Raw genomic sequence first — 102,173 nt, forward strand, 5'->3', positions numbered from 1 at the left:
TGACGGCGTTGATCTCGGTGCCCATGGAAATGTTGGTCACCCGCTCCAGGATGATCTCGACGATCACCGGCACCCTGAACTCCTCGATCATCGCTTGGGCCTGGCGCAGGGCCGGTTGGATGCCGGCCGGTTCGAACACCCGCAGCGCCTTGCACCCCAGGCCTTCGGCCACGGCAACGTGGTCCACGCCGTAACCGTTGAGTTCCGGGGCGTTGAGGTTGTCGAAGGACAGCTGCACGCAGTAGTCCATGTCGAACCCGCGCTGGGCCTGGCGAATCAGGCCCAGGTAGGAGTTGTTCACCACCACATGGATGTAGGGCAGCTTGAACTGCGCGCCCACCGCCAACTCTTCAATCATGAATTGGAAATCATAGTCGCCCGACAGCGCCACGACCTTGCGGCTTGGATCGGCCTTGACCACCCCCAGCGCGGCCGGAATGGTCCAACCCAAAGGGCCCGCCTGGCCGCAGTTGATCCAGTGGCGTGGCTTGTAGACGTGGAGGAACTGCGCCCCGGCGATCTGTGACAGGCCGATGGTGCTGACGTAGCAGGTGTCCTTGCCGAACACCTGGTTCATTTCTTCGTACACCCGTTGTGGTTTGACTGGCACGTTGTCGAAGTGGGTCTTGCGTTGCAGGCTGGCCTTGCGCTGCTGGCAGTCTTGCAGCCAGGCGCTGCGGTTTTTCAGCTTGCCGGCGGCTTGCCATTCACGGGCCACTTCGATGAACACCGTCAGGGCCGAGGCGGCATCGGAGACGATACCCAGGTCGGGGGTGAACACCCGGCCGATCTGGGTCGGCTCGATGTCCACGTGAATGAATGTGCGGTCTTCGGTATAGACGTCCACCGAACCGGTGTGACGGTTGGCCCAGCGGTTGCCGATGCCGAGCACCACGTCCGACTTGAGCAAGGTGGCATTGCCATAGCGATGGGAGGTTTGCAGGCCGACCATGCCGACCATCAGCGGATGATCGTCGGGAATGGTGCCCCAGCCCATCAAGGTGGGGATGACGGGGATGCCGGTCAGCTCGGCGAACTCCACCAGCAGGTCGCTGGCATCGGCGTTGATGATGCCGCCGCCGGCCACCAGCAATGGATGCTCAGCCTGATTGAGCATCGCCAGGGCTTTTTCGATCTGCACGCGGTTGGCCGCGGGTTTGGCCAGGGGCAGTGGTTGGTAGGCGTCGATGTCGAATTCGATCTCGGCCATCTGCACGTCGAACGGCAGGTCGATCAGCACCGGGCCCGGACGGCCGGAACGCATCTCAAAGAACGCCTTTTGGAAGGCATACGGCACCTGGCCCGGCTCCAGTACGGTGGTTGCCCACTTGGTCACGGGTTTGACGATGCTGGTGATATCCACAGCCTGGAAGTCTTCTTTGTGCATGCGGGCGCGGGGCGCTTGGCCGGTGATGCACAGAATCGGGATCGAATCGGCCGAAGCGCTATAGAGCCCGGTCACCATGTCGGTGCCAGCCGGGCCTGAGGTGCCGATGCACACACCGATATTGCCGGCCTGGGTCCGGGTGTAGCCCTCGGCCATGTGCGAGGCGCCTTCAACGTGGCGAGCGAGGACGTGATCGATGCCACCCACCTTCTGCAGGGCGGAGTACAGCGGGTTGATCGCTGCACCCGGGATGCCGAAGGCCGTGTCCACGCCTTCACGGCGCATTACCAGAACGGCGGCTTCGATTGCTCTCATTTTGCTCATGATTTTGTGCCTCTTACGTTTTGTAATTGTATACAAGTGGCTTTGCGCAGAGTGTATTCACGGCGAGCGACGCAGGTCAATCCCTTTCCTCAAGCACCTGTTTCATTCGTCGGAAGGCCTGGTTTTGCTGCGGCTTTTTGTCGCTAAAGGTGATTTGTGGGAATTTTTGTATACAAAAACAAATAGTGTTGTGTTCTATTTGTTGGATTCGGTTTTGCTGAAAGTGAAGCCCGCATGGCTTTCCCATAACAAAAGAAGGACAGCACCCATGAGCGTTCTAACCTTGAAAATCGCCGTCAACCTGGCCGAGCATGCCCTTGCCACCGGTCGTGAAATCAGCGCAGCGCCCTTGACCGTCGCGGTCCTGGACAGCGGTGGACACCTGATTGCCTTGCAGCGCGAGGACGGCGCCAGCCTACTTCGCCCGCAGATCGCCATCGGCAAGGCCTGGGGGGCCATCGCCCTGGGCAAAGGCTCGCGCCTGCTCGCTCAGGATGCCCAGCAACGCCCGGCGTTTTTCGCGGCATTGAACGGGTTGGGACAGGGAAGCGTCGTACCGGCACCGGGTGGGGTGTTGATCAGGGATCAGGACGGGAAGGTGCTGGGGGCGATTGGTGTCAGTGGTGATGTTTCGGATGTGGATGAGCAGGTGGCGGTCAGGGCGGTGGAGGCGCTGCGGTTGAGGGCGGATGTGGGGGCTTGATTTGTACTGACTGAGCCTTTGCTATCGCGAGCAGACTCGCTCTGACAAGAGGGCGGCGGTGGCGCACGTTCTGCAAACACTGCAAATCCACACTGTGGGAGCGAGCCTGCTCGCGATAGCAATCTTGCAGACACATCCAGCTAAAAGTCTGCCTCCCATCCAGGCATTCACGGGTCTAGCCTTCTTTATGACTCAATCATCAAAGGGGCAAGGAATGCCTGGTTCACCTGCTTCACATAGACTGCGCCTCGGCCGCTATGCCGAATCCAGCCGGATCTATTTACTGTCCACCAACACATTTGGCCGCGCACCAGTTTTTAAGGACGTTGTCCTGGGTAGACTGGTCGTTGAGCAATTTCGAAAAGCTCAGGAACAAGGCCGGGCCGACTCACTGGCCTGGGTTGTTATGCCGGATCATTTCCATTGGTTGATCGAGTTGCGCAGGGGATCTCTGAGTGCGTTGATGCAAAGGACCAAATCATTGAGTACCAAGACTGTAAATCTGCGCCTGGACAATAAAGTTAGCCTTTGGCAGCAAGGATTTCATGACCGAGCGCTGCGGCGAGAAGAAGATCTGAAGATAATGGCGCGCTATGTTGTCGCTAACCCTTTGCGGGCAGGTCTGGTGAAGCGGCTTGGCGACTATCCGCTGTGGGATGCCATTTGGCTTTGACTTGAAATCCAGTTGCCGCTTTCGCGAGCAGGCTCGCTCCCACAAGGAATTCAGGTTGCTCGCAGAATCTGTATTCACCGCAAACCCTGTGGGAGCGAGCCTGCTCGCGAAGGCGGCGACTCGGTCCTGAGCCTAGCGATCCACCTCACACCCCTTCAACACCAACCGAATAATCGTCTGCGCCGCCGCTTCGTAATCCGCCTCATCGAGCTTGGCCTTGCCGGTCACGGCGCTGATCTGCCAGTCGAAATCGGCATAGGTCTGGGTGGCGGCCCAGATGCTGAACATCAGGTGGTTGGGGTCGATGGGGGCGATTTGGCCGCGGTCGATCCAGGTTTGGATGCAGTCGATGTTATGCCGGGCCTGGGCGTTGAGTTGGTCCACCAGGTCGGGGCTCAAGTGGGGGGCGCCGTGCATGATTTCGCTGGCGAAGACTTTCGAGGCGAAGGGCAGGTCGCGGGAGATGCGGATTTTGGAACGGATGTAGTGGCTCAGCACCTCGCCGGGCACGCCGTCGGCATTGAACGGTGTCGAAGCCTGGAGAATCGGCTCGATGATGCTTTCCAGCACCTCGCGGTAGAGGTTTTCCTTGGATTTGAAGTAGTAGTAGACGTTGGGTTTGGGCAGGCCTGCCTTGGCCGCGATGTCGCTGGTCTTGGTCGCGGCGAAGCCCTTGTCGGCAAACTCTTCGCTGGCGGCACGCAGGATCAGTTCTTTGTTGCGCTCGCGGATTGTGCTCATAAACCCAGGGGTTCCTTGCCTGTTCTGGCGGTGGCGCATGGTAGCACCGGCCTCGCGCGGCGCTCAAGAATGCCCAAGGCGCTGCGGCTCGCGGTATGCTGCGCGGCATTATTATTGAAGGAGCCCCTCCATGGCCGGAAGCAGTTTGCTGGTACTGATCGACGATATCGCCACTGTGCTCGACGATGTTGCGCTGATGACCAAAGTGGCCGCCAAGAAAACCGCCGGCGTGCTTGGCGATGACTTGGCGCTCAATGCCCAGCAGGTGTCAGGTGTGCGTGCCGAGCGGGAACTGCCCGTGGTGTGGGCGGTGGCCAAGGGGTCGTTCCTCAATAAGTTGATCCTGGTGCCATCGGCGCTGGCGATCAGCGCCTTCGTCCCTTGGTTGGTGACGCCGTTGTTGATGGCGGGTGGTGCTTATTTGTGTTTCGAAGGGTTCGAAAAACTGGCCCACAAGTTCCTTCATAGTCCGGCCGAAGACCAGGCGGAACATGCGCAATTGGTCGAGGCCGTGGCGGATCCGGCGGTCGATCTGGTGGCCTTTGAAAAGGACAAGATCAAGGGCGCGGTACGCACCGACTTCATCCTCTCGGCGGAAATCATCGCCATCACCCTCGGCACCGTCGCCGATGCAGCGCTGACCCAGCAAGTGATCGTGCTGTCGGGCATCGCCATCGTCATGACCATTGGCGTCTATGGTCTGGTGGCCGGGATCGTCAAGCTCGATGACCTGGGGCTCTGGTTGACCCAGAAGCCGGGGCAGGCCGCCAAAAGCATCGGCGGCGCCATCCTGAGTGCTGCGCCCTACATGATGAAAAGCCTGTCGGTGATCGGCACGGCGGCGATGTTCCTGGTGGGCGGTGGCATTCTCACCCACGGCGTGCCGGTGGTGCACCACTGGATCGAAAGCGTGACGGCCAGCGCCGGCGGTGTCGGGTTTATCGTGCCGATGCTGCTCAATGCGGTGGCGGGTATTGTCGCCGGTGGCGTGGTGTTGCTGGGCGTCATGGCCGTGGCCAAGCTTTGGAAAGCGGTACGAGCCTGAACCTCAGGATTGCGCGACCGAGTGAATCGGCACCAGCACATGCTTCGAGAGGTATCGGGCCACGGCTTCGTCACTGCAGGCGCCAATGATCTGAGCATCGGGCAGCGCCTGGGTCACGTCTTGATGAGCGGTTGCCATGATGACCGCTTTGCCTGCAACTGAGAGCATGCCAAGGTCATTCATGCCGTCCCCAAAGGCGATGCAGGCGCCAATGGGGACATCAAGAAACGCGGCCAGCTGTTTCAGGGCGTGCCCCTTGCAAACGTCGCTGGCCATCACTTCCAGGCACCAGGTAAACGAGAACACCGTGCTGATGCGGTTGGCGAATCGCCGCTCCAGCCGCTTCTGCAAAGCCAGTAAAACCTGGTGATCTTTTTCCTTCTGAAAGAAAAACACCTTTTCGACGTTTTCCGTAGGCCACGACTCGGGTCGGATCACGGTCGGTTGGAAATGCGGGTTGCGGTTGAAGTCGCTGACATCATGCTCGCAGCCGATTAACCAGCCGCACGGACCGTACAGGTTGATGATCAGGTCAGGGATGTGGCGGGTTTCTTCAATCAGCCCCTGGACAACGTCGTCAGGCAGCGCTTGGCAACGCATCAATCCGCCACAGGCGCTGCTGATCCTGGCACCGTTGGAGGTGATCAGGTGCAAGGGAGGCGAACTGTCGTCGAGCAACGTCTCGACGTCGGCCTGTTGGCGGCCCGTTGCCAACACCACATGCAGGCCGGCATCGTAAAGGTGTCGCATCACCGTCCGGGTGTAGTTGCCCAGCGTATCGCCGGGCAAGAGCAAGGTTCCGTCCAGGTCCGAAGCAATCAATGAATACATGGTGTTCCTCGAATAGGCTGCCGAGCCACAACCAAGGGCTGTGGCCCGCAAGGCGACTGCCGCCAACACGCCGCATGCGGACGTGTTGGCTTTAAGGATTACTCGGCAATCTGCAACTTGCGAGACTCGGAGTACACGTAGCGCACCTTCTCATACTCGAACGGTGAGTTCAGTTGCCCATAGCGGAAACTGGTCTGGTGGCGTTTGTCGACGCCGCGCAGAAGCAGCAACTCTGGGTGGTTGGAACTGACTTCAGAGACGTTCAGGTAGTTGATCGCCGATTCGGCCGTATAGTCCACCAGCAAGCCTGAGGTGTCGCGCAGGTTCGACGGGCCGAAGATTGGCAATACGAAATACGCGCCGCCGGGCACGCCGTAGAAGCCCAGGGTCTGGCCGAAATCTTCGCTCTGGCGCGGCAGGCCCATGGCCGTGGCCGGGTCCCACAGGCCGGCGATGCCGACGGTGGTGTTGAGCAACAGGCGCGCCGTGGTTTCCATCGAACGCTTGCCCTTGAATTGCAGCAGGCTGTTCATCAGGTTCGGCACGTCCCCCAGGTTGTTGAAGAAGTTGCTGACGCCGGTGCGCACGAAGCCGGGGGTAACGTAGCGATAGCCATCGACGACGGGCAGGAAGACCCATTGGTCGAAGCGGTAGTTGAAGTGGTAGACGCGGCGGTTCCAGGATTCCAGCGGGTCATAGACGTTCAGGGCGTTGAGGGTCGAGCGCTCGAACTCACGCTGGTCCAGGCCCGGGTTGAACTTGAGTTTGGTCAGCGGTTCCTTGAAACCGTCCGAATCCACCACCACCGGTGCATTGGCTTTGCTGTTGTCGGCGTGGACCATGCCCGCACTCATTAACGCAGCGATAAGCAGCAGATATTTAGCCACGGAAGAACTCCAGCATGGCGTCGCTGTTGACGCGGTAGTTAAGGTTGCCGCAGTGGCCGCCCAGTGGATAAACCGTCAGGCGATCGCCAAAGGTCTTGCGCAGGAAGCCCAGGTCGCCCGGGCCGAGAATGACGTCGTCGGCATTGTGCATGACGGCAATCTTCGGGCTGTCGTGCAGGTAATCTTTCAGCGCGTACAGGCTGACCTGGTCGACCAGTTGCAGCAGGCTGCCGCCGTCAGTGCGCGCGCGCCACATGGGGATCACCTGCTCGGTGAGGTAACAGTCGAAATCGCATTGCAGCGCACGTTTGAGGAACGGCGTCAGGCTGGTGCTTTCGGTAATCGGGAACTTGGGCGGGATGATCAAGCCGCGTCGGTTGATCAGGTCCGAGGTGAACGCGATGTCGGCGGCCGAGAAACGGAACGTGGTGCCGATCAACATGGCCATCTGCTCGTTGCTCAGGTGTTGCTTGGACTGCTGGAAGTCGTAGAGCAGGGCATCGTTGAGGTCGATGTAGCCTTTTTGCTGGAAGTAGCGGGTCAGCTTGTTCAGCACCAGTTCATAGAAGGTGGTGGTGTTGTTGATGCCCTTGACCTCGGTCTGGACCAGTTTGTCCAGGTTGGTGATCGAGGTGTAGAGGTTCACCGGCGGGTTCAGCAGCAGCACCTTCTTGAAATTGAAGCTGCGCCGGGTCTCGTCCAGGTGTGCAACGAAGGCCGCGTCCAGGGCACCGAGGCTATAACCGGTCAGGTAATACTCGGTCACCGGCAGCTTGGGGTTCTGCGCGCGCACGGCCTGCATCACGCGGTACATGTCTTCGGCGTCTTCCTTGGAAATGCCTGGCGTGGCGAAGCGCGAAGCGGCGCTCATGAAGTCGAAGCTGGTGGGCGATGACAACTGCACCACGTGGTAGCCGGCCTTGTAGTAGAGGCGCTTGAGGTATTCATTAATGCTACTGTCAAAGCGCGCACCGGTGCCGGCGATGAGGAAGATCAGCGGCGCGGGTTTGTCCTGGGTGGCCATGCGGTAGGTGAGGCTTTTCACCGGCCAGAAGTTGTCCGGCAGGATGAACTCGCGTTCCGGGCGCAGGGTCAGGGTGTGGTCTGCCTGGTTGATGTCTTCGATCAGCGGCAACTCCGGACGCAGGTCCGGTGGCGTGGTGGCGATGGTCGCCTCGAACGGGTTGGTCAAGGGGTAGCCATAGCTGGCAGCGTCAATATCTGCCGCCAGCGCGGACGCACTCAGGATAAGTCCGCCAAGAAGGGCAGCGAAGCGCAAGGAACGAAGCATGACTGGATCCCTTAGAGGAAGGTGCCGAATGAGGTTCGCAGGCTATGACCACCGAAGCAGAGCCAAGTGCCACGATGGGCGCAAAACAGGCACGAACGGGGCGCGATACTAGCGGGACGATACACGTTCGTGTGCGCTGGCGGCTAGTTATCTGGCGCTTGTCGATTTGCCCGCAAAATCTCACGTGTGGCGGTGATCCAGGTGCCCGGAACTGGGAGCTGGCGTTCTGATGTCGTTTCTCGTTGCCTCGACGTCGTAGACAGAGAAGGTTCCGGATCGGCGCAGGTTGATGATCAACGAGTCAGTACTCCACTGGCGTGCGAACCGGTTGGCAGGCGAGCGTGATGGGGGCGCTGAGCACCATAACAATACGTTGACGCTGCTCGACATCCGTCGGGCGCAGCACTTTCGGGGAAGTAACGATGAAGATGCGACGACTCTTGGGCGCAGGTGCCGCACTGGTACTGGCGATCAGCTCCACCCTGGCCAGCGCCGAAAACAAAACCTTGAGCATCGGTTACGTTGATGGCTGGTCCGACAGCGTCGCGACCACTCACGTGGCCGCCGAAGTCATCCAGCAGAAGCTTGGCTACAATGTGAAGCTGCAAGCGGTCGCGACCGGGATCATGTGGCAGGGCGTGGCCACCGGTAAACTCGACGCGATGCTCTCGGCCTGGCTGCCGGTGACTCACGGCGACTATTGGACGAAGAACAAGGACCAGGTGGTCGACTACGGCCCCAACTTCAAGGACGCAAAAATCGGCCTGATCGTGCCGGAGTACGTCAAGGCCAAGTCGCTCGAGGATCTGAAAACCGACGACTCCTTCAAGAAGCGCATCGTCGGCATCGACGCCGGTTCAGGCGTAATGCTCAAGACCGAACAGGCCATCAAGGACTACGACCTGACCGGTTATCAACTCAAGGCCAGTTCCGGTGCCGGCATGATTGCCGAGCTGACCCGTGCCGAGAAGAAAAACGAATCCATCGCCGTCACCGGTTGGGTGCCGCACTGGATGTTCGCCAAGTGGAAACTGCGCTTCCTGGAAGACCCGAAAGGCGTCTACGGCGCGGCTGAAACCGTGAACAGCGTCGGCAGCAAGGAACTGGAGGCCAAGGCGCCGGAAGTGGTCGCGTTCCTGAAGAAATTCCAATGGTCTTCGAAAGACGAGATCGGCGAAGTCATGCTGGCGATCCAGGAAGGCGCCAAGCCTGACGCCGCCGCCAAGGATTGGGTTGCCAAGCACCCAGACCGCGTGAAGGAGTGGACCGGCAAGTAATCGGCCTGGTGTAGCTGTTCCGAAAAACCGCGTGGCTTTGTGTCATGCGGTTTTTTTGTGCGTGCAGATCCTTAGTCTTGTACAAAACCCTGTGGGAGCGGGCTATTGCGAAAATGTCCGGGAAACGGGCAACACCGTCATGTCGTTCTAATACTAAGGTCGTCTGGAACCTGGCCTTGAGCCGCATAGAGTAGGGTCGTTCAAATTAAATCTGTGCTGCGAGGATAAAAACAATGAACGACAGCATTTACCTCTCTATTCAAAACAGCCCCCGCTTCAAGGAGCTGGTGAGAAAAAGGGAAAAGTTCGCCTGGATTCTCTCGGCGATCATGCTTGGGCTGTATTCCGGCTTCATTCTTCTGATCGCCTACGGGCCACACATTCTCGGGGCCAAGATCTCGCCTGAGTCCACTATCACCTGGGGCATTCCCATCGGTGTCGGCCTGATCCTCTCGGCCTTCATCCTGACGGGTATCTACGTACGGCGCGCCAACGGCGAATTCGACGACCTGAACAATGCGATTCTCAAGGAGGCTCAGCAATGATCCGGCGTCTACTGGCTCTATTGAGCATCGCAGCGTTCGCCCCGGGCGCCTGGGCGGCTGAAGCCCTGACCGGTGCCGTGCAGAAACAACCCCTCAACGTCGCGGCGATCCTGATGTTCGTGGCCTTCGTCGGCGCGACTTTATATATCACCTACTGGGCGTCCAAGAAAAACAACTCGGCGGCTGACTACTATGCGGCCGGCGGCAAGATCACCGGCTTCCAGAACGGCTTGGCCATCGCGGGCGACTATATGTCGGCGGCGTCCTTCCTGGGGATTTCCGCGCTGGTGTTCACCTCTGGCTACGATGGCTTGATCTACTCCATCGGCTTCCTGGTGGGCTGGCCGATCATCCTGTTCCTGATTGCCGAGCGCCTGCGTAACCTGGGTAAATACACCTTTGCCGACGTGGCGTCCTATCGCTTGGGGCAAACCCAGATCCGCAGTCTGTCCGCCTGCGGCTCGCTGGTGGTGGTGGCGTTCTACCTGATCGCGCAAATGGTCGGTGCTGGCAAGCTGATCCAGCTGCTGTTCGGCTTGGACTATCACGTCGCGGTGGTCATGGTGGGTATCCTGATGTGCCTCTATGTGCTGTTCGGCGGCATGCTGGCCACCACCTGGGTACAGATCATCAAGGCGGTGCTGTTGCTGTCGGGTGCTTCGTTCATGGCCCTGATGGTCATGAAGCACGTTAACTTCGACTTCAACATGCTGTTCTCCGAGGCGGTCAAGGTTCACGCCAAGGGTGAGGCGATCATGAGCCCTGGTGGCCTGGTCAAGGATCCGGTCTCGGCGTTCTCCCTGGGCTTGGCGTTGATGTTCGGTACTGCTGGCCTGCCACACATCCTGATGCGCTTCTTCACCGTCAGTGACGCCAAGGAAGCGCGCAAGAGCGTCCTGTATGCCACCGGTTTCATCGGTTACTTCTACATCCTGACCTTCATCATCGGCTTCGGCGCGATCCTGTTGGTCAGCACCAACCCGGCCTTCAAGGACGCGGCAGGTGCCTTGCTCGGCGGCAACAACATGGCGGCGGTGCACCTGGCTAACGCTGTGGGCGGCAGTATCTTCCTGGGCTTCATCTCGGCGGTAGCCTTTGCCACCATCCTGGCGGTCGTCGCTGGCCTGACCCTGGCCGGTGCCTCGGCGGTGTCTCATGACCTGTATGCCAGCGTGATCAAGAAAGGCAAGGCCAACGAGAAGGATGAGATCCGCGTGTCGAAGATCACCACCATTGCCCTGGCGGTGCTGGCGATCGGCCTGGGTATCTTGTTCGAGAAGCAGAACATCGCGTTCATGGTGGGCTTGGCGTTCTCCATCGCGGCGAGCTGCAACTTCCCAGTACTGCTGCTTTCGATGTACTGGAAGAAGCTGACCACTCGTGGCGCCATGATTGGCGGCTGGCTGGGCCTGGTCAGTGCCGTGGGCTTGATGGTGCTGGGTCCGACCATCTGGGTGCAGATCATGGGTCACGAGAAAGCGATCTTCCCGTATGAATACCCTGCGCTGTTCTCGATGGCCATTGCCTTCGTCGGCATCTGGTTCTTCTCCATCACCGACAAGTCGGCTGAAGGTGTGAACGAGCGGGCGCTGTTCTTCCCGCAGTTCGTGCGTTCGCAGACGGGGCTGGGGGCGAGTGGGGCGGTTAGCCACTAACAGCCGCTGCAAGGTGAAAGCTTCAAGTTAAAGCGTTGTGTTTGAAGAAATACCCCGGTCGAGAGGCCGGGGTATTTTTTTTGTGTGCGATAACTGCGGTTCGAGTGATGACGTCTTCGCGAGCAAGCCCGCTCCCACAGGTAATGCTGTTCACGTAAGGCTGTGGATTGGGGTAAGGGTGTATATCCGTTACCGCAGCAACGGATATGTACCCAATCCAACTCAACCCAACCCCAAAGAAAACGGCGCTCCCTCGGAAAAGCGCCGTTTTCTTAAGTGAGCGGTATTACGCTCCCACAGAGGATTTGCGTCATACACAGGGTCCAATGTGTGCGAGCTTGCTCGCGAAGGTGTCGGACCAGTCGCCGCAGATATCAAAGAGGGCATAAACAAAACAGCCCCTGTTCTTATATAAGAAGCAGGGGCTGTTTCGGTGCGGCTTGGTACCTATCGCAAGGGCAGGGCTTACTTGCGGTCTTCCAGCTGGGTGATATCACGCGACTCGTAGCCGGTGTACAACTGGCGCGGGCGGCCGATCTTGTACGGGCTGGAGAGCATTTCCTTCCAGTGGGAGATCCAGCCCACGGTCCGCGCCAGGGCGAAGATCACGGTGAACATGCTGGTTGGAATGCCGATCGCCTTGAGGATGATCCCCGAGTAGAAGTCGACGTTCGGGTACAGCGAGCGCTCGATGAAGTACGGGTCGGTGAGGGCGATCTCTTCCAGGCGCATGGCCAGTTCGAGTTGCGGATCGTTCTTGATCCCCAGTTCCTTGAGTACTTCGTCGCAGGTCTGCTTCATGACGGTGGCGCGCGGGTCGCGGTTCTTGTAGACCCGGTGACCGAAGCCCATCAGCTTGAATGGATCGTTCTTGTCCTTGGCCTTGGCGATGAACTTGTCGATGTTCGAGACATCGCCGATTTCATCGAGCATGGTCAGTACCGCTTCGTTCGCGCCGCCGTGGGCAGGGCCCCAGAGTGCGGCGATACCGGCAGCGATACAAGCGAACGGGTTGGCACCCGAGGAGCCGGCCAGGCGCACGGTAGACGTGGAGGCGTTCTGCTCGTGGTCGGCATGGAGGATGAAGATCCGGTCCATGGCCTTGGCGAGCACCGGGCTGATCGGTTTGATCTCGCACGGGGTGTTGAACATCATATGCAGGAAGTTCTCTGCATAGGTCAGGTCGTTGCGCGGGTACATCATGGGCTGACCCATGGAGTACTTGTAGACCATGGCTGCCAGGGTTGGCATCTTCGCCACCAGGCGAATCGCGGAGATTTCGCGATGCTGGGGGTTATTGATGTCCAGGGAGTCGTGGTAGAAGGCCGATAGGGCGCCGACAACGCCGCACATGACAGCCATCGGGTGGGCATCGCGACGGAAGCCGTTGAAGAAAGTCTTCAACTGCTCGTGAACCATGGTGTGGTTCTTCACGGTGCTGACGAACTGGGCCTTTTGCTCTGTGGTCGGCAGCTCGCCATTGAGCAGCAGGTAGCAGGTTTCCAGGTAGTCCGATTTTTCGGCCAGTTGCTCGATCGGGTAGCCGCGGTGCAGCAGGATGCCGTTGTCGCCGTCGATATAGGTGATTTTCGACTCGCATGAGGCGGTCGACATGAAACCCGGGTCGAAGGTGAAACGGCCCGTGGCCGTCAGGCCCCGTACGTCGATTACATCGGGACCAACGGTGCCGGTTAAAATGGGCAGCTCGACGGGGGCTGCGCCCTCGATGATCAACTGCGCTTTTTTGTCAGCCATGTGGCCTCCTATTAATGCTTGGAATCATCAGACAGACCCCCCACGCAGGGCCCGCACCACTATAGTGAGATAAATCCGAATGTCAATTTGCCTAAAGTCTTGCTCCAGAAGGCTTTAACCGGACTTTTTCCGCGAAATTACCTGCCGTTTACGCCTTTTGCTTCATATGTGCAATGCGCTATTAGGGGAAGGTGAACGCGTTGTCATTAGTAGCCTAACTGTCTATACTCGGCCACCGACCGCCAGGGGCTTTTGGGCCTGCTTTCTTGGGGGTCGTCACTCCCTGGGTGGTGAGTACCTGACCAGTGCGCGCCCCAACAACTTTGCCCTGATTGTTAGGGGCTCTTCAGTGTGAAAAAAAAGCCGTGAAAAGCCAACGACCTGTAAACCTAGACCTAAGGACCATCAAACTCCCAGTCACTGCTTACACGTCCATTCTTCACCGTATTTCCGGTGTCATCCTCTTCGTCAGCCTGGCCATCATGCTTTATGCATTGGACAAGTCGCTCGATTCGGAAGAAGGCTTCGGTCAGGTGAAGGCGTGTCTGACCAGTCCGCTAGCCAAGCTAGTGATTTGGGGCATCCTGTCCGCCTTGCTGTATCACTTGGTCGCCGGTGTGCGCCACTTGATCATGGACATGGGCATCGGTGAGACGCTGGAAGGCGGCAAGCTGGGCTCAAAAATCATTATCGCCGTGTCTGCGGTGTTGATCGTTCTGGCAGGAGTCTGGATATGGTAACCAACGTCACGAACCTTTCGCGTTCGGGCCTCTATGACTGGATGGCGCAGCGTGTGTCTGCGGTCGTTCTCGCGGCTTACTTCATTTTCCTGATCGGATATGTTGTAGCAAACCCAGGCCTGGGCTATGCCCAATGGCATGAACTGTTCGCAAGCAACTGGATGCGTATCTTCAGTCTGCTGGCACTTGTCGCACTGGGCGCTCACGCCTGGGTCGGCATGTGGACCATCGCAACCGACTACCTGACGCCAATGGCATTTGGCAAGTCGGCGACTGCCGTACGTTTCCTCTTCCAGGCAGTATGCGGCGTTGCGATGTTCGCTTACTTCGTCTGGGGTGTGCAGATTCTCTGGGGTATCTGATTCATGGCTAACATTCCAACGATTTCTTTCGACGCCATCATTATTGGTGGTGGCGGTGCCGGCATGCGCGCGGCGCTGCAACTGGCGCAGGGCGGTCACAAGACTGCCGTGATCACCAAGGTTTTTCCGACACGCTCGCACACTGTTTCCGCCCAGGGCGGCATCACTTGCGCCATCGCTTCGGCCGACCCGAACGATGACTGGCGCTGGCACATGTACGATACCGTCAAGGGTTCCGACTACATAGGTGACCAGGACGCTATCGAATACATGTGTCAGGAAGGCCCGGCCGCGGTGTTCGAGCTGGATCACATGGGTATGCCATTCTCGCGTACCGAGCAAGGTCGTATCTATCAGCGTCCGTTCGGTGGCCAGTCCAAGGACTACGGCAAGGGCGGCCAGGCTGCGCGTACTTGCGCGGCGTCGGACCGTACCGGTCACGCGCTGCTGCACACCCTGTACCAGGGCAACCTGAAGGCCGGTACCACGTTCCTGAACGAGTACTACGCCGTTGACCTGGTGAAGAACCAGGACGGTGCCTTTGTCGGCGTGATCGCGATCTGCATCGAAACCGGCGAAACCACCTACATCCGCGCCAAGGCCACCGTGCTGGCGACTGGCGGTGCGGGCCGTATCTACGCATCCACCACCAACGCCCTGATCAACACCGGTGACGGCGTCGGCATGGCTCTGCGTGCTGGCGTGCCGGTGCAAGACATCGAAATGTGGCAGTTCCACCCAACCGGCATCGCCGGGGCCGGTGTACTGGTGACCGAAGGTTGCCGTGGTGAAGGTGGTTACCTGATCAACAAGCACGGCGAGCGTTTCATGGAGCGTTATGCTCCGAACGCCAAGGACCTTGCCGGTCGTGACGTTGTGGCTCGTTCGATGGTTAAAGAGATCATTGCCGGCAACGGCTGTGGCCCCGATGGCGACCACGTGATGCTCAAGCTCGACCACCTGGGCGAGGAAGTGCTTCACAGCCGCCTGCCAGGCATTTGCGAGCTGTCCAAGACCTTCGCTCACGTCGACCCGGTCGTCGCGCCGGTTCCAGTGGTTCCAACCTGCCACTATATGATGGGCGGCGTTGCCACCAACATTCACGGCCAGGCGATCACTCAGAACGGCGAAGGCGTGGATGAAATCATCCCTGGCCTGTTCGCAGTGGGTGAAGTGGCTTGCGTATCGGTCCACGGTGCCAACCGCCTGGGCGGCAACTCGCTGCTCGACCTGGTGGTCTTTGGTCGCGCTGCCGGCCTGCACCTGGAAAAAGCGCTGTCCGACGGTATCGAATATGACGATGCCACCGACGCCAACATCGAAGCCGCCCTGGCGCGTCTGTCCGCTCTGAACGAGCGTACCGAAGGTGAAGACGTGGCGACCCTGCGTCGCGAGTTGCAAAACTGCATGCAGAACTACTTCGGTGTATTCCGTACTGGCGAGTACATGCAGAAAGGTATCGCTCAGCTTGCTGACCTGCGTGCTCGCATCGCCAACGTGAAGATCAACGATAAGTCGCAGGCGTTCAACACTGCCCGTATCGAAGCGCTGGAGTTGCAGAACCTGTTGGAAGTGGCCGAAGCCACCGCCATCGCCGCAGAAGTGCGTAAAGAGTCCCGTGGTGCCCACGCCCGCGAAGACTTCGAAGACCGTGACGACGAAAACTGGCTGTGCCACACCCTGTACTTCCCGGGTGACAAGCGCGTCACCAAGCGTGCCGTGAACTTCTCGCCGAAGACTGTTCCGACTTTCGAACCAAAAGTCCGGACTTATTGAGGGTGACCGCTATGTTGCAAGTCAGTGTTTATCGCTACAACCCTGATCAGGACGCTGCGCCGTTCATGCAGGACTTCCAGGTCGATACCGGTGGTAAAGACCTGATGGTGCTGGACGTGCTGGCCCTGATCAAAGAGCAGGACGAGGGTTTCTCCTATCGTCGCTCTTGCCGTGAGGGCGTTTGCGGCTCCGACGGCATGAACATCAACGGCAAGAACGGCCTGGCCTGCATCACGCCGCTGTCTGCCGTGGTCAAGGGCAACAAGCTGATCGTTCGTCCGCTGCCAGGTTTGCCGGTTATTCGTGACTTGGTCGTCGATATGAGCATCTTCTACAAGCAATACGAGAAGGTGAAGCCATTCCTGCAGAACGACACGCCGGCTCCGGCCATCGAACGTCTGCAGACTCCTGAAGAGCGTGAAAAGCTCGACGGTCTGTACGAGTGCATCCTGTGCGCTTGCTGCTCGACCTCGTGCCCATCCTTCTGGTGGAACCCGGACAAATTCCTGGGCCCGGCCGCCCTGCTGCAAGCGTATCGCTTCCTGGCAGACAGCCGTGACACCAAGACGTCCGAGCGCCTGGCTTCGCTGGATGACCCGTTCAGCGTATTCCGCTGCCGCGGGATCATGAACTGCGTCAACGTTTGTCCAAAAGGCCTGAACCCGACTAAGGCCATCGGTCACATTCGTAACATGCTGCTGCAAAGCGGCGTGTGATTCAGCTGCTGTACCCGTAGGACCGTTGTACCCGTAAAGGCCAGGGCGCGGGCTTCAACCCGCGTTTCGGCTATAACCAGAACAGCCGCTTACAAAGCGGCAGTTCTTATTTTGAAGAAATGAGACAAGCAGGGGCATCCGGGCTGGTACCCGGACTATCGGCGTGATCCTAAGTGGCTTGTTTTAGTCGCTGCACTCGGACTTCTGCAAGTTTGCTCGGTGTTTTTGCCGGTGGTGTTCCCCTAATCGAGGGTGACCAAGCATGCAAGAAAGCGTGATGCAGCGCATGTGGAACAGTGCCCACCTTTCCGGTGGTAACGCTGCCTATGTGGAAGAGCTTTATGAGCTCTACCTGCACGACCCTAACGCTGTGCCAGAAGAATGGCGCACCTACTTTCAGAAGTTGCCGGCTGACGGTAACTCTGCCACTGATGTTTCGCACTCGACGATTCGCGATCATTTCGTGCTGCTGGCAAAGAACCAGCGCCGCGCTCAACCGGTGTCTGCCGGCAGCGTGAGCAGCGAGCACGAGAAGAAGCAAGTTGAAGTGCTGCGACTGATCCAGGCCTACCGGATGCGTGGCCACCAAGCAGCCCAGCTGGACCCGCTGGGGCTGTGGCAGCGTCCTGCACCTGCAGACCTGTCGATCACTCACTACGGCTTGACCAATGCCGATCTTGATACGACCTTCCGTGCCGGCGACCTGTTCATCGGCAAAGAGGAAGCGAGCCTACGCGAAATTCACGAAGCGTTGCAGCAGACATATTGCCGCACCATCGGCGCTGAATTTACGCACATCGTCGATTCCGAGCAGCGCCAGTGGTTCCAGCAGCGTCTGGAAAGCGTTCGTGGTCGTCCGACGTACTCCGTCGATATCAAGAGCCACTTGCTCGAGCGCGTCACTGCCGCCGAAGGCTTGGAAAAGTACCTGGGCACCAAATACCCGGGCACCAAGCGTTTCGGCCTGGAAGGTGGCGAAAGCCTGATCCCGCTGCTGGACGAGCTGATCCAGCGTTCGGGCTCCTACGGCACCAAGGAAGTTGTCATCGGCATGGCCCACCGTGGTCGCCTGAACGTGCTGGTCAACACCTTTGGCAAGAACCCGCGCGAGCTGTTCGACGAGTTCGAAGGCAAGAAGAAGGTCGAGCTGGGTTCCGGTGACGTGAAATACCACCAGGGCTTCTCGTCCAACGTGATGACCACAGGTGGCGAAGTGCACCTGGCCATGGCTTTCAACCCATCCCACCTGGAAATCGTTTCCCCGGTGGTCGAGGGTTCGGTCCGTGCCCGTCAGGATCGTCGCAACGATCCAACCGGTGAAAAAGTCCTGCCGATTTCCATCCACGGTGACGCTGCGTTCGCAGGTCAAGGCGTGGTCATGGAAACCTTCCAGATGTCGCAGACCCGCGGCTTCAAGACCGGCGGTACCATCCACCTGGTTATCAACAACCAGGTCGGCTTCACCATCAGCAACCCGGAAGACTCGCGCTCCACCGAGTACTGCACCGACGTTGCGAAGATGATCCAGGCGCCGATTCTCCATGTGAATGGCGATGACCCGGAAGCCGTGCTGTTCGTGACCCAGTTGGCCATCGACTACCGCATGCAGTACAAGCGCGACGTGGTGATCGACCTGGTCTGCTACCGTCGTCGCGGCCACAACGAGGCCGACGAACCAAGCGGCACCCAGCCGCTGATGTATCAGCAGATCGCCAAGCAGCGCACCACCCGTGAGCTGTATGCCGAGCGCCTGACCCAGGGCGGTGTGCTGGATGCCGAGCGCGTCCAGGAAAAAGTCGATGAATATCGCAATGCCCTGGATAACGGCCTGCACGTTGTAAAAAGCCTGGTCAAAGAGCCGAACAAAGAGCTGTTCGTGGACTGGCGTCCATACCTGGGCCACGCCTGGACCGCGCGTCACGACACTCGTTTCGACCTCAAGACCCTGCAGGAACTGTCCGCCAAGCTGCTGGAAATTCCGGAAGGCTTCGTGGTTCAGCGCCAGGTCGCGAAAATCTACGAAGACCGGCAGAAGATGCAAGCCGGCGGCCTGCCGATCAACTGGGGTTACGCCGAAACCATGGCGTACGCGACCCTGGCGTTCGAAGGTCACCCGATTCGCATCACCGGCCAGGACGTAGGCCGCGGTACTTTCTCGCACCGCCACGCGGCGCTGCACAACCAGAAAGACGCCAGCACCCACATCCCGCTGCAACACCTGTACAAAGGCCAGCCACGTTTCGACCTGTACGATTCGCTGCTGTCCGAAGAGGCCGTCCTGGCGTTCGAATATGGCTACTCCACCACCGAGCCAAATGCGCTGGTGATCTGGGAAGCCCAGTTCGGCGACTTCGCCAACGGTGCCCAGGTGGTTGTCGACCAGTTCATCACCAGCGGCGAGCACAAGTGGGGCCGTCTCTGCGGTCTGACCATGCTGTTGCCACACGGTTATGAAGGGCAGGGGCCGGAGCACTCTTCGGCACGTCTGGAGCGTTACCTGCAGCTGTGTGCCGAACACAACGTCCAGGTCTGCGTACCGACGACTCCGGCGCAGATCTACCACCTGCTGCGTCGTCAGGTCATCCGTCCGCTGCGCAAGCCGCTGATCGTGCTGACTCCGAAGTCGCTGCTGCGTCACAAACTGGCGATCTCTACGCTCGAGGATCTGGCCGAAGGCTCCTTCCAGACCGTTATTTCGGAGATCGATACCCAGGACGCGGCGAAGGTGACTCGCCTGGTCTTGTGCAGCGGTAAGGTCTACTACGACCTGCTGGAAAAACGTCGTGCCGAAGGCCGCGAAGACATCGCCATCGTGCGTGTCGAACAGCTTTACCCGTTCCCGGAAGAAGACCTGATGGAGGCCATCGCGCCTTACACCAACCTCACCCATGTGGCGTGGTGTCAGGAAGAACCGATGAACCAAGGCGCTTGGTACAGCAGCCAGCATCACCTGCGTCGCAGCATCGGCAACCATAACAAGGCCCTGGGCCTGGAATATGCCGGCCGTGATGCTTCCGCTGCACCTGCGTGTGGTTATGCGTCGATGCACGCCGAGCAGCAGGAAAAACTGCTGCAAGATGCCTTCACTGTTTAACGCCTTCGCGCTGACTGAAACCGAATTTTAAGGACCCACAGATAATGGCTATCGAAATCAAAGCCCCGTCATTCCCGGAATCGGTTGCCGATGGCACCGTTGCCACCTGGCACAAGAAACCAGGCGAGGCCGTCAAGCGTGACGACCTGATCGTCGACATCGAGACCGACAAGGTCGTGCTGGAAGTATTGGCCGAAGCTGACGGCGTGCTGGGCGCAATCATTGCCGAAGAGGGCGCTACCGTTCTGTCGAACCAGGTCCTGGGCTCGATCGAAGAAGGCAGTGCTGCTGCTGCTCCGGCTGCTGCACCGGCTGCTGCACCGGCTGCCGCCCAGGCCGCCGCACCAGCCGCCGCTGGCGAAGACGATCCAGTTGCTGCGCCTGCTGCTCGCAAGCTGGCTGAAGAGAACGGCATCAACATCGCTTCCGTTGCCGGCACTGGCAAGGGTGGTCGTGTGACCAAGGAAGATGTGGTTGCCGCCGTTGCCGCCAAGAAAGCTGCTCCGGCCGCCGCGCCAGCCAAGCCTGCCACACCTGCCGCTGCCGCGCCGGTGTTCGCGGCCGGTGACCGTGTTGAAAAACGCGTTCCGATGACCCGCGTTCGCGCTACCGTGGCCAAGCGTCTGGTAGAAGCCCAGTCGAACATGGCAATGCTGACCACCTTCAACGAAGTCGACATGACCGAAGTCATGGCCCTGCGTTCGAAGTACAAGGACCTGTTCGAGAAGTCCCATAACGGCGTACGCCTGGGCTTCATGTCGTTCTTCGTCAAGGCTGCCACCGAAGCGCTGAAACGCTTCCCGGCCGTCAACGCGTCGATCGACGGTTCCGACATCGTTTACCACGGCTACGCCGATATCGGTGTTGCTGTTTCCAGCGACCGTGGCCTGGTGGTTCCGGTACTGCGTAACGCCGAACTGATGAGCCTGGCCGAAATCGAAGGCGGCATCGCTACCTTCGGCAAGAAGGCCCGTGACGGCAAGCTGTCCATCGAAGAGATGACCGGCGGTACGTTCACCATCACCAACGGTGGTACATTCGGTTCGATGATGTCGACCCCGATCGTCAACCCGCCGCAAGCGGCTATCCTGGGCATGCACAACATTCTGCAGCGTCCGATGGCGATCAACGGTCAGGTCGTGATTCGTCCGATGATGTACCTGGCGCTGTCCTACGATCACCGCCTGATCGACGGTAAAGAAGCCGTGACGTTCCTGGTAACCATCAAGAACCTGCTTGAAGATCCGGCTCGTCTGCTGCTGGATATCTGATTTTCGCTGCGAGGGCCGGTCTGTTGTGACCGGCTTCTTGCTGAAACAACCGGTTTCGTCCCTCGACGGTCATCACAAGTGACCGTCCGGTTTGATTCGAAAAGGAATGACTCATGACTCAGAAATTCGACGTGGTAGTGATTGGTGCGGGCCCTGGCGGCTACGTAGCGGCCATCAAGGCTGCGCAACTGGGCCTTACCACTGCCTGCATCGAGAAATACACCGACAAGGAGGGCAAACTGGCCCTCGGCGGTACTTGCCTGAACGTCGGTTGCATTCCTTCCAAGGCGCTGCTGGACAGCTCCTGGAAGTTCCATGAGGCGCAGGATGGCTTCAAGATCCACGGTATCAACCACGCTGGCGTGACCATGGACGTGCCAGCGATGGTTGGCCGCAAGGCCAACATCGTCAAGGGCCTGACCTCTGGCGTTGCCACCCTGTTCAAAGCCAATGGCGTGACCTCGATCCAGGGCCACGGCAAGCTGCTGATGGGCAAGAAAGTCGAAGTGACCAAGCCAGACGGTTCGGTTGAAGTGATCGAAGCCGAGAACGTCATCCTGGCACCGGGCTCGCGTCCGATCGACATTCCACCGGCTCCGGTCGACCAGAACGTAATCGTCGATTCCACCGGTGCCCTGGAGTTCCAGACCGTGCCAAAACGCCTGGGCGTGATCGGCGCTGGTGTGATCGGCCTCGAGCTGGGTTCGGTATGGTCGCGCCTGGGCGCGCAAGTGACCGTACTGGAAGCCCTCGATACCTTCCTGATGGCTGCTGACACCGCGGTGTCCAAGGAAGCGCTGAAAACCCTGACCAAACAGGGCCTGGACATCAAACTGGGCGCTCGCGTCACCGGTTCGAAAGTCAACGGCGAAGAGGTCGTGGTGACCTACACCGACACCAACGGTGAACAGACCATCACCTTTGACAAACTGATCGTCGCGGTCGGCCGTCGTCCTGTGACCACTGACCTGCTGGCTACCGACAGCGGCGTGGAAATCGACGAGCGCGGCTTCATTGCCGTCGATGACCAGTGCGCAACCGCAGTACCGGGCGTCTTCGCCATCGGTGACGTGGTTCGCGGCATGATGCTGGCGCACAAGGCATCCGAAGAAGGCATCATGGTCGTCGAGCGCATCAAGGGCCACAAAGCCCAAATGAACTACGACCTGATCCCATCGGTTATCTACACCCACCCGGAAATCGCATGGGTTGGCAAGACCGAGCAGGCCTTGAAAGCCGAAGGCGTTGAAGTTAACGTCGGCACCTTCCCGTTCGCCGCCAGTGGCCGTGCCATGGCAGCCAACGATACCGGTGGTTTCGTGAAAGTCATCGCCGATGCCAAGACGGATCGCGTATTGGGCGTTCACGTCATTGGCCCAAGCGCTGCCGAGCTGGTACAGCAAGGCGCGATCGGCATGGAATTCGGCACCAGCGCTGAAGATCTGGGCATGATGGTCTTCTCCCATCCGACCCTGTCCGAAGCCTTGCACGAAGCGGCCCTGGCCGTAAATGGCGGCGCCATCCACGTGGCCAACCGCAAGAAGCGTTAAAAAATAATAAGAAACCACGGCGGTATGGCCCGTCGTGAGCCTTGCGAGCAAGACTCACCGCGGAATATCCGCTGGACGCAGCCTTGCGTAGCCGAACCGGTTGACTGGAACGCTACGCAAGCAGCAGTCACAGGTGGTGCGGCACCAGAACGGTGCAGCACCGAATGCGCAGTACCTAACGAAGACGGTAATAAGCATGAATCTTCACGAGTATCAGGGTAAGCAGCTGTTCGCTGAGTACGGCCTGCCAGTATCCACCGGTTACGCGGTAGACACCCCGGAAGCGGCAGCAGAAGCTTGCGACAAAATCGGCGGCAGCGAATGGGTTGTCAAAGCCCAGGTTCACGCCGGTGGTCGCGGTAAAGCGGGCGGCGTCAAGCTGGTTCGCAGCAAAGAAGACGCCAAAGCCTTCGCACAGCAGTGGCTGGGCAAGCGTCTGGTGACTTACCAGACTGACGCCAACGGTCAGCCAGTCACCAAGATCCTGGTTGAATCGTGCACTGATATCGCTAAAGAGCTGTACCTGGGCGCTGTCGTTGACCGTTCGAGCCGCCGCATCGTGTTCATGGCTTCCACCGAAGGTGGCGTGGACATCGAGAAAATCGCTCACGATACCCCTGAGAAAATCCTCAAGGCCACTATCGATCCACTGGTTGGCGCACAGCCATTCCAGGGTCGCGAGCTGGCATTCCAGCTGGGCCTGGAAGGCAAGCAGGTCACTCAATTCGCCAAGATCTTCGTAGGTCTGGCCAAGCTGTTCCAGGACCACGACCTGGCGCTGCTGGAAGTGAACCCGCTGGTGATCAAGGCCGACGGCGACCTGCACTGCCTCGATGCCAAGATCAACATCGACGCCAACGCCATGTACCGTCAGCCAAAGCTGAAGACTTTCCACGATCCGTCGCAAGACGATCCGCGCGAAGCGCACGCTGCCAAGTTCGAACTGAACTACGTAGCCCTGGAAGGTAACATCGGCTGCATGGTCAACGGTGCCGGCCTGGCCATGGGTACCATGGACATCGTCAACCTGCATGGCGGCAAGCCAGCCAACTTCCTCGACGTGGGCGGTGGTGCTACCAAGGAACGCGTAACCGAAGCGTTCAAGATCATCCTGTCCGACACCAATGTCGCTGCAGTACTGGTCAACATCTTCGGCGGCATCGTTCGCTGCGACATGATTGCCGAAGGCATCATCGGCGCCGTGAAAGAAGTTGGCGTGAAAATCCCGGTTGTTGTTCGCCTTGAAGGCAACAACGCTGAGCTGGGCGCTAAAGTACTGGCAGAAAGCGGTTTGAACATCATCGCTGCAACCAGCCTGACCGACGCTGCTCAACAAGTTGTCAAAGCTGCGGAGGGCAAATAATGAGCGTCCTGATCAATAAAGACACCAAGGTTATCTGCCAGGGTATTACCGGTTCGCAAGGTAGTTTCCACACCCAGCAAGCCCTGGAATACGGCACCAAGATGGTTGGCGGCGTAACGCCAGGCAAAGGCGGCACCGAGCACCTGGGCCTGCCAGTGTTCAACACCGTGAAAGACGCTGTAGCCGCCACTGGCGCCACCGCCAGCGTGATCTACGTTCCAGCGCCTTTCTGCAAGGACTCCATCCTTGAAGCGGCGTTCGGCGGCATCAAGCTGATCGTCTGCATCACCGAAGGCATCCCGACCATCGACATGCTGGAAGCCAAGGTCAAGTGCGACGAGCTGGGTATCACCCTGATCGGCCCTAACTGCCCAGGCGTGATCACTCCAGGCGAATGCAAGATCGGCATCATGCCAGGTCACATTCACTTGCCAGGCAAGGTCGGTATCGTTTCCCGTTCCGGCACCCTGACCTACGAAGCTGTCAAGCAGACCACTGACGCCGGTTTCGGTCAGTCGACTTGCGTCGGCATCGGCGGTGACCCGATCCCAGGCTCGAACTTCATTGACATCCTGAAGCTGTTCCAGGAAGACCCGAAGACCGAAGCGATCGTCATGATCGGTGAGATCGGCGGTTCGGCTGAAGAAGAAGCGGCTGCCTACATCAAGGCCAACGTGACCAAGCCGGTTGTTTCCTACATCGCTGGTGTGACTGCTCCTCCGGGCAAGCGCATGGGCCATGCTGGCGCAATCATCTCTGGCGGCAAAGGCACTGCAGACGAGAAGTTCGCTGCACTGCAAGACGCAGGCGTGAAAACCGTGCGTTCGCTGGCAGACATCGGCAAGGCCCTGGCCGAGCTGACTGGCTGGGAAATGAAGAAGTAAGCTTCGGCTGACTTTTTTGTTCCAGCAACAAAGGCCACCTTCGGGTGGCCTTTGTCGTTTCTGGCACTGTGGAAACAAGGCCTTGGTCCCACAGATAAATCCACTTGCCACAGGGGCTTCGCAGGAAAATAGATACGCAAACGCGACACACGAACGTCGTGCATCGGATAGTTAGCCCCTTTACAGTGCGTTTTCTCGCTAAATTCGTTAGGCTAGCAGCCATTTTTGCGACCGCTGCCCACAAGGAAGCGCCGCGCTAAACGGGTCGGTCCCATACGGATCGGCAGCATTTCCCTCTACCCATAAGGGAAATCCCTCTCTAAATTCCGATTCAGTAGTGTGGTTTCCTTAATGAAAGTGTTGAAAGGCCAGGATGTCCTGGCGCTTGGTTTCATGACATTTGCCCTGTTCGTCGGGGCCGGCAACATCATCTTCCCGCCTATCGTCGGTTTGCAGTCCGGACCTCATGTCTGGATGGCGGCGCTGGGCTTTTTGATCACGGCGGTCGGGCTGCCGGTCATCACGGTCGTTGCACTGGCCAAGGTGGGCGGTGCGATGGACGCCTTGAGCAGCCCCATCGGCAAGCTCGCCGGTGGTGTACTGGCGGCGGTGTGCTACCTGGCCGTCGGCCCGTTGTTCGCCACGCCGCGTACCGCCACCGTTTCGTTCGAAGTCGGCCTGGCGCCGTTGACCGGTGAAAGCCCGCTGGCACTGTTCCTCTACAGCGCAGTGTATTTCCTGCTGGTGTTTTTCATCTCGCTCTACCCGGGCCGCCTGCTGGACACCGTCGGACGCTTCCTCGCGCCATTGAAGATCATCGCCCTGGCTGTGCTCGGCATCGCCGCGTTTGCCTTGCCCGCAGGTGATATTGGCGTGGCGACCCCCGAGTACATCGCGGCGCCGTTCTCCCAAGGGTTCATCAATGGCTACCTGACCATGGATACCTTGGGCGCCTTGGTGTTCGGCATTGTCATCGTCAACGCGATCCGTTCCCGGGGCGTCGAGTCGCCAGCCTTGATCACCCGCTATGCGATCATCGCCGGGCTGATTGCCGGGGTGGGCCTGGCGCTGGTCTACGTCAGCCTGTTCCGCCTGGGCTCGGGCAGCCATGAAGTGGCTGCGGGCGCGACCAATGGCGCCGCGGTGCTGCATGCCTACGTGCAACACACCTTCGGCAGCCTGGGCAGCGGTTTCCTCGCTGTGCTCATCTCCCTGGCATGCATGGTAACCGCGGTCGGCCTGACCTGCGCCTGTGCCGAGTACTTCAGCCGTGTCCTGCCGCTGTCCTACAAGACCTTGGTCGTGATCCTGGCCGCCTTTTCGCTGCTGGTGTCCAACCTGGGCCTGACCAAGCTGATCGCCTTCTCGATTCCGGTCCTCACCGCGATCTATCCGCCGTGCATCGTCCTGGTGGCCCTGAGCTTCTGCAAGGACTTCTGGCACGAGCAGGGGCGCATCGTTGGCCCGGTGATGCTGGTGTCGTTCCTGTTTGGCCTGATCGATGCGCTCAAGGGCGCCGGGCTGGCGGACTGGATGCCGACGCAACTGGCCCACCTGCCGCTGAGCGAGCAAGGCCTGGCCTGGCTGGTGCCTTCGGTGATGACCCTGGCGGTCGCGGTGGTGTGCGATCGCCTGCTGGGCAAGCGCAGCGAGGCGTTGGCTTAAGCGGCCTACTGGCAGATCCATCAGCAAGAACTGAAATGCCCCGTATCAATCGATACGGGGCATTTTTTTTGAGTGCCGTGTCTTTTTCCGTGGGCTCGCTCCCACAGGGTTCGCTGATACCATTGCCACCGATTTGTTTCGTCACAGGAAGTCGAATGTCATTCATCCAAGCCAACCTGATCCATCTTCTCGCCGGTGCCTGGTTCATCATCTGCTGGGGCGGTTACACCCGTTATGCCACCTGGAAAGCTCGCGACACCGCCTGCCTGGCCAGCGTGATGCACCTGTATCGCGAAGACTGGATGCGCCGCATGCTGCTGCGTGAGAACCGTATCGCCGATGCCAGCGTGATCGGCAACCTGGAGCGCAACGCATCATTCTTCGCCTCCAGCACACTGATCATCCTGGCCGGTATCCTGACGGTGCTCGGGGCGTCCGATCGGGCGGTGTCGTTGTTGGCGGACCTGCCGATGGTGCAACAGGCTTCCCAGGGCATGGCGGAGGTCAAGTTGCTGTGCCTGGCCTTGGTGTTTGTGTATGCGTTCTTCACGTTCAGCTGGTGCATGCGCCAATACAACTTCGCGGCAGTCCTGATTGGCTCGGCGCCGATGATCGGTGAGCGCCATGTGTCGGAGCAGGAACGCAAGGCCTTTGCGCTAAGGGCGGCACGGGTGATTTCCATGGCGGCCAACCAATTCAACTTCGGCCTGCGCTCTTATTATTTCGGCATGACCATGTTGGCGTGGTTCGTCAGCCCCTGGTTATTCATGTTGATGAGTGCTGGCGTGGTGTTCGTGTTGTATCAGCGCGAGTTTCACTCCGATGTGCTGGACGTGATGGTCTATACCCCCACGGATGCGCCAGTGCCCGAGGTTGGCAAGGAAGCGGCCTGATAGCCGGCGCCTCCAAATCGCAGGCAAAAAAAACCCGCACCAGGCGGGTTTTCTTTTGCCGCTAAAACCGTATTAGTTGGTTTTAGGCGCTTCAGGCGCTTCAGGCGCAGGCGCAGGAGCTTGTTCCTGCTGAGCGGCGCTGTTCGATTCAGACTGAGCTTTGGCAGCTTCGGCGTTTTCTTTCGCCGCGTCGTTCACTTTATCCTGTGCTTTGTTCATGTCTTGCTGAGCTTGCTCGGCGTGTTGTTGGGCATCTTGAGCTTTGTCCTCGGATTTTTTATCGCAGGCAGCGAGGCCGAGGGAGGCGGCCAACATCAAGGCAATAGCAAAGGTCTTACGCATGGGGTGTTTCTCCTTATGGAAATAACTACTGGCCTTTTGAACACCACCCCTCGGATTAAGTTCCTGTTGCGTAACAGATATATAACTTTGCACTGCAATGGAACTTTGTGCATCGCGCCTGTTGTCAGGTCTCGTCACTCATTGGAGCGTTAATCGAATGGCCGCAGACCCCGTTTTTGAGCGTGCGACACGCTTTCTATCCGCACTCAGGCATTGCCAGGTGCTGGGCTTGAAGCTGCACAGTGCCAGTCGTGACGGGCTGACGGTCATCCTGCCGTTCAGCCCGCAAATCGTCGGCAATCCCCTGACGGGCATCATCCACGGCGGGGCGTTGACCTCATTGATGGACACCGCGTGTGGCATGTCGACCTTATGTGTGTTGCCACAATTCGAAGTCTGTCCCACCCTCGACCTGCGCATCGACTACATGCACGCGGCCGAGCCCCACAAGGATGTCTACGGCTTCGCGCAATGCTATCGGGTGACCCCGGACGTGATCTTCACCCGGGGTTTCGCCTACCAGGACGACCCCGAGCAACCCATCGCCCATGTGGTGGGTACATTCATGCGCCTGGGCCAGCATGCCAGGGGAATAGGGAAGGGCGGCTCGATGACCGCTGTGGGCCAACCATGACCGATACCCTCCAGGAACAACTGCGCCGTGCCTGCGAGCAGGGCGACTACGCGTTGCTGCTCGCCTCGATCCCCTATGCCCAGCTCATCGGCGTCGAATGCACGCGCCAGGGCGACGACTTGTTGTTTCGCCTGCCGGCCAACAAAGACAACATTGGTAACCCTTTACTGCCGGCCATCCATGGCGGCGTCATCGCCGGTTTCATGGAACTGGCTGCTGCAGTGCATCTGTTGATCGCCACTGGCACGCCGGGCGTGCCAAAAATCATCGATTTCTCCCTGGATTATCTGCGCACCGGGCAGTTTCGCGACACCTATGCCAAATGCCAGGTCTGGCGCCAGGGCCGACGGGTCGCCAACGTCGCGATCACCGCCTGGCAAGACGTCGAGGCCGAACCCATCGCCACTGCCCGGGCACATTTCAAGATCCAGGAACCGTCAAAACCGGATTGCCCTTGAGCTGATCACTTTGAGCTCGGCGAAATTGACGATGGCATGCCCTTTTGTTCGACCCGGAAGGTCAGATAGTTTGAGGCGAAGATAATCACTGCGCCGACCAATACCCAAATTTCAAGAGGCTCGCCGTAGAGAAAAAAACCAACGACGGCAATGAGCGGCACCCTGAAAAAATCAATCGGGATGGCAATGGAGGCTTCCATGATGCTCAGTGCCTTGGCCATAGCGAAGTGCGCACCTAAACCCGTTATGCCTAACAGCAGGATCCAGGGGATGCAGGCGAGCGTAGGTGTACGCCATTGTGCCAAGGATAGACCAAGGCCCAAGGGCAATTGTAGAAGCACCATCCAGATCACGATGATGGTGGGACTGCTGGTCAACGTCAGTTTTTTCACCATGATGATGGATGTTGCGTAGCCCATGGCGGCCATAAGAACGATAAATGCGGCGGGTTCAATGCTACCAAGGCCGGGCCTTAGAACGACCAGGACCCCCAGGAAACCGCCGATGGCGGCGAATACCCTCGTGGTGGAGAGTTTTTCCTTCAAGAATAGAAACGCCAGGAGGGAAACCCATATCGGGGTGGTGAACTCCAGAGCAAAGACCTTAACCAACGGAAGCGATGCCACGCCGATGGTCCAGGCATATTGTCCGGCGAAGTGAACCGCGTTCCTGCCAATCTGCAGACCCAGGTCGTGGGTTTGTTTGAGCTTGGTGCGTTGTTGGTAAATAACCGGAAAAATAATGATCAATCCGACCAAGGACCTGAAAAACAGGATCTCGAAGATCGACATGAATTTGGAAAGCTCTCGGGCCGCGACGGCCATGCCTATGAATGAAAGCAGGCTTGCTGCCATCCATAATGCTCCACCTAACGGCAGCTTTACCTGATGCATTGATGCTCCTTTTTACTCAGCCATTGTTCTTCGTGAACTGCCGTCTGGTATTAAAGCAGCGATTATCTGTGGCTCAGGCAGTTTCTTCGCAACACATTCCCCCAGTACCCGGCCAGGTGCCAGAGGCGGGTCGCCAACGTCGCGATCACCGCCTGGCAAGACGTCGAGGCCGAATCCATCGCCACTGCCCGGGCACATTTCAAGATCCAGGAACCGTCAAAACCGGATTGCCCTTGAAATCATCAACGTTGCCCCCACCTTGAGGATATCCCGCCGCCAATCTCAGCGAGGCGGACACCACCATCCACTTGGAGTTTGATGACCATGAGCGTGGAAACTCAAAAGGAAACCCTGGGCTTCCAGACCGAGGTAAAGCAACTGCTGCACCTGATGATTCACTCGCTGTATTCCAATAAGGAAATTTTCCTTCGCGAGTTGATTTCGAACGCCTCTGACGCTGTCGACAAATTACGTTTCGAAGCCCTTTCCAAGCCTGAATTGCTGGAAGGCGGCGCTGAGCTGAAAATCCGTGTGAGCTTCGACAAGGACGCGAAAACCGTCACCCTCGAAGACAACGGCATCGGCATGAGCCGCGAAGAGGTGATCACGCACTTGGGCACCATCGCCAAGTCCGGCACCGCCGATTTCATGAAGAATCTGTCCGGCGATCAGAAGAAAGATTCCCACCTGATCGGTCAGTTCGGCGTCGGCTTCTATTCCGCGTTCATCGTCGCCGACCAGGTCGAAGTGTTCAGTCGCCGTGCCGGCCTCGCTGCGAGCGAAGGCGTGCACTGGTCGTCTAAGGGCGAGGGCGAGTTTGAAGTCGCCACCGTCGACAAGGCTGATCGCGGTACCCGCATCGTGCTGCACCTCAAGTCTGGCGAAGACGAGTTCGCCGATGGCTGGCGCCTGCGCAACATCATCAAGAAGTACTCCGACCATATCGCGCTGCCAATCGAGCTGCCGAAGGAAGTCACCGCTACCGAAGGCGAAGAAAAGCCTGAAGTGGAATGGGAAACCGTCAACCGCGCCAGTGCCTTGTGGACCCGTCCGCGCACCGAGGTGAAAGACGAGGAATACCAGGAGTTCTACAAGCACATCGCCCATGACTACGAGAACCCGCTGAGCTGGAGCCACAACAAGGTCGAAGGCAAGCTGGAATACAACTCGCTGTTGTACGTGCCGGCCCGTGCACCGTTCGACCTGTACCAGCGCGAAGCGCCACGCGGCCTGAAGCTGTACGTGCAGCGTGTGTTCGTGATGGACCAGGCCGAATCGTTCCTGCCGCTGTACCTGCGCTTCATCAAGGGCGTGGTGGATTCCAATGACCTGTCGCTGAACGTTTCGCGGGAAATCCTGCAGAAAGATCCGATCATCGACTCCATGAAGTCGGCACTGACCAAGCGCGTGCTGGACATGCTGGAAAAACTGGCGAAGAACGAGCCCGAGCAGTACAAGAGCTTCTGGAAAAACTTCGGCCAGGTCATGAAAGAAGGCCCGGCCGAGGACTTCGCCAACAAAGAAAAAATCGCCGGCCTGCTGCGCTTTGCGTCGACCCAGGGTGACGATGGCGAGCAAGTCGTGGGCCTGGCCGATTACCTGGCCCGTGCCAAGGAAGGCCAGGACAAGATCTACTACCTGACCGGTGAAACTTATGCACAGGTCAAGAGCAGCCCGCACCTGGAAGTCTTCCGCAAGAAGGGCATCGAAGTACTGCTGCTGACCGACCGCATCGACGAGTGGCTGATGAGCTACCTCAGCGAGTTCGACGGCAAGAATTTTGTCGACGTGGCGCGTGGTGACCTGGACCTCGGCAACCTGGATTCGGAAGAAGACAAGAAAGCCGCCGAAGAAGTCGCCAAGAGCAAGGAAGGCTTGGTTGAGCGAATCAAGACGGCCCTGGGCGAGGCGGTCAGCGAAGTGCGTGTCTCGCACCGCCTGACCGACTCCCCGGCGATCCTGGCCATCGGTGAGCAGGACCTGGGCCTGCAAATGCGCCAGATCCTCGAAGCCAGCGGCCAGAAAGTCCCGGACTCCAAGCCAATCTTCGAATTCAACCCGGCCCACCCGCTGGTGGAAAAACTCGACAACGAGCAGAGCGAAGAGCGTTTCGGCGATCTGTCGCACATCCTCTTCGACCAAGCGGCCCTGGCGGCTGGCGACAGCCTGAAGGACCCGGCGGCGTATGTGCGTCGCCTGAACAAGCTGCTGGTTGAACTGTCAGCTTAAGCAAGTGTAGAAAAAACCCGCTTCGGCGGGTTTTTTCATTTCTGGTGTTCAGTCAAAAAGGAGTCCGTCATGAGTCAGGTTACGGTTCGTTCGCTGGTCTATCAGATCGAAGGGCAACGTTATGAAGGTCGTCTGGCCTTCGACGTCAATCAGCAGGGGCTGCGCCCAGGTTTGCTGATGGCGCCGAACTGGATGGGGGTTGGGGCGGGCGCCGAGGACATCGCCAGGTCGGTGGCGGCCAACGGTTATGTGGTGTTGATCGCCGACCTGTACGGGCAGGTGGTCCGCCCGAGCAATGCCGATGAGGCGGGGGCGGCGATGATGCCCCTCAAGAACGACCGGGCCCTGTTGCGCAAGCGCATGCAGGCGGCGTTCGAGCAACTGCAGAGCCAGGGCGAAGCGCAGGTCGACGCTTCCAGGCTGGCCACGTTCGGTTTTTGCTTCGGTGGCTGCTGCGCCCTGGAACTGGCCCGTAGCGGTGCACCGCTGAAGGCGGCGATTTCCTTCCACGGCACCCTGGATACACCGAACCCGACCGATGCGCAGAACATCAAGGGCGTGGTGCTGGCCATGCATGGCGCCTCGGACCCGCTGGTGCCGAAAGAGCAGCTACCGGCTTTCGAAGATGAAATGAACGCCGCCGGGGTGGATTGGCAACTGCTGAGCTACGGCGGTGCGGTGCATTCGTTCACCGACCCGCAGGCGAATGTGCCGGGCAAGACGATGTACAACGCGAAGGTCGCCGGACGGGCGTTCAGGTCGATGCATAACTTGTTGGATGAAGTGTTCAGGGGCTGAATACTCCAAGTAGAACCCGTGGCGAGGGAGCTTGCTCCCGCTGGGTCCGTAGGAACTGTGTAGCAACTGTAGGAGCTGTGTAGGAGCTGTCGAGTGCAACGAGGCTGCGATCTTTCCCCAAACACTTGAATCTCAAACGAAAGATCAAAAGATCAAAAGATCAAAAGATCAAAAGATCAAAAGATCAAAAGATCGCAGGCTTCGCCAGCTCCTACAGGGCCATGCGTGAGCAAGTTTCCCCGCCACAGGCTGTTGTGACTCTAGGGTAATTCGATCCGCTCACTTTCCCCTGGCACCGTCGGCCAGTCCCCAGCCGCCCAGCGCCGGCGGGCTTCATCGATCCGGGCCGGGTCGCTGGCGACGAAATTCCAGTTGATCCGTCGCGGCCCATCCAGTGGCGCACCGCCGAACAACACGGCATGGCAGTCACTGTCGGCAAACAGCGTCATTTCTTCCCCTGTCGGCAATATCACCAAGGCGTGAGCCTGCACCGGCTCGCCGTCCAGTAACGCCTCGCCGCTCAACACATACAGGGCCCGCTCTGCATGCTCGGTGGGGATCAGCAGCGTCGTTGCGGTTTGCAGCTTCAATTCGGCATAAAGCGTTGGCGACAGCACCGGTACCGGCGATTCCAGGCAAAAGCCTGACCCGGCGATCATCCGGATGCTGACCCCCAGGTTCTCGCTGACCGGCAGGCTGTGTGCCGGGTGATGACTGTAGTGCCCGGGGCCCTGTTCGTGGGCCTTGGGCGAGGCCAGCCAGACTTGCAACCCGTGCATGACGAATGCACTGCCCAGCGATGACTCGGGCGTGCGCTCGACGTGGGCGATGGCGCTGCCGGCGGTCATCCAGCTGACATCCCCGGCGTCCACCACTTGGTCGGAACCCAGGCTGTCCTTGTGCTGGAGTTTTCCTTCGAACAGGTAGGTGAGGGTGGACAGGCCGATATGCGGATGCTGGCGGATGTTCATGCCTCTGCCGGTCGGGTAGGTGGTTGGCAGCATGTGATCGAAGAACACGAAGGGCCCGACGCTGCGACATTTGGCGGACGGCAGCGGGCGAAGAATTGGCTGGCCTTCGACATCTTCGGCGCGGGGGCGAACGGTCAGGGGAGTGCTCATGTTGTCTTCCAGGTTGAACAACGGTTGCCCGAAGCATACCCCGTCGCCGGCAGACGCGGCGAATGCGCCTTGAACCTAGGTGGGATGGTTAGGGTCTACGCTGTTCAAGGCTTCTGGAGACTGCCCGTGCCCCTGACCCGTTTAATCTGTGCCTGGCTGCTGGTTGTTTTCAGCAGCGGTGCCGTGGCTCGCGAATATGCCTACAGCGATGCGCACCTGCATTACGTCGATTTTTTCCAGGAAACGGCCGGTATGCCCAAGTTGCTCCAGGCGATGGCGGACAATCGCATTGAGCATGTGATGATTTCCGGTGTGCCGGTGGCCAAGAAATGGCATGAGGACGAGCCCAAGCGTCCGCGCTATTACGCCGGTGACGATGCCGATGCCTATTGGTACAGCGCCACCGACGTGATTGTCGCTGCGGCGGTGAGCAAGCTGACCGACGAACAGCGCCGGCACTTTCATCCGTTCCTGTCGGGCTTCAATCCCAACGACAAGAACTCCGCCGCCCATATCCAGCGCATGCTCGATCTCTACCCGGGTTTGTGGCAAGGCATCGGCGAGGTCTTCACTCGCCATGACGACCTGACGGCGCTGACCTCGGGCGACACCCCGCGGGCTAACAATGAAGCCATGACGCAGATCTATCACCTGGCGGCCGAGAACGACCTGCCGGTGATGCTGCACTCCAACATCACGTCCAAGCGTGAGAAAAATCCGCTGTACCTGGCAGAAATCGAGGAGCCGTTGCGCAATCATCCGCACACGCGCTTTATCTGGGCCCACGCCGGTACCAGCATGGAGATCCATCGCCACCAGACCCGCCTGGATTTTCTGTTGCCGACCCTGACCCGCATGCTTGAGACCTACCCCAATCTGTACATCGACCTGTCCTGGAGCGTGCTCACACCGTATTTGCTGGATGAGGCGGGCAAGCCCCGGGATGAGTGGGTAACGCTGGTGGAGCGCTTTCCTGGGCGCTTCATGGTGGGCTCGGATGTCGTCGGGCGGTTCAACAAGTTGGGCAGGGAGCTGCGCAGCTTCGATCCGTTTCTGGATGCCTTGCCCGAAGACGTGGCTCGGAAGGTGGCGCGGGATAACTTTTTAGCGGTGTTGTGTGGGAGCAAGGCTTGCCCGCGATGAAGACGACGCGGTTGAGGAGAAAACCAGGTGCCTGCATCGCGAGCAGGCTTTGCTCCCATAGGCCAACGTCGCTTTGTCATCAGCCTGTCACCCCCGCGTCATACCCTCGCGCTCATCTCAATCAAGGAGCGCACTATGCACCTCACCCGTTCAAGCGCACTGGTCGCGCTGTTGTTGACCTGCGGCCTGGCACAGGCCGAAGTCCGTGTCGAAGGCTCGGTGGAGTATGGTGTTTTCGAAGGGCCGCAAGCCGAGTTGCAGTCGGGAGAGCGGGTCCTGCGGCGCAGCAACGAGCAGATCCGTCAGACCGAAAGCGTGCCGGCGAAGCTAGGGACCAAGTTCGGCATGCGCTACCAGTTGGCCGGCAAGGTCGCGGATGACCAGCCGTTGACCTTGTTGTACTTCACCCCCGGCATCCGCACCCCCGATGGCGTGCGCCACGATAAGTTCGAGGTGATCCAGAAACTGGTACCGGGTGCGCCTCAGGATGTCATGGCCTACGAATTCACCGAAAGCCACGAAGTGGTGCCGGGGGAGTGGCGGTTCATGGTGTTCCAGGGGGATCGGCTGTTGACGCAGCAGCGGTTCGTCGTGCGCTGAGCTCCAGGCCTCATGTGCGGGCTTGGGCATATTTGCCAGGCCAAAAAACGCCCCGAACCAGTCGGGGCGTTTTTGTGTGCGGCGTAACGGTGGGGCTTACTTGCCCTGCCAGCGCTTCAGTACCAGGGTGGCATTGGTGCCGCCGAAGCCGAAGCTGTTGCTCATCACGGTATTGATGGTGGCGTTTTCGCGAGTCTTGCTCAGGATTGGCAGGTCGGCCACTTCTGGATCGAGCTCGTCGATGTTGGCGGAGCCGGCCATGAAATTGCCTTCCATCATCAGCATGCAGTAGATCGCTTCGTGAACGCCGGCGGCGCCCAGGGAGTGACCCGACAGGCTCTTGGTGGAGCTGATGGCCGGGGCCTTGTCGCCGAACACTTCGCGCACACCTTTCATTTCCGCGACGTCGCCGACCGGAGTCGAGGTGCCGTGGGTGTTCAGGTAGTCGATCGGTGTGTCGACGGTGGACATGGCCATCTGCATGCAGCGGATGGCGCCTTCGCCGCTTGGGGCGACCATGTCGTAGCCGTCGGAAGTGGCGCCGTAGCCGACGATTTCCGCGTAGATCTTGGCGCCACGGGCCAGGGCGTGTTCCAGTTCCTCGACCACGACCATGCCGCCGCCGCCAGCGATGACGAAACCGTCACGGTCGGCATCGTAGGCGCGGGAAGCTTTTTCCGGCGTCTCGTTGCGTTTGCTGGACAGGGCGCCCATGGCGTCGAACAGGAACGACTGGCTCCAATGTTCTTCTTCACCACCGCCGGCGAAGACGACGTCCTGCTTGCCCATCTGGATCTGTTCCATGGCGTTGCCAATGCAGTGGGCACTGGTGGCGCAGGCAGAAGCGATGGAGTAGTTCAGGCCCTTGATCTTGAACGGCGTGGCCAGGCAGGCGGAAACCGTGCTGCTCATGGTCCGCGTGACGCGGTACGGGCCAACGCGCTTGACGCCTTTTTCGCGCAGAATGTCCAGCGCTTCCATCTGGTTCAAGGTGGAGGCGCCACCGGAGCCGGCGATCAGACCGGTGCGCGGGTTGGAAACCTGCTCTTCGGTTAGCCCGGAGTCAGCGATGGCGTCCTTCATGGCCAGGTAGGCGTAAGCCGCCGCGTGGCCGACGAAACGGTAGATCTTGCGATCGATCAGCTCTTCGAGGGGAAGGTCAATGGAGCCGGAAACCTGGCTACGCAGACCCATTTCGGCATATTCCGGGTTGAACCGGATGCCAGGGCGACTTGCACGCAGGTTAGCGGAGACGGTCTCTTTGTCATTGCCCAGGCACGAAACGATGCCCAGACCAGTGATAACGACGCGGCGCATGCGGATAACCCTTAGAAGTTGTCAGTGGAGGTGAAAACGCCGACCCGGAGGCCTTCGGCGGTGTAGATCTCGCGACCATCCACGGCAACCGAACCATCGGCAATGGCCATGTTCAGCTTGCCCTTGAGGACGCGTTTGATATGAATGTTATAGGTGATTTTCTTGGCCGTCGGCAGGACCTGACCAAAGAACTTCACTTCGCCCGAGCCCAGGGCGCGACCTCGACCCGGCAGGCCTTGCCAGCCGAGGAAGAAACCGACCAGTTGCCACATGGCGTCCAAGCCCAGGCAGCCCGGCATGACCGGGTCACCTTCGAAGTGGCAGGCGAAGAACCACAGGTCCGGAGTGATATCCAGTTCGGCGACCAATTCACCTTTGCCGTACTTGCCACCCTCTTCGCTGATATGGGTGATGCGATCCACCATCAGCATGTTCGGGGCGGGCAGTTGCGCGTTACCTGGGCCGAACAGCTCACCGCGACTGCAGCGCAGTAGATCTTCCCGGGTAAAGGCGTTTTGTTTGGTCATGCGAGCTCCTCAATAGTCCCATGCGGCAGGGTGGGGCAAATCTTCCCGGCCGATCGAAGCGTTCACGCCTCGAATCGACAGCTTACTCATAGACTATTGCGTTGTAGTGAAAGTCACAGCACACGGGAAATGAATGTACACCTGTGCACTGAAATTTTTATTCAAGCCCCAATAGAGGCTTGTTCGGGTGCCTAAGACTGCCGCACTTTCGCCTTTCACGCCAGTCACAGATGGTCCAGTGGCCTGTTCTAACTCGCCCAGCGCTGCAGAATCTGCTGTAGGTCGTTCCTTTTGAACGGCTTGGCCAGGTAATCGTTCATGCCCGCCGCGAGGCAGGCTTCGCGGTCACCCTGCAACGCGTTGGCCGTCAGGGCGATGATCGGTACCTCACCGCAACCCGGCAACTGACGGATCTGCCGCGTGGCTTCGTAGCCATCAAGGATGGGCAAGCGGCAATCCATGAGGATCACTTCGAAAATCAGGCTTTCGGCGCTGCGTACGGCCTGGGCGCCATCGGTGGCGACGCTGACGGTGAAGCCCAGGCTGCGCAGCATGGCTTCGACCACCGTCTGGTTGACCGGATTGTCTTCCACCAGCAGTACATTACGGCCTTCGCCATCGCCGTTGCCAACGGGCAGCCGCGGCGCCCGGGTCGGTGGTGTCTGGCGCGACAGGGCCAGCGGGATCTCGAGGGTGAACACCGAGCCCTGGTCTTCTTCGCTTTGGGCCCGCAGCGTCCCACCCATGCGCTCGGCCAGGGTGCGGGCGATCGGCAGGCCCAGGCCGGTACCGCCGTAGCGCCGGGAGATCGAATTGTCGGCCTGCTGGAAGGCGTCGAACATGCGCTCCAGGCTCTCGGCCGGGATTCCGATGCCACTGTCGCGCACCGTGCAGGTGAACCACAGCAGTTCGTGGTCCAGGGCCTGCCACTGGCATTGCACGGTGACACGGCCTTGCTCGGTGAATTTCAGTGCATTGCCGATCAGGTTCACCAGGATCTGCCGTATCCGCGTTGGATCGCCCTGGACCTGCAAGGCCAGCATGTCGTCCGGCAGCATCAGGTCCAGGCCCAGCTTGCGCTGCGCGGCGCTGTGCTGGAACGACTGCGCGCAACTGCTCACCAGCTCTGCCAGGTTGAACGGGATGTGCTCCAGCTCCAGGGCCGAGCGTTCGATGCGCGAGAAGTCGAGGATGTCGTTGATCACCTTCAGCAGGTGTTCGGTGGATTCCGACGCCAGCGCCGTGTACTCGTGCTGCTCGTCCGTCATACGGGTGGTTTCCAACAACTGCAGCATGCCCAGTACGCCGTTCATGGGCGTGCGCAGTTCATGACTCATCATCGCCAGGAACTCGGACTTGGCGCTGTTGGCTTTTTCCGCTTCTTCGCGGGTCTTGATCAACTGCGCTATGGCCTGGTGCTGTTCGCGGCTGGCTTGCCCCAAGCCATCGGCCAGGTTGTTGATGTGCCGCGACAAGGCCCCCAACTCGGTGTCATCGACGATGGGCAGGGGGGTGCTGTAGTCGCCTTGCTGGATGGCCTTGACCGCGTTGCCGATGTCGCGGATTGGTCGGGACAGGTTGCTCGCCAGCCGGCGCGCCACCAGGAAGGTGAACAGCAGGGCGAACAGCGCCAGGATCGCCGCCTTGAACAGAATCTCTTGTTGCCGCTGACTGAACGCGTCACTGGACATGCCGACGATCACGCGGCCCAGGTAATCTTCGCCGGAGGCCTCCGCGGATGTGCTGTTGCCCTGCAGGAAATCATTGTTCAGGGCGATGCGCTGCAGGCGTACTGGGGCCTGGAAGACTTCGACCTGCTGGGCACGGCTGCGGGTTTGCTCGGGTTGTTCGACGTACACCAGGACCTTGTCGGTGCTGTCCTGGACCTCCAGGAAGCGCACGTGTGGGGTCGCCAGGGTGGCGGCGAGCAGGCTTTCCAATACTTCGTTGTTGCCGGAAATCACCCCGTACTCCGTGGCAGGGGCCAGTTGGTTGGCGATCAGTTGCCCGGTGTGATTGAGTTCCTGGCGCAAGTCCTGGATCCGCACGAAGGTAAAGAAACTGATCAGCAGCACGGTCAGCAACAACGCTGGGCCGAGGGCGATGAGCTGGGTACGGGTGTTGATGTCCCAACGGCGACGCAAGGTCATGGGCGGTGTTCTCCTTCGGCCAACGTTGCCGCGACGGATTCGGCGTCAATCGGTTCGATCCCCAGTGAGCGGGAGACCTGCCGGTTGCCCAGGACCTTGAAACGGTCCGGATACAGCGTGCGTGGCCAGGTCGTGGCGGGGCGGTCGAGCAACTCGTCGAGAATCGCCAGCCAGTCTTGTTGGTCGCTATAGGTGCTGGCCAGGCTGCCAGCCTTGACGAATGCGGCGCTAGGCCCGATCAGGGCGCGTTGCCGGGCGTAGCTGCTGAGCAAAAGGTTCTTCACGGTCTTGGGGTTGTACAAGTCGGGGTCATCGAGACCCAGCAGCACGTCGCTCTGGCCCAGCAGGTTTCGTAGGGGGCGGCTGTCGCGGGTGTCGTCCCAGCGTTTGCTGACAATGGTCAGGCCCAACGGTGCCGCGGCCTGTTGAATGTCCCTGAGCAGGAATTCACTGTGGGTGTCGTAAAGCACGCCGACCCGGCGCACTTGCGGCAGGATGGCGCGGATCAGCCGCAATTGCCGCGCCATCGGTGGATCGCTCCACAGTAGGCTCAGTCGCGCGGGCGTCGCCTCGCCCAGGCGATCGCGGGCTTGCTGGCGGCTGATGCGCAGTACCAGGGTGGCTGGGCCCTGGGGGTCTTTCAGGCGCCACTCCAGGCTGGGCAGGTCAAGCAGGACCAGGCGGGTATTGCTTGGCAACTTGTCTGGCGCTGGCAGGTTGGCCACTGGCGTAAACCGCACACTGTCTTCCGGGCGCAGGGTTTTCAGGGCCTGGGTGAAAGATTGCACACCGGGGCTGTCCTCGGCGCCGGTCAGCAGGATATCGGCGGCCCGGGCCTCGATGGTTGCCAGCCAAGCGGCAAACACCAGGCATAGGGCCAGCGTCAGGCGGCCATGAAATGGCGTCTTGCGGGGTGGGCGTCGGGACATCTAGAAAGACAACTCCGCGCTGAAGTACACGACATGGCGGGAGTCGTAGCGGTTATCGATAAAGGTGGTGGGCTGGTTGTCCAGGCGCTGCTGCAGGACACCCGCCAGTTCCAGGCTGGCCTTGCCCAAGGGAATGCGCCGGGCGAGGCGGGTGTCCACCCGTTCGTAGCGATAGCCATTGAGGGCGTCGGCGGCGTAATAGAACAGCGCACTGTTCCAGCCTTGGCCCCAGTCCCGTAGCCAGCCGGCCGAACCGCTGTTGCGGGCGGTCAGTTGTTCGTCGAGGGGATTGCTGGCCTGGGCGTCGACATAGGCATAGGTCAGGCGTAGGCGGTCGGCGCGGGTGATGCGCCAGTCGAACTGGGTTTCAGCCCCGGAAAATTGCGATTCGTTGCTGTTGCTGGCGATGTACTGATTGTTGCGCAACGGTTCGCTGATCATGCCGGTGATTTCGTCATGAAACAGTTTTACGTCGACCGCCAGCCCCAAGTCCACGAAATAACCGTTGTAGCCCAGTTCCCGGGAGCGCATGTGCTCTTGTTCCAAATTGCCCGGGCCACGGGTCTGGACGAAGTAACGGGCACTGCTCTGGCCGAAGGCAGGGGGGTGCAGGTTGGTGACCTGATAGCTCCAGTTGACGTTGTTCTCGAACATGTCCGGGGAGCGCACGGCTTCGGAGTACACCGCCCGCAGGCCGTGGCGCGGGGTGATCAGGTAGTTGACCGCGACCCGTGGGGTCAGCGAGCTGCCGGTCAGGCGGGTGTCTTCGAACATCGCGCCGCCCTGCAGCAACCAATGCTCGGTGGCCCGCCATTCGAGCTGGCCGAACAGACGCCAGGTGGTGTCGTCCAGGGTGCCATTGAAATAAGTCTCCGAGTCGGCCCGGTCATAGCGATAGTTGGCGCCGGTGACCAGTCGCAGGCCGTCGGACAGGCTCAGGGTGTCCTGGATCTCCAGGTCGTAGCGCGATTCCCGGGCGCTCTGGTTGATATCGCCGCACAGGGTTTGCGAGGCGCCGTTGCGCCACTGGTCGAGCACCTGATTGGCCAACGCCTGTTCCTGCGGCGTGCCGGCTGGCGCGCCGCTGCTGACGTAGCTGGGGATATTGCGTGCCAGCTTCTCGGCATAGTTGGGGTTGAGCTGCCACAGGTCGGTCAGTTGCGGGCTGAAAGATACCTCGGCGTCGCAGGCGCGCCAGGTCTGCTGGCGATCCCAGTGCTGGATCGAGCCCTGTACATAAAGACTGTGGTTGGGGTCCAGGTCCAGGTTCCAGCGCAGCGAGCCGGCGTAGTCCTTGGCGATGACGTCAGAATTGTCGCCAGCGGCTGTAATCCCAGCGAACACTGGGTGGTAGGTGTAAGGCCGCTGATTGGTTCCGTCCTTGGCGTTCAGTTGCCAGTCGATGCTCTGGCGCTCGTCCAGGGTCTGGCTGACGGACAGGTTGAAGCGGTTCAGGCGACGGCTGTCGCGGTAATCGGCGCCGTTGCGGTCGCTGTCAAAGCCATCGTCTTCCTGGCCGGACAGCGACAGCCGCAGGTCGCCACCGTCCCAGCCGCTGCCCTGGCTGGCGTACCAGTCGCTGACGCCGCGCTGGCCACGGGTGATTTTCAGCCGGGTGCCGTGGCTGTCGGCCGGGGTTCGGGTGATGATGTTGACCACCGCCATCAGCGCGTTGGCGCCGTAGCTGACGGTGTTGGGGCCGCGGAAGACTTCGATCCGCTCGATGTCTTCCATGGCCACCGGAATATCGCTCCAGTCCACCGTGGCCAGGCCGGCGCGGTATACCGAGCGGCCGTCGATCAGCACTTGCATGCGGCGGGCTTCGCTGGCGTTGGTGCCATGGTAGTTCACGGCAGCCTGGTTGCCGCTGATGTTGCCGACCATCATGCCCGGCACCAAGCGTAGCAGTTCGCTGATATCGCGGGCGCCGCTGGCCTTGATCAACTCGCTGTCGAGCACGGTCATGCTGCCTGGCACTGCCGCGGGTGATTGCTTGAGGCGCGTGGCCGTCAGCACTTGGGGCATGGGCTGGCTGTCCACGAACAGGTCGGCGCCCAGCACTGACGGACTGATGATCAGTGCCAATAGCAGGGACGAAACTGGACGGGAAGGGCCAACGAACACGGTACAGCCTTTGAGAATGGGTGAATGACGGGCATGTTAACCGAGCTGAACGACTTTTCCATTCGCGTTGACAGCATTTTCCTAGGAATTGATGGTCAGCTTCCTACAGCAGGAGGTAATTGTTGCCGGGGCTGGTCGTGCTCTGGCCGCTCCGTATAATGCCCCGCATTGCCACTTGGTATGGATGAACGGATTGCATATGACTGAACAGCGCCCGATTGCGGTCCTGGGAGGCGGGAGTTTCGGCACCGCCGTGGCTAACCTGCTGGCCGAGAATGGTCACCCGGTGCGCCAGTGGATGCGTGACCCGGAGCAGGCCGAGGCCATCCGGGTCAACCGCGAGAACCCACGTTACCTCAAGGGCATCAAGATCCGCCCGGAAGTGGAACCGGTGACTGACTTGCAGGCAACTCTGGAGGGCAGCGACCTGTTCTTCGTCGCCTTGCCGTCCAGCGCCTTGCGTTCGGTGCTGGCGCCCTACGCAGAATGCCTCAGCGGCAAGCTGTTGGTGAGCCTGACCAAGGGCATCGAAGCCCAGACGTTCAAGCTGATGAGCGAGATTCTCGAAGAGATTGCGCCCAAGGCCCGGATCGGTGTGATCTCCGGGCCGAACCTGGCACGGGAGATCGCCGAGCACGCGCTGACCGCCACCGTGGTCGCCAGCGAAGACGAAGAACTCTGCCAGCGGGTCCAGGCGGCACTGCATGGCCGCACCTTTCGGGTCTACGCCAGTGCCGACCGTTTCGGTGTGGAGCTGGGCGGGGCGTTGAAGAACGTCTATGCCATCATCGCCGGCATGGCGGTGGCGCTGGGTATGGGCGAGAACACCAAGAGCATGCTGATCACCCGCGCACTGGCGGAAATGACCCGCTTTGCCGTCAGCCAGGGCGCCAATCCGATGACCTTCCTGGGGTTGGCCGGCGTGGGCGACCTGATCGTCACCTGTTCCTCACCCAAGAGCCGCAACTACCAGGTCGGTTTTGCCCTCGGCCAAGGCTTGAGCCTCGACGAGGCCGTGTCGCGTCTGGGTGAAGTGGCCGAAGGGGTCAATACTCTCAAGGTGCTCAAGGCCAAGTCCCAGGAGGCAGGGGTGTACATGCCGCTGGTCGCTGGGCTGCACGCAATCCTGTTCGAAGGGCGCACGCTTGAACAGGTGATCGAGCTGTTGATGCGTGGCGAACCGAAGACCGACGTCGATTTCATTTCCATCAGCGGTTTCAACTGAACCTTTATTGACCGCAAGCAGGAGCGAGCCATGAACGATCCGCAAGGGCAACCCCAATACGAATCCATCCTGCTGCGTGTGCTGTGGATGGTGATTTACCTGCTGGTCTGGCAGGTGGCGCAATTCATCCTCGGCGCCGTGGTGCTGGTGCAGTTGATCTATCGGCTGATTTACGGCGCACCCAGTGCCAGCCTGATGAATTTCGGCGATAGCCTGAGCCAGTTCCTGGCCCAGATTGGCCGTTTCGGCACCTTTCACAGCGATCAGAAACCCTGGCCGTTCGCTGATTGGCCGACCCCGCGCACGCCTGAAGGTGAAGCACCTCACACCGTGGCGCCGGCCCCGCATCCTGCTCGGGACGAGGAGCCGAAGCTATGAAATTGTGGGTGTTGCGTCATGGTGAGGCTGAGCCGTACGGCGCCCGTCCCGATCCGGAGCGCGCCCTGACGGCTCACGGTCGCGAGGAAGTGTTGCGCAGTGCCGCGCAGTTGATCGGCCAGCCCCTGACCGCCATTTACGCCAGTCCCTATCTGCGCGCCCAGCAGACCGCGCAACTGGTGCGCGAAGCGCTGGGTTTTCAGCCTGAGTTGATCACGGTGAACTGGCTCACACCAGACACCCGGCCACAAAAAATCCTGGAGCGCCTAGAGGATCAGGACAATGTGCTGTTGGTCAGCCATAACCCTTTGGTGGGCAGCCTGCTGGGCCTTCTGCAACACGGCCACCTGCAACACTCCGAGCACGTGCAAACCGCCGGCCTGGCCGAGCTGGAAGGCGATATGCCGCTGGCCGGGGCGATGAAGCTCAAGCGTCTGTAATACCTGATTCACCCCGGCGTCTGCCTCGCGGGCAAGCCTTGCTCCCACGGTGCTGTGCAGGGTTGAATGCAAAAAAAACCGAAAAGGAAGGGCTACGATGAGTCTGTGGCGCACCATCCCCAACATCGAACAACTGAACGCCGCCGGTAAAAACACCATCAGCGAAGTGCTGGACATTCGTTTCGAGTCTTTCGACGACGAATCCCTGACCGCCAGCATGGTGGTGGATCATCGCACTCACCAGCCGTTCGGCCTGCTGCATGGCGGTGCCTCGGTGGTACTGGCCGAAACGGTCGGGTCCATGGCGGCCTATCTCTGTGTCGATGCCAGCAAGTTCTATTGCGTGGGCTTGGAGATCAACGCCAACCATCTGCGCGGCGTGCGCAGCGGACGGGTAACCGCCACGGCCCGTATGGTCCACTTGGGTCGCACCACCCAGGTCTGGGACATCCGCCTGGTCAATGACGAGGGCAAGGTCAACTGCGTGTCGCGCCTGACCATGGCCGTGGTGCCGCTGGGCGAGCAACCGCCGGCGCGTTGAGGCGGGGTTAACCCCGGCCCCTGTGGCGAGGGGATTCTCTGTGGGAGCAAGGCTCCTCGCCACACGGGGCAGTGCTTACCGCTTGATCGCCCCATAGCCCAAGCCCGACTGTCATCATTCCTGTCAGTTACGGTCATTGCCGTGCCGTCGGGTTCTGCGGACAATCTGTCCCAGTTCCCCCAATGGATCGGCTGTCATGTCGCAACAGATTTTTTTCGCCCACGCCAACGGTTTTCCCTCGGCCACCTACGGCAAGCTGTTCGCCGCGCTGGCGCCGCAGTATCAGGTCGCGCATCTGGAGTTGCACGGTCATGACCCGCGTTTCCCGGTGGACGATAACTGGCACAACCTGGTGGACGAACTGATCCATCACCTGGAGCAGCAACCGGCGCCGGTGTGGGGCGTCGGTCACTCCTTGGGCGGCGTGCTGCACCTGCACGCGGCGTTGCGCTGCCCCGAGCTGTACCGTGGCGTGGTCATGCTCGATTCGCCGGTGCTGACCCGTACCGACCAGTGGGTGATCCTGGCCGCCAAGCGCCTGGGGTTCATCGACCGCTTGACGCCTGCGGGTCGGACCCTGGGACGGCGTGAGGAGTTCGCTGACCTGGCGTCGGCCCGGCAGTATTTTGCCGGCAAGACGCTGTTCCGCAGCTTTGACCCGGAATGCTTCGACGCCTACCTGCAACACGGCCTGCAACAAGTGGGCGACCGGCTGCGGCTGCGCTTCGACCCAGCCACCGAAATCAGCATTTACCGCGGCGTGCCGCACACCAGTCCCGGGCGTCCGCGCAAGCTCAAGGTGCCGCTGGCGGTGGTGCGTGGTCGGCAGAGCCGCGTGGTGATGCGTCATCACACCCGTTCGGTGGGGCGTATGCTCCATGGCGAATCCCTGAGCATGCCCGGCGGCCATATGTTCCCCCTCGAACGTCCGCAGGACACGGCCAACCTGCTCAAGAACCTGTTCCAGCGTTGGGAAGGGCGCAGCGCATGAGTGTGGTCGAGGAGGTCCGCCTGAGCCTGCCTCACATCGAACTGGCGGCCCACCTGTTCGGGCCTGAAGACGGGCTGCCGGTGATTGCCCTGCATGGTTGGTTGGACAACGCCAACAGCTTCGCCCGTCTGGCGCCCAAGCTCGAGGGCCTGCGAGTGATTGCCCTGGATATGGCCGGCCATGGTCACTCGGGGCATCGGCCGCCCGGTGCCGGTTATGCCCTCTGGGACTACGCCCTCGATGTGCTGCAAGTCGCCGAACAACTGGGCTTGAAGCGTTTTGCCCTGTTGGGACATTCCATGGGTGCCATTGTGTCGTTGGTGCTGGCGGGCTCCCTGCCGGAGCGGGTGACGCACCTGGGGTTGATCGATGGGGTGATTCCTCCGACGGCCAAAGGTGGTAACGCCGCCGAACGCATGGGCATGGCCCTGCAAGCCCAGTTGGATCTGCAGCAAAAACGCAAGCCGGTCTACAAAACCCTCGAACGGGCCATCGAAGCACGGATGAAGGGGCTGGTGGCGGTCAGTCGCGAGGCCGCAGAGTTGCTGGCCCAGCGCGGCCTGATGCCGGTGCCCGGGGGTTATACCTGGCGCACCGACAACCGCCTGACCTTGCCATCGCCTTTGCGCCTGACCGATGCACAGGCCATGGCGTTCGTGGCGCGGGTCGGTTGTCCGGCGCATCTGGTGGTGGCGGCCGACGGCATGCTTGCCCAACACCCAGAGTTGCTGGAGCGTCTACCCTTCAGTCATGAGCAGTTACCCGGCGGCCATCATCTACACCTGAACGACGAGATCGGTGCCGCGCTTGTAGCAGACTGTTTCAATCGGTTCTTCACCGCTCCTTGACTTGCGGCGGGCAACTGTCGAGGCTGGGCGGGTTGAAAGGGAGACAACCATGACAGACCTCCGTTTACCAGTTCCGCGGTGCATCGACGATGCCCGTGGCATCCAAATGTCCCAGGCCAAGCCTATCCGATGAAATTATTCGTTCGCTCACTCGTCCTGCTGGTGCTGGCCTGCTTCAGCCCGGCGTCGTTCGCCGTCGATGTGCCGGGCAGTCGCGACCTGGAGCGTGTGCCGCGCATGCCCGATGCGCAGATTGTCGATTACCGGCAAACCCGCGACCTGGAACGCGTCTACCCCATGGGCTCGATCCGCAAGATCAGCGGCCAGCTGCGCTTCGACGGCCAGGTCGATGCCCGTGGAAACGTCACCGCTGTCACCTACGAACTTCCGCCGGAACATTCCGCCACCCAGGCTTTTACCGCGGCTCGCGAAGCGCTGCAGAAACAGGGCGCCGAGTTGTTGTTCTGGTGCCAGGCCCGAGATTGCGGCGAAAGCAGCCTGTGGGCCAACGAAGTCTTCGGCAACGCCAAGCTCTATGGTGCCGACAAGGGCCAGGCTTTCTTGTTGCTGCGCCTGGCGCCTCCGGCGGACAACACCGTGATTGCGCTGTATGCCATCACCCGTGGCAATCGCAAGGCCTACCTGCATGTCGAGCAGTTCGAGGCGAACGCAGCGCTGGGAGACTTGCTGCCGACATCGGCCACGCTGCTGCGCCAGCTCAAGGACACTGGGGTCCTGGACTTGCCACGTCTTGCCGGTGAACCAGGCGACACCTGGGTACGTCTATTGTCACGGGCGCTGAACCTGGACACGGGCTTGCGGGTCAGTATCGCCGGCCCCCAGGCCGAGGATTGGCTTGCGGCGCTGGCGGGCCAGGGCGTCCGGGCGGCACGCATGGAGGCCGCCCGCGAAGAGGCGGTGGGGCTGCACCTGGAGTTGCTGCGCTAAGCTGTTTCGGGGCAGCGGGTTTCACGCCGTTGCCTCGCTCCTGTTCATTTTTCGAGACCTTACATGCTCAATAACGATCGGCTGTTGGTGCAGATCCTGCTCCTGGTGTTGTTCGGCGCGAGCTTCTGGGTCATGGCGCCGTTCTGGTCGGCTATGTTCTGGGGCGCGGTGCTGGCTTTCGCCAGTTGGCCGCTGATGCGCCTGCTGACCCGCTGGGTCAATGGTCGCGAATCCCTGGCGGCAGCGTTGCTGACGATGGGCTGGATGCTGCTGGTGGCGGTGCCTCTGGTGTGGCTGGGGTTCAATCTGGCCGACCATGTACGCGATGCCACGGCGTTCATCAAGGATGTACAGGTCGACGGCTTGCCCGAAGCGCCCGACTGGCTGGCCGGCGTGCCGCTGGTGGGCGGGCGACTGGTCGGCATCTGGAACAGCATCGACCAGCAGGGTGCGGCAATGATGGTGTCCATCAAGCCGTACCTGGGGCAAGTCGGCAACTGGCTGTTGGCGCGCAGTGCGCAGATTGGCGGCGGCATTCTCGAGCTGACCCTGAGTATCGTGTTCGTGTTCTTCTTCTATCGTGACGGCCCGCGCCTGGCGGTGTTCGTCCACGGGTTGCTGGAGCGTCTGATCGGCGACCGCGCCGGTTACTACATCGAACTGGTGGCCGGTACGGTGCAACGGGTGGTCAACGGCGTGATTGGCACCGCGGCGGCCCAGGCCGTACTGGCACTGATCGGCTTCCTGATCGCCGGGGTGCCTGGGGCGCTGGTACTGGGTATCGTCACGTTCCTGTTGAGCCTGATCCCCATGGGGCCACCCCTGGTGTGGATTCCCGCCACGGCGTGGCTGGTGTGGAAGGGTGAGTACGGGATGGCGGTGTTCCTCGGCATCTGGGGTACGTTCATCATCAGCGGCGTGGACAACGTGCTCAAGCCCTACCTGATCAGCCGCGGCGGAAACCTGCCCTTGGTCATCGTGCTGCTGGGGGTGTTCGGCGGGTTGATCGCCTTCGGTTTCATCGGCCTGTTCATCGGCCCGACCCTGCTGGCGGTGGCGTATAGCCTGTTGACGGACTGGAGCAAGAGCCAGGCTCGATAGTTTGCATGCCGCGCTGCTGCGCAGCAGCGGTGTAACAGCCATGTAGGAACGTTGTAGGAGCGTTGTAGGAGCTGTCGAGTACAACGAGGCTGCGATCTTTCCCCTAACACTTAAATCTCAAGCAAAAGATCAAAAGATCAAAAGATCGTAGCCTTCGGCAGCTCCTACAGGTGCAGCCCCGGTGAGTCAGGTCGCCAAAGTTGTCGCTCAGGCTAACCAGGATGCCGTCGTCGCTTTTTGCGACAGTGCGCAGCTCAACTCTTCCTGATTGACCGGACCGTCGCTGTCACTGTTGAGTTTGCTCGCGATAGCGGCCTGTCAGGCACATCAAGCTGGGCTGATACACCGCCATCGCGAGCAAGCTCGCACACAGGGGGACACTAGAGACAACCCACCCCCTGGTGTTTCTTCCAGGGTCAATTGCCCGCCCAGGCGCTCGGTCGCTTCCCGGGCGATGGTCATCCCCAGGCCGACGCCGCCGGAGTTCCGGTTGCGCGAGCCTTCCAGGCGAAAGAACGGCTCGAACACCGCCTCGCGTTTGTCCGCCGAAATACCGGGGCCGTGGTCGATGACTCGAATCATCACCTGCTTATGCAGCGCTTCACTGGTGCGCTGTTCGTGCAAGTAGGTGAGGGTGGCATCGATCATGTCGTCCAGGTCCTGGTGCATCTGGCCTTGCAGCTTGATGTCATCGATCTGCTCCAGGCCCAGCTTGAGCCGCGAAAGCGGCGTGCGCAGGTCATGGGACACCGCGCCGAGCATGCGCGAACGCTACTGCACCTGCTCGCGAATCCGCTTTTGCATCACGTCGAACTGCTCGGCCTGCATTGCCTGGCGCATGGCCGCACCGTCGGTCACGGCGCTGGCCCGTATGCTGAAGCGGGCCAGGTAATTGATCAGCAGTTGCGGGTGCTCCAGCGCTTGTCATCGCTGGGCACTTTTTGAACGTCAGAATTTGCAACAGGGGTGTTCTGCATGGATGCATGCATCTGCCAGGTAGGCTGCCAAACGCAAAGAAGGCGGCGAGGTTGGGCCCTCAGCACAGGCGTCGTGCCGCGAGGGGACGGGGTGCGGTGGCGGACGGTAGCGTGTCGATGTGTTGTACGCATGTCATGAGTGTATCGGCTTCGACACAAAGGTCGGTATCGTCCATGCTGCGAGGGGGGGCGATGAGATTTACCGATCATCGGGTCCCGCACGGGCGCTCGTTCCGCTACAATGCGCGCCGATTTCGACTTGCCTGAGAGCCCGCTCATGTCCGCCTGCCAGACGCCCATTATCGTCGCCCTGGATTTCCCCTCCCGTGACGCCGCCCTGAAGCTGGCCGACCAGTTGGACCCCAAGCTTTGCCGGGTCAAAGTCGGCAAGGAACTGTTCACCAGTTGTGCTTCGGAAATTGTCGGGACCCTGCGCGACAAGGGTTTCGAGGTATTCCTGGACCTGAAATTCCACGATATCCCCAACACCACCGCCATGGCCGTCAAGGCGGCAGCGGAGATGGGGGTGTGGATGGTCAACGTGCATTGCTCCGGTGGCCTGCGCATGATGGCAGCCTGCCGTGACGTGCTGGATCAGCGCAGCGGCCCGAAACCGTTGCTGATCGGCGTGACCGTGCTGACCAGCATGGAGCGCGAAGACCTGGCCGGGATCGGCCTGGACGTCGAGCCCCAGGTGCAGGTGCTGCGGTTGGCGGCGCTGGCGCAGAAGGCCGGCCTGGACGGTCTGGTCTGTTCGGCCCTGGAGGCCAGCGCCCTGAAAGGGGCTCACCCGTCGTTGCAACTGGTGACCCCGGGGATTCGTCCGGCGGGCAGCGCCCAAGACGATCAGCGTCGCATCCTGACCCCGCGCCAGGCGCTGGACGCCGGTTCCGATTACCTGGTGATCGGCCGTCCGATCAGCCAGGCCGCCGATCCGGCCAAGGCGCTGGCGGCGGTCGTGGCGGAACTGGCCTGAGCTGACACCGAAGATCCTAAATGTGTGCGAGCTTGCTCGCGATAGCGGTATGTCAGTCAATATCAATGTTGACTGGCAGGGCCCCATCGCGAGCAATCTCCCACAGTTGATGTGTGTCAGACCTTGAGCACGAGTTTCCCGAAGTTCTCCCCACTGAACAATTTGGTCAGCGTCTCGGGGAATGTCTCCAGACCTTCGACAATGTCTTCCTTGCTCTTGAGCTGCCCCTTGGCCATCCAGCCGGCCATTTCCTGTCCGGCGGCGGCGAACTGCGCGGCGTAGTCCATGACCACGAAACCTTCCATGCGCGCCCGGTTGACCAGCAGCGACAGGTAGTTGGCGGGGCCCTTCACTGCCTCCTTGTTGTTGTACTGGCTGATGGCACCGCAAATCACCACGCGGGCCTTGAGGTTCAAGCGGCTGAGCACGGCATCCAGGATGTCGCCCCCGACGTTATCGAAATACACATCCACGCCTTTGGGGCATTCGCGCTTGAGACCGGCGTGGACGTCTTCGTTCTTGTAGTCGATGGCGCCGTCGAAACCCAGTTCATCGATCAGGAACTTGCATTTGTCGGCCCCGCCGGCGATGCCCACCACGCGACAGCCTTTGATCTTGGCGATCTGCCCGGCGATGCTGCCCACCGCACCGGCGGCCCCTGAGAGCACCACGGTCTCGCCAGCCTTGGGCGCGCCGACCTCCAGCAGGGCGAAATAGGCGGTCATGCCTGTCATGCCCAGTGCGGACAAATAACGTGGCAGCGGTGCCAGTTTCGGATCGACCTTGTAGAAACCTCTTGGCTCGCCGAGGAAATAATCCTGCACGCCCAGCGCACCGTTTACGTAGTCCCCGACCGCGAACCCCGGGTTGTTCGAGGCAATTACCTGGCCGACACCCAATGCTCGCATCACTTCGCCGATGCCGACCGGCGGGATATAGGACTTGCCCTCGTTCATCCAGCCGCGCATGGCCGGGTCCAGGGACAGGTATTCGTTTTTTACCAGGATCTGGCCGGCTGCCGGCTCGCCCACCGGTACTTGCTGATAAGTGAAAGTCTCGCGGGTCGCGGCCCCTACCGGGCGTTTGGCGAGCAGGAACTGGCGATTGGTCTGGGCAGTCATGGTTGGCACTCAAGATGAATGAAACCTTGTTGATAGACCTTCGCAGCGCTTGCCGCAAGGTTTGCTGACATAGCGAATGCAGTTCGATCCAACACAGTGATAGTTCGCCCTGGGGCCTTATCACTGGTGCCCATAAATGCTCAAACGGCAATTAGATAGTGCTGCCGCGCCCTCGGGACCTGTGGCTAGACTGGCGTCATCTCCCGCATTCTTCGAGGAACTGACAATGAGTATGACGTTTTCCGGACAGGTCGCCGTGGTAACCGGCGCCGCCGCAGGCATTGGTCGGGCCACTGCCCAGGCGTTCGCGGCAGAGGGCCTGAAAGTGGTGGTGGCCGATCTGGATGTGGCGGACGGCGAGGGCACGGTGCAGTCGATTCGTGATTCAGGCGGCGAAGCGGTGTTCGTGCGCTGCAATGTGACGCTGGAAAACGATGTGCAGCACCTGATGGACGAGGTGATCAAGACTTACGGTCGCCTTGACTACGCTTTCAACAATGCAGGGATCGAGATCGAGAAGGGCAAGCTGGCCGACGGTACCCTCGATGAGTTCGACGCGATCATGGGGGTCAATGTGAAGGGCGTCTGGCTGTGCATGAAGTACCAGTTGCCATTACTGCTGGCCCAGGGCGGCGGGGCGATCGTCAATACGGCCTCGGTGGCTGGCCTGGGCGCGGCGCCGAAGATGAGCATTTACGCGGCGTCCAAGCATGCGGTGATCGGCCTGACCAAGTCGGCCGCCATCGAATACGCCAAGAAGAAAATCCGCGTGAATGCAGTCTGTCCGGCGGTGATCGACACCGATATGTTCCGTCGTGCCTATGAGGCAGACCCGAAAAAAGGCGAGTTCGCCAATGCCATGCACCCGGTGGGGCGTATTGGCAAAGTCGAGGAAATCGCCAGCGCCGTGCTGTATTTGTGCAGCGACGGCGCGGCCTTCACCACGGGGCATTCCCTGGCGGTAGACGGCGGCGTCACGGCGTTCTGAGGACGTGACCCTCAGCTTGTAGGAAAAAGCCCGCATTGGTTGCGGGCTTTTTCGTGTGTGGTCGAAAAATCCTCGGAACGGCCCCTGAATGTGTTTCAAAGGGTGAGAATCGGCGGTTTTGACGGCGTTGTCGTACATCGTCCCGTAGCGGCCTGTGCTTAACTGTTTCCGGAAATAAAACAAACGCTTAGGAGCTTGGTTACTCATGGAGTTGAGAATCGACCGACAGGCCCTGGTGCCTGTCGTGCAGCAAATCGTCGACGCGCTGACCGGCTGGATCCGACAGGATGCGGTGCAACCGGGGACTCGGCTGCCATCCGTCCGCCAACTGGCGCGGGAGAATCTGCTCAGCCAGTCCAGCGTCAATGAAGCGTGTCAGCGCCTGGTCGCCCAAGGCCTGTTGTCGTCCCGCCATGGTTCCAGCTTTTTTGTCGCAGCAACCCCTTCGTCCGGGCCCGCGCCCACCGATCAGAATCGACAGCAAGACACGCCCCCCGACGGGGGCGACGGCCTTCAATGGGAATTGAAGCTGGGATGCGGCGGGCTGCCCGAGAGCTGGCGTGAAAGCGACGATCTGGGCTATGCGATCCGTCAGGTCACTCGCACCGACATGGCCGGATTGTTCAACTACAGCACGTCGTTGGGGCTGCCCGCCCTGCGGGAGCAGCTGTCCAGGCGCCTGAAACAATTCAATATCGAGGCCAGTAAAGACCTGATCCTGACCACCACCGGGGCAACCCATGGGTTGGACCTGATCGTACGGACACTGTTGCCGCCGGGTTCCTGCGTGGTCGTGGAGAGCCCCGGCTATTCAAGCCTGTTCGACCTGCTCAGGTTGCACAACATCGACATGATCGAACTGCCCAGGACCCCGCGTGGCCCGGACGTCGATGCGCTGCAAGAGCTGCTGGCGATGCACCGGCCCATTGCGTTGTTCGTCAACAGCGCCTGCCATAACCCGACCGGCAACAGCCTGGCTCCGGTCGTCGCTCAACGGCTGCTGCAATTGACGAAGGAACACGCTGTACTGGTGATCGAAGACGATGCCTATGGCGATTTCCAGAGCTCGGCACGGACTCGTCTGGCGGCGCTGGACCCCGATGTGGTCTACGTGGGCAGTTTCTCGAAAACCCTGAGCAGTTCGTTGCGCGTCGGTTTCGTGGTGGCCGGGCCCTCTATCATCGCGCGCCTGAGCGAGGTCAAGGGCATTACCAGCATGGGTGGATCGCGGTTCTGTGAGTCGGTCCTTGCCTGCCTCCTGGCCAATGGCGCCTATCGCAAGCTGGTCCAGCGCCAGCGCCAGCGCCTGGGTGCCGATATGTTGGCGTTGTTGCAGGTAATGGAGGATGCCGACTGGGAGGTCTTTGGCAAACCGGCCGGCGGGCTTTTCATCTGGGCAAGACCGCCGATCAGTGACTACGCTGGAATACAACGTCTAGCCAGGCGTTTCGGCGTACTGCTGTCCTCGCGCAACGCATTCAGTCCTTCGGGCGCCGACAGTGACTGGTTACGGATCAATGTGGCGTATGCCCGTGACCCCAGGGCGCTGGCGTTCTTCCAGGCCGCGGCTCTGGATCGACCTCTAGTGTCCTGAAAGCGACGCGGCTGTAGCTTTTTGCCATTATTCCGACGCCAGCATCTTGTGTTGCAGGGTGTCTCGTTGCGAATCTGCAATCAACACACACTGGCAGAGGACTGAGCGCAATGATTTCGACGGTGCAGGGACGTTTTGCCAACCTGGGTATGGCAAAAAAACTGGGTATCGGATTTGTCCTGGTGCTGTTGCTGACCGCCGTGGTCGCGGCCATTGGTGTCTGGTCCCTGCAGACCATCAGCTATCGCTTCGATGGCCTGAAACAGATGTCCGCCCTCAACAGCGGTTTGCTCAAGGTTCGGTTGCTGGAGCAGGAATACGCTTCGCGCTCCGACCCCAAGACGGCCGATGCCCTGCGCCAGGGTGTCGATGGGCTGTTGGCCCAGGCGAACGAACTCAAGGTGCAGTCGGCTGCCAACGTGCCGGTGATGGACGACGTGGAGCAGGCGCTGGCGGCGTATCGCAAGGCGTTCGACGAATTTGTCGGGTTGAGCCAGAGCAAGGATCTGTCGCTGGAAATGGCCAGTTGGTCGGTGTCCAGCGTCGCCAATAACCTGGATGTGTTGCAGGCCGGGCTGGCGGATGACGGCGCCTATACCTTGAAAGACTCCGAAGGCAAGGAGGGGGCCGAGTTCATCGAGCAGGCCAACCAGGTCAGCGAAGTATCACGCTTGATGTTGCAGGCCATGAACGAAGCGCGGGTCCGCCTGGATCAGAGTCGCAAAGGCAATGTTGAGGGCGCCGGAGAAGGTAACATCGAACAGGCTGAGCAGGCGATGAAACAGGCCGAGGTGCTCAAAACCACGGTCAAGGACCCGGGTTACCAGACCGTGTTGAATGAAGTGGCCGGGCATATCGCCGGGTTCAATGAACAGTTGGCCGAATACACCGGCCTGCTGGCGCAGGAAAAACTCGTCTATCAGCAACTGCACGAGCGGGCCGATCAAGTGGTAGCGCGGGTTGACCAGGCCTTCAGTGCCGAAGACCATGCCATGCAGACTGAACTGAAGAAAAACTCGCTGCTGATCATCGGTTCGTCGGCCTTGGCATTGCTGGTGGGATTGATCGCGGCGTGGGTCATAACCCGCTTGATCGTGACGCCGCTGCGCAGTGTCATTCGCGTGGCGCAGCAGATTGCGGCGGGTGACTTGAGCGCCACGGTCGAAGTGACGCGCCGTGACGAAATTGGTCAGTTGATGCAGGCGATGCAACAGATGGGCGCGGGGCTGAGCAGTATCGTCAGTGGCTTGCAGGCCGGTATCGAGCAATTGGCCAATTCGGCCCAATCGCTGTCGGCCGTGACTGAACAGACCAACCTGGAAGTCAGCAGCCAGAAAGAGGAAACCGAGCAGGTCGCCACGGCGATGAACCAGATGACGGCGACCGTGCATGATGTGGCACGCAACGCCGAAGAAGCCGCGCAAGCGGCCCAGACTGCTGACGACAAGGTCGAAAGTGGTCAGCAGGTGGTGCGTCAGAGCATGGTGCGCATCGAGCAGTTGGCCGATTCGGCCACGTCGGCCAGTTCCAGCATCGAAAGCCTCAGCGCCGAGATCCAGAACATCGGCACGGTGCTGAGTGTGATCAAGAGTGTGGCCGAGCAAACCAACCTGTTGGCGCTCAATGCCGCTATTGAGGCAGCCCGGGCTGGGGATCAAGGCCGGGGCTTTGCGGTCGTGGCCGATGAGGTGCGGGCGCTGGCCAGGCGCACGCAACAGTCCACCGAGGAAATCGAGCGACTGGTGAGCGCCTTGCGTTCAGCAGCCCAGGCTTCCGTGCAGCAGATTCAAAGCAGTGGCGAGTTGGTGAAGATGGCGGTCAGCGATGCACTGCAGACCGAAAGCGCCTTGGGCAGTATTGCGGCGGCGGTGTCGCTGATTCAGCAGATGAACCAACAGATCGCGGCGGCGGCCGAGCAGCAGAGTTCGGTGGCCGAAGAGATCAATCGCAGTGTCACCAGCATTCGCGCCAGCGCCGATCAATCCTCCCTGGCGATGCGCGGCAATGCCGCCTCCAGCATCGAGCTGGCGCAGCTGGGGGGTGAGCTGAAAGGGATGGTGGGGCATTTCAGGTTGTGACAAAAGCGACTGAAGCCTTTATTGGCGAAACGGCGCACCACCCCGCTGGGCTGTAGGAACTGACGAGTGCAACGAGGCTGCGATCTTTGGAGTCGAAATCAAAAGATCGCAGCCTTCGGCAGCGCCTACAGGGCACAGCCCAGCAGCCGACAATGAATCCTCAGTCGTAGACCTTCTTCTTCTTCCAGTCGTCGTTGACTTCGGCATCCTTCAGCCCTTCGGTCAACTGGTTGACCTCGCCTTCGACCGGTTGGGTGCTCGCCAGGACCTGGGCATTGGCGCGGGCCAGGAGTTTCTCCAGGTACGCCAGTTGTTCGGCGTAGACCTGCGGTTCCTGTTGCTTGCGCAGGTACTGCACGCCGCGCTCGAAGGCCAGGCGGGCCGGCCCGGGCTGTTCTTGCTGCAGGGCTTGCTGACCGAGGTTGTTGAAGAACTCGATGTGCAGCAGCACCAGGATATGTCGCACTTCGCGAATCCAGCGCTTGGCTTCGTTAGACGGCAGGAAGCCGTCCTGGGCGGCGCGGGTGATCTGGCCATGCAAGGCCTCGAGCAGAAAACGTACGTCCTTGGCCTTGGCTTCGGTCTGGATCGGTGCCGGTGGGTTGTTCACCGGGATCGATTCACCCTGGGCGGCCAGTGCGTTTAGTTCGTCCAGGCGTGCCTTGACCGCGGAATTGGTTTTATCCAGGTTCAGCAAGCGCTGGCAGGCGTTCATCTCAAGGCGCGTCATCAACAACTTCAGGGCAGGGGTCATCAACTGCCCGGGGAAGGTTTCGGTGAGCTCGCCACAGCGACGCATGCGGTCGTTGAGTTCGACCTTGGTGCGGGCCTTTTCCAGCTTGTTGTTTTCCACCACGTGGTTCATGTAGCCAATGGCGATCAACAGGGCGATCCCGGCTACGACGAGCAGGGTGATCATGAGTGGTGTCACCGGTAAGACCTCTTTATTATGGTACGCATGTCATGAGTGTAGTGGCTTGGCTTTTAAGCGCATAGGCCCGAGCGAGGCGATTAGACGGGCGTCGTGCTGTTTATAGGAAGCATAACCGGCTAGGTGCACATTGCCATCATTTGCCGGGTGCGACTATAGCGTCTCGGCGGATGACAGAATATAGGCGTCAGAGAGCGGGCGGGCAAAATCTGCGGATCGCCTCAAACCGGGCGAAGTCATTGATTTAAATAAATTTATATCTGGGGGTTGACGACCCATCAATCCATCCATAGAATGCGCGCCACTTACAGCGTAAAGCACTCAGCCAAACGCTGTAAGCAGTGAATGTTGTATGTGTGTCCCCTTCGTCTAGTGGCCTAGGACACCGCCCTTTCACGGCGGTAACAGGGGTTCGAGTCCCCTAGGGGACGCCAATGCGGGAATAGCTCAGTTGGTAGAGCACGACCTTGCCAAGGTCGGGGTCGCGAGTTCGAGTCTCGTTTCCCGCTCCAATTTTAAACAGCGTTGCTCTCGGGCAGGGCTGAGTGAAACCAGAACCAAGTCTTCGGAGGCGGATCTGGGCACTGGAACACACACCATGTGTTCCGGGCAGCGTGTCCCCTTCGTCTAGTGGCCTAGGACACCGCCCTTTCACGGCGGTAACAGGGGTTCGAGTCCCCTAGGGGACGCCATTTGCGGGAATAGCTCAGTTGGTAGAGCACGACCTTGCCAAGGTCGGGGTCGCGAGTTCGAGTCTCGTTTCCCGCTCCAAATTCAAAAAAACGCCGCTCATTTGAGCGGCGTTTTTTTATGCGTATAAAACCACTTCAATGCTCAAGGTTGTGAATCCGGCGTTCACGGGCTTTTAACGAGCGATTTGCGTTGTCTGAGGGAGCTGGCGACGATTTTCCTTAATATTGAAGGAAGGGTGAGCGTACTTCCTGCAAAACTTAAGGGAGAACGCCGAGGAAGATTAATAGTTCATTCCTAAAAAAATGCACTTCTCCTAATCTCGCAGTACCCCTTCTGGAGATGCATTTATGCTGATTTTCGTTAAATCGCTGGTCATCGGGCTGTGCATTGCAGCTCCTGTAGGACCTATTGGGCTGCTGTGCATACAAAGAAGTCTGATGCTCGGATGGAGGGCCGGTTTCGCGACGGGATTGGGCGCGGCCACAGCCGATTCGATCTATGGATTCATCGGTGCCCTGGGTGTCACGGCCATCATTGCGACGCTCATCAGCTTCAAACCCTGGTTGTGTATCTTTGGCGGGCTGTTCCTCGCCTACATTGGCTATCAGACAATACGATCGAAGGGGGGCGCAACGGCCATGGCGGGTGAGCGGGCCAATATGTTCAAAGCCTACTCCACGACGCTGTTCCTGACCCTGTCGAACCCCATGACCATCTTGTCGTTTATCGCGATATTTGCTGCGTTGAGTGATGGCATGGCCAGCGACCAAGGCGGCCAGTACGCCTTGCTGCCGATGGTGACCGGTATCTTCCTGGGCTCGGCTGCCTGGTGGCTGGGGTTGAGTGGGTTCTCCTCCATTTTCAAGGCGAGGATTGCCGAATCAAAGCTAAGGCTGATCAACTATTTTTCGGGGGCAACCATCACCATCCTGGGGGCCTACCAAGTCGCCACTGGCGTCATGCTGGCCACGGCAACCTGATGGGAAGTCATACAAGGCTTATCCGTCGCTTAGCGGTGCATAAGCCTTGGCATCTGCGCTGCGATGCCGGCAGGTTTTTTGGTGCAGCCTGAACTCGACGTACGCCCTGAAACAACCTATCGCCTGGGTGATTTCTGAGGCGGTTGCGTTGCTGAACGACAGCCTGACCTGGGTGGCCGCCTCATTCATCAGCGAAAACAAGGTGGTGGGAAATACAATCACCTTGAACAGCCTGGCGCATTCGCGCATTTCAGAATATCCAAAGACGAAAGGCAGCTGCACATTGATGAAGAAGCCGCCTGCCGGATGATTCCAGCTGACCGCTCTTTGAGCGCCGACCTTGAGTGGAAATTCGCGCTCAAGGCATTCAAGCATGTGATTTCTTTTCTTCGTGTAAGACAACACCCTGGATTGGTTCAGCGCTTTCAACGAGTAGTCGTGCTCGATCAGCAAGCCTGCGACAACCGCTTGGCACACGGCGGGGGTGTTCACCGTGATCAAGCTTTTGGCCTTGCACAATCGGCCGCTGAACGACATGACCCCAGTGCCCTCTGGGGCGACCACATAGCCCATGCGCAAGCCCGGGAAAATCGATTTGGCAAAGGAGCCCAGCAAGAACACCCGACGGCTGTCGATGGACTTCATGGACGCAATGGCATCGCCTTCGTACCTGAAGTAACGGTACGCCGTGTCTTCGAGGATGAAAAAATTCTTTTCATCGGCCAGAGCGAGCATGGCTCTCCTGTCGTCATAGGAAAGGTTGTCAGCGGTAGGATTGCTGAAGTCCGGAACCGCATAGAGTGCCTTGATTCTTTCACCTCTGGATTCCAGTGCTTCAATGAGCCTGCGCAGGGCGATCGGATCAAGAAAGACCGTCATAGGCACAGGGACTATTTTTATACCCAGCAGTTTTGCGATCCCCGTGATCCCGGAAAACACCGGGTCAGGTACCAATAAAACCCCACCGCCTTCAAAAATGGACAGGAGCGTCAAGGTGCAGGCTTCTTGAAAGCCCATGCACACCACAATGCTTTCAGGGGTGGAAACGTTGATCGCTTCATCCACCTGCAAATAGGTGGCGATTATTTCATTGATGATTCCAGAGGTTTTTCCATATTGGCAAAGCAGCGTCGTCAGTGACTGTTCGGTGCCGGCAAGGTGATGTTTGTATTGGGCCAGGCCCCTGTCGATGAGCGAAGGGTCGCACTGCTCATCATCGGGTCGACCGGAGGCCAGTGAAATGGCCTCCGGGTGTTCTTGGGCAATGGCGTTTAGTAGGTGGATGACGTTCAGGGTGGGGTCGTCGAATATCGTGTTTTCGAATGCGCTGGACACTTCGCTTCTCCATAAAAAAGCAACGAGCCTCAGAAGGCCCGTTGCTCATGATCAACACCCGCTACGCAGGATCGAGTGAGCGTTCTTGATCGGCCTTGCTCTGCGTGGCTTCGAATGCTTGCAGCAGGTCCTCCTTGAGGTCTTCCAGGTCCTCCAGGCCAAAGCACAATCGAACCAGGCCCTTCTCGATGCCCATGTCCGCTTTTTCCTGGTCCGTCATTGAGGCATGGCTGCCACTGAAGGGTTGGGCAACCATTGACGTCACGCAGGCCATTCCAGTGCCCGTGCCAAACCATTTGAGCGCGCTGGTAAACGTTCTGTAGAAGGGCACCAGGTCGGGCCGAATATCAACAAACACAATGCCGCCATAACCGGTCAGCTGTTTGTCATCGACGCGTGGGTAATAGACATGCTCAATAAAAGGCAGCTCGCGCAGATAGTTGAGCATGCTGGATGTCGTCTGGCTGTGTTTTTCCATGCGCAGGTTGAATGTTTGCATGCTTCTGCGAAGTAGCCAGGCGCTATTGGGGGTTAATATCGTGCCTGAATAGAAGCGGCCCTCAAGGAGACGGTTATAAATTTTCTCGTTGTTGACCAGAACCAAGCCGCCCATGACATCGCTATGTCCAGAGAAGTATTTGGTTGCGCTGTATAGGGAGATGTCGGCGCCAAAATTCAACGGCTTCTGGAATATCGGCGTGGCCCAGGTATTGTCAACGACCACCAGCGCCTGCGGATTGATTTGCTTGACGGCCCTGCTGACCGCATGAATATCAATGTCTTTCAGGAACGGGTTGGTCGGCGTTTCGAAAATGACCATGTCGACGTTCGCCGGCAAACTCTTCAACCCGTCTGCCGTGGTGAGATCCAGAATCGTCAGGTGTGCGCCGATGCGGGCCGCATACCGCTGGAACAGTTTATAAGAGCAGCCATAGATGTATTTGTTGACGACCAGCGAAGCCCCCGGTTTCAACAGTTCCAACACCATGTAGATGGCGCTCATCCCGGTGCTGTAGGCCAGGGCGTATTCGCTGCCCTCCAGGGATGCGACGACCTGCTCCAATTCAGTCACATTGGGATTGGCCTTCCTTGAATAGAAGAAGGCTGAGTCCGCGCTGAAAGCACTGCACTGATAAATTGGCGTTACCGAAGGGTGCGCGTCCCGGTCATCGACCTTGATATGAAGTATTTCAGTAGACACTTTCATGCTTGACTGACCAGTTTGATGACCTGTTCATACATGTTCTGCCTGCCCTCATAACCAATGGTAGGGGTGATGTCATTTTGCGAGATACCAATCTCTTCAATCGACTCCGTCGGGAAGTGAGCCCTGTCGAATACTTCATGAAGGTTGGAGTTCACGCCGTTGGGAAGCCAGACCTCAGGACCGGTTTCATCGATGCGTGCCTTGGCAATAATGAATCGATAGCTTTCATGCGGCCGCAGTGTCAGTGATTTCCAATCGCTGTTGTGCCCGTCCGTATAATTGCGTCGCAGGTAGACAGTTTGTTCGAAGTCCTCGGTATTCAGCACTTGGGCGTGCAGCGACACGATGTCCCCGTGCCACTCGAACTTACGCTTCTCGTAAGCGCTCTGGGCGTCCTCGCGCAACTCGACAGGGGCGTACGCCTGGTGTTCGCCCAGTAATTTGAAATGCGCATCGTGCCCGCATTGAGAGCAGCAACCCTTGCTGTCCAGTCCGATGATTTCAGCGTTCAAACCGTAGCGGGTGACGAGCAGGGCGTTACAGTTGTTGCAACTGGTATTGGTCCCCTCGACGTCATTCACGTTGCCCAGGTAGACATGCTCAACGCCCATGCTCCGAGCAACGTCCCGAGCCTTCAGCAGCCTATCCACAGGGGTGCGGGTGCTGTTGCTCATTTTATAATCGGGGTGGAACCTGACGAAGTGCAGCGGCACATTCGGGCCCAGTTCATCCAAGACCCACTGGCTGATTTTTCTGGCTGTTTCCTCGTCGTCGCTGATGTCGGTCACCATCAAGGTGCTGACCTCAACATATTTGCCGGCGTCATAGACTTTCTTGATACCGGCCAGGACGGGCTCCACCCAGCCTGTCGTGACCTTGCGGTAATACTCTGGGGAAATGGATTTCAGCGAAATCGAAAAGATGTCGATGACCGGCAATAGTTCATCAATGGCTTCTTCACTGATGAAGAACGCCGATTTATACAGGTTGATCAGGCCCGCTTCCTTGGCCAGCTTCGCCGTGTCGAGGATGAATTCATGCCAGACAACCGGATCATTGTACGTCCAGGAAATGACGCGTATTCCGTGCTTGAGTGCGGTCTCCACAACTTGCTCAGGGGTGTAGTAGTAAACGTCTTTATCGGTGACATATTTGGCTTGCGAGGTCTTCCAGTTGTGACAATAGCCGCAATTGAGCATACAACCGATATTGCCCAGGGACAGGATCCGCTCTCCAGGAGCAAAGTGGAAAACCGCTTCGGTTTCGATCGTTTCTTCTGTGCTGTGAACGCCTTTGCCGTAGTTCAATGTAACGAGTCTACCCCCGCGGTTTCCGCGCACTTTGCAAAAGCCTACCTTGCCCTCTTGTATGACACAGTTTCGCGGGGAGAGATGACACTTGACGGCGCCCCCGGGGAGTCTTTCCTCCAGTTTTGCCGGGCTGCTTTCCAAGGTCCAGTTTTTATTTTTTGTAGTGTCCATCTACCACTCCTCATCACAGAAGTTACTATCAACATCATCGGTTAAAAAACTCGAGGCGAAACAATCCCGTCGCCATGCATGGCTGCTATCTTTATGGGTATTAGTAAGCGGATGAAGCGCGAGTCAAACCATCGTTCTTGAGTGAAAAGCGCTTGGCTTTCATGGTCGTTGTAATGAAAGGACTTATCGGCGGGTATTTTTTGTTCCAGAGCATCCACCCTGCCAGGAAGAAGAGGGGCGCGATAACCGAACAAGTGCCCATGCCGAACATAAATATTTTATCGGTCGAGATGATCAGAACGTCTAATGGGTCGGTACCCAGTTGACTGATTATGATGCACTTGGCGCCCAGCGAAAAGAAACTGACGCCGCTCAGGTACATCAGGGCCGGGTCCTTCTGGAAGTGGCGAAGATTTAGGACTTTCGTGCCAATAGGCTGAGCGAATGAGTATGACTTTTTTCCACACTTTGTCTTCTCATCTTCCATGCGAATACCATCCCTGGAGAGAACATTTTATTATGAGTGGGTCACGCTAAAGAGCAGCTATTGATTGCCATCAGGTTTTCAGGCTGGAAATAGACTAGCGCGCTGCTTTATTTTGGTGCATGCTTTTTTTAATGAAAAACGCGGGCTTTTCATTAAAATTTATACTTTTAACCAGGGGAAACGCACATGGATCGTATAGACGTCAAAATCCTGGGTAAGGTACAGGACTGTGGTCGCATTTCCATCACAGAGCTTTCCAAGCACGCGGGTCTTTCTATTCCTGCCACCAATGACAGGTTACGCAAACTTGAAGACTCAGGGGTCATCAAGGGCTATTGCGCTCAGTTAGATCCAACCAAACTGGGGTACGGCATATCCGCAGTCGTCGGCATCACCACCCTCAAGCCGGCGAAATCCAAATTAATAGCGACGCTCACCGACATACCTGAAGTCGTTGAGTGCCTGCACATCACGGGGAACGACTCCTACCTGATCAGGATCTATGCCAGGTCCATGGCTGAGATCGAGGACATTATTGCGAAAATCAATGCGTACGGTGAGACGCGTACCAGCATTGTTCTGTCCATACCTATCGAGAGAAGAAAGCTCGCCCCGTGAGTCTGGGCTGCCTGTGCAGCGGGGCCGGGGTGGCCGATTCACATGGTCTCCCCGGCCACTGGCGTCCCGTCTAAATCCGGGGAATATCTGCACGCGTCTGGGGATTTGGCCTACGAGACATCCATACGAGTAACAGCATCATGGTTGCCGGGCAGAGAGTGACCGCCAGTAAACCGATGTGCAAATCCGAGTGCGCTGAAATCATCCCTACTAGCCATGGGATCAAACTGCACCCAGCATTCCCGGAGGCGGTCAGTACAGAAAACATCGTTGCGCCACCTTGGGGGTACGCATCAGCAGTAATGGCGAGCATCGTTGGCCATAGGCAACTGCCTGAGAACCCTGCGGCGATGGCGGCGGTTAACGCCATTGCAGGACTAGGTGCAAAGCTGATCAGGAAAAACAGGACGACGGTAACGGCGCAGCATCCCAGCATCAGTGAGATGGTGGGTACCCGCTCTTGCAGCATGGCGGCGGCAATGCGCCCGAGTGCCATGCCAACGGAAAAGCCGGCGAGTGCAAAGCCCCCCACTTCTTTTGAATAACCCAATCCTTGCTCAGCAAAGGCGGGTAGCCATTGGGACAGTCCCACTTCTGTGGCCCCACCTAGAAAGATAGCAATCATGCAGGCGATGAAATATGGCTGCTTGATAAGTGTGGGCATGGACTCACGTTGCTCATGCGCCTGTACCAGGGGCGGCAGCGTTAATCGTATGAACAACAGGAAGGTGGCCAGCGGGGCAATCATCAAGCCCAAGGCAACCAAGCGCCAGGATATATCCCATTTCAACGCGATGCTTGCGATCAGCACAGCACTGACCGCCCCGATGCAGAAGTACGAATGCAACCAGTTCATGGCGGCGCTTCGGCGTTCGGGCTGCAGGGCGGCGACAATGGGGCTGAGGATCATATCCAGCACACCTGCACCAAACCCCATGATGGCAACAGCGAACAGCAGGAAGGTGTACGACGGTGCGAAAGCCACGAGGCCCAAGCCTGATAAAGTGGTCATCAGTCCAAGGAGGATAATCAGCTTGGCGTTGCCCCTGTCTGCCAATGGTCCGGTGATCAAAATGGCTATTATAAAACTGAGGAACATGACAGCCGGGATTCGGCCAAGTTGTTCCGTCGTCAGCCCTGAAGAGGGGCCAAAAGCATCACTGAAGGTGGTCAGGTATACCGGTAGAAAGTTGAGTGCCATAGCCAAACACATCATGGCTGCATAGCAAGCGTAAAGCGCTTGGCGGTTGGGGGAGGGCGAAGACAACATGATGTAGGAACTCTTGAGATTAGAAGCGAGGAGCGCCGTGCTCTTTCCAGCAACATTCAGTCCATTCAAACTGTGAGAAGTGTGCGGCAAAAGAAGAATCGCCCGGGCTGCTGGCAAAAAAACCGAATTGAACAGACTCGTCTGCATGAAACATGTGAAACATGCGCATCATGCTGAAGTCCGTCCCGTCAATGGAGTTTTCAAGGAGGAAGTCGCAACCTCTTCGGCTCAGTCGATAGTACATGGTCTGCGTAGTACGATCGAAATTAACCATGGACCAGTCCGAATAGCCACTGTTTGTTACGACGGAAAATAGTTGTTGGAAACCGTTGTTCTGATATTCGATGCCGCTTTTCATCCAGTTGTTTTCATTCTGGTAGATGAACAAACCGCATTGGTCGAAGTGGGTGTGTGAGGCAAAAGCTACCTTGGCCTTAAATGTCCAATATTGTTCGTCGCTTGCAACAACAACGGCGGGTGCATTGTTGTACTCCAGGCCGTAATAAGTGCCTCGCCAAAAGTCGGTGTCGGGCGTGGTATGAATGATGATTTCGCGATCACTAATGGAAGATCGCTCTGTCGCATTAATCCAGGTCCAGTCTGAAGTATTCAGCGTTTTCATGTTTTTATTGCTCGGAAAGCCAGTGGGTTATTTCGCTGTGCTGGTGAACACAAAAATTCGCCGCGCTAAGGTCCTGCTGTCCTGAGTTGGGGTTAAGCAAGCCAATACAAAACATTGTTGCGGCTTTCGCCGCCGCCACACCATGGGCTGAATCTTCAATCACCACACAGGCCGAGGGGAGGGTACCCAAGCGCTTAGCGGCCATGAGAAATATCTCGGGGTCTGGTTTGCTATGTTTAATGTCATCGCCGCAAACAATTTCATTAAAAAAAATGTGCAGCCCCGCCTTGCGCAAAATGATCTCAACGAGTCCTCTAGGCGAAGACGACGCCACTGCGCAGGGGATACCTGCTTTATTCAAGGCGCCGAGAAGTTGCGTCACGCCTGGCATAGGGGGCAGGGGCTCTGAGTTCAATGCAGCCAACAACTGCTGGTGATGCTCTGCCATAAGCCAATCCAGAGACTGGGCAAGCCCATATTCAGTTTTGATGGCGCTCCACATATAATGCTGGGTGGTTCCTACAAAGCGCGACAGTGCGGCGTCATTAAGCATCACGCCGTAGCGCGCATAGGAGTTCTTCTCCTGCTCCATATAAAGCGGCTCGCTGTCAACCAGAACGCCGTCCATATCGAAGATGAACCCTTGAATGGCAGTCATCCGTGTGCCCGTTGCTGTTTTGGGTCGCGTTTGAAATGCAAAAAATTATAGTGCGAACGTGCTTCGAACTCATGCAGTTTGAACGATTTCGTCATTTCGATATCCCGGAATCCCTCGCCGTCTATTAGGGTGGTGGTGGCTGCGCCGCCAATAATGATAGGTAGTTGCATGAGCATGATTTCGTCGACGAGATCGAGATTGAATACTTGCCAATTCAGCTGGCCGCCGCCCTCGACCATGATGTGATTTATTCCGCGAGCCTCGAGCATCGGGAAAAGCTGTTTGAAGTCGACTCGTGCGGTTCCTGCAAAAAGCACCTCTTTGCCATGCGCGCGGATTTGTTCGACCATCTCGTGGTCACGCGCCTGTTCTGTCGTCGCGATGATCGTGTGCCCGGGAGAGCTTAGGATTTTCGCAGAGGCCGGAAAGTTCAGCGATGTCGTAGGGATAATACGAACAGGGTTACGCCCCGTCTCATACCGATTGGTCAATTGAGGATCGTCTGTGACAATCGTATGACGCCCGACCATGATGGCATCTACTTCACCGCGAAATTTATGGATAAAGCGCATGTCTTCATCGTCGAAGTGTTGAAAGAGCGGTTTGCTGGATGCTTCATTGCCAAGCGTCAGTTTGCCGTCAATGGAAATTTGACTAAATACAGTAACTTTCATAAAGGGGTTCACTTGGAATAGGTGTGAGATTTAGCGTGGCAAGTACATGGGGTTCGGTGTGAAAACGCTTTTCACCGTGGGTGCAGATGGATCATTCAATAAACTATCAAATGCTGCTGAATACGCTTCAAGCGGATAACGATGCGTGACCAGCTTTCCAAGTTCAGGAAGTCTATGGGCGATGCGCAGTGCCTGTGGAAAGTGCTGATTGTACTCGCCGGCTGCAATGATACTGATGGCATTGATTAGAAAGTATTTTACGGGAAGCGAGTACTGATACGTGCCGTTAAATCCAAACAGAACAATCCTGCCGCCTCGACAGACCCTATTGGCGGCTGTTTGGAGCTGGTTGCCGACGGTGTCTATGACAACATCAAATCGTTCTTGAACAGGCTGGCTGGATTCAAGTTCGTCGGGATACACAATATCCAAACCTAACGAACGCCCGAATTCAATTCGAAAGGTATTCAAGTCGGTTGCGCGTGTGTGGATGCCCATTGCGCGTAACAGTATTTGTGCCACCAGACTCATCGGGCCTGACCCTAGAAGCAGCACACGTTCTCCCGCTTTTATGGAGGCTTGTTCAATATTGTTCAAAATGCAGGCTACGGGTTCAATCAGCACGGCTGTTTCCCAGCTCATATCGTCTGGGATGCCGTGTACAAAACGCTCCTGCGTTATAAAGCGCTCTGCAAATGTACCGTGCTTGTTGACACCGGCTATGTTCAGACTGGCATTTGAGCCACCTGTACACAGATGGGTTTTAGCTGAATTACAGTGTTCGCAGTTAGCGCAGTATTCGTTGGGGTCTACAACAACACGCATACCTTTACGCACGCGTGTTACATCTGGCCCAACGTTGACGACGATGCCGACTGCTTCGTGACCACGAACGATGCCTGTCTGTCCCTCTTCACGGCCTGCTAATACAGCCAGATCCGTCCCGCAAATACCGGATAGTACAATTTCTATCTCTACACCATCGTCGGGTAGCATATTGAGTTCGTGGTGACTCACCAGGCCCAACTTTTGTGGGCTCACTAAACTGATTGCCTTCATATACCCATCAGGACTCTATTTGATTGTTCATGAAACATGTCGATCAGCGGTTTTGCGCCGGCGATATCTGCAAACGGACCACGGAGGACGCTCGCTTTCATCCATTCGGAAATTCTGGTCGGCATTATGCAAGGGCGATAGCGATTGTTTCAGTCGGAAAAGAATTACGGATAAATACAGGGTGATTCATGTTGTTTCAGCTTGGCACCACTGGCGTGGTAAATATTGGCTGTGCCCTGTTTTTTCAGCGTCTGCAGTGTCCGAATATTATGATTTGGATACAGGTTTCGACGCGCAATGAAATCAATGGGTGTGCAAAGCCGTTTCAGTCCTCAAGGCTATGCACCAGGTTTTCAATCGCTTCCAGAGCCGCTTTATCCGCAGGCGCCGGTGCAGGGTTTGCGCTGCGCTTCTGGTACGCAAGGCGATATTCACTGGGGGTACAACCGGCGTATTGCTTGAAGGCGCGGGCGAAGTAGGACGGGTCCTTGAAGCCAGCTTCATAACCGATGCTGGTGATGGGCATCTGGCTGTTGTCGAGCAGTTCCTTGGCAAAGCTCATGCGTTTGTTCAGCACGTAGTCGGTGAAGCCGAGCCCATTGGCTTCCTTGAACAGCCGGCTGAAGCGAAAAGTGGTCATGCCGCTGCGCTTGGCCAGATCGCGCTGATCGATGCTTTCGCGAAAATGCTGGTCGATGTACAGCATGATGTGGCTGAGGGCATGGTGCTTCTGGTGCCCGGAGGTCAGGCGGATGCTGTCCGGCAGGGTTGGGGAGTGGTCGATCTGCGAGGTTTTTGCCCGGCCATTGGTATTGCGGCGCAACTCGCACAGTTGCACCACGGCCGTCAGGTAGCGCGTTCTCTCGGCGACAGACAGGGGCAGCACCATGTATTCCCAGACGCTGGAGCGCATGGCCCACACCGCCAGTTCTTCGGAGTGCTGCACGGTGAACATGGTGATGGGGATGGCTGGAACGGTCCGCTTGATCTCCAACAGGCGCAGCAGGCCTGGCGTGTCCGGGCGATCGAAGTGGATGCAGATCATGTCGACCTGTTCCCCGCCGGGCAACATGGCGTTCTTTGCCAACGTGCAGTCGCACGTGTCCAGGAACTGGGAGGCGAGTTTCTTGCTGGACCGATCATGAGTCAGATCGACCCACAACAGCTTTGGTTTTCCAGTCGGATTTGATCCCATAGGACGACTACTCACAGATTTTTTCTGCCCTTTAGCTAGCAGTATTGTCACTGTGCCATCACTTCGCCGGATAATTTTTAATAAAAATCCGATTCTTTAGCGTCATCCCCTCGCGGACCGCCCGTTTCGGCCTGTTGCGGGGATGAATTCTCCGTCCCGGAGCCTTTTCCACCCGCCGCAAAATAATCCTAGCGATGTGCAAAATCCTCCTAACGGCTCTGGCCACCTACTGACTAGGGTTGCATCAGGCAGTTCGCGATGTACTGCCCCTTGAAAAAACAATCCCGATGAGGTGTGCGAAATGACTCTTCAAACAATCAAGGCTTCGGTACTGAAGTTCGCCAAAGATGAAGATGGCCTGACCATTGTGGAATATGCAGTGGCCGGTGGGTTGATCACGGTGGCCGTGGCCGCCGCGTTTGTGCTTCTGGGTGGCGCCGTGGATACCCAGATCCGTGCGCTGTGCCAGGCGGTCAACGGCAACGTTGCCTGCTGACTGCGGCAACTTGCAGTGAAGGGGGCACGGTCACTTTTAAGGAATAACGCTTGCGACTCTTTTGCAGTGAGTACAACGAATCAATCAAATGGACTTCGCGCTGTCCCCTCCAACCAAGTTCGTCACAGTACCTCTTACATACGTGAGGTTCATGAAATGACTTTCCAGACAATAAAAACTTCGACCAGCAAGTTCGCCAAAGATGAAGACGGCCTGACCATTGTTGAGTACGGGGTGGCAGGCGGCTTGATCACGGTGTTGGTGGCAGCGGGATTCGTCCTTCTGGGCGGTGCGGTGAATACCAGGATCCGTACGTTGTGCCAAGCCGCCAATGGCAACGTCGCCTGCTAACGATAATCACGCTAGGGAGACCGCTCATGTCCATGGAATTGCTGGTGTCGACGGTACTGCTGCTAGGACTGCTGGGTGTGGCGGTGGTGAGCGATCTGCGTCGCCACCGCATCCCCAACACGCTGGTCCTGTTGGGGCTTGCCCTGGGGTTGGCCAGCCAGGTGTATACCGGTGGGTTCGGCGGCCTGGGCGATAGCCTGCTGGGCATGCTGATTTGTTTCGGGTTGTTCCTGCCCATGTACGCGGTCGGTGGCATGGCCGCCGGTGACGTCAAGCTGATGACCATGGTCGGCAGCTTCCTGCCTTTTCATTACGCACTGTGGGCGGCGCTGTTCAGCCTGATCGCCGGCGGTGTGTGCGGTTTCCTGATCGTCCTGGCCCGTGGCCAACTGCTTCAGACCCTGGGGCGCTACTGGTTGATTGTGCGAGCCCAGTCCTATCTGGCGCCGACTTCCGATGAAGTGGCCGGCAAACCCTTTCCTTATTCGATTGCAATTCTGATCGGTACTTTGAACAGCGTTTACTGGCAACTGGTTGCCGGCGGCTGGGGAGTCTAGTCATGCACGTCATCAACGATAGCGATGCCTACCCCAGCGAACGGGAAGCGGTCCAACGCTTGGCGCCACAACCCATCACCATTCGCGACACCGGCCTGACCGACAGCTTCCTGGGTGAGCTGGTGTGCAAGCACTTGCACGACGCCGGTGTACTGGACATGTCGCGGCTGGTGGAGCGCCTGGCCCTGACCGGCGCAGTACTGGAAGAAGTCCTGGGGTTCCTGCGCAAGGACGGTCGCGTTGAGGTGCTGGGCCAGTTGGGGCAAACGGGTGGGCAGGCGCTGCGTTATGGCCTGACCGAGCGCGGCCGCAGTTCGGCGCGTGACGCCCTGGCCCGTAGCGGCTACATCGGCGCGGCGCCGTTCCCGGTGAGCACTTATCGCTCGCTGATCAAGATCCAGACCATCCACCATGGCCGCATCACCGCCAAGGACATGCACCAGGCCCTGGCCGGCCTGGTGCTGAGCCAAGGCATGCTCGACCAGTTGGGCGTCGCCCTGAATTCCGGGCGGGCGATCATGATCTACGGCCCGGCGGGCACGGGCAAAACTTATGTCAGCAGCCGATTGATCCGGCTGTTCGCCGAGGCCATCTGGGTGCCCCATGCCATCGTCATCAATGAGTCGGTGATCGAGATCTACGACCCACAGGTGCACCAGCGCCTGGATGACAACGGTCAATCGAACAACCTGATGCTCAACGAAGGCATCGACCGCCGGCTGCTGTGCTGCAAACGCCCGATCGTCATCACTGGCGGCGAGCTGAGCATGGAACAGTTGGACGTGCGCTACGACCCGTTCACCCGGCAATACCAGGCGGCGTTGCAGCTCAAGGCCAGCAACGGCCTGTTCATCATCGACGACATGGGGCGCCAGCGCATGGCCCCGGCCGAACTACTCAATCGCTGGATCGTACCTATGGAGGAGAAGCGCGATTTCATCAACCTGGGCGGCGGCCGGCATTGCGAGTTGCCGTTCGACCTGGTGCTGGTGTTTTCCACCAACCTCAATCCCCTCGAATTGGCCGACGAGGCGTTCCTGCGGCGTATTGGCTACAAGGTGCAGTTCGGCTACCTCAAGCCCGAGGAATACGAACAGATCTGGCGCCAGGAGTGCGAACGCCTGGGCATCCCGTATGACCCCCTGTTGGTGCGCTATGTCCTGCAGCGGTTGTACGCAGGCGAGGGCATGCCGCTGGTGCCTTGCCATCCCCGTGACCTGTTGAACATGGCGCTTGACCGCCAGCGTTACCTGGGCGGTTCCGGACCCTTGTTGCCGCAAGAGCTGGAATGGGCCTGGCACAACTACTTCGTTCAGCTCGACTTTCTTTGATCTGGAGATACCGACATGAGCTCTCGTACGCTTCCCCTGATAGGCGTTTCCCTGGTAATGGGCCTTGCTGCCGCATGGATGGCCGACTCCTGGCTGAGTGCGCGACTCAACGCGACGCCCGATGACCATTTACGAAGCGTGGTGGTCGCCACGGTGGAAATCCCCTTTGGGCAAATGGTCGAGGCCCAGCAAGTCACGACCGTGCGCATGCCCATGGACACGATCCCGGACGACGCCTTCGATGCCAGCGAGCAAGCCGTGGGCAAGATCGCCACCTTCGACATTCTGCGCGGCGACATCGTGCGGGGCGCGCGTCTGAGCGAGCACTTGGGTGGCAGCACCCTGGCTTCGCTGATCGCACCGGACAAACGGGCCATATCGGTGCGTGTGGATGATGTGGTGGGCGTGGGGGGCTTCCTCTTGCCGGGCAACCGGGTCGATGTCTTGGCGACCAAGACCACCAGTGCCGGGAGCAACAGCGCCACGTCCCGGACCCTCCTGGAAAACCTGCGGGTGCTGGCCGTGGATCAGACCGCCGGCACGGACAAGACCCAACCTGTAGTGGTGCGGGCCGTGACACTGGAAATGTCCGCCACCGAGGCGGAATTGCTGGTCACTGCGCAGACCGAGGGCAAGCTGCAATTGGCCTTGCGCAACCCGTTGAACATGGAGAAGAAAACCGTTACGCCGCCTGCCCCTGCGCCAGCGCCGGTCATGGCGATGGCTGCGGCCCCAGTGGCAAAACCTGCGGTGCAGCGCAGTGCCAAGCCGCAAGGCGGGGCGATCACGTTGATCCGCGGGGTTGAAAGCACCGTGATCAATGTCCGCTGAATGACACCTCCATGCCAGGCCGTTACGGGCCGTGGCGGTGCCGATCCTCAAACGTTGTAATGAGGGCTCGATGATGAATGCCAATATCCGGCGCCAGGGAGGGGCGGTGAGTGTACTGATGGTGATCGCCCTGGTAGCGATTTCCATGATGGCGGCGTTGGCCCTGGATGGTGGGCACATGCTGTTGAACAAGACGCGCCTGCAAAATGCGGTGGATGCCGCGGCCCTGGGCGGCGCCAAGACCCTGAGCCAGGTGAGCAGTGGCATTAACATGGCCAGCATCACTCGTGCTGCGGCCCTGGACACACTCAATAGAAATGCCAACGCCGCCGGCAACACCGAGCTGGCAACCGCCGTCGCCGGCGACCCGGGTTCGTTTGCCGTGGTGGAACTGTCCAACAGCGTCTACGGCCCGTTCTCCTATCCAGGACCTACCGATGCCAAGTACGTACGGGTGTCGGTGTCCAGCTATCAATTGAGCGGGTTCTTCTGGAGCTTCGTGCAAACGATGGGCAGCGCTGGCTTGGGCAGCAAGCGCGTGGCGGCAATTGCCACTGCCGGTCCCAGCCCGACCTCTCCGTGTGACCTGGCGCCGTTGATGGTCTGTGGTGATCCCACTCAATACAACCCGGCCGCCGGCAACTTCTGGGGGTATCAATTTGGCGACCTGGAAGTCTTGAAGACGGCGGCGGGGAACACCTCGCCCATCGGCCCGGGCAACTTCCAATTGCTGGATTTCGGCTCAGGCGGCAAAACGGTCCGGGAGGACCTGGCCGGCGGTGGCTCGGTTTGCCGCAGTGTCGGGGACAACGTCCAGACCGCGCCAGGTAATAAAGCGGGTCCAACTTCCCAAGGTTTGAATACGCGCTTTGGCATCTACAACGGCCCGGTCAGTTCTTCGGACTACCCACCGGACCTGGTCACGTCATCAGGCACTCCGCCGATCACCTACAACGATTCGCTCCTCCAGCCGCAATACAAAGGCCAGTCCATCACCTCGAGCAACGGTGATCTCTCAGCGGGTGGCGAGGCGATACAGGACTACAACGACTGGCGGGCCCAGGTCGCCGCCTGTGTGGCGGGGGGCGCCAGCGGTTGTGAAAGCAACGGGGTTTTCGAGCGCCGGATGCTGAAGATCGTGATTGGTGATTGCGACGGGAAGCTGAACGGCTCGACGTCGATTCCGGTCTTGGGGTTCGGCTGCTATTTCGTCCTGCAGCCAGTGAATGGCGGTGGTTCGGAGTCGATCATCTTTGGCCAGTTTGTCCAGGAGTGCGAGGGTGACAACGTACCTGGCCCGACACCGTCCACTGATTCCGGCCCGCAGATCATCCAGCTCTACAAAACCTATCTCAACGGCAGCGGTACTCCGAGCACTGACTCGTAGGAGGCGTTATGGGACTTTCTCAGTTCAAACCAGCGCAAGCCCAGCAAGGCGTGGCGTTGGTGGAATTCACCCTGGTGCTGCCGTTGCTGCTGGTGTTGCTGCTGGCCTTCGGCGAGTTCGGTCGCATGCTCTACCAGTACAACGTGCTGCTGCAGGCCAGTCGCGATGCTGGCCGTTTCGTCGCCAGCCAGGCATGGGATTCTACCCACGGCATCGTTAACGTGAACAATGCGCAACTTCAGACCCAGACGAAAAACGTTGCGGTGTATGGCGTGCCCAGCGCTACCGGAACCGCCGTGGTGTCTGGGTTGACCACGGCTCAGGTGCAGGTCGCCGCTGTGGGCATCGACCATGTGCGCGTCACCATTACCTACCCCTTCTGCCCGGTGATTGGTGCGGGCAACTGCACGGGTTCGATTCCAGGGTTTTTCGGCAATGCCATTCCTCTGGGCATCCAGTTGGTCGCAACCACCGTCATGAGGGCGCTGTGATGAATAACAAACACATGCGCGGCACCTACATCGTGGAATTCTCCTTCGTGGGCTTACTGGTGTTCATCCTGCTGTTCGGCGTGGTGGAGATGGGCCGGTTGTATTTCACCGTCAATGCACTGGATGAAGCCGCGCGGCGCGGTGCGCGTCTGGCGGCGGTGTGCAATGTCAGCGACCCGGTGGTGTTGCGCCGGGCCATCTTCAACGCCGCGGCGGACGCCGGCACCAGTCAACTGATCAGCAACCTGGCGACCACGAACCTGGCGCTGACCTACCTGGACGTCAATGGCGCCGTGGTGGCAAACCCGGCCGACACGTCCGGCAGCACCGGCTTTCGAGCCATCCGCTATGTCCAGATGAGCGTGCAGAATTTCGTTTTCAACCTGTTCATTCCCGGCTTAGGCGTGCCCATTACCTTGCCCACGTTCAGGGCAACCTTGCCACGCGAAAGCCTTGGGCGTCATTCCGATTCCGGGGAGATCACACCATGCTGAACGCTAGGGAAACTCCGCTTTCGTCCGCTACCGGCAGAGCCGGGCTGCGGATACTGATCAGCAGCCGCGATGCCACGTCCCTGCGCGACCTGCAATGCGTCTGCCAGCGCATGCCTGGCCTTGAGGTCAGCACGCGGCTGGTCAGCAACGGGCATGTCGACCCGCTCTACGGCCTGGACCGCATGCCCGATTTGCTGCTGCTTCGCGTCAGCCACCTGTGGCGTGAAGAACTGTCGGCGTTGCTGCAACGTCCGGCCCATGAGCGTCCACCTATGCTGGTGTGTGGCCCTTTGGGCGAGCAGGAAGGCATGCGCCTGGCCATGCAGGCTGGTGCTCGTGACGTGCTGCCCGAACCCATTGCCGATACCGAACTGGTGGCGGCGTTGAATCGCGTGGTCGCGGATGTACGCCTCGGCGGTGGCAACGAGGGCAAGCTGGTCGCGGTGATCGGCGCCAAGGGCGGCTCCGGCGGGACCCTGGTGGCGTGCAACCTGGCCCAGCAGCTCAGTGCCCGGGCAGGCAATACCTTGCTGCTGGACATGGACCTGCAATTTGGCAGCGTGACCCATTACCTGGACGTGGCGCAGTCCCACAGCCATCTGGAAGTGCTGCAGCAGATTGATGACATGGACAGTGTCGCGCTGCGGGGCTTTTGCAGCCACTTCAGCCCGACCCTGCATGTGCTGGGTGGCCGGGCTGGCGAGTTGTGCCTGCCCCAGGATGCCCAAGCCGAACAGCTCGACGCCCTGTTGCAACTGGCTCGTGCCAGTTACGACTGGGTGGTGGTGGACCTGCCGCGGCAGATCGATCACCTCACCGGTTCGGTGCTGGAACAGGTGGACCGGGTATACGTGGTGGTGCAACAGAGCGTCAGCCACCTGCGCGATGCCAGCGCCCTGGTGCGGATCCTGCGCGAAGACCTGGGCGTGCGCGGGGACCAGTTGCAGATCGTGGTCAACCGCTATGACAAATCCGCCGCCGTCAGCTTCAAGGACATCGGCGAGGCCCTGCGTTGCACGAACCTGTCGAAATTGCCCAATGACTTCAACCTGGTCAGCCAGAGTCAGAACACTGGCGTGCCATTGGGGCTGCATGCGCCGAAGGCGGCAATCACCACCGCCCTGCGCGATTTGACCGAAGACCTGGTCGGTCACCAGATGGCCACAGACAAGGGCCTGCTTAAACGCGCCTTCAACCGTTTTTTCGGGGGATGACCCATGATTAGCGACTTTCGTAACCGCTTGCGCAAACAGCCCGCCAAACCTGGCGCTTCAGTGGGCGCCCAGCCCGGCGAAGGCCTGCCGGACCCGACAGATGCGTTAATGGCCTGGGAGCAGGCCATCCCCGACGTGCTTTACGAAACCCGCAGCCAGGTCACGCCGGTGGAGGCTGAGTGGCGGGAAAAAATCTACCAGCAACTGCTCAAGGTCATGGACCTGTCGTTGCTCGATGCCCTGGAGCACGTCGAGGCCGCTCGGCAGATACGCGATATCTGCCAGCGCCTGCTCGAGGAACATTCGGCACCGGTGAGTACCGTCAGCCGGCAACTGATCATCAAGCAGATCACCGATGAAGTGCTCGGCCTCGGGCCACTGGAACCGCTGTTGGCCGACCATAGCGTGTCCGACATCCTGGTCAATGGGTTTGCCTCGGTCTACGTCGAACGCTTCGGCAAGTTGCAACGCACCGACGTGCGTTTTCGCGATGACCAGCATTTGCTGAACATCATCGACCGCATCGTGTCGAGCCTAGGACGACGTATCGATGAGTCCTCGCCCTTGGTGGACGCCCGGCTCAAGGACGGTTCGCGGGTCAACGCGATCATTCCACCGCTGGCCATCGACGGTCCGAGCATGTCGATCCGGCGCTTCGCCGTGGACCTGCTCAACACCGACAGCCTGATCCAGGTCGGCACCATGACCCCGGCCATTGCTTTGCTGCTCAAGGCCATCGTTCGCGGGCGCCTGAACGTGCTGATCTCCGGTGGGACCGGCAGCGGCAAGACCACCATGCTCAACGTGCTGTCCAGTTTCATCCCTCATAACGAACGCATCGTCACCATCGAGGATTCGGCCGAGTTGCAACTGCAGCAACCCCACGTGGTACGCCTGGAAACCCGCCCGTCGAACATCGAGGGGCGCGGCGAGGTGAGCCAGCGGGAGTTGGTGCGCAACAGCCTGCGGATGCGCCCGGATCGCATTGTCATTGGTGAGGTGCGCGGCGCCGAGGCACTGGACATGCTCACGGCGATGAACACCGGTCACGACGGTTCCCTGACCACCATTCACGCCAACACCGCACGGGATGCGTTGGGGCGAGTCGAGAACATGGTGTCGATGACGGGCGCGACGTTTCCGATCAAGGCCATGCGTCAACAAATTGCCTCGGCCATCGATGTGGTGATCCAACTGGAGCGTCAAGAAGACGGCAAGCGACGCGTGGTGAGCATGCAAGAGATCAACGGCATGGAAGGAGAGGTCATCACCATGACCGAAATTTTCTCCTTCGTGCGCCAGGGTATCGGCGAGCACGGTGAGGTGCTCGGGGAGTATCGGCCCAGTGGCATGATCCCGGCCTTCCGCGATGTGCTGGCCAAGCGCGGCATCGAATTGCCGCTGACCTTGTTTCGCCCTGAGTGGATGGAGGGCCGGACGTCATGAGCAATATCCCCAGTGAATTCATCCTGATGTTTCTCGCCATGGTGTTCATCGCCGTATTCCTGCTCTCCCAAGGCGTAGTGGTGCCGGTGTTCGGCGAAGCCGGCAAGATGCGCAAGCGCATTCGCGGGCGTCTGCATGTGCTGGAGAAGGCCAACCACTTGCCCAACATGCAGACCGTGTTGCGGCAGAAATACCTGACGCGTCTGTCCCCCTTGGAAGCCCGTCTGGAACAACTGCCGTTCATGGCCAACCTGACCCAACTGATCGAGCAGGCCGGGCATGAATACCGAGCTTATCGGGTCATGCTGCTCGGCCTGATCCTGGGGGGGGGGGCCGGAGCTTTGGTGCTGATGGTCTCGCCCATCTGGTGGATGGCGCTGCTGGCGGCATTTGCGGTGACCTGGGTGCCGGTGTTGAAAATCCTGCGTGACCGCAGCAAGCGTTTCGCCGCGTTCGAGGAAGGTTTGCCGGATGCGCTGGACGCCATGTGCCGGGCCTTGCGCGCCGGCCATCCGTTCAACGAAACCCTGCGCCTGGTCGCCGAGGAGCACAAAGGGCCGGTCGCCCAGGAGTTCGGCATGACGTTTTCCGACATCAACTATGGCAACGACGTGCGCCGGGCCATGCTCGGCCTGCTGGAGCGCATGCCGAGCATGACGGTGATGATGCTGGTGACCTCGATCCTCATCCACCGCGAGACCGGCGGCAACCTGACCGAAGTGCTGGAGCGTCTGAGCCGCTTGATTCGTGGGCGGTTTCGTTTCCAGCGCAAGATCAGGACGCTGTCGGCGGAAGGGCGCATGTCGGCCTGGGTGCTGGTGGCGATCCCGTTCGTGCTGGCGATCGCCATCGTGCTCACCAGCCCCAGTTACATGCCGGTACTGATCAATGACCCCATAGGGCACAAGCTGATCATCGGCGCGTTCTGCGCCATGTTGATCGGTATTTTCTGGATAAGAAAGATCATCCGGATCCAGGTATAAGCGCTGTTGCGCCGAGAGGTTTCAGTCATGGACTTTTTGCTCGGATTGTTGAGTCGGTTTACCGGCAACGAAGAGCTGGCACGCCTGTTGTTCGTCAGCGTGATCGGCGTCAGTGCGGTGTTGGCGGTTGTCGCGCTCATGCTATTGATGCTGGGCCTGCAGGATCCGGTGCAGCGGCGCCTGGCGCTGATCAAGCGCGGTTACGCTGGCAACGCTGTGGGGCAGGAGGCGCCCAGTAACCTGCAGCTCTTGTTGGAGCGGGTCGGCCAGCGCTTTGCCTCGACCGACCAGGCCCACACGTCGGCCACCCAGACTTTGCTGACCCACGCCGGTTACCGATCTGCCTCGGCGGTACAGATGTATTGGGCGGTGCGCCTGATGCTGCCGCTGTTGCTGGTCGGCGTTGCGTTGGTGCTGCTGCCGATGGTCAAGGTTTCAGTGGTTATCGGCCTGCTGGCGGTGACGCTCATCGCGGGCATCGGTTGGTTGCTGCCGGCGATCTACGTCGGCAAACGCAAGCAGGCCCGTCAAGGCCGACTGCGTGCCGCGTTCCCGGATGCGCTGGACCTGATGGTGGTCTGCGTCGAGTCGGGCCTGGCCCTGCCCACGACGATCGAGCGGGTGGCTGAAGAGATGTCTGTCAGTCAGGTTGAGCTGGCCGAGGAACTGGCGCTGGTCAATGCGCAGATCCGGGCGGGCATCACCAGCACCGAGGCCCTCAAACAACTGGCCGTGCGCACTGGCCTGGAGGATATCCAAGGCCTGGTCAGCCTGCTGGCGCAGAGTATCCGTTTCGGCACCAGCGTGGCCGATACCCTGCGGATCTACGCCGATGAGTTTCGCGACCGGCGTACCCAGGCAGCAGAAGAAATGGGCGCCAAGATCGGCACCAAGCTGATCTTCCCGCTGATTTTCTGCCTGTGGCCGAGCTTCTTCCTGGTCGCCATTGGCCCGGCCATGATCGGTGTGTTCAGGGCCTTCGGGAATATGTAGATCGGTGGGTGTTCATGAGTCTTGTGTTCACCACCGTCCCATTGTGCGGGCTTGCTCGCGAGGCGGCCTGACAGCCGACCTGATTCTCCCGGTCATACGCCGATCCAATTGTGGGAGCGAGCCTGCTCGCGATGGCGACGGTACATTCAGCATGGGTGCAAGCAGACCCACCGCCATCGCGAGCAAGCTCGGCTCCCACAGGGATCGGCGGTGGGCACTGATCTTGTAAGCACCCAACATTCTGTGGAAGAGGTCTGTGGGAGCAAAGCTTGCTCGCGAGACGGCCTGACAGCCGACCTGACTCTCCCGGTCATACGCCGATCCAATTGTGGGAGCGAGCCTGCTCGCGATGGCGACGGCACCTTCAGCATGGGTGCAAGCAGACCCACCGCCATCGCGAGCAAGCTCGGCTCCCACAGGGATCGGCGGTGGGCACTGATCTTGTAAGCACCCAACATTCTGTGGAAGAGGTCGGTGGGAGCAAAGCTTGCTCGCGAGGCGGCCTGACAGCCGACCTGATTCTCCCGGTCATACGCCGATCCAATTGTGGGAGCGAGCCTGCTCGCGATGGCGACGGCACATTCAGCATGGGTGCAAGCAGACCCACCGCCATCGCGAGCAAGCTCGGCTCCCACAGGGATCGGCGGTGGGCACTGATCTTGTAAGCACCCAACATTCTGTGGAAGAGGTCTGTGGGAGCAAAGCTTGCTCGCGAGGCGGCCTGACAGCCGACCTGACTCTCCCGGTCATACGCCGATCCAATTGTGGGAGCGAGCCTGCTCGCGATGGCGGTGGATCAGTTGCATGAGTGTTGGATGTGATGCCCTCTTCGCGAGCAAGTTCGCTCGCCCCAGTTTTTTCCGCTGGTCAGCCAAAAGACCGCAGCCCCCGGCAGTTCCTACATCGGATCAAATGTAGGCGCTGTCGAGGGCTGCGATCTTTTCGTTTCCTGCGTGTTTCATTTACTGCTGGTGATCTCGCCTCCCGAGTCCTGGTCAAAGAATTCCGGGATCGGGTAGTTGAAGCTGTTGAGCCAGCGTTGCATGGTCATCTCGCGTTCGGCGGCCGAGGCGGTTTGCAGGTTGGTGGAGGCGGCCACGCCGCGAATCTGTAGTTGCATCCAGCTCTCGGTGCCTTGCTGTGCGGGCGAAGAGGGGCCTGGTTCAATGGCCCAGACGCTGGTGGAAAGGCCTATCATGCATGCGATCATCAATTGTTTGGTCATCATTTCTTGGACTCCTCGTAACGCTTTACTTGACCGCGCCGGTTGAGGCGTCGACAACCTCGGTCAGGCGGTTGGCGGGTGACGTCACTGCGTTAGTGGCCGAACCCCTGATCTTTTCCGCACGGGCCTGGGCATCCGCCACTTGCTGGGGGCTCAGCTTGGCCATGTTCGCGAGCTCGGCGGCCTGCTTCCAGTTGTCCTGGTAAATCAGCAGGGTCACCATGTTGAGCGCGGCCAGGGTGTCTGACTGCTGGAGCTCCATGGCGGTCATGAACTCGAAGCGGGCTTCTGAAATGCGTCGTTGATTGAGGTAGACGACCCCCAAGTCATTGCGGATCTTGCCTTCGGTCGGGGCCATTTTCGCTGCGCGTTCGAGGTATTGGGCTGCGGCGGCATTGTCATTTTTGGCGGCCGCCAACTGGCCAAGACCATGCTCACCATCTGCGGCCAGGCACGTCCCGAGCAGGCTTTTGTACAACGGTTCGGCTTCGTGGCGCCCCATCAGGCGCAGCACCCGAGCCTTGCGCAGGCGGACCTGGACCAAGTCCTCGGGCAAGCGTTCGAGGTTTGCCAGGCTGGCGTACAAACGACCTTCGTTGGCCATGTCTTCGGCCAGGTTCAGGGCCAGTTCCTGGTCGGATCCTGGCTTGGCACAATCGGCCGAGCGTGAAGCCACCACGCCATTGCTGGCACAACCGGCGAGCATCAAGGTCGCCGCTATTGCGATCACTGCGTTCATTGAATGCCCCTTGGCAAGCCGTTGGACAATAGGTGCTTCGCACATCGGGCGACGGCTCATTGGGAAAGCCCGCTGCGGTTGTCAAACTCGCCATGTTCAAGGAAGTACATGCGGTAGAAATTCGGGTCGTAATTACGCAGTTGCTCGCCTGGCAATGTTGGCAGTTGCGCGTCGGCGGCCAGCGGTTGGACCAGGTGTGGCGTGACGATCATCAGCAGCTCGCGCTCTTCGCGGTTGATGGCGTTGTCGCGAAAGAACGCACCGAGAATCGGCACATCACCCAGCCCTGGAAATTTGTTCACCTGGGAGCTGTTGCGGGTGCTGATCAGGCCGCTGATGACGAAGCTCTCACCATCGGCCAGGGCGATGCTGGTGTCGGTACGACGCACTGTGAGTGCTGGTACCAGTGTCCCGGCGATGTTCACCGCGTTGCTGAAGTCCAGCTCACTGACTTCCGGTGCCACCTTCAGTGCGATGCGATTCCTGCCGATGACGGTGGGGGTCAAGGTCAGGCGAATGCCGAACTCCTTGTATTCGATGGACACGTTGTCGCTGCCGGCACTGGGCACCGGGATCGGCACTTCGCCACCGGCCAGGAAGCTCGCACTCTGCCCGCTGAGGGCCACCAGGCTCGGCCGCGCCAGGGTATAGGCGAAACCGCTGCCTTCCAGGGCGTTGATCATCAACAGTGTCTTACCGGTGGCAAACGACAGGTTGAACATGTCGTTATTGGCCGGCAATGAAGGCCGGACAATACCGCCGACGGTGGGCAAGGTCCTCGGCGAGCCGAACAGGAAATTGCCACGGCTGCCAAAAATCGACGTTGAAGCTTCCTTGAGTTTGGTCCGGCTGACTTCAACGAATCGAATGTCAGTCTGCACCTGGGCGAACAGCATAGGATCTTCGGACGGTAGGCTCGCAGCCCCCGTCAGTGCCTCAGTGGCCCGACCTTTGACAAAGATCATGCTCTGGCGCGGTATCTTCGAACAGTCGGTCCAGACCATCAGGCTGGTGGCGCCGGGCGCCAGGCCCGTGAGAATAAAGGCATCGCTGCCACTGGGCTGCACATCGGCAATTTTCGGGTCGCCGACTGCCAACTTCGTCACGGGTGCGAGGATGCGCAGCTCGCTTTGGAGCCCTTGGCTGACCTCGAAGGTCGCCGGTAAATTGTCCAGTTGCGAACAATTTGCCGCTGCGGCCTGGGCCGCATTCAAGCCAAGACCCATCCAGAACAGGCCATGAATAAAATGTTTCAGAACGGGAGCAGTGCGATGGGTCATGAAGTGATCCTCGATAAAGAGACCATCCTTAGGCTTAACTATTTGCCGCGGATCACTTAAGAGGTCCGGGCTAGCCCTTTCCTTCTCACCTGACCGTTCATTGATTCCGGTTTCAGGCCTCGTCGCTACTCGCAAACGGGCGCATTTCACCGGCCTGACTGAACGACAGGCTGCTTGCAGACAACTTTTCGCTACCCGGGCTCACCGGGATTTTCGATGGCAACGACGGTGTCGATCAGGTCTCTTCAGGAGCGTTTTACCGACCCTGTCATCGCTTCTGTTTGACGGTAGTTCAAGCATGGCAAAGCGCCACGCCCTGAATAAAAAATTGACTAAAAAGTGACGGAAGGGCAAAGCCTGCTCAAAGAGACGTCAATAATCTGTCTTTTTGTGTGGTGAGGGGGGGGCGCAGGGCAGATCTGCCAGGGGTGAGGCGAGGCCTGCGAGCCATTTCAGGTCGCAGGGTTTGGCGGATATCAGGCCACGTGGTAATGCACTGACAGTGTTCCTTTCTTTTTCGAAAGCGAGGCGATGGTGACTGTTCCCAGTTCCTGCAGGCGCTGCACGTGAGTACCGCCGCAGCCGTAGGCGGCAAGCTCACCGAAACCGACTTCGCGCAGGCCTTCGCGCAACATGATCAGGCGCGGCAGGTCATCGGCAATCCATTCGTCGATGCCTTGCTGAATGATCGAGATGTCCAGTTCCTGAGCATTTTCCCCTGGCTGGAACTGCACGCGGCTTTCGCCGGGCCAGTGATGGGCCTTGATTGGCGTCCAGCCACGGGTCTGGGCGAAATGGCCGATCAGGTGCCCAGCCGAGTGCAGGCGCGAATTCAACTGTCGGCGCTGCGTATCCACGCGGATCTCAGCCATGCCCAAGGCCACGGGGCAATCGACGTAATGGACGAGTTGTGCTCCTTCCTGGACCACGCGTAGCACCTGGCTTTCACCGATCCATCCGGTGTCGCAAGGCTGACCGCCACCCTGGGGGTGGAACAGCGTGGCGTACAGCACCACGGCAAATTCATGTTCCCGGGGGCTGCAATCCAGGACTTCCACGTTGGCCTTGAGGTCATCGCTATGGAAAAAGAGGCGAAGTGTCATGTGCCATATCCACATCAGAAATTGTGACGGGATTATAGGTAGGGCGTAAAAGAGTGATAATCCGTTAAAATTTCAAAGGACTGTTGCGCCATGAGCACAAATCTACCGTTGCCGTTGCTGGCCGAAATGGCCATCTTCGTCAAGGTCGTGGAGACCGGCAGTTTCTCCGAGGCGGCCCGTCAGTCAGGTTCATCACCGTCGGCCATCAGCCGCAGTATTTCTCGTCTGGAGAAAGCCCTGGCGACCCGCTTGTTGCAACGCACCACCCGCAAGTTGCGTTTGAGCGATGGCGGGGAAGAAGTGTTCAAGCGCTGTCAGGAAATGGTCGCCGCCGCTCGGTCGGTGATGGAAATCAGCGGGCAGTTCACTCAGGAGGCCGAAGGCCGACTCCGCGTCAGCGTGCCCAAGGCGGTGGGGCGGTTCGTGATTCATCCGCACATGCCCGAATTCTTGCGCCGTTATCCAAAGGTCGATGTGGAGCTGTTCCTGGAGGATCGGCAGGTCGACCTGATCGACGATCATGTCGACCTGGCCATCCGGATTACCGATCAACCTCCGGTCGGGCTGGTGGGGCGTCAATTGCTGACAATCGATCACTTGCTTTGCGCCACGCCGCAATACCTGGCTGAGCACGGTACTCCCACGCATCCTCACGATTTGTTGGAACACAGCTGCATTTATCTGGGGGCAACTCCAAACGACGCGCGCTGGAAATTCAAGAAAGGCAGCAAGTCCGTCACCGTAGGCGTGCACGGGCGCTACGCAGCCAATCACACGGGCGTGCGGTTGGGGGCCGTCTTGCAGCACATCGGCATTGGCAGCCTGCCGTACTTCACCGCCCGCCATGCCTTGGAGCAAGGCTTGATCGTGCAGGTATTGGCCGACTGGACGTTCCTGGCCTCCTACCACGGTGGCTTGTGGTTGCTGCATTCACCGACCCGCTACCTGCCGCCCAAGCTGCGGGTGTTCATTGACTATCTGGTGGCGTGCCTGGAGAAGGAGCCGACCTTGAGCACGGTGGGCGGCGGGAGTGGTTCCAGCAAGGTCGCGACACGTTATGAGTTGCCGGAAAGTGATGGGTTGTTTTGACCGGCCCCATCGCGAGCAGGCTCGCTCCCACAGGATCTGCAGTGCACATGAATTTTGTGATCAACCACAAACCAGTGTGGGGGCGGGCTTGCTCGCGATGAGGCCCGTCCAGGCAACACACTTTGGCAAGGCAAAAAAAACCCGCCGGGTTAACCGTGCGGGCCTTTGCATGACGGATGGCAATCAGTGTTTGCTGTCCTGGTCCGACATCGCCAGCAACTGTTTTTCCTGGTTCCAGTCGAAAGGCTCGTCGTTTTGCTCGGCTTCGAAACGACGTTCCTCCAGGGCCTGGTACAGGGCGATTTCTTCGTCGGGCATGTAGTGCAGGCAGTCGCCGGCGAAGTACCAGAGCAGGTCGCGAGGCACCAGGTGGGCGATCTGCGGATAACGGATGATCACTTGGCCCAGGAGGTCCTGGCCCAGGTACTGGCTTTCGATCGGGTCGACGGGCAGTTGCGCGCGCAACTCGTCGAAGCGCTCCAGGAACAAGGCGTGGCTTTCTTCGGGCACCTGTTCGGCCTCACCCACGGCGACCAGGATGCTGCGCAAGTGGTCAAGCAAGACAAGGTGATCGGCAACGACATTGGACACGAGATAAGTCCTCAAGAGCAAAACGGGCGCAGGAGTATAAAGCCCTTGCGCCCGCTTTTATAGGTGAAGAGCTATAGGTGACGAGCGTACCTGGCCGTTACGATCAACGGACCTTGTCCTGCGCCAGCGTCAACTCCTCCTTATCGAAGTCATCCACGTCGATGACCTTGCGCCGTGCCGCCTCGGCCGCACGCAAGGTCTGCGCTTCATCGGCTTGCAGCACACCCGCTTCCAGGGCGGCGTCGATGAGGGGTTCACCCGGCGCGGGGTTGAGCTGACCCTGTTTGAGCGCGACGTGCAGTTTCTTGTGCAACGGATGGGCGGCGGCCAGCAGGTCGGCGGCGTATTGCAGGGCGCCCACCGGATCGTCGGCCGATTGCGGGCGATAGCAGCCCTGCAGCAACTCCTCGAGGGTCGGGTCTCCCTTGGCCCGGCCGATGACCGCCGCCACCTCGGCGTCGAGCCTGTCGCTCGGGCCCTTGTGACGACGACCGAAGGGGAACACCACCAGGCGCAACAGACAACCCAGCACCCGGTTCGGGAAGTTGCTCAACAGTTCATCCAGCGCACGCTCCGACTGGCCCAGGCTTTCCTCCATGGCCCAGGTGAACAGCGGTGCCATGTGGTCCGGCGAGTCCAGGTCGTGATAGCGCTTGAGTGCGGCGGACGCCAGGTACAGGTTGCTCAATACGTCGCCCAGGCGGGCTGACAAGCGCTCCCGGCGTTTGAGTTCCCCCCCCAGCAGCATCATGCTCAGGTCCGCCAGCAGGGCGAATGCTGCTGCCTGCCGGTTGAGAGCGCGGAAATAACCTTGGCTCAAGGCATTGCCGGGGGCCTTCTCGAAATGCCCCAGGCCGAGGTTGAGCACCAGGGTGCTGGCGGCGTTACTCACGGCAAAACCAATGTGCTTGAGCAACAAGGTGTCGAACTCGACCAGCGCCTGGTCCTTGTCTTCACGGGTTGCCAGAGCCATTTCCTTGAGCACGAACGGATGGCAGCGAATGGCGCCCTGGCCAAAGATCATCAGGTTGCGCGACAGGATGTTCGCGCCTTCGACCGTGATGAAGATCGGCACACCTTGCCAGCTGCGGCCCAGGTAATTGTTCGGGCCCATGATGATGCCCTTGCCGCCATGCACGTCCATGGCGTGGCTGATGCACTCGCGACCGCGTTCGGTCAGGTGGTACTTGAGAATGGCCGACAGCACCGAAGGCTTTTCCCCCAGGTCCACGGCGTTGGCGGTCAGCATGCGAGCAGCATCCATCATCCAGGCGTTGCCACCGATGCGCGCCATGGCTTCCTGGATACCTTCGAATGCCGATAACGGTACGTTGAATTGCTCGCGCACCTGGGCGTACTGGCCCGTCACCAGGCTGGTGAACTTCGCTGCACCGGTGCCCACCGCCGGCAGGGAAATCGAGCGCCCGACCGACAGGCAGTTCATCAGCATCATCCAGCCCTTGCCGAGCATGGCCTGACCGCCAATGAGGAAGTCCAGCGGGATGAACACGTCCTTGCCCCAGTTCGGCCCGTTCATGAATGCGGCGCCAAGGGGCAGGTGGCGGCGGCCGATATGCACGCCAGGGGTGTCGGTGGGAATCAAGGCGAGGCTGATGCCCAGGTCTTCTTCGTCACCCAGCAGGTGGTCGGGGTCATACGCTTTGAAGGCCAGGCCCAGGAGGGTGGCCACCGGGCCGAGGGTGATGTAGCGTTTTTCCCAGTTCAGGCGCAGGCCGAGGGTTTCCTGGCCTTCCCATTCACCCTTGCAGATGATGCCGGTGTCGGGCATCGCCCCGGCGTCGGAGCCGGCCAGCGGCCCGGTCAGGGCGAAGCAGGGAATGTCGTCGCCACGGGCCAGTCGCGGCAGGTAATGGTCGCGTTGCTCATCAGTGCCGTAGTGCAGCAGCAGTTCTGCCGGGCCGAGGGAGTTGGGAACCATCACGGTAGAGGCCAGATCGCCGCTGCGCGTGGCCAGTTTCATTGCCACTTGGGAATGGGCGTAGGCAGAAAAACCTTTGCCGCCGTATTCCTTGGGAATGATCAGCGCGAAGAATCCATGCTCCTTGATATGGGTCCAGGCTTCAGGCGGCAGGTCCATGGCCTGGCCGATCTGCCAGTCGCTGACCATCGCGCAGAGGGCTTCGGTAGGGCCGTCGAGGAACGCCTGCTCTTCCTCAGTCAGTTGCACCTTGGGGTAGGCCAGCAGCAAGTTCCAATCCGGGCGGCCGCTGAACAGTTCGCCATCCCACCACACCGTGCCGGCATCGATGGCGTCGCGCTCGGTCTCGGACATGGGCGGCAGGGTTTTCTGGAACCAGTCGAACATCGGCGCGCTGAAATACTTGCGGCGCAGGTCCGGTAGCAGCAGCGGGGCCGCGACGGCGGCGAACGCAACCCAGAAGATCAGCATCAGCCACCCGGGAGCCGGGCTGAACAGGCTCATGGCCAGCAGGTAGGCCGCGATGATGCCCAGCGCGGGCAACGGCGCGATGCGCCGATGCGCCAGCCAAGCTTTACCGACGACCAGAACCAGTATCCACAACAACAACATATGTAATCCTCCGTGAACCAAGGCAAAAACCGACCTTCAGAGCTTAGACGGCATCTGCAAAACCGGCGCTCAGCGCGATGTGATTGATTTCGTGGGAAACCCTGGGGGCATTGCGCCAGTCTGGTTGGCAACAGCCGTGGGAAATCGTTCGTTAACAAGGTGAGAAAACGCCATTGTTTGGCCGGAATGCCGTTATCGCTGGCTGGAGGCTGTGGATAAACTCGAGGCAAGCCCTCCCGTAGGAGCTGTGTAGGAGCTCCTTGTGATGTTTTTTGAGAGGCCTTCCTTTTATGCAGCAATACCTGAACCCCGGTCCGTTCATCGACAGCGATCATCCAGCGGTCATCAACTTCACCGAAACCCACCGCGGTGCCGACCGCGCCCCGCTGGCGCAAGCGGTCAGTCTGTATTACGCCGTGCGCGAGGCGGTGCGCTACAATCCCTATACCTTCAGTCGCGACCCGGCGACCCTGTGCGGCAGTTACGCGTTGGCTGCGGGCGAAAGTTACTGTGTGCCCAAGGCTACCTTGCTGGCCGGCTGCGCCCGGCATTGCGGCATCCCGGCGCGCATCGGCCTGGCGGATGTCCGCAATCACCTGTCTACGCCGCGCCTGTTGGAATTGCTCAGGAGCGACGTGTTCGCCATGCACGGTTATACCGAGCTGTACCTGAACGACCGCTGGGTCAAGGCCACGCCGGCATTCAACCAGGGGCTGTGCGAGTTGTTCGATGTGGCCCCGCTGGAATTCGACGGTCGCCACGACAGCGTTTTCCACCCGTTCAATCGGCAAGGGGCGAAACTGATGGAGTACGTCACTGACCACGGCCAGTTCGCCGATGTGCCCGAAACGTTCTTCTTCGAACACCTGGAGAAATGCTACCCGCACCTGTTCGGCGCGCAGGTGCCGCGCTTGCTCGGCGACCTGCAGGGTGATTTGAGGCGCGTCTGATCCGGCGTATGCTGCTGCGGCATATATCCATCGAGGGACGCCGTGATGCTGAAGATATGGGGCCGGAAAAATTCATCGAATGTGCGCAAGGCGTTGTGGTGCGCAGAAGAGTTGGGGCTGGCCTACGAGACTATTGATGCGGGCGGGGCATTCGGTGTGGTGGACACGCCCGAGTACCGTGCGAAAAACCCCAATGGTCGGGTGCCGATGATCGAAGACGACGGCTTTGTGCTCTGGGAGTCCAATACCATCGTGCGTTACCTGGCTGCTCGCCATGCGTTGGGTTCGGCCTGGTATCCCGCTGACGGACAGGCACGGGCCCAAGCTGAAAAATGGATGGACTGGACCACCTCCAGTTTTGCCGCACCGTTTCGCACCGTGTTCTGGGGCGTCTTGCGCACCCCGGCTGAGCAACAGGACTGGGCGGTCATCAACGCGGCGATCAAAGCGTGCGACGATTTGCTTGCCATGGTCGAGCAGACCTTGAGTGAACAGCCCTACCTGTCGGGTGATGAAATCGGCATGGGCGACATTCCCCTGGGCAGTTTCATTTATGCCTGGTTCGAGCTGCCCATCCAGCGCGCCGAGCAGCCTGGCGTACAGGCCTGGTACACGCGGTTGCAGCAGCGCCCGGCCTACCGCAAAGCCGTCATGACCGCGTTGACTTAATACCTACTATCGACACGCTTGACTGTACTTGTGCGGCGACGCCAAGCACCATTGCCTTCGTGCGCGGTGGTTGCATTGCTTGCCGCCCGCCCTTATCTGTTCTTTTCCTCCCTCCCTTCTTGGTGCGTAATCCGATATGAGTTCCGCTCTGTCCATCCGGCAGCTAACCAAAACCTACGGCAACGGTTTCCAGGCCTTGAGTGGTATCGATCTGGACGTCGCCGAAGGTGATTTCTTCGCCTTGCTCGGCCCGAACGGTGCCGGCAAATCCACCACCATTGGCATTCTCTCCACGTTGGTGAACAAGACCAGCGGAACGGTGAACGTCTTTGGTCATGACCTGGACCGCGAGCCCGCCGCCCTCAAGCGCTGCATCGGCGTGGTGCCCCAGGAATTCAACTTCAACCAGTTCGAGAAGACCTTCGACATCGTCGTCACCCAGGCCGGTTACTACGGCATCCCGCCGAAGATCGCCAACGAGCGCGCCGAGCAGTACCTGACCCAGTTGGGCCTGTGGGACAAGCGCGACGTGCCGTCCCGTTCGTTGTCCGGCGGCATGAAGCGTCGTCTGATGATTGCCCGTGCGCTGGTGCATGAGCCGCGCCTGTTAATCCTCGATGAACCGACCGCTGGCGTGGACATCGAACTGCGTCGTTCGATGTGGAGCTTCCTCACCGAGCTGAACCAGAAAGGCATCACCATCATCCTCACCACCCATTACCTGGAAGAGGCTGAGCAGTTGTGCCGCAACATCGGCATCATCGACCACGGCACCATCGTTGAGAACACCAGCATGCGCCAGTTGCTCAGCCAACTGCATGTGGAAACGTTCCTGCTGGACCTGAAAAACGACCTGACGACGGCGCCGCAGCTCATGGGGTATCCGGCCCGCCTGGTGGACAGCCACACCCTGGAAGTGCAGGTGGACAAAGTCGTGGGCATCACCGGGCTGTTCAACCAACTGGCCGTGCAAAACATTGAAGTGCAGAGCCTGCGCAACAAAACCAATCGGCTCGAGGAGTTGTTCGTGTCCCTGGTGGAGAAGAATCTGGCGAAGGTGGCGGTATGAGCATGAATTCCGAACTGCGCCCCAACCTCATCGCCCTCAATACCATTGTTTACCGTGAAATCCGGCGCTTCATGCGGATCTGGCCGCAGACGCTGCTGCCGCCCGCCATCACCATGGTCTTGTACTTCGTGATCTTCGGTAACCTGATCGGCCGGCAAATCGGCGACATGGGTGGTTTCACGTACATGGACTACATCGTGCCGGGGCTGATCATGATGTCGGTGATCACTAACGCCTATGGCAACGTTGTGTCGAGTTTCTTCGGCAGCAAGTTCCAGCGTTCGATCGAAGAATTGATGGTCTCGCCGGTGTCGCCCCATACGATCCTCATCGGCTACACCCTGGGCGGTGTGCTGCGAGGGTTGGCGGTGGGCCTAATCGTGACCCTGTTGTCGTTGTTCTTCACCCATTTGCAGGTGCATCACCTGGGGGTGACGGTATTGGTGGTGGTGCTCACGGCCACGATCTTTTCGCTGCTGGGTTTCATCAATGCCGTGTTTGCGCGCAACTTCGATGACATTTCCATCATCCCGACGTTCGTGCTCACGCCGCTGACCTACCTGGGCGGGGTGTTCTACTCGATTTCCCTGTTGCCGCCGTTCTGGCAGACCGTGTCCCTGGCCAACCCGGTGCTGCACATGGTCAACGCTTTTCGCTATGGCATCCTCGGGGTGTCGGACATCAAGATCAGCATCGCAATTACCTTCATGCTGGTGGCGACCGTGGTGCTTTACCTCGGTTGCGCGCGGTTACTGGTCAGCGGGCGGGGGATGCGTACCTAAACCCCCTGTGGGAGCGAGCCTGCTCGCGATAGCGTCAGTCCGAACGCCAAAAAAAGGCCTCCATTCCCAGGAGGCCTTTTTGCATTTCACATCCGGCTTTTCTTGCGCCGCGTCCACTGTCGGGCCACCCACCAGCGCCAGTAACTCATGGTGACGAAGTAGGCGAGGGCGCCGAGTACCAGGCCGGTCGCCACCGAGCCGAGCAGGAAGGGCTGCCACAAGGTGGACAACTGGCCACTGATCCATGCCCAGGTCAGCTCTTCGGGCAGCGCTCGGGCGGGCACGTCCATCAACCACGCGCCGGTCTGGTAAGTGCAGAAAAACACCGCCGGCATGGTGAGCGGATTGGTCAGCCACACCAGGCTCACCGCAATCGGCATGTTGCCGCGCACCGTGATGGCCAGTGTGGCGGCCAGCAACATTTGTAAGGGGATCGGCAAGAATGCGGTAAACAGGCCAACAGCCATCGCCCGGGCGACAGAGTGCCGATTGAGGTGCCAAAGATTGGGATCGTGCAGCAAGGTGCCAAAAAAACGTAAGGATTTATGTTCCCGAATGCTTTCTGGGTCTGGCATGTAACGTTTGAATAAGCGCCGGGGCATAAGGCTTCTCGGTCGGTTCAACGCATTAAGGCCGCAAGTATGTCCGGATTCTACAGCTGACAGATTCAGACTTTGTGACAATTGATAACGCCAGCGGTGCGGCGGACCGTCTATGCCTGAAGAGGGTACTCTCAAGGACGGGTTATGCGCACAGGGTTAGTCGCGCTTGCACTGGGGCTGTTGGCGCCGATTTTACTACCGATACTGCCGCCGTTGTGGCTGATCGCAGCCATGGCGGTGCTGGCGCTGATGGCGTTGCCGTTTCGAACCTATCCGCTGGGTTTTTTCCTGTTCGGGCTGGCCTGGGCCTGCCTGTCGGCGCAGTTTGCGCTGGACGATCGGTTATCCAGCGCGCTCGACGGTGAAACCCGCTGGGTCGAGGGGCGCGTGGTCGGTTTGCCGCAACAGGGCGATGGCGTGGTGCGCTTCGAACTCGCCGATGCCCACTCACGTCGTACCCGGCTACCGGCAACGATGCGTCTCGCCTGGTTCGGTGGTCCGCCGGTCAGCAGCGGTGAACGATGGCGATTGGCGGTGAAGCTCAAGCGGCCCACCGGGCTGCTGAACCCACACGGCTTCGACTATGCCGCCTGGTTGCTGAGCCGCGGCATCGGCGCGACCGGTACGATCAAGGATGGCCGTCTTTTACAAGCGGCCCGGGGCGCCTGGCGTGATGGGGTGCGTCAGGCGCTGACACAGGTCGATGCCCACGGCCGCTCCGGTGCGTTGGCGGCTCTGGTCCTGGGCGACGGCGGCGGGCTGAGTCGCGAGGATTGGCAGGTGCTGCAAGACACCGGCACCGTCCATTTGCTGGTGATCTCCGGGCAACACATCGGCCTGCTCGCCGGCCTGGTGTACCTGTTGGTGGCCGGTGCGGCGCGTTATGGTCTGTGGCCGGTGGGGCTGGCCTGGTTGCCTTGGGCCTGTGGGCTGGCCTTCTGCGCCGCCCTGGGCTACGGCTTGCTCGCCGGCTTCGAGGTACCGGTGCGGCGGGCCTGCGCGATGATCGGCTTGGTGCTGCTATGGCGCTTGCGCTTCAAACAGCCAGATCCATGGTGGGCATGGCTGCTGGCCTTCGTCGGGGTGCTGATGTTCAATCCGCTTGCCAGCTTGCGGCCAGGGTTCTGGTTGTCGTTTGCGGCCGTCGCCATATTGATGTTCACCTTTGGCGCTCGCCTGGGGCCCTGGCGCTGGTGGCAAACCTGGACCCGTGCCCAATGGCTGGTTGCGCTCGGTCTGTGTCCATTGTTGTTGATCGTGGGCTTGCCGGTCAGCCTCAGCGGGCCGTTGGTGAACCTGCTCGCGGTGCCCTGGATCAGCCTGTTGGTATTGCCGCCCGCGTTGCTTGGCACGGTGTTGTTGCCGGTGCCGCTCATGGGCGAAGGCCTGCTGTGGATCGCCGGCGGGCTGCTCGATCTGCTGTTCAAGGGGTTGGCGCTGGTTGCCGGGCGAATGCCGGCCTGGGTGCCTGCAGCGGTCCCGCCCTGGGCCTTGGGTATCGCCGCCTTCGGTGCTTTTTTGCTGCTGTTGCCCAAAGGTGTGCCGCTACGTGTACTGGGGTGGCCAATGGTGTTGCTGATGGTTTTCCCACCGCAAGAGCACCTACCGCAAGGGCAGGCCGAGATCTGGCAACTGGACGTGGGCCAAGGGCTGGCGGTGCTGGTACGTACCCGGCATCACAGCCTGCTTTACGACGCTGGGCCGCGCTTTGGCAAGGCTGATGTGGGCGAGCGCGTCGTACTGCCGACCTTACGCAAACTGGGTGTGCGCGGCTTGGACCTGATGCTGCTCAGCCACGCCGACGCCGATCATGCCGGCGGGGCCCGCGCGGTGCGCAATGGGCTGCCGACGATGGAAGTGATCAGCGGCGATCCCGACGCGCTGCCCGCCGAACTGCAGGCCGGGCCTTGCGACAGTGGCAGGCGCTGGGAGTGGGACGGGGTCGGGTTCGAGCTGTGGCGGTGGGCCTCTGCCGTCGAAAGCAACCAGAAATCCTGCGTTTTGCTGGTGGAGGCCGGCGGCGAGCGCCTGCTGCTGACCGGCGATATCGATACCCCTGCCGAGCGCGCCATGCTCGATGAGCCCCTGACGGTGCCGATCCAGTGGCTGGCCGCGCCGCATCACGGCAGCCGCAGTTCGTCGTCGATGGCGTTGCTGTCACGTCTCAAGCCGCATTCGGTACTGATCTCCCGAGGGCATGGCAACGCGTTCGGCCATCCTCATCCTCAGGTGATGGCCCGGTATCGACGCTCGGGCCTGGCGATTTACGACAGCGCCGAGCAGGGCGCCATTCGTCTGCAATTGGGGGCTTTCGAGCTGCCGCGCACCGAGGCCGGGCATCGACGTTACTGGCGCGATCGGCCCACAGTCGGGCCACCGGTGCAATATTGATCCAGCGCAATCGACTGAGGCGCTAATCGGTGGGGCGGGTCTGCAAGGCGAGTCTGTGTGATAAAGTGGCGCACTTTTTCGAGGGGGCAGTCACTGTGTGGGAATTGGTCAAATCCGGCGGCTGGATGATGTTGCCGATCATTCTGAGTTCCATCGCGGCACTGGGTATCGTTGCCGAACGCCTGTGGACCCTGCGGGCCAGCCGCGTGACCCCGGAGCATCTGCTCGGGCAGGTCTGGGTCTGGATCAAGGACAAGCAACTGAACAAGGACAAGCTCAAGGAGCTGCGGGCCAGCTCGCCGCTGGGGGAAGTCCTCGCCGCCGGCCTGGCGAACTCCAAGCATGGTCGCGAGATCATGAAGGAGTGCATCGAGGAAGCTGCCGCCCGGGTCATCCATGAGCTGGAGCGCTATATCAGCACCCTGGGCACTATCGCCGCCATGTCCCCGCTGCTGGGCCTGCTGGGTACGGTGCTGGGCATGATCGACATCTTCAGCGCGTTTACCGGTTCTGGCATGACCACCAACGCCGCAGTACTGGCAGGGGGCATTTCCAAGGCCTTGATCACCACCGCCGCCGGCCTGATGGTGGGTATTCCGGCGGTGTTCTTCCATCGGTTCCTGCAACGCCGCGTCGACGAGTTGGTGGTGGGCATGGAGCAAGAAGCGATCAAGCTGGTCGAGGTGGTGCAGGGTGACCGTGACGTGGACCTGGCTGGGGGCAAGAAGTGAAATTCCGTCGCAAGTCACGGGAAAACATCGAGATCAACCTCGCGTCGCTGATCGACGTGGTGTTCATCCTGTTGCTGTTTTTCGTCGTGACCACCACGTTCACCCGGGAAACCCAGCTCAAGGTTGAATTGCCGGAGGCCGTCAGCGGCTCGCCGGCCGAAGACCAGCAGCTGAAGAATCTGGAAATCACCATTAGCGCCGAAGGGGCGTTCTCGGTGAACAACCAATTGCTGCCCAAGAGCGACTTGGCGAGCCTGATCGAGGTCCTGCAGAAAGAGTCTGGTGGCGACACCGACCTGCCGCTGTCCATCAGCGCTGACGGCAAAACCCCTCATCAATCGGTGATCACCGCCATGGACGCGGCCGGCAAGCTCGGTTTCAGCCATCTGCGCATGACCACGGTCGAGGCGGCCCCCGCACCCTGATGGCCATGTCCGATCGATTGCTTGCCGCGTGGTACGACGGTCACCCGGCCCTGACCCTGCTACGACCGCTTGAGTGGTTGTACCGACGGGTGGTGGTGGGCAAACGCGAGCGTTTCCTGGCGGGTGTAGGCCAGATCTACCAGCCCCCCGTGCCGTTGGTGGTGGTCGGCAATATTACGGTCGGTGGCACCGGCAAGACGCCGTTGATCCTGTGGATGATCCAGCACTGCCAGCGCAGTGGCCTGCGCGTCGGGGTGGTCAGCCGGGGTTATGGTGCCAAGCCGCCGCAACTGCCCTGGCGGGTTGCGGCCGAGCAGGGCGCCGACGTTGCGGGTGATGAGCCGTTGTTGATCGTCCAGCGCACAGGTGTGCCGTTGATGATCGACCCTGATCGCAGTCGCGCGATCCAGGCGCTGCTGGAGGCCGAGCCGCTGGACCTGATTCTGTCCGACGACGGCATGCAGCATTATCGGATGGCCCGGGACCTCGAGCTGGTGTTGATCGACAACGCCCGTGGCCTGGGCAACCGGCGTTGCCTGCCGGCCGGGCCGTTGCGCGAGCCAATCGAGCGCCTGCAATCGGTCGACGCGGTGCTGTACAACGGCGCCCATGCCGACCGCGAAGACGGTTTCGCCTTCGAGTTGCGTCCCACCGCGCTGGTGAACCTGGCGAGCGGCGAGCGGCGCTCCCTTGACCATTTTCCACCCGGCCAGGCCCTGCATGCCGTGGCCGGCATCGGCAATCCCCAGCGTTTCTTCAAGACCCTCGAAACGCTACACTGGCGGCCAATACCGCATGGGTTTGCCGACCACGCCGAATATAGCGCCCAGGCCTTGAGTTTCACGCCATCGCTGCCGGTGGTCATGACGGAAAAGGACGCAGTCAAATGCCGTGCCTTCGCCGCACCCGACTGGTGGTACCTGGCGGTGGACGCCGCGCCGTCGCCGGCCTTTACCACCTGGTTCGATACGCAGTTGATACGCCTGTTGCCGGATCGGCTTTTGCCTTAAAACCTTTTACCCAGGGGAATTCCATGGACACCAAATTGCTCGATATTCTGGCCTGCCCAGTCTGCAAAGGCCCGCTCAAGCTCAGTGCCGACAAGACCGAACTGATCAGCAAGGGCGCCGGCCTGGCCTACCCGATTCGCGATGGCATCCCAGTGATGCTCGAAAGCGAAGCCCGCACCCTGACCACCGACGAGCGCCTGGATAAATGACCGCAGCTTTTACCGTTGTCATTCCGTCGCGCTTCGCCTCGACGCGCCTGCCCGGCAAGCCGTTGTTGTCGATCGCCGGCAAGCCGATGATCCAGCACGTCTGGGAACAGGCCTGCAAAAGCAGCGCCCAGCGTGTGGTGGTGGCGACTGATGACGCACGCATCGTCGAGGCCTGCAAAGGCTTTGGCGCCGAAGTCGTCCTGACCCGTGAAGACCATAATTCCGGCACTGACCGCCTGGCGGAGGTCGCGGCAAAACTCGGTCTTGCCGCCGACGCGATCGTGGTCAATGTGCAAGGTGACGAGCCGTTGATCCCGCCGAGCGTGATCGATCAGGTCGCCGCCAACCTCGCGGCCCACACCGAGGCGCGCATGGCCACCCTGGCCGAGCCGATCGAGGATGTGCAGACGCTGTTCAACCCCAACGTGGTCAAGGTGGTCAGCGACCTCAATGGCCTGGCGTTGACCTTCAGCCGCGCGACGCTGCCCTGGGCGCGGGACGCATTCGCCCAAAGCCGTGACGTGATGCCGGAAGGCGTGCCGTACCGCCGCCACATCGGCATCTATGCCTACCGTGCGGGCTTTCTCCAGGACTTCGTCGCCTGGGGCCCGTGCTGGCTGGAAAACACTGAAGCCCTGGAACAGCTGCGTGCCCTGTGGCACGGCGTGCGGATCCACGTCGCCGATGCGCTGATCGCCCCGCCGACCGGTGTCGACACCGCCGAAGACCTCGAGCGCGTTCGTCGCCTGTTGGAGGCCTGATGCGGGTCCTGTTCGTCTGCCTCGGCAATATCTGCCGCTCGCCCACCGCCGAAGGTATCCTGCGCCACAAGTTGCGTGAGGCCGGGCTGGCCGGCCAGGTGGAAGTCGCTTCCGCCGGCACTGGTGACTGGCACGTCGGCAAGGCTCCTGACAAGCGCAGCCAGGCGGCGGCCCTGAAGCGTGGCTACGACTTGTCGGCCCAACGCGCGCAACAGGTGACCCGCGCTGATTTCGCCGCCTATGACCTGATCCTGGCGATGGACAGCAGCAATCTGCGCAACCTCAAGGCCCTGCAACCGGCCAATGGCAGGGCCGAACTGGACCTGTTCCTACGCCGCTACGAGGCTGAACTCGACGATGTGCCGGACCCGTACTACGACGGCGAACAAGGCTTCGAACAGGTGCTGGACTTGATTGAACGCGCCACCGATCGCCTGGTGATCGAATTGAAGGGGCGGTTATGACCTTGCAGGTGCGGGCGGGCGTCAGCCTCAAGCCCTTCAACAGTTTCGGTGTGGACGTCACTGCCCGGCTGTTCGCCGAAGCCCACAGCGATGGCGATGTTCGCCAGGCGCTGGCCTATGCCACCGAGCATGCCGTGCCATTGTTGGTGATCGGCGGCGGCAGCAACCTGTTGCTGACCGGCGACATCGACGCCTTGGTGGTGCGTATGGCCAGCCGGGGGATGCGTTTGCTCAGCGATGACTGCGAACGGGTGGTGGTCGAGGCCGAAGCTGGGGAACCCTGGCATCCCTTCGTCCAATACACGTTGGCGCAGGGTTGGTCGGGCCTGGAAAACCTCAGCCTGATTCCCGGTACCGTAGGCGCGGCACCGATGCAAAACATCGGCGCCTACGGTGTGGAGATCAAGGATGTCTTCGCCGGCCTCACCGCGCTGGATCGCCAGACCGGTGAACTGCGCGAGTTCACCCTGGAGGAGTGCCGTTTTGCCTACCGCGACAGCGTGTTCAAACAGCAAGCGGGTCGCTGGTTGATCCTGCGGGTGCGTTTTGCCCTCAGCCGCGCTGCACATTTGCATCTGGAGTACGGCCCGGTTCGCCAGCGACTGACCGAGCAGGGCATCGAGCAGGCGACCCCTACCGATGTGAGCCGGGCCATTTGCAGTATCCGCAGCGAAAAACTCCCGGACCCGGCCGTGCTGGGCAATGCCGGCAGCTTCTTCAAGAACCCGCTGGTGCCGGCCACGCACGTGGCGCACTTAAAGCTGCAATACCCTGACCTGGTGGCTTATCCACAGCCTGAAGGGCAGATGAAAATCGCTGCCGGCTGGCTGATCGAGCGCGCCGGCTGGAAGGGCTTTCGCGAAGGTGATGCCGGGGTGCACAAGTTGCAGGCGTTGGTGCTGGTCAACTACGGCAACGCCACGGGCCCGCAACTTCTGGACCTGGCCCTGCGCATCCAGAAAGACATTGCTGAACGGTTTCAGGTTGAGCTGGAGATGGAGCCCAATCGGTATTGAATGAGGTGATTGTTCAGCTGTGCCTGGTTGATCTACAACTCCTAAATCGGTGGGTCGGGATAACTGGGTGTATCCCGACACTTGATAGCTCATCCGTAAAATATCCAATCCACCTTTTCTGGGCCGACTGTCACCCGGTCAGGGAGCAGGAATCGGTACTCACGATGACGCACGTTCAGCGTCGGCAGGGCCTGGCCCTCTTCGAAGCGGCGGATGACGGCGTACCCGGCGGCGATCCAGTAGCCGGTTTGCGTACAGGCCTGGCCGCTTTGGCAGGTTGTCGAGGGTTGCTCGGCCCTGATGAAGGCGGGTGAATCGGGTGTGGGTTTACCGGTGGCGGGTTCGAGACCCTTGGCCTTGGCCAATTCGCGGACCAGCGCCTCGCTGGGTTTTTGCGGTGGGACATTGGCCAGGCGGGCTTCGAGCCATTGGAGTTTGCCGTCCCATTCAGGTAGTTCGGCGGGTGGCAAGGGGAGGATGTCGTTAATTTCCGGGACTGTGGGGTTGGCGTAGGAGTAGTTCGCCAGGATTTGCCAGATTTTTTTGTAGCGCTCAGCGCGTTCGAGGTCTTCTTGTTGCCCGAGGTAGTCCAACTGATCGGTGGGAGGAGGGCCGCGAAATGCGTCCTCCAAACGGCCAGCAGCACTTTCGTTGCCCGCGGCGATCCCCATCTGGAATATTTCAAGCGCCTGTCGATATTCCCCTTTGTGCTTAAGGTAAATGCCCAACGCAACAGCCGCCTTCCCATGACTTTGTTCAGCAGCGCAACGATACATTTGTGTCGCTATTTCCGGCGCAACGTCAATTGGATCAAGTTTATCTCCCACGAGGTACTGGGCTTGGGCATTACCCCGATCAGCTGCTTTACGGAAGTAACGCAACGACATCTCGGGGTCCTGATACAGCCCCGCCGAGCCCTGTTGCAGGAAGATCCCGACGAAGTAGTAACCCGTCGCCACGCCTGCTTCGATCAATTGTTGGCTCATACGCAAATGCTGGGCGCCACTGAGCTCGAAACGACCGCGCATGGCGCCGTTCTGTAGGTTGATATTGGCTTTGAAATGGCCGTTCTCTGAGGCGATGCGATACAGCCGCTCGATCTCTAGATCAACGGTTTTGTTCTGCTTGAGCTGGTTGTTCTTTTGCAACCAACGGGCGTATTGAAACAGCACGTCACTTTTAGCGGACGGCGCGGGGATCGTTTCGTGTTGGCAGGTAAAGGCCAGCTTGGCCTTGATCTCGGTTAAAGGCTTCACGGAAGGGTCCTTCTTGGGAAAATTAAAGGTGCCACCGCTGCCGCAAGCGGCCAGCAACAGGCAGGACAGCAGGAAGATTCGGCGCATCAATCGAGATCCTTCAGGATGGCTTTGTCGTAATAAAACTCGACAAGCGAAGCGCAGGGCTTCTTCTTGTCTTTTTGGAGACGTTTGTTGTCCTCAATAATCCTCTCCCAAGCCTTAAACGCCTCCCCCGCATCATCCTGCGCCCCCTTCTCACCCGTATGCAGATCCCACAACCGCCGCCGCAACGCCTGGGTCACACTCATCCACTCATGGGCAATGTTCAGTTCGCTGTCCACCTGCATGCTGCGGGTGTTGATATTGGCCGAGCCCAGGGTGGTGAACACGTCGTTGATGATCATCAACTTGGAGTGGATGTACACCGGCATCCATGGCTCACCCGCCGGTGAATCGGGGGCGACCAGGGAGCATATGTGCACCTTCAAGCCAGGTATTTCCTCGGGCACAACGGTGCTGTCCAGGATCTTTTGTTTCTTGCGTTCAAACTCGGCCTTCCATCGAGCCTGTTCCAGTTGGCCAATACGGTCATTCG

Annotated in this window: 98 protein-coding genes, 4 tRNA genes and 3 pseudogenes (1 of these 105 cut by a window edge); 69 read left to right on the top strand and 36 right to left on the bottom strand. The window is 59.7% G+C overall.

The genetic code is table 11. The features are described from left to right. On the bottom strand, window positions 1–1,711 hold the 5' portion of the coding sequence (gene gcl / locus AACY42_RS15455; protein WP_339480580.1) for a glyoxylate carboligase. The gene continues 65 nt to the left of window position 1, outside the view; the window shows 1,711 of its 1,776 coding nt (coding positions 1–1,711); the start codon lies at window positions 1,709–1,711; the stop codon falls past the left edge of the window. 268 nt (window positions 1,712–1,979) lie between these two features. On the opposite strand from gcl, the gene AACY42_RS15460 reads away from it, so the two are divergent. Further along, window positions 1,980–2,414, top strand: a complete 435-nt coding sequence (locus tag AACY42_RS15460) for a GlcG/HbpS family heme-binding protein (RefSeq protein WP_339480582.1) — start codon at window positions 1,980–1,982, stop codon at window positions 2,412–2,414. A gap of 214 nt (window positions 2,415–2,628) precedes the next feature. After that, window positions 2,629–3,087: an REP-associated tyrosine transposase gene (locus tag AACY42_RS15465; RefSeq protein ID WP_339480584.1), complete on the top strand. Its 459-nt coding sequence runs from the start codon at window positions 2,629–2,631 to the stop codon at window positions 3,085–3,087. A gap of 132 nt (window positions 3,088–3,219) precedes the next feature. Here AACY42_RS15465 and AACY42_RS15470 read toward each other — a convergent pair whose 3' ends face one another. Beyond that, on the bottom strand, window positions 3,220–3,828 hold the full coding sequence (locus AACY42_RS15470; protein ID WP_053182288.1) for a TetR/AcrR family transcriptional regulator: 609 nt from the start codon (window positions 3,826–3,828) through the stop codon (window positions 3,220–3,222). Between the two features lie 130 nt (window positions 3,829–3,958). Between AACY42_RS15470 and AACY42_RS15475 the strand changes: the two genes are divergently transcribed. Then, window positions 3,959–4,873, top strand: coding sequence for a DUF808 domain-containing protein (locus AACY42_RS15475; protein ID WP_339480587.1), 915 nt, complete (start codon window positions 3,959–3,961; stop codon window positions 4,871–4,873). 3 nt (window positions 4,874–4,876) lie between these two features. Here AACY42_RS15475 and AACY42_RS15480 read toward each other — a convergent pair whose 3' ends face one another. The 3 genes from AACY42_RS15480 to AACY42_RS15490 all read right to left on the bottom strand — a co-directional run bounded on the left by AACY42_RS15480 (window position 4,877) and on the right by AACY42_RS15490 (window position 7,882). Beyond that, window positions 4,877–5,704: an HAD-IIB family hydrolase gene (locus AACY42_RS15480; protein WP_339480589.1), complete on the bottom strand. Its 828-nt coding sequence runs from the start codon at window positions 5,702–5,704 to the stop codon at window positions 4,877–4,879. Between the two features lie 98 nt (window positions 5,705–5,802). Beyond that, window positions 5,803–6,591, bottom strand: coding sequence for an MlaA family lipoprotein (locus AACY42_RS15485; RefSeq protein ID WP_339480592.1), 789 nt, complete (start codon window positions 6,589–6,591; stop codon window positions 5,803–5,805). Next, on the bottom strand, window positions 6,584–7,882 hold the full coding sequence (locus AACY42_RS15490; protein WP_339480595.1) for a serine/threonine protein kinase: 1,299 nt from the start codon (window positions 7,880–7,882) through the stop codon (window positions 6,584–6,586). Before AACY42_RS15490 ends, AACY42_RS15485 begins: the two co-directional genes overlap by 8 nt. Window positions 7,883–8,304: 422 nt before the next feature. Between AACY42_RS15490 and AACY42_RS15495 the strand changes: the two genes are divergently transcribed. The 3 genes from AACY42_RS15495 (at window position 8,305) to AACY42_RS15505 (ending at window position 11,359) form a co-directional block, all read left to right on the top strand. Further along, on the top strand, window positions 8,305–9,159 hold the full coding sequence (locus tag AACY42_RS15495; protein ID WP_339480598.1) for a glycine betaine ABC transporter substrate-binding protein: 855 nt from the start codon (window positions 8,305–8,307) through the stop codon (window positions 9,157–9,159). 233 nt (window positions 9,160–9,392) lie between these two features. Beyond that, window positions 9,393–9,704: a DUF485 domain-containing protein gene (locus AACY42_RS15500; RefSeq protein WP_014339591.1), complete on the top strand. Its 312-nt coding sequence runs from the start codon at window positions 9,393–9,395 to the stop codon at window positions 9,702–9,704. Continuing rightward, complete coding sequence (locus tag AACY42_RS15505; protein WP_339480601.1) at window positions 9,701–11,359, top strand: cation acetate symporter; 1,659 nt, start codon at window positions 9,701–9,703, stop codon at window positions 11,357–11,359. The genes AACY42_RS15500 and AACY42_RS15505 overlap by 4 nt, the downstream gene beginning before the upstream one ends. Before the next feature lie 465 nt (window positions 11,360–11,824). Here AACY42_RS15505 and gltA read toward each other — a convergent pair whose 3' ends face one another. Further along, window positions 11,825–13,114: a citrate synthase gene (gene gltA / locus AACY42_RS15510; RefSeq protein WP_339480604.1), complete on the bottom strand. Its 1,290-nt coding sequence runs from the start codon at window positions 13,112–13,114 to the stop codon at window positions 11,825–11,827. 365 nt (window positions 13,115–13,479) lie between these two features. Here gltA and sdhC point away from each other — a divergent pair, with 365 nt between their 5' ends. From sdhC to AACY42_RS15565, 11 genes are all read left to right on the top strand, one after another. Continuing rightward, on the top strand, window positions 13,480–13,854 hold the full coding sequence (sdhC, locus tag AACY42_RS15515; protein ID WP_003179220.1) for a succinate dehydrogenase, cytochrome b556 subunit: 375 nt from the start codon (window positions 13,480–13,482) through the stop codon (window positions 13,852–13,854). After that, window positions 13,848–14,216 carry a succinate dehydrogenase, hydrophobic membrane anchor protein gene (sdhD, locus tag AACY42_RS15520; protein ID WP_041024951.1) on the top strand — a complete coding sequence of 123 codons (369 nt, stop codon included), beginning with the start codon at window positions 13,848–13,850 and terminating at the stop codon, window positions 14,214–14,216. The genes sdhC and sdhD overlap by 7 nt, the downstream gene beginning before the upstream one ends. Before the next feature lie 3 nt (window positions 14,217–14,219). Further along, the gene (gene sdhA / locus AACY42_RS15525) at window positions 14,220–15,992 is read left to right on the top strand and encodes a succinate dehydrogenase flavoprotein subunit (RefSeq protein ID WP_339480607.1); all 1,773 of its coding nucleotides are present in this window, start codon (window positions 14,220–14,222) and stop codon (window positions 15,990–15,992) included. Between the two features lie 11 nt (window positions 15,993–16,003). After that, entirely contained in the window at window positions 16,004–16,708 is a 705-nt protein-coding gene (locus AACY42_RS15530) for a succinate dehydrogenase iron-sulfur subunit (protein ID WP_003204434.1), read from the top strand. 262 nt (window positions 16,709–16,970) lie between these two features. Then, the gene (locus tag AACY42_RS15535; RefSeq protein WP_339480610.1) at window positions 16,971–19,802 is read left to right on the top strand and encodes a 2-oxoglutarate dehydrogenase E1 component; all 2,832 of its coding nucleotides are present in this window, start codon (window positions 16,971–16,973) and stop codon (window positions 19,800–19,802) included. Window positions 19,803–19,846: 44 nt separating this feature from the next. Further along, window positions 19,847–21,073 carry a 2-oxoglutarate dehydrogenase complex dihydrolipoyllysine-residue succinyltransferase gene (gene odhB, locus AACY42_RS15540; RefSeq protein WP_339480613.1) on the top strand — a complete coding sequence of 409 codons (1,227 nt, stop codon included), beginning with the start codon at window positions 19,847–19,849 and terminating at the stop codon, window positions 21,071–21,073. A 113-nt stretch (window positions 21,074–21,186) separates the two neighbouring features. Further along, the gene (gene lpdA, locus AACY42_RS15545) at window positions 21,187–22,623 is read left to right on the top strand and encodes a dihydrolipoyl dehydrogenase (protein ID WP_339480615.1); all 1,437 of its coding nucleotides are present in this window, start codon (window positions 21,187–21,189) and stop codon (window positions 22,621–22,623) included. Window positions 22,624–22,819: 196 nt separating this feature from the next. Then, on the top strand, window positions 22,820–23,986 hold the full coding sequence (gene sucC / locus AACY42_RS15550; protein WP_003179235.1) for an ADP-forming succinate--CoA ligase subunit beta: 1,167 nt from the start codon (window positions 22,820–22,822) through the stop codon (window positions 23,984–23,986). Continuing rightward, complete coding sequence (gene sucD, locus AACY42_RS15555) at window positions 23,986–24,870, top strand: succinate--CoA ligase subunit alpha (RefSeq protein WP_014339581.1); 885 nt, start codon at window positions 23,986–23,988, stop codon at window positions 24,868–24,870. The genes sucC and sucD overlap by 1 nt, the downstream gene beginning before the upstream one ends. Before the next feature lie 351 nt (window positions 24,871–25,221). Then, window positions 25,222–26,535, top strand: a complete 1,314-nt coding sequence (gene brnQ, locus AACY42_RS15560; protein ID WP_339480618.1) for a branched-chain amino acid transport system II carrier protein — start codon at window positions 25,222–25,224, stop codon at window positions 26,533–26,535. Between the two features lie 155 nt (window positions 26,536–26,690). Then, entirely contained in the window at window positions 26,691–27,428 is a 738-nt protein-coding gene (locus AACY42_RS15565) for a DUF599 domain-containing protein (protein ID WP_339480621.1), read from the top strand. Between the two features lie 72 nt (window positions 27,429–27,500). Here the strand turns inward: AACY42_RS15565 and AACY42_RS15570 are convergent, their stop codons facing one another. After that, on the bottom strand, window positions 27,501–27,770 hold the full coding sequence (locus tag AACY42_RS15570) for a hypothetical protein (RefSeq protein ID WP_339480623.1): 270 nt from the start codon (window positions 27,768–27,770) through the stop codon (window positions 27,501–27,503). A 157-nt stretch (window positions 27,771–27,927) separates the two neighbouring features. Between AACY42_RS15570 and AACY42_RS15575 the strand changes: the two genes are divergently transcribed. Both AACY42_RS15575 and AACY42_RS15580 read left to right on the top strand, forming a co-directional pair. Next, the gene (locus AACY42_RS15575; RefSeq protein WP_339480625.1) at window positions 27,928–28,404 is read left to right on the top strand and encodes a PaaI family thioesterase; all 477 of its coding nucleotides are present in this window, start codon (window positions 27,928–27,930) and stop codon (window positions 28,402–28,404) included. After that, entirely contained in the window at window positions 28,401–28,862 is a 462-nt protein-coding gene (locus AACY42_RS15580; RefSeq protein WP_339480627.1) for a PaaI family thioesterase, read from the top strand. The genes AACY42_RS15575 and AACY42_RS15580 overlap by 4 nt, the downstream gene beginning before the upstream one ends. Before the next feature lie 5 nt (window positions 28,863–28,867). Here AACY42_RS15580 and AACY42_RS15585 read toward each other — a convergent pair whose 3' ends face one another. After that, the gene (locus AACY42_RS15585) at window positions 28,868–29,755 is read right to left on the bottom strand and encodes a DMT family transporter (protein ID WP_339480630.1); all 888 of its coding nucleotides are present in this window, start codon (window positions 29,753–29,755) and stop codon (window positions 28,868–28,870) included. A gap of 54 nt (window positions 29,756–29,809) precedes the next feature. Here AACY42_RS15585 and AACY42_RS28640 point away from each other — a divergent pair. The 3 genes and pseudogenes from AACY42_RS28640 to AACY42_RS15595 all read left to right on the top strand — a co-directional run. Beyond that, a pseudogene (locus AACY42_RS28640) lies at window positions 29,810–29,992 on the top strand (PaaI family thioesterase); the annotation flags it as partial. Between the two features lie 87 nt (window positions 29,993–30,079). Beyond that, the gene (htpG, locus tag AACY42_RS15590) at window positions 30,080–31,984 is read left to right on the top strand and encodes a molecular chaperone HtpG (RefSeq protein ID WP_339480633.1); all 1,905 of its coding nucleotides are present in this window, start codon (window positions 30,080–30,082) and stop codon (window positions 31,982–31,984) included. A gap of 69 nt (window positions 31,985–32,053) precedes the next feature. Continuing rightward, window positions 32,054–32,782 (top strand): dienelactone hydrolase family protein, encoded by a 729-nt coding sequence (locus AACY42_RS15595; RefSeq protein WP_339480636.1) that lies wholly within the window; start codon window positions 32,054–32,056, stop codon window positions 32,780–32,782. A 260-nt stretch (window positions 32,783–33,042) separates the two neighbouring features. Here AACY42_RS15595 and AACY42_RS15600 read toward each other — a convergent pair whose 3' ends face one another. Next, window positions 33,043–33,903: a pirin family protein gene (locus AACY42_RS15600; RefSeq protein ID WP_339480639.1), complete on the bottom strand. Its 861-nt coding sequence runs from the start codon at window positions 33,901–33,903 to the stop codon at window positions 33,043–33,045. A 126-nt stretch (window positions 33,904–34,029) separates the two neighbouring features. On the opposite strand from AACY42_RS15600, the gene AACY42_RS15605 reads away from it, so the two are divergent. Together AACY42_RS15605 and AACY42_RS15610 are read left to right on the top strand one after the other, a co-directional pair. Then, window positions 34,030–35,046, top strand: a complete 1,017-nt coding sequence (locus AACY42_RS15605) for an amidohydrolase family protein (RefSeq protein ID WP_339480641.1) — start codon at window positions 34,030–34,032, stop codon at window positions 35,044–35,046. 135 nt (window positions 35,047–35,181) lie between these two features. Beyond that, the gene (locus AACY42_RS15610) at window positions 35,182–35,646 is read left to right on the top strand and encodes a DUF3859 domain-containing protein (protein WP_339480643.1); all 465 of its coding nucleotides are present in this window, start codon (window positions 35,182–35,184) and stop codon (window positions 35,644–35,646) included. A gap of 96 nt (window positions 35,647–35,742) precedes the next feature. Here AACY42_RS15610 and fabB read toward each other — a convergent pair whose 3' ends face one another. From fabB to AACY42_RS15635, 5 genes are all read right to left on the bottom strand, one after another. Next, window positions 35,743–36,963, bottom strand: coding sequence for a beta-ketoacyl-ACP synthase I (gene fabB, locus AACY42_RS15615; RefSeq protein WP_339480645.1), 1,221 nt, complete (start codon window positions 36,961–36,963; stop codon window positions 35,743–35,745). 11 nt (window positions 36,964–36,974) lie between these two features. Beyond that, window positions 36,975–37,490: a 3-hydroxyacyl-[acyl-carrier-protein] dehydratase FabA gene (fabA, locus tag AACY42_RS15620; RefSeq protein WP_003204400.1), complete on the bottom strand. Its 516-nt coding sequence runs from the start codon at window positions 37,488–37,490 to the stop codon at window positions 36,975–36,977. Window positions 37,491–37,738: 248 nt separating this feature from the next. Then, entirely contained in the window at window positions 37,739–39,640 is a 1,902-nt protein-coding gene (locus tag AACY42_RS15625; RefSeq protein WP_339480647.1) for an ATP-binding protein, read from the bottom strand. Beyond that, entirely contained in the window at window positions 39,637–40,569 is a 933-nt protein-coding gene (locus tag AACY42_RS15630) for an ABC transporter substrate-binding protein (protein ID WP_339480649.1), read from the bottom strand. Before AACY42_RS15630 ends, AACY42_RS15625 begins: the two co-directional genes overlap by 4 nt. Beyond that, window positions 40,570–42,693: a TonB-dependent receptor plug domain-containing protein gene (locus AACY42_RS15635; RefSeq protein WP_339480651.1), complete on the bottom strand. Its 2,124-nt coding sequence runs from the start codon at window positions 42,691–42,693 to the stop codon at window positions 40,570–40,572. It lies immediately after the preceding gene. 199 nt (window positions 42,694–42,892) lie between these two features. On the opposite strand from AACY42_RS15635, the gene AACY42_RS15640 reads away from it, so the two are divergent. The 8 genes from AACY42_RS15640 (at window position 42,893) to AACY42_RS15675 (ending at window position 49,165) form a co-directional block, all read left to right on the top strand. Continuing rightward, window positions 42,893–43,918 carry an NAD(P)H-dependent glycerol-3-phosphate dehydrogenase gene (locus AACY42_RS15640; protein WP_339480652.1) on the top strand — a complete coding sequence of 342 codons (1,026 nt, stop codon included), beginning with the start codon at window positions 42,893–42,895 and terminating at the stop codon, window positions 43,916–43,918. 30 nt (window positions 43,919–43,948) lie between these two features. Continuing rightward, window positions 43,949–44,296 carry a DUF4389 domain-containing protein gene (locus tag AACY42_RS15645; RefSeq protein WP_003204392.1) on the top strand — a complete coding sequence of 116 codons (348 nt, stop codon included), beginning with the start codon at window positions 43,949–43,951 and terminating at the stop codon, window positions 44,294–44,296. Further along, window positions 44,293–44,736, top strand: a complete 444-nt coding sequence (gene sixA / locus AACY42_RS15650; RefSeq protein WP_339480655.1) for a phosphohistidine phosphatase SixA — start codon at window positions 44,293–44,295, stop codon at window positions 44,734–44,736. Before AACY42_RS15645 ends, sixA begins: the two co-directional genes overlap by 4 nt. A 97-nt stretch (window positions 44,737–44,833) precedes the next feature. Beyond that, window positions 44,834–45,277, top strand: coding sequence for a hotdog fold thioesterase (locus tag AACY42_RS15655; RefSeq protein ID WP_339480658.1), 444 nt, complete (start codon window positions 44,834–44,836; stop codon window positions 45,275–45,277). 196 nt (window positions 45,278–45,473) lie between these two features. Beyond that, window positions 45,474–46,268 carry an alpha/beta fold hydrolase gene (locus AACY42_RS15660; RefSeq protein WP_339480660.1) on the top strand — a complete coding sequence of 265 codons (795 nt, stop codon included), beginning with the start codon at window positions 45,474–45,476 and terminating at the stop codon, window positions 46,266–46,268. After that, window positions 46,265–47,116 (top strand): alpha/beta hydrolase, encoded by an 852-nt coding sequence (locus tag AACY42_RS15665; protein WP_339480661.1) that lies wholly within the window; start codon window positions 46,265–46,267, stop codon window positions 47,114–47,116. Before AACY42_RS15660 ends, AACY42_RS15665 begins: the two co-directional genes overlap by 4 nt. Before the next feature lie 129 nt (window positions 47,117–47,245). Then, window positions 47,246–48,064, top strand: coding sequence for a DUF4892 domain-containing protein (locus tag AACY42_RS15670; RefSeq protein WP_339480662.1), 819 nt, complete (start codon window positions 47,246–47,248; stop codon window positions 48,062–48,064). Between the two features lie 63 nt (window positions 48,065–48,127). Then, window positions 48,128–49,165, top strand: a complete 1,038-nt coding sequence (locus tag AACY42_RS15675) for an AI-2E family transporter (protein WP_339480664.1) — start codon at window positions 48,128–48,130, stop codon at window positions 49,163–49,165. Between the two features lie 327 nt (window positions 49,166–49,492). On the opposite strand, the pseudogene AACY42_RS15680 reads toward AACY42_RS15675, so the two are convergent. After that, window positions 49,493–50,002, bottom strand: a pseudogene (locus AACY42_RS15680) (sensor histidine kinase); the annotation flags it as partial. On the opposite strand from AACY42_RS15680, the gene AACY42_RS15685 reads away from it, so the two are divergent. Then, window positions 49,964–50,110: a hypothetical protein gene (locus AACY42_RS15685; RefSeq protein ID WP_339480759.1), complete on the top strand. Its 147-nt coding sequence runs from the start codon at window positions 49,964–49,966 to the stop codon at window positions 50,108–50,110. The pseudogene AACY42_RS15680 and the gene AACY42_RS15685 overlap by 39 nt on opposite strands. Before the next feature lie 309 nt (window positions 50,111–50,419). Further along, window positions 50,420–51,118: an orotidine-5'-phosphate decarboxylase gene (gene pyrF, locus AACY42_RS15690; protein ID WP_339480666.1), complete on the top strand. Its 699-nt coding sequence runs from the start codon at window positions 50,420–50,422 to the stop codon at window positions 51,116–51,118. Between the two features lie 116 nt (window positions 51,119–51,234). Here the strand turns inward: pyrF and AACY42_RS15695 are convergent, their stop codons facing one another. Continuing rightward, a complete protein-coding gene (locus tag AACY42_RS15695) occupies window positions 51,235–52,239 on the bottom strand; it encodes an NADP-dependent oxidoreductase (protein ID WP_339480667.1) in 1,005 nt (334 codons plus the stop codon). A 226-nt stretch (window positions 52,240–52,465) separates the two neighbouring features. On the opposite strand from AACY42_RS15695, the gene AACY42_RS15700 reads away from it, so the two are divergent. The 4 genes and pseudogenes from AACY42_RS15700 (at window position 52,466) to AACY42_RS28650 (ending at window position 56,899) form a co-directional block, all read left to right on the top strand. Beyond that, window positions 52,466–53,227, top strand: coding sequence for an SDR family oxidoreductase (locus AACY42_RS15700; protein ID WP_339480668.1), 762 nt, complete (start codon window positions 52,466–52,468; stop codon window positions 53,225–53,227). A gap of 205 nt (window positions 53,228–53,432) precedes the next feature. Continuing rightward, on the top strand, window positions 53,433–54,821 hold the full coding sequence (locus AACY42_RS15705; protein ID WP_339480669.1) for an aminotransferase-like domain-containing protein: 1,389 nt from the start codon (window positions 53,433–53,435) through the stop codon (window positions 54,819–54,821). Window positions 54,822–55,813: 992 nt separating this feature from the next. Next, window positions 55,814–56,038 (top strand): annotated as a pseudogene (locus AACY42_RS28645) (HAMP domain-containing protein); the annotation flags it as partial. Then, window positions 56,036–56,899, top strand: coding sequence for a methyl-accepting chemotaxis protein (locus AACY42_RS28650; RefSeq protein ID WP_445261746.1), 864 nt, complete (start codon window positions 56,036–56,038; stop codon window positions 56,897–56,899). The pseudogene AACY42_RS28645 and the gene AACY42_RS28650, both read left to right, overlap by 3 nt. A 160-nt stretch (window positions 56,900–57,059) precedes the next feature. Here AACY42_RS28650 and AACY42_RS15715 read toward each other — a convergent pair whose 3' ends face one another. Further along, window positions 57,060–57,818 (bottom strand): hypothetical protein, encoded by a 759-nt coding sequence (locus AACY42_RS15715; protein ID WP_339480673.1) that lies wholly within the window; start codon window positions 57,816–57,818, stop codon window positions 57,060–57,062. 370 nt (window positions 57,819–58,188) lie between these two features. Here AACY42_RS15715 and AACY42_RS15720 point away from each other — a divergent pair. From AACY42_RS15720 to AACY42_RS15740, 5 genes are all read left to right on the top strand, one after another. Next, a tRNA-Glu gene (locus AACY42_RS15720) sits at window positions 58,189–58,264 on the top strand. Window positions 58,265–58,266: 2 nt separating this feature from the next. Beyond that, a tRNA-Gly gene (locus AACY42_RS15725) sits at window positions 58,267–58,342 on the top strand. Window positions 58,343–58,446: 104 nt separating this feature from the next. Further along, window positions 58,447–58,522, top strand: a tRNA-Glu gene (locus AACY42_RS15730). A 3-nt stretch (window positions 58,523–58,525) separates the two neighbouring features. Continuing rightward, window positions 58,526–58,601 (top strand) — tRNA-Gly (locus AACY42_RS15735). Window positions 58,602–58,870: 269 nt separating this feature from the next. Further along, window positions 58,871–59,503, top strand: coding sequence for a LysE family translocator (locus AACY42_RS15740; RefSeq protein ID WP_339480675.1), 633 nt, complete (start codon window positions 58,871–58,873; stop codon window positions 59,501–59,503). Between the two features lie 18 nt (window positions 59,504–59,521). Here AACY42_RS15740 and AACY42_RS15745 read toward each other — a convergent pair whose 3' ends face one another. From AACY42_RS15745 to AACY42_RS15760, 4 genes are all read right to left on the bottom strand, one after another. After that, window positions 59,522–60,838, bottom strand: coding sequence for an aminotransferase-like domain-containing protein (locus tag AACY42_RS15745; RefSeq protein WP_339480677.1), 1,317 nt, complete (start codon window positions 60,836–60,838; stop codon window positions 59,522–59,524). 61 nt (window positions 60,839–60,899) lie between these two features. Continuing rightward, entirely contained in the window at window positions 60,900–62,045 is a 1,146-nt protein-coding gene (locus AACY42_RS15750) for a trans-sulfuration enzyme family protein (protein ID WP_339480678.1), read from the bottom strand. After that, a complete protein-coding gene (amrS, locus tag AACY42_RS15755) occupies window positions 62,042–63,526 on the bottom strand; it encodes an AmmeMemoRadiSam system radical SAM enzyme (RefSeq protein WP_339480679.1) in 1,485 nt (494 codons plus the stop codon). The genes AACY42_RS15750 and amrS overlap by 4 nt, the downstream gene beginning before the upstream one ends. 100 nt (window positions 63,527–63,626) lie before the next feature. Next, the gene (locus AACY42_RS15760) at window positions 63,627–64,013 is read right to left on the bottom strand and encodes a hypothetical protein (protein WP_339480682.1); all 387 of its coding nucleotides are present in this window, start codon (window positions 64,011–64,013) and stop codon (window positions 63,627–63,629) included. Window positions 64,014–64,199: 186 nt separating this feature from the next. Here AACY42_RS15760 and AACY42_RS15765 point away from each other — a divergent pair, with 186 nt between their 5' ends. After that, window positions 64,200–64,631, top strand: a complete 432-nt coding sequence (locus tag AACY42_RS15765; RefSeq protein ID WP_003204346.1) for an Lrp/AsnC family transcriptional regulator — start codon at window positions 64,200–64,202, stop codon at window positions 64,629–64,631. A 70-nt stretch (window positions 64,632–64,701) separates the two neighbouring features. Here AACY42_RS15765 and AACY42_RS15770 read toward each other — a convergent pair whose 3' ends face one another. The 6 genes from AACY42_RS15770 to AACY42_RS15795 form a co-directional block, all read right to left on the bottom strand. Then, window positions 64,702–65,901, bottom strand: a complete 1,200-nt coding sequence (locus tag AACY42_RS15770; protein WP_339480683.1) for an MFS transporter — start codon at window positions 65,899–65,901, stop codon at window positions 64,702–64,704. Window positions 65,902–65,920: 19 nt separating this feature from the next. After that, complete coding sequence (locus tag AACY42_RS15775; RefSeq protein WP_339480686.1) at window positions 65,921–66,523, bottom strand: DUF1349 domain-containing protein; 603 nt, start codon at window positions 66,521–66,523, stop codon at window positions 65,921–65,923. Between the two features lie 4 nt (window positions 66,524–66,527). Next, the gene (locus tag AACY42_RS15780; protein ID WP_339480688.1) at window positions 66,528–67,181 is read right to left on the bottom strand and encodes an HAD family hydrolase; all 654 of its coding nucleotides are present in this window, start codon (window positions 67,179–67,181) and stop codon (window positions 66,528–66,530) included. Further along, the gene (locus tag AACY42_RS15785; RefSeq protein WP_339480690.1) at window positions 67,178–67,855 is read right to left on the bottom strand and encodes a dihydrofolate reductase family protein; all 678 of its coding nucleotides are present in this window, start codon (window positions 67,853–67,855) and stop codon (window positions 67,178–67,180) included. The genes AACY42_RS15780 and AACY42_RS15785 overlap by 4 nt, the downstream gene beginning before the upstream one ends. Window positions 67,856–67,885: 30 nt before the next feature. Further along, the gene (locus AACY42_RS15790) at window positions 67,886–68,914 is read right to left on the bottom strand and encodes a zinc-dependent alcohol dehydrogenase (protein ID WP_339480692.1); all 1,029 of its coding nucleotides are present in this window, start codon (window positions 68,912–68,914) and stop codon (window positions 67,886–67,888) included. A gap of 325 nt (window positions 68,915–69,239) precedes the next feature. Next, window positions 69,240–70,109, bottom strand: coding sequence for a response regulator transcription factor (locus tag AACY42_RS15795; RefSeq protein ID WP_339480755.1), 870 nt, complete (start codon window positions 70,107–70,109; stop codon window positions 69,240–69,242). Between the two features lie 301 nt (window positions 70,110–70,410). Between AACY42_RS15795 and AACY42_RS15800 the strand changes: the two genes are divergently transcribed. The 12 genes from AACY42_RS15800 (at window position 70,411) to AACY42_RS15855 (ending at window position 80,683) form a co-directional block, all read left to right on the top strand. Then, entirely contained in the window at window positions 70,411–70,605 is a 195-nt protein-coding gene (locus AACY42_RS15800) for a Flp family type IVb pilin (RefSeq protein ID WP_024776945.1), read from the top strand. Between the two features lie 156 nt (window positions 70,606–70,761). Beyond that, window positions 70,762–70,956 (top strand): Flp family type IVb pilin, encoded by a 195-nt coding sequence (locus AACY42_RS15805; protein ID WP_339480695.1) that lies wholly within the window; start codon window positions 70,762–70,764, stop codon window positions 70,954–70,956. A gap of 26 nt (window positions 70,957–70,982) precedes the next feature. Further along, window positions 70,983–71,513, top strand: coding sequence for an A24 family peptidase (locus AACY42_RS15810; RefSeq protein ID WP_339480697.1), 531 nt, complete (start codon window positions 70,983–70,985; stop codon window positions 71,511–71,513). A 2-nt stretch (window positions 71,514–71,515) separates the two neighbouring features. Continuing rightward, complete coding sequence (locus tag AACY42_RS15815) at window positions 71,516–72,844, top strand: AAA family ATPase (RefSeq protein WP_339480698.1); 1,329 nt, start codon at window positions 71,516–71,518, stop codon at window positions 72,842–72,844. 15 nt (window positions 72,845–72,859) lie between these two features. Further along, a complete protein-coding gene (gene cpaB, locus AACY42_RS15820; protein WP_339480701.1) occupies window positions 72,860–73,675 on the top strand; it encodes a Flp pilus assembly protein CpaB in 816 nt (271 codons plus the stop codon). A gap of 70 nt (window positions 73,676–73,745) precedes the next feature. Then, window positions 73,746–75,062, top strand: coding sequence for a TadE/TadG family type IV pilus assembly protein (locus AACY42_RS15825; RefSeq protein ID WP_339480704.1), 1,317 nt, complete (start codon window positions 73,746–73,748; stop codon window positions 75,060–75,062). 8 nt (window positions 75,063–75,070) lie between these two features. After that, a complete protein-coding gene (locus AACY42_RS15830; protein ID WP_339480705.1) occupies window positions 75,071–75,553 on the top strand; it encodes a TadE/TadG family type IV pilus assembly protein in 483 nt (160 codons plus the stop codon). Then, a complete protein-coding gene (locus tag AACY42_RS15835; RefSeq protein WP_339480708.1) occupies window positions 75,553–76,047 on the top strand; it encodes a TadE family protein in 495 nt (164 codons plus the stop codon). Before AACY42_RS15830 ends, AACY42_RS15835 begins: the two co-directional genes overlap by 1 nt. Continuing rightward, window positions 76,041–77,261, top strand: a complete 1,221-nt coding sequence (locus tag AACY42_RS15840) for an AAA family ATPase (protein WP_339480710.1) — start codon at window positions 76,041–76,043, stop codon at window positions 77,259–77,261. The genes AACY42_RS15835 and AACY42_RS15840 overlap by 7 nt, the downstream gene beginning before the upstream one ends. Window positions 77,262–77,264: 3 nt before the next feature. Continuing rightward, on the top strand, window positions 77,265–78,707 hold the full coding sequence (locus AACY42_RS15845; RefSeq protein ID WP_339480712.1) for a CpaF family protein: 1,443 nt from the start codon (window positions 77,265–77,267) through the stop codon (window positions 78,705–78,707). Further along, entirely contained in the window at window positions 78,704–79,690 is a 987-nt protein-coding gene (locus AACY42_RS15850) for a type II secretion system F family protein (RefSeq protein WP_339480713.1), read from the top strand. The genes AACY42_RS15845 and AACY42_RS15850 overlap by 4 nt, the downstream gene beginning before the upstream one ends. Before the next feature lie 27 nt (window positions 79,691–79,717). Beyond that, complete coding sequence (locus AACY42_RS15855) at window positions 79,718–80,683, top strand: type II secretion system F family protein (RefSeq protein ID WP_339480714.1); 966 nt, start codon at window positions 79,718–79,720, stop codon at window positions 80,681–80,683. A 958-nt stretch (window positions 80,684–81,641) separates the two neighbouring features. Here AACY42_RS15855 and AACY42_RS15860 read toward each other — a convergent pair. The 4 genes from AACY42_RS15860 to AACY42_RS15875 all read right to left on the bottom strand — a co-directional run bounded on the left by AACY42_RS15860 (window position 81,642) and on the right by AACY42_RS15875 (window position 85,030). Beyond that, complete coding sequence (locus AACY42_RS15860) at window positions 81,642–81,911, bottom strand: DUF3613 domain-containing protein (RefSeq protein WP_339480717.1); 270 nt, start codon at window positions 81,909–81,911, stop codon at window positions 81,642–81,644. Between the two features lie 22 nt (window positions 81,912–81,933). Beyond that, complete coding sequence (locus AACY42_RS15865) at window positions 81,934–82,647, bottom strand: tetratricopeptide repeat protein (RefSeq protein WP_339480718.1); 714 nt, start codon at window positions 82,645–82,647, stop codon at window positions 81,934–81,936. Between the two features lie 56 nt (window positions 82,648–82,703). Further along, a complete protein-coding gene (locus tag AACY42_RS15870) occupies window positions 82,704–83,927 on the bottom strand; it encodes a type II and III secretion system protein family protein (RefSeq protein WP_339480720.1) in 1,224 nt (407 codons plus the stop codon). A 476-nt stretch (window positions 83,928–84,403) separates the two neighbouring features. Then, window positions 84,404–85,030 carry an alanyl-tRNA editing protein gene (locus AACY42_RS15875; protein ID WP_339480722.1) on the bottom strand — a complete coding sequence of 209 codons (627 nt, stop codon included), beginning with the start codon at window positions 85,028–85,030 and terminating at the stop codon, window positions 84,404–84,406. Window positions 85,031–85,120: 90 nt separating this feature from the next. Here AACY42_RS15875 and AACY42_RS15880 point away from each other — a divergent pair, with 90 nt between their 5' ends. Continuing rightward, window positions 85,121–86,119, top strand: coding sequence for a LysR family transcriptional regulator (locus AACY42_RS15880; RefSeq protein WP_339480723.1), 999 nt, complete (start codon window positions 85,121–85,123; stop codon window positions 86,117–86,119). Window positions 86,120–86,302: 183 nt separating this feature from the next. Here AACY42_RS15880 and AACY42_RS15885 read toward each other — a convergent pair whose 3' ends face one another. Beyond that, entirely contained in the window at window positions 86,303–86,710 is a 408-nt protein-coding gene (locus AACY42_RS15885; protein WP_339480725.1) for a PA2817 family protein, read from the bottom strand. Between the two features lie 103 nt (window positions 86,711–86,813). After that, on the bottom strand, window positions 86,814–89,261 hold the full coding sequence (locus tag AACY42_RS15890; protein ID WP_339480728.1) for an acyl-CoA dehydrogenase: 2,448 nt from the start codon (window positions 89,259–89,261) through the stop codon (window positions 86,814–86,816). A gap of 290 nt (window positions 89,262–89,551) precedes the next feature. Between AACY42_RS15890 and AACY42_RS15895 the strand changes: the two genes are divergently transcribed. The 4 genes from AACY42_RS15895 (at window position 89,552) to AACY42_RS15910 (ending at window position 92,731) form a co-directional block, all read left to right on the top strand. Beyond that, window positions 89,552–90,211, top strand: coding sequence for a transglutaminase-like domain-containing protein (locus AACY42_RS15895; protein WP_339480730.1), 660 nt, complete (start codon window positions 89,552–89,554; stop codon window positions 90,209–90,211). 45 nt (window positions 90,212–90,256) lie between these two features. Beyond that, window positions 90,257–90,880 carry a glutathione S-transferase family protein gene (locus AACY42_RS15900; RefSeq protein ID WP_339480732.1) on the top strand — a complete coding sequence of 208 codons (624 nt, stop codon included), beginning with the start codon at window positions 90,257–90,259 and terminating at the stop codon, window positions 90,878–90,880. Window positions 90,881–91,016: 136 nt separating this feature from the next. Next, window positions 91,017–91,949, top strand: coding sequence for an ABC transporter ATP-binding protein (locus tag AACY42_RS15905; protein WP_339480733.1), 933 nt, complete (start codon window positions 91,017–91,019; stop codon window positions 91,947–91,949). A gap of 2 nt (window positions 91,950–91,951) precedes the next feature. Continuing rightward, window positions 91,952–92,731 (top strand): ABC transporter permease, encoded by a 780-nt coding sequence (locus AACY42_RS15910; protein WP_339480757.1) that lies wholly within the window; start codon window positions 91,952–91,954, stop codon window positions 92,729–92,731. Window positions 92,732–92,817: 86 nt separating this feature from the next. Here AACY42_RS15910 and AACY42_RS15915 read toward each other — a convergent pair whose 3' ends face one another. Continuing rightward, on the bottom strand, window positions 92,818–93,333 hold the full coding sequence (locus tag AACY42_RS15915; RefSeq protein ID WP_339480736.1) for a DUF2062 domain-containing protein: 516 nt from the start codon (window positions 93,331–93,333) through the stop codon (window positions 92,818–92,820). A gap of 144 nt (window positions 93,334–93,477) precedes the next feature. On the opposite strand from AACY42_RS15915, the gene AACY42_RS15920 reads away from it, so the two are divergent. The 8 genes from AACY42_RS15920 to murB all read left to right on the top strand — a co-directional run bounded on the left by AACY42_RS15920 (window position 93,478) and on the right by murB (window position 100,340). Then, window positions 93,478–95,724 carry a DNA internalization-related competence protein ComEC/Rec2 gene (locus tag AACY42_RS15920; RefSeq protein ID WP_339480737.1) on the top strand — a complete coding sequence of 749 codons (2,247 nt, stop codon included), beginning with the start codon at window positions 93,478–93,480 and terminating at the stop codon, window positions 95,722–95,724. Window positions 95,725–95,819: 95 nt separating this feature from the next. Next, entirely contained in the window at window positions 95,820–96,455 is a 636-nt protein-coding gene (locus AACY42_RS15925; RefSeq protein WP_162254895.1) for a MotA/TolQ/ExbB proton channel family protein, read from the top strand. Then, entirely contained in the window at window positions 96,452–96,880 is a 429-nt protein-coding gene (locus tag AACY42_RS15930; RefSeq protein ID WP_339480739.1) for an ExbD/TolR family protein, read from the top strand. The genes AACY42_RS15925 and AACY42_RS15930 overlap by 4 nt, the downstream gene beginning before the upstream one ends. Then, on the top strand, window positions 96,880–97,890 hold the full coding sequence (lpxK, locus tag AACY42_RS15935; protein ID WP_339480740.1) for a tetraacyldisaccharide 4'-kinase: 1,011 nt from the start codon (window positions 96,880–96,882) through the stop codon (window positions 97,888–97,890). Before AACY42_RS15930 ends, lpxK begins: the two co-directional genes overlap by 1 nt. Window positions 97,891–97,913: 23 nt before the next feature. Further along, complete coding sequence (locus tag AACY42_RS15940) at window positions 97,914–98,099, top strand: Trm112 family protein (RefSeq protein ID WP_003179363.1); 186 nt, start codon at window positions 97,914–97,916, stop codon at window positions 98,097–98,099. Further along, window positions 98,096–98,860 carry a 3-deoxy-manno-octulosonate cytidylyltransferase gene (kdsB, locus tag AACY42_RS15945; protein ID WP_053189634.1) on the top strand — a complete coding sequence of 255 codons (765 nt, stop codon included), beginning with the start codon at window positions 98,096–98,098 and terminating at the stop codon, window positions 98,858–98,860. The genes AACY42_RS15940 and kdsB overlap by 4 nt, the downstream gene beginning before the upstream one ends. Beyond that, complete coding sequence (locus AACY42_RS15950) at window positions 98,860–99,324, top strand: low molecular weight protein-tyrosine-phosphatase (RefSeq protein WP_014339516.1); 465 nt, start codon at window positions 98,860–98,862, stop codon at window positions 99,322–99,324. The genes kdsB and AACY42_RS15950 overlap by 1 nt, the downstream gene beginning before the upstream one ends. Next, on the top strand, window positions 99,321–100,340 hold the full coding sequence (gene murB, locus AACY42_RS15955; RefSeq protein ID WP_339480743.1) for a UDP-N-acetylmuramate dehydrogenase: 1,020 nt from the start codon (window positions 99,321–99,323) through the stop codon (window positions 100,338–100,340). Before AACY42_RS15950 ends, murB begins: the two co-directional genes overlap by 4 nt. A gap of 89 nt (window positions 100,341–100,429) precedes the next feature. Here murB and AACY42_RS15960 read toward each other — a convergent pair whose 3' ends face one another. Continuing rightward, the gene (locus tag AACY42_RS15960; RefSeq protein WP_339480745.1) at window positions 100,430–101,683 is read right to left on the bottom strand and encodes an SEL1-like repeat protein; all 1,254 of its coding nucleotides are present in this window, start codon (window positions 101,681–101,683) and stop codon (window positions 100,430–100,432) included. Continuing rightward, on the bottom strand, window positions 101,683–102,173 hold a 491-nt coding region (locus AACY42_RS15965), incomplete at its 5' end, for a phospholipase D-like domain-containing protein (RefSeq protein ID WP_339480747.1). The genes AACY42_RS15965 and AACY42_RS15960, both read right to left, overlap by 1 nt.

Source organism: Pseudomonas sp. RL_5y_Pfl2_73 (assembly GCF_963970515.1).
Taxonomy (GTDB): domain Bacteria; phylum Pseudomonadota; class Gammaproteobacteria; order Pseudomonadales; family Pseudomonadaceae; genus Aquipseudomonas.

What these genes read in the sequence shown, in the direction of transcription:
- AACY42_RS15460 (WP_339480582.1), top strand. Translation starts at nt 1,980, where the DNA reads ATGAGCGTTCTAACCTTGAAAATCGCCGTCAACCTGGCCGAGCATGCC.
- AACY42_RS15465 (WP_339480584.1), top strand. Translation starts at nt 2,629, where the DNA reads ATGCCTGGTTCACCTGCTTCACATAGACTGCGCCTCGGCCGCTATGCC.
- AACY42_RS15470 (WP_053182288.1), bottom strand. Translation starts at nt 3,828, where the DNA reads ATGAGCACAATCCGCGAGCGCAACAAAGAACTGATCCTGCGTGCCGCC.
- AACY42_RS15475 (WP_339480587.1), top strand. Translation starts at nt 3,959, where the DNA reads ATGGCCGGAAGCAGTTTGCTGGTACTGATCGACGATATCGCCACTGTG.
- AACY42_RS15480 (WP_339480589.1), bottom strand. Translation starts at nt 5,704, where the DNA reads ATGTATTCATTGATTGCTTCGGACCTGGACGGAACCTTGCTCTTGCCC.
- AACY42_RS15490 (WP_339480595.1), bottom strand. Translation starts at nt 7,882, where the DNA reads ATGCTTCGTTCCTTGCGCTTCGCTGCCCTTCTTGGCGGACTTATCCTG.
- AACY42_RS15495 (WP_339480598.1), top strand. Translation starts at nt 8,305, where the DNA reads ATGAAGATGCGACGACTCTTGGGCGCAGGTGCCGCACTGGTACTGGCG.
- AACY42_RS15500 (WP_014339591.1), top strand. Translation starts at nt 9,393, where the DNA reads ATGAACGACAGCATTTACCTCTCTATTCAAAACAGCCCCCGCTTCAAG.
- AACY42_RS15505 (WP_339480601.1), top strand. Translation starts at nt 9,701, where the DNA reads ATGATCCGGCGTCTACTGGCTCTATTGAGCATCGCAGCGTTCGCCCCG.
- gltA (WP_339480604.1), bottom strand. Translation starts at nt 13,114, where the DNA reads ATGGCTGACAAAAAAGCGCAGTTGATCATCGAGGGCGCAGCCCCCGTC.
- sdhD (WP_041024951.1), top strand. Translation starts at nt 13,848, where the DNA reads ATGGTAACCAACGTCACGAACCTTTCGCGTTCGGGCCTCTATGACTGG.
- sdhA (WP_339480607.1), top strand. Translation starts at nt 14,220, where the DNA reads ATGGCTAACATTCCAACGATTTCTTTCGACGCCATCATTATTGGTGGT.
- AACY42_RS15530 (WP_003204434.1), top strand. Translation starts at nt 16,004, where the DNA reads ATGTTGCAAGTCAGTGTTTATCGCTACAACCCTGATCAGGACGCTGCG.
- AACY42_RS15535 (WP_339480610.1), top strand. Translation starts at nt 16,971, where the DNA reads ATGCAAGAAAGCGTGATGCAGCGCATGTGGAACAGTGCCCACCTTTCC.
- odhB (WP_339480613.1), top strand. Translation starts at nt 19,847, where the DNA reads ATGGCTATCGAAATCAAAGCCCCGTCATTCCCGGAATCGGTTGCCGAT.
- lpdA (WP_339480615.1), top strand. Translation starts at nt 21,187, where the DNA reads ATGACTCAGAAATTCGACGTGGTAGTGATTGGTGCGGGCCCTGGCGGC.
- sucC (WP_003179235.1), top strand. Translation starts at nt 22,820, where the DNA reads ATGAATCTTCACGAGTATCAGGGTAAGCAGCTGTTCGCTGAGTACGGC.
- sucD (WP_014339581.1), top strand. Translation starts at nt 23,986, where the DNA reads ATGAGCGTCCTGATCAATAAAGACACCAAGGTTATCTGCCAGGGTATT.
- brnQ (WP_339480618.1), top strand. Translation starts at nt 25,222, where the DNA reads ATGAAAGTGTTGAAAGGCCAGGATGTCCTGGCGCTTGGTTTCATGACA.
- AACY42_RS15565 (WP_339480621.1), top strand. Translation starts at nt 26,691, where the DNA reads ATGTCATTCATCCAAGCCAACCTGATCCATCTTCTCGCCGGTGCCTGG.
- AACY42_RS15570 (WP_339480623.1), bottom strand. Translation starts at nt 27,770, where the DNA reads ATGCGTAAGACCTTTGCTATTGCCTTGATGTTGGCCGCCTCCCTCGGC.
- AACY42_RS15575 (WP_339480625.1), top strand. Translation starts at nt 27,928, where the DNA reads ATGGCCGCAGACCCCGTTTTTGAGCGTGCGACACGCTTTCTATCCGCA.
- AACY42_RS15580 (WP_339480627.1), top strand. Translation starts at nt 28,401, where the DNA reads ATGACCGATACCCTCCAGGAACAACTGCGCCGTGCCTGCGAGCAGGGC.
- AACY42_RS15585 (WP_339480630.1), bottom strand. Translation starts at nt 29,755, where the DNA reads ATGCATCAGGTAAAGCTGCCGTTAGGTGGAGCATTATGGATGGCAGCA.
- htpG (WP_339480633.1), top strand. Translation starts at nt 30,080, where the DNA reads ATGAGCGTGGAAACTCAAAAGGAAACCCTGGGCTTCCAGACCGAGGTA.
- AACY42_RS15595 (WP_339480636.1), top strand. Translation starts at nt 32,054, where the DNA reads ATGAGTCAGGTTACGGTTCGTTCGCTGGTCTATCAGATCGAAGGGCAA.
- AACY42_RS15600 (WP_339480639.1), bottom strand. Translation starts at nt 33,903, where the DNA reads ATGAGCACTCCCCTGACCGTTCGCCCCCGCGCCGAAGATGTCGAAGGC.
- AACY42_RS15610 (WP_339480643.1), top strand. Translation starts at nt 35,182, where the DNA reads ATGCACCTCACCCGTTCAAGCGCACTGGTCGCGCTGTTGTTGACCTGC.
- fabB (WP_339480645.1), bottom strand. Translation starts at nt 36,963, where the DNA reads ATGCGCCGCGTCGTTATCACTGGTCTGGGCATCGTTTCGTGCCTGGGC.
- fabA (WP_003204400.1), bottom strand. Translation starts at nt 37,490, where the DNA reads ATGACCAAACAAAACGCCTTTACCCGGGAAGATCTACTGCGCTGCAGT.
- AACY42_RS15625 (WP_339480647.1), bottom strand. Translation starts at nt 39,640, where the DNA reads ATGACCTTGCGTCGCCGTTGGGACATCAACACCCGTACCCAGCTCATC.
- AACY42_RS15630 (WP_339480649.1), bottom strand. Translation starts at nt 40,569, where the DNA reads ATGTCCCGACGCCCACCCCGCAAGACGCCATTTCATGGCCGCCTGACG.
- AACY42_RS15640 (WP_339480652.1), top strand. Translation starts at nt 42,893, where the DNA reads ATGACTGAACAGCGCCCGATTGCGGTCCTGGGAGGCGGGAGTTTCGGC.
- AACY42_RS15645 (WP_003204392.1), top strand. Translation starts at nt 43,949, where the DNA reads ATGAACGATCCGCAAGGGCAACCCCAATACGAATCCATCCTGCTGCGT.
- sixA (WP_339480655.1), top strand. Translation starts at nt 44,293, where the DNA reads ATGAAATTGTGGGTGTTGCGTCATGGTGAGGCTGAGCCGTACGGCGCC.
- AACY42_RS15655 (WP_339480658.1), top strand. Translation starts at nt 44,834, where the DNA reads ATGAGTCTGTGGCGCACCATCCCCAACATCGAACAACTGAACGCCGCC.
- AACY42_RS15660 (WP_339480660.1), top strand. Translation starts at nt 45,474, where the DNA reads ATGTCGCAACAGATTTTTTTCGCCCACGCCAACGGTTTTCCCTCGGCC.
- AACY42_RS15665 (WP_339480661.1), top strand. Translation starts at nt 46,265, where the DNA reads ATGAGTGTGGTCGAGGAGGTCCGCCTGAGCCTGCCTCACATCGAACTG.
- AACY42_RS15670 (WP_339480662.1), top strand. Translation starts at nt 47,246, where the DNA reads ATGAAATTATTCGTTCGCTCACTCGTCCTGCTGGTGCTGGCCTGCTTC.
- AACY42_RS15675 (WP_339480664.1), top strand. Translation starts at nt 48,128, where the DNA reads ATGCTCAATAACGATCGGCTGTTGGTGCAGATCCTGCTCCTGGTGTTG.
- pyrF (WP_339480666.1), top strand. Translation starts at nt 50,420, where the DNA reads ATGTCCGCCTGCCAGACGCCCATTATCGTCGCCCTGGATTTCCCCTCC.
- AACY42_RS15695 (WP_339480667.1), bottom strand. Translation starts at nt 52,239, where the DNA reads ATGACTGCCCAGACCAATCGCCAGTTCCTGCTCGCCAAACGCCCGGTA.
- AACY42_RS15700 (WP_339480668.1), top strand. Translation starts at nt 52,466, where the DNA reads ATGAGTATGACGTTTTCCGGACAGGTCGCCGTGGTAACCGGCGCCGCC.
- AACY42_RS15705 (WP_339480669.1), top strand. Translation starts at nt 53,433, where the DNA reads ATGGAGTTGAGAATCGACCGACAGGCCCTGGTGCCTGTCGTGCAGCAA.
- AACY42_RS28650 (WP_445261746.1), top strand. Translation starts at nt 56,036, where the DNA reads ATGGGCGCGGGGCTGAGCAGTATCGTCAGTGGCTTGCAGGCCGGTATC.
- AACY42_RS15715 (WP_339480673.1), bottom strand. Translation starts at nt 57,818, where the DNA reads ATGATCACCCTGCTCGTCGTAGCCGGGATCGCCCTGTTGATCGCCATT.
- AACY42_RS15740 (WP_339480675.1), top strand. Translation starts at nt 58,871, where the DNA reads ATGCTGATTTTCGTTAAATCGCTGGTCATCGGGCTGTGCATTGCAGCT.
- AACY42_RS15750 (WP_339480678.1), bottom strand. Translation starts at nt 62,045, where the DNA reads ATGAAAGTGTCTACTGAAATACTTCATATCAAGGTCGATGACCGGGAC.
- amrS (WP_339480679.1), bottom strand. Translation starts at nt 63,526, where the DNA reads ATGGACACTACAAAAAATAAAAACTGGACCTTGGAAAGCAGCCCGGCA.
- AACY42_RS15760 (WP_339480682.1), bottom strand. Translation starts at nt 64,013, where the DNA reads ATGGAAGATGAGAAGACAAAGTGTGGAAAAAAGTCATACTCATTCGCT.
- AACY42_RS15765 (WP_003204346.1), top strand. Translation starts at nt 64,200, where the DNA reads ATGGATCGTATAGACGTCAAAATCCTGGGTAAGGTACAGGACTGTGGT.
- AACY42_RS15770 (WP_339480683.1), bottom strand. Translation starts at nt 65,901, where the DNA reads ATGTTGTCTTCGCCCTCCCCCAACCGCCAAGCGCTTTACGCTTGCTAT.
- AACY42_RS15775 (WP_339480686.1), bottom strand. Translation starts at nt 66,523, where the DNA reads ATGAAAACGCTGAATACTTCAGACTGGACCTGGATTAATGCGACAGAG.
- AACY42_RS15780 (WP_339480688.1), bottom strand. Translation starts at nt 67,181, where the DNA reads ATGACTGCCATTCAAGGGTTCATCTTCGATATGGACGGCGTTCTGGTT.
- AACY42_RS15785 (WP_339480690.1), bottom strand. Translation starts at nt 67,855, where the DNA reads ATGAAAGTTACTGTATTTAGTCAAATTTCCATTGACGGCAAACTGACG.
- AACY42_RS15790 (WP_339480692.1), bottom strand. Translation starts at nt 68,914, where the DNA reads ATGAAGGCAATCAGTTTAGTGAGCCCACAAAAGTTGGGCCTGGTGAGT.
- AACY42_RS15795 (WP_339480755.1), bottom strand. Translation starts at nt 70,109, where the DNA reads ATGGGATCAAATCCGACTGGAAAACCAAAGCTGTTGTGGGTCGATCTG.
- AACY42_RS15800 (WP_024776945.1), top strand. Translation starts at nt 70,411, where the DNA reads ATGACTCTTCAAACAATCAAGGCTTCGGTACTGAAGTTCGCCAAAGAT.
- AACY42_RS15805 (WP_339480695.1), top strand. Translation starts at nt 70,762, where the DNA reads ATGACTTTCCAGACAATAAAAACTTCGACCAGCAAGTTCGCCAAAGAT.
- AACY42_RS15810 (WP_339480697.1), top strand. Translation starts at nt 70,983, where the DNA reads ATGTCCATGGAATTGCTGGTGTCGACGGTACTGCTGCTAGGACTGCTG.
- AACY42_RS15815 (WP_339480698.1), top strand. Translation starts at nt 71,516, where the DNA reads ATGCACGTCATCAACGATAGCGATGCCTACCCCAGCGAACGGGAAGCG.
- cpaB (WP_339480701.1), top strand. Translation starts at nt 72,860, where the DNA reads ATGAGCTCTCGTACGCTTCCCCTGATAGGCGTTTCCCTGGTAATGGGC.
- AACY42_RS15825 (WP_339480704.1), top strand. Translation starts at nt 73,746, where the DNA reads ATGATGAATGCCAATATCCGGCGCCAGGGAGGGGCGGTGAGTGTACTG.
- AACY42_RS15830 (WP_339480705.1), top strand. Translation starts at nt 75,071, where the DNA reads ATGGGACTTTCTCAGTTCAAACCAGCGCAAGCCCAGCAAGGCGTGGCG.
- AACY42_RS15835 (WP_339480708.1), top strand. Translation starts at nt 75,553, where the DNA reads ATGAATAACAAACACATGCGCGGCACCTACATCGTGGAATTCTCCTTC.
- AACY42_RS15840 (WP_339480710.1), top strand. Translation starts at nt 76,041, where the DNA reads ATGCTGAACGCTAGGGAAACTCCGCTTTCGTCCGCTACCGGCAGAGCC.
- AACY42_RS15845 (WP_339480712.1), top strand. Translation starts at nt 77,265, where the DNA reads ATGATTAGCGACTTTCGTAACCGCTTGCGCAAACAGCCCGCCAAACCT.
- AACY42_RS15850 (WP_339480713.1), top strand. Translation starts at nt 78,704, where the DNA reads ATGAGCAATATCCCCAGTGAATTCATCCTGATGTTTCTCGCCATGGTG.
- AACY42_RS15855 (WP_339480714.1), top strand. Translation starts at nt 79,718, where the DNA reads ATGGACTTTTTGCTCGGATTGTTGAGTCGGTTTACCGGCAACGAAGAG.
- AACY42_RS15860 (WP_339480717.1), bottom strand. Translation starts at nt 81,911, where the DNA reads ATGATGACCAAACAATTGATGATCGCATGCATGATAGGCCTTTCCACC.
- AACY42_RS15865 (WP_339480718.1), bottom strand. Translation starts at nt 82,647, where the DNA reads ATGAACGCAGTGATCGCAATAGCGGCGACCTTGATGCTCGCCGGTTGT.
- AACY42_RS15870 (WP_339480720.1), bottom strand. Translation starts at nt 83,927, where the DNA reads ATGACCCATCGCACTGCTCCCGTTCTGAAACATTTTATTCATGGCCTG.
- AACY42_RS15875 (WP_339480722.1), bottom strand. Translation starts at nt 85,030, where the DNA reads ATGACACTTCGCCTCTTTTTCCATAGCGATGACCTCAAGGCCAACGTG.
- AACY42_RS15880 (WP_339480723.1), top strand. Translation starts at nt 85,121, where the DNA reads ATGAGCACAAATCTACCGTTGCCGTTGCTGGCCGAAATGGCCATCTTC.
- AACY42_RS15890 (WP_339480728.1), bottom strand. Translation starts at nt 89,261, where the DNA reads ATGTTGTTGTTGTGGATACTGGTTCTGGTCGTCGGTAAAGCTTGGCTG.
- AACY42_RS15895 (WP_339480730.1), top strand. Translation starts at nt 89,552, where the DNA reads ATGCAGCAATACCTGAACCCCGGTCCGTTCATCGACAGCGATCATCCA.
- AACY42_RS15900 (WP_339480732.1), top strand. Translation starts at nt 90,257, where the DNA reads ATGCTGAAGATATGGGGCCGGAAAAATTCATCGAATGTGCGCAAGGCG.
- AACY42_RS15905 (WP_339480733.1), top strand. Translation starts at nt 91,017, where the DNA reads ATGAGTTCCGCTCTGTCCATCCGGCAGCTAACCAAAACCTACGGCAAC.
- AACY42_RS15910 (WP_339480757.1), top strand. Translation starts at nt 91,952, where the DNA reads ATGAATTCCGAACTGCGCCCCAACCTCATCGCCCTCAATACCATTGTT.
- AACY42_RS15915 (WP_339480736.1), bottom strand. Translation starts at nt 93,333, where the DNA reads ATGCCCCGGCGCTTATTCAAACGTTACATGCCAGACCCAGAAAGCATT.
- AACY42_RS15920 (WP_339480737.1), top strand. Translation starts at nt 93,478, where the DNA reads ATGCGCACAGGGTTAGTCGCGCTTGCACTGGGGCTGTTGGCGCCGATT.
- lpxK (WP_339480740.1), top strand. Translation starts at nt 96,880, where the DNA reads ATGGCCATGTCCGATCGATTGCTTGCCGCGTGGTACGACGGTCACCCG.
- AACY42_RS15940 (WP_003179363.1), top strand. Translation starts at nt 97,914, where the DNA reads ATGGACACCAAATTGCTCGATATTCTGGCCTGCCCAGTCTGCAAAGGC.
- kdsB (WP_053189634.1), top strand. Translation starts at nt 98,096, where the DNA reads ATGACCGCAGCTTTTACCGTTGTCATTCCGTCGCGCTTCGCCTCGACG.
- AACY42_RS15950 (WP_014339516.1), top strand. Translation starts at nt 98,860, where the DNA reads ATGCGGGTCCTGTTCGTCTGCCTCGGCAATATCTGCCGCTCGCCCACC.
- murB (WP_339480743.1), top strand. Translation starts at nt 99,321, where the DNA reads ATGACCTTGCAGGTGCGGGCGGGCGTCAGCCTCAAGCCCTTCAACAGT.
- AACY42_RS15960 (WP_339480745.1), bottom strand. Translation starts at nt 101,683, where the DNA reads ATGCGCCGAATCTTCCTGCTGTCCTGCCTGTTGCTGGCCGCTTGCGGC.